At 45.7% G+C, this 90428-nt stretch carries 80 protein-coding genes, 1 pseudogene and 1 CRISPR repeat array; of the genes and pseudogenes, 47 read left to right on the top strand and 34 right to left on the bottom strand.

Going from position 1 to position 90428, the window contains the following annotated elements:
• Positions 1 to 171 precede the first annotated feature (171 nt).
• From JGK14_RS06935 to JGK14_RS06915, 5 genes are all read left to right on the top strand, one after another.
• Complete coding sequence (locus JGK14_RS06935) at positions 172 to 615, top strand: hypothetical protein (protein WP_293216344.1); 444 nt, start codon at positions 172 to 174, stop codon at positions 613 to 615.
• Positions 616 to 1079: 464 nt separating this feature from the next.
• Positions 1080 to 1310, top strand: a complete 231-nt coding sequence (locus JGK14_RS06930; RefSeq protein WP_293208557.1) for a hypothetical protein — start codon at positions 1080 to 1082, stop codon at positions 1308 to 1310.
• A gap of 3 nt (positions 1311 to 1313) precedes the next feature.
• Positions 1314 to 1808, top strand: a complete 495-nt coding sequence (locus tag JGK14_RS06925; RefSeq protein ID WP_293208560.1) for a hypothetical protein — start codon at positions 1314 to 1316, stop codon at positions 1806 to 1808.
• A 158-nt stretch (positions 1809 to 1966) separates the two neighbouring features.
• Complete coding sequence (locus tag JGK14_RS06920) at positions 1967 to 2392, top strand: hypothetical protein (RefSeq protein ID WP_293208563.1); 426 nt, start codon at positions 1967 to 1969, stop codon at positions 2390 to 2392.
• Between the two features lie 322 nt (positions 2393 to 2714).
• Positions 2715 to 3914, top strand: coding sequence for a glycosyltransferase (locus JGK14_RS06915; protein WP_293214049.1), 1200 nt, complete (start codon positions 2715 to 2717; stop codon positions 3912 to 3914).
• 158 nt (positions 3915 to 4072) lie between these two features.
• Here the strand turns inward: JGK14_RS06915 and JGK14_RS06910 are convergent, their stop codons facing one another.
• The 6 genes from JGK14_RS06910 to JGK14_RS06885 form a co-directional block, all read right to left on the bottom strand.
• The gene (locus JGK14_RS06910; RefSeq protein ID WP_325314885.1) at positions 4073 to 4981 is read right to left on the bottom strand and encodes an AAA family ATPase; all 909 of its coding nucleotides are present in this window, start codon (positions 4979 to 4981) and stop codon (positions 4073 to 4075) included.
• A 326-nt stretch (positions 4982 to 5307) separates the two neighbouring features.
• Positions 5308 to 6531, bottom strand: a complete 1224-nt coding sequence (locus JGK14_RS06905; protein ID WP_293232419.1) for a bifunctional riboflavin kinase/FAD synthetase — start codon at positions 6529 to 6531, stop codon at positions 5308 to 5310.
• Positions 6532 to 6904: 373 nt separating this feature from the next.
• Complete coding sequence (locus tag JGK14_RS06900) at positions 6905 to 7828, bottom strand: MBL fold metallo-hydrolase (protein WP_293174734.1); 924 nt, start codon at positions 7826 to 7828, stop codon at positions 6905 to 6907.
• Between the two features lie 263 nt (positions 7829 to 8091).
• Entirely contained in the window at positions 8092 to 9327 is a 1236-nt protein-coding gene (locus JGK14_RS06895; RefSeq protein ID WP_293174989.1) for an RNA-guided endonuclease InsQ/TnpB family protein, read from the bottom strand.
• A gap of 46 nt (positions 9328 to 9373) precedes the next feature.
• Positions 9374 to 9517, bottom strand: a complete 144-nt coding sequence (locus JGK14_RS06890; protein WP_293174987.1) for a hypothetical protein — start codon at positions 9515 to 9517, stop codon at positions 9374 to 9376.
• A gap of 333 nt (positions 9518 to 9850) precedes the next feature.
• Entirely contained in the window at positions 9851 to 10039 is a 189-nt protein-coding gene (locus tag JGK14_RS06885; protein WP_293174731.1) for a hypothetical protein, read from the bottom strand.
• On the opposite strand from JGK14_RS06885, the gene JGK14_RS06880 reads away from it, so the two are divergent.
• From JGK14_RS06880 to JGK14_RS06870, 3 genes are all read left to right on the top strand, one after another.
• The gene (locus JGK14_RS06880; RefSeq protein WP_293202787.1) at positions 10033 to 10161 is read left to right on the top strand and encodes a hypothetical protein; all 129 of its coding nucleotides are present in this window, start codon (positions 10033 to 10035) and stop codon (positions 10159 to 10161) included. The two genes, JGK14_RS06885 and JGK14_RS06880, sit on opposite strands and share 7 nt — an antisense overlap.
• A gap of 165 nt (positions 10162 to 10326) precedes the next feature.
• Positions 10327 to 10500, top strand: a complete 174-nt coding sequence (locus JGK14_RS06875) for a hypothetical protein (protein ID WP_293174728.1) — start codon at positions 10327 to 10329, stop codon at positions 10498 to 10500.
• A gap of 211 nt (positions 10501 to 10711) precedes the next feature.
• Positions 10712 to 11641, top strand: coding sequence for a hypothetical protein (locus tag JGK14_RS06870; RefSeq protein ID WP_293223470.1), 930 nt, complete (start codon positions 10712 to 10714; stop codon positions 11639 to 11641).
• Here the strand turns inward: JGK14_RS06870 and JGK14_RS06865 are convergent.
• Positions 11609 to 12223 carry a hypothetical protein gene (locus tag JGK14_RS06865; protein ID WP_293195718.1) on the bottom strand — a complete coding sequence of 205 codons (615 nt, stop codon included), beginning with the start codon at positions 12221 to 12223 and terminating at the stop codon, positions 11609 to 11611. The genes JGK14_RS06870 and JGK14_RS06865 overlap by 33 nt on opposite strands.
• A 130-nt stretch (positions 12224 to 12353) precedes the next feature.
• The gene (locus JGK14_RS06860) at positions 12354 to 12518 is read right to left on the bottom strand and encodes a hypothetical protein (RefSeq protein ID WP_293174719.1); all 165 of its coding nucleotides are present in this window, start codon (positions 12516 to 12518) and stop codon (positions 12354 to 12356) included.
• Positions 12519 to 12751: 233 nt separating this feature from the next.
• Between JGK14_RS06860 and JGK14_RS06855 the strand changes: the two genes are divergently transcribed.
• Positions 12752 to 13651: an alpha/beta fold hydrolase gene (locus JGK14_RS06855; RefSeq protein WP_293174716.1), complete on the top strand. Its 900-nt coding sequence runs from the start codon at positions 12752 to 12754 to the stop codon at positions 13649 to 13651.
• A gap of 391 nt (positions 13652 to 14042) precedes the next feature.
• On the opposite strand, the gene JGK14_RS06850 is transcribed toward JGK14_RS06855, so the two are convergent.
• Positions 14043 to 14570: a DUF4330 domain-containing protein gene (locus JGK14_RS06850; protein ID WP_293174713.1), complete on the bottom strand. Its 528-nt coding sequence runs from the start codon at positions 14568 to 14570 to the stop codon at positions 14043 to 14045.
• Between the two features lie 699 nt (positions 14571 to 15269).
• On the opposite strand from JGK14_RS06850, the gene JGK14_RS06845 reads away from it, so the two are divergent.
• On the top strand, positions 15270 to 16121 hold the full coding sequence (locus JGK14_RS06845) for a M48 family metallopeptidase (RefSeq protein WP_293208573.1): 852 nt from the start codon (positions 15270 to 15272) through the stop codon (positions 16119 to 16121).
• Positions 16122 to 16474: 353 nt separating this feature from the next.
• Positions 16475 to 18070: direct repeats of the CRISPR family, unit length 36 nt; unit sequence GTTTCAATCCCCTTGCGGGGAAGTCGTTTGGGAAAG.
• 392 nt (positions 18071 to 18462) lie between these two features.
• On the opposite strand, the gene JGK14_RS06840 is transcribed toward JGK14_RS06845, so the two are convergent.
• From JGK14_RS06840 to rfbF, 6 genes are all read right to left on the bottom strand, one after another.
• Positions 18463 to 19242 carry a metallophosphoesterase family protein gene (locus tag JGK14_RS06840; protein WP_293195714.1) on the bottom strand — a complete coding sequence of 260 codons (780 nt, stop codon included), beginning with the start codon at positions 19240 to 19242 and terminating at the stop codon, positions 18463 to 18465.
• A gap of 528 nt (positions 19243 to 19770) precedes the next feature.
• Positions 19771 to 20517: a DUF1995 family protein gene (locus JGK14_RS06835; RefSeq protein ID WP_325314884.1), complete on the bottom strand. Its 747-nt coding sequence runs from the start codon at positions 20515 to 20517 to the stop codon at positions 19771 to 19773.
• A gap of 147 nt (positions 20518 to 20664) precedes the next feature.
• A complete protein-coding gene (locus tag JGK14_RS06830; protein ID WP_293216353.1) occupies positions 20665 to 21408 on the bottom strand; it encodes a cyclase family protein in 744 nt (247 codons plus the stop codon).
• Entirely contained in the window at positions 21392 to 21556 is a 165-nt protein-coding gene (locus JGK14_RS06825) for a hypothetical protein (RefSeq protein WP_293174698.1), read from the bottom strand. Before JGK14_RS06825 ends, JGK14_RS06830 begins: the two co-directional genes overlap by 17 nt.
• Before the next feature lie 41 nt (positions 21557 to 21597).
• A complete protein-coding gene (locus tag JGK14_RS06820; protein WP_325314883.1) occupies positions 21598 to 22680 on the bottom strand; it encodes an acyl-CoA dehydrogenase family protein in 1083 nt (360 codons plus the stop codon).
• A 450-nt stretch (positions 22681 to 23130) separates the two neighbouring features.
• Positions 23131 to 23907: a glucose-1-phosphate cytidylyltransferase gene (gene rfbF / locus JGK14_RS06815; RefSeq protein WP_293174692.1), complete on the bottom strand. Its 777-nt coding sequence runs from the start codon at positions 23905 to 23907 to the stop codon at positions 23131 to 23133.
• Between the two features lie 501 nt (positions 23908 to 24408).
• Here rfbF and JGK14_RS06810 point away from each other — a divergent pair.
• A complete protein-coding gene (locus JGK14_RS06810) occupies positions 24409 to 24948 on the top strand; it encodes an RNase A-like domain-containing protein (protein ID WP_293174689.1) in 540 nt (179 codons plus the stop codon).
• Positions 24945 to 25244: a contact-dependent growth inhibition system immunity protein gene (locus JGK14_RS06805; RefSeq protein WP_293174686.1), complete on the top strand. Its 300-nt coding sequence runs from the start codon at positions 24945 to 24947 to the stop codon at positions 25242 to 25244. The genes JGK14_RS06810 and JGK14_RS06805 overlap by 4 nt, the downstream gene beginning before the upstream one ends.
• A 285-nt stretch (positions 25245 to 25529) precedes the next feature.
• On the opposite strand, the gene JGK14_RS06800 is transcribed toward JGK14_RS06805, so the two are convergent.
• Positions 25530 to 26858 carry a GH39 family glycosyl hydrolase gene (locus JGK14_RS06800; protein ID WP_293174683.1) on the bottom strand — a complete coding sequence of 443 codons (1329 nt, stop codon included), beginning with the start codon at positions 26856 to 26858 and terminating at the stop codon, positions 25530 to 25532.
• A 214-nt stretch (positions 26859 to 27072) separates the two neighbouring features.
• Positions 27073 to 30597: a glycosyltransferase gene (locus JGK14_RS06795; RefSeq protein WP_293174680.1), complete on the bottom strand. Its 3525-nt coding sequence runs from the start codon at positions 30595 to 30597 to the stop codon at positions 27073 to 27075.
• A 455-nt stretch (positions 30598 to 31052) separates the two neighbouring features.
• Between JGK14_RS06795 and JGK14_RS06790 the strand changes: the two genes are divergently transcribed.
• The 3 genes from JGK14_RS06790 (at position 31053) to JGK14_RS06780 (ending at position 41003) form a co-directional block, all read left to right on the top strand.
• A complete protein-coding gene (locus JGK14_RS06790; protein WP_293270524.1) occupies positions 31053 to 33371 on the top strand; it encodes a tetratricopeptide repeat protein in 2319 nt (772 codons plus the stop codon).
• A 568-nt stretch (positions 33372 to 33939) separates the two neighbouring features.
• Positions 33940 to 35232: an ATP-binding protein gene (locus tag JGK14_RS06785; protein ID WP_293211478.1), complete on the top strand. Its 1293-nt coding sequence runs from the start codon at positions 33940 to 33942 to the stop codon at positions 35230 to 35232.
• 578 nt (positions 35233 to 35810) lie between these two features.
• A complete protein-coding gene (locus JGK14_RS06780; protein WP_325314882.1) occupies positions 35811 to 41003 on the top strand; it encodes a PAS domain S-box protein in 5193 nt (1730 codons plus the stop codon).
• A gap of 150 nt (positions 41004 to 41153) precedes the next feature.
• On the opposite strand, the gene JGK14_RS06775 is transcribed toward JGK14_RS06780, so the two are convergent.
• Positions 41154 to 41717 carry a Uma2 family endonuclease gene (locus tag JGK14_RS06775; RefSeq protein ID WP_293174668.1) on the bottom strand — a complete coding sequence of 188 codons (564 nt, stop codon included), beginning with the start codon at positions 41715 to 41717 and terminating at the stop codon, positions 41154 to 41156.
• Between the two features lie 164 nt (positions 41718 to 41881).
• Here JGK14_RS06775 and JGK14_RS06770 point away from each other — a divergent pair, with 164 nt between their 5' ends.
• A complete protein-coding gene (locus JGK14_RS06770; RefSeq protein ID WP_293174665.1) occupies positions 41882 to 43276 on the top strand; it encodes a lipid-A-disaccharide synthase-related protein in 1395 nt (464 codons plus the stop codon).
• Between the two features lie 474 nt (positions 43277 to 43750).
• Here JGK14_RS06770 and JGK14_RS06765 read toward each other — a convergent pair whose 3' ends face one another.
• Positions 43751 to 44500: a 2-phosphosulfolactate phosphatase family protein gene (locus JGK14_RS06765; protein WP_293174662.1), complete on the bottom strand. Its 750-nt coding sequence runs from the start codon at positions 44498 to 44500 to the stop codon at positions 43751 to 43753.
• A 222-nt stretch (positions 44501 to 44722) separates the two neighbouring features.
• Between JGK14_RS06765 and JGK14_RS06760 the strand changes: the two genes are divergently transcribed.
• Positions 44723 to 45616 (top strand): EI24 domain-containing protein, encoded by an 894-nt coding sequence (locus JGK14_RS06760; RefSeq protein ID WP_293174659.1) that lies wholly within the window; start codon positions 44723 to 44725, stop codon positions 45614 to 45616.
• A gap of 131 nt (positions 45617 to 45747) precedes the next feature.
• On the opposite strand, the gene JGK14_RS06755 is transcribed toward JGK14_RS06760, so the two are convergent.
• On the bottom strand, positions 45748 to 46023 hold the full coding sequence (locus JGK14_RS06755; protein ID WP_293324773.1) for a hypothetical protein: 276 nt from the start codon (positions 46021 to 46023) through the stop codon (positions 45748 to 45750).
• 546 nt (positions 46024 to 46569) lie between these two features.
• Between JGK14_RS06755 and JGK14_RS06750 the strand changes: the two genes are divergently transcribed.
• Positions 46570 to 48081, top strand: a complete 1512-nt coding sequence (locus JGK14_RS06750; protein ID WP_293195697.1) for an MBOAT family O-acyltransferase — start codon at positions 46570 to 46572, stop codon at positions 48079 to 48081.
• 10 nt (positions 48082 to 48091) lie between these two features.
• Positions 48092 to 48994, top strand: a complete 903-nt coding sequence (locus tag JGK14_RS06745) for a hypothetical protein (protein WP_293189695.1) — start codon at positions 48092 to 48094, stop codon at positions 48992 to 48994.
• A 63-nt stretch (positions 48995 to 49057) separates the two neighbouring features.
• Here JGK14_RS06745 and JGK14_RS06740 read toward each other — a convergent pair whose 3' ends face one another.
• Positions 49058 to 49195, bottom strand: coding sequence for a hypothetical protein (locus tag JGK14_RS06740; RefSeq protein ID WP_325314881.1), 138 nt, complete (start codon positions 49193 to 49195; stop codon positions 49058 to 49060).
• Positions 49196 to 49210: 15 nt separating this feature from the next.
• On the opposite strand from JGK14_RS06740, the gene JGK14_RS06735 reads away from it, so the two are divergent.
• Positions 49211 to 49942, top strand: a complete 732-nt coding sequence (locus JGK14_RS06735) for a DUF7873 family protein (RefSeq protein WP_293189697.1) — start codon at positions 49211 to 49213, stop codon at positions 49940 to 49942.
• A 461-nt stretch (positions 49943 to 50403) separates the two neighbouring features.
• Positions 50404 to 51342, top strand: a complete 939-nt coding sequence (locus tag JGK14_RS06730) for a serine/threonine protein kinase (RefSeq protein ID WP_293216363.1) — start codon at positions 50404 to 50406, stop codon at positions 51340 to 51342.
• Here the strand turns inward: JGK14_RS06730 and JGK14_RS06725 are convergent.
• The 5 genes from JGK14_RS06725 to JGK14_RS06705 form a co-directional block, all read right to left on the bottom strand.
• Positions 51320 to 51538 carry a hypothetical protein gene (locus tag JGK14_RS06725; RefSeq protein ID WP_293216365.1) on the bottom strand — a complete coding sequence of 73 codons (219 nt, stop codon included), beginning with the start codon at positions 51536 to 51538 and terminating at the stop codon, positions 51320 to 51322. The genes JGK14_RS06730 and JGK14_RS06725 overlap by 23 nt on opposite strands.
• Positions 51539 to 51616: 78 nt before the next feature.
• Positions 51617 to 51892 (bottom strand): hypothetical protein, encoded by a 276-nt coding sequence (locus tag JGK14_RS06720; RefSeq protein ID WP_293236245.1) that lies wholly within the window; start codon positions 51890 to 51892, stop codon positions 51617 to 51619.
• Positions 51889 to 52515, bottom strand: coding sequence for a J domain-containing protein (locus tag JGK14_RS06715; protein WP_293174635.1), 627 nt, complete (start codon positions 52513 to 52515; stop codon positions 51889 to 51891). The genes JGK14_RS06720 and JGK14_RS06715 overlap by 4 nt, the downstream gene beginning before the upstream one ends.
• 259 nt (positions 52516 to 52774) lie before the next feature.
• On the bottom strand, positions 52775 to 53368 hold the full coding sequence (locus tag JGK14_RS06710) for an ATP-dependent Clp protease proteolytic subunit (RefSeq protein ID WP_293211490.1): 594 nt from the start codon (positions 53366 to 53368) through the stop codon (positions 52775 to 52777).
• 215 nt (positions 53369 to 53583) lie between these two features.
• Positions 53584 to 54243, bottom strand: coding sequence for an ATP-dependent Clp protease proteolytic subunit (locus tag JGK14_RS06705; RefSeq protein ID WP_293174629.1), 660 nt, complete (start codon positions 54241 to 54243; stop codon positions 53584 to 53586).
• A gap of 223 nt (positions 54244 to 54466) precedes the next feature.
• Here JGK14_RS06705 and JGK14_RS06700 point away from each other — a divergent pair, with 223 nt between their 5' ends.
• The 24 genes from JGK14_RS06700 to JGK14_RS06585 all read left to right on the top strand — a co-directional run bounded on the left by JGK14_RS06700 (position 54467) and on the right by JGK14_RS06585 (position 79018).
• Positions 54467 to 55702 (top strand): vWA domain-containing protein, encoded by a 1236-nt coding sequence (locus tag JGK14_RS06700; RefSeq protein ID WP_293189707.1) that lies wholly within the window; start codon positions 54467 to 54469, stop codon positions 55700 to 55702.
• A 142-nt stretch (positions 55703 to 55844) separates the two neighbouring features.
• Positions 55845 to 56411, top strand: a complete 567-nt coding sequence (locus tag JGK14_RS06695; protein ID WP_325314880.1) for a Uma2 family endonuclease — start codon at positions 55845 to 55847, stop codon at positions 56409 to 56411.
• A 4-nt stretch (positions 56412 to 56415) separates the two neighbouring features.
• Positions 56416 to 56892, top strand: coding sequence for a tetratricopeptide repeat protein (locus tag JGK14_RS06690; RefSeq protein ID WP_325314879.1), 477 nt, complete (start codon positions 56416 to 56418; stop codon positions 56890 to 56892).
• A gap of 51 nt (positions 56893 to 56943) precedes the next feature.
• Positions 56944 to 57513 carry a Uma2 family endonuclease gene (locus tag JGK14_RS06685; RefSeq protein WP_325314878.1) on the top strand — a complete coding sequence of 190 codons (570 nt, stop codon included), beginning with the start codon at positions 56944 to 56946 and terminating at the stop codon, positions 57511 to 57513.
• 78 nt (positions 57514 to 57591) lie between these two features.
• The gene (thrB, locus tag JGK14_RS06680; protein WP_325314877.1) at positions 57592 to 58623 is read left to right on the top strand and encodes a homoserine kinase; all 1032 of its coding nucleotides are present in this window, start codon (positions 57592 to 57594) and stop codon (positions 58621 to 58623) included.
• A 166-nt stretch (positions 58624 to 58789) separates the two neighbouring features.
• Entirely contained in the window at positions 58790 to 62239 is a 3450-nt protein-coding gene (locus JGK14_RS06675; RefSeq protein ID WP_325314876.1) for an AAA domain-containing protein, read from the top strand.
• Entirely contained in the window at positions 62236 to 63768 is a 1533-nt protein-coding gene (locus tag JGK14_RS06670) for a phospholipase D-like domain-containing protein (RefSeq protein ID WP_293276919.1), read from the top strand. The genes JGK14_RS06675 and JGK14_RS06670 overlap by 4 nt, the downstream gene beginning before the upstream one ends.
• 274 nt (positions 63769 to 64042) lie before the next feature.
• Positions 64043 to 65116, top strand: coding sequence for a class 1 fructose-bisphosphatase (fbp, locus tag JGK14_RS06665; RefSeq protein ID WP_293174592.1), 1074 nt, complete (start codon positions 64043 to 64045; stop codon positions 65114 to 65116).
• Positions 65117 to 65228: 112 nt separating this feature from the next.
• Positions 65229 to 66380 carry a transaldolase gene (gene tal, locus JGK14_RS06660; RefSeq protein WP_325314875.1) on the top strand — a complete coding sequence of 384 codons (1152 nt, stop codon included), beginning with the start codon at positions 65229 to 65231 and terminating at the stop codon, positions 66378 to 66380.
• A gap of 252 nt (positions 66381 to 66632) precedes the next feature.
• Positions 66633 to 67463: a hypothetical protein gene (locus tag JGK14_RS06655; protein ID WP_293195681.1), complete on the top strand. Its 831-nt coding sequence runs from the start codon at positions 66633 to 66635 to the stop codon at positions 67461 to 67463.
• The gene (gene zwf / locus JGK14_RS06650; RefSeq protein WP_293189723.1) at positions 67464 to 68993 is read left to right on the top strand and encodes a glucose-6-phosphate dehydrogenase; all 1530 of its coding nucleotides are present in this window, start codon (positions 67464 to 67466) and stop codon (positions 68991 to 68993) included.
• Positions 68994 to 69348: 355 nt separating this feature from the next.
• Positions 69349 to 70713 (top strand): glucose-6-phosphate dehydrogenase assembly protein OpcA, encoded by a 1365-nt coding sequence (gene opcA, locus JGK14_RS06645; RefSeq protein ID WP_325314874.1) that lies wholly within the window; start codon positions 69349 to 69351, stop codon positions 70711 to 70713.
• A gap of 280 nt (positions 70714 to 70993) precedes the next feature.
• Complete coding sequence (locus tag JGK14_RS06640) at positions 70994 to 72511, top strand: cobyrinate a,c-diamide synthase (RefSeq protein ID WP_325314873.1); 1518 nt, start codon at positions 70994 to 70996, stop codon at positions 72509 to 72511.
• Between the two features lie 100 nt (positions 72512 to 72611).
• Positions 72612 to 73103 (top strand): ureidoglycolate lyase, encoded by a 492-nt coding sequence (locus tag JGK14_RS06635; RefSeq protein ID WP_293174575.1) that lies wholly within the window; start codon positions 72612 to 72614, stop codon positions 73101 to 73103.
• A gap of 135 nt (positions 73104 to 73238) precedes the next feature.
• Positions 73239 to 73529, top strand: coding sequence for a hypothetical protein (locus JGK14_RS06630; protein WP_325314872.1), 291 nt, complete (start codon positions 73239 to 73241; stop codon positions 73527 to 73529).
• Complete coding sequence (gene codA / locus JGK14_RS06625) at positions 73484 to 74497, top strand: cytosine deaminase (RefSeq protein ID WP_293231029.1); 1014 nt, start codon at positions 73484 to 73486, stop codon at positions 74495 to 74497. The genes JGK14_RS06630 and codA overlap by 46 nt, the downstream gene beginning before the upstream one ends.
• Before the next feature lie 148 nt (positions 74498 to 74645).
• The gene (locus tag JGK14_RS06620) at positions 74646 to 75086 is read left to right on the top strand and encodes a KGK domain-containing protein (RefSeq protein WP_293174572.1); all 441 of its coding nucleotides are present in this window, start codon (positions 74646 to 74648) and stop codon (positions 75084 to 75086) included.
• A gap of 19 nt (positions 75087 to 75105) precedes the next feature.
• Positions 75106 to 75414 (top strand): hypothetical protein, encoded by a 309-nt coding sequence (locus JGK14_RS06615; RefSeq protein WP_325314871.1) that lies wholly within the window; start codon positions 75106 to 75108, stop codon positions 75412 to 75414.
• Positions 75415 to 75431: 17 nt separating this feature from the next.
• Positions 75432 to 75884, top strand: a complete 453-nt coding sequence (locus JGK14_RS06610) for a hypothetical protein (protein WP_293174565.1) — start codon at positions 75432 to 75434, stop codon at positions 75882 to 75884.
• 84 nt (positions 75885 to 75968) lie between these two features.
• Positions 75969 to 76277, top strand: a complete 309-nt coding sequence (locus JGK14_RS06605) for a hypothetical protein (RefSeq protein ID WP_293174562.1) — start codon at positions 75969 to 75971, stop codon at positions 76275 to 76277.
• An 11-nt stretch (positions 76278 to 76288) separates the two neighbouring features.
• Positions 76289 to 76741: a hypothetical protein gene (locus tag JGK14_RS06600; RefSeq protein WP_293174559.1), complete on the top strand. Its 453-nt coding sequence runs from the start codon at positions 76289 to 76291 to the stop codon at positions 76739 to 76741.
• A gap of 100 nt (positions 76742 to 76841) precedes the next feature.
• Positions 76842 to 77303 carry a KGK domain-containing protein gene (locus tag JGK14_RS06595; protein ID WP_293189727.1) on the top strand — a complete coding sequence of 154 codons (462 nt, stop codon included), beginning with the start codon at positions 76842 to 76844 and terminating at the stop codon, positions 77301 to 77303.
• A 60-nt stretch (positions 77304 to 77363) separates the two neighbouring features.
• Positions 77364 to 77540 (top strand): DUF4089 domain-containing protein, encoded by a 177-nt coding sequence (locus JGK14_RS06590; protein ID WP_293211517.1) that lies wholly within the window; start codon positions 77364 to 77366, stop codon positions 77538 to 77540.
• A 14-nt stretch (positions 77541 to 77554) separates the two neighbouring features.
• Positions 77555 to 79018 (top strand): AtzE family amidohydrolase, encoded by a 1464-nt coding sequence (locus JGK14_RS06585; protein WP_325314870.1) that lies wholly within the window; start codon positions 77555 to 77557, stop codon positions 79016 to 79018.
• Positions 79019 to 79026: 8 nt separating this feature from the next.
• Here JGK14_RS06585 and rpsU read toward each other — a convergent pair whose 3' ends face one another.
• The 5 genes and pseudogenes from rpsU to JGK14_RS06560 all read right to left on the bottom strand — a co-directional run bounded on the left by rpsU (position 79027) and on the right by JGK14_RS06560 (position 82743).
• Entirely contained in the window at positions 79027 to 79221 is a 195-nt protein-coding gene (rpsU, locus tag JGK14_RS06580; protein ID WP_006632476.1) for a 30S ribosomal protein S21, read from the bottom strand.
• Positions 79222 to 79550: 329 nt separating this feature from the next.
• Positions 79551 to 80661 (bottom strand): peptide chain release factor 2 gene (prfB, locus tag JGK14_RS06575; protein WP_293174547.1). Its coding sequence is split into 2 segments (ribosomal slippage): positions 79551 to 80588 and positions 80590 to 80661, totalling 1110 coding nucleotides; the frame shifts between segments, so codons are not numbered across the junction.
• Between the two features lie 66 nt (positions 80662 to 80727).
• Positions 80728 to 81147, bottom strand: a complete 420-nt coding sequence (locus JGK14_RS06570) for a peptide chain release factor-like protein (protein ID WP_293174984.1) — start codon at positions 81145 to 81147, stop codon at positions 80728 to 80730.
• Positions 81148 to 81171: 24 nt separating this feature from the next.
• Positions 81172 to 81717, bottom strand: a pseudogene (locus JGK14_RS06565) (PCRF domain-containing protein); the annotation flags it as partial.
• Between the two features lie 297 nt (positions 81718 to 82014).
• Positions 82015 to 82743, bottom strand: coding sequence for a Bax inhibitor-1/YccA family protein (locus JGK14_RS06560; RefSeq protein WP_293174544.1), 729 nt, complete (start codon positions 82741 to 82743; stop codon positions 82015 to 82017).
• 568 nt (positions 82744 to 83311) lie between these two features.
• Between JGK14_RS06560 and JGK14_RS06555 the strand changes: the two genes are divergently transcribed.
• The gene (locus JGK14_RS06555; protein WP_293174537.1) at positions 83312 to 83665 is read left to right on the top strand and encodes a PEP-CTERM sorting domain-containing protein; all 354 of its coding nucleotides are present in this window, start codon (positions 83312 to 83314) and stop codon (positions 83663 to 83665) included.
• 119 nt (positions 83666 to 83784) lie between these two features.
• Here JGK14_RS06555 and JGK14_RS06550 read toward each other — a convergent pair whose 3' ends face one another.
• The 3 genes from JGK14_RS06550 to JGK14_RS06540 form a co-directional block, all read right to left on the bottom strand.
• Positions 83785 to 84981 (bottom strand): RNA-guided endonuclease InsQ/TnpB family protein, encoded by a 1197-nt coding sequence (locus JGK14_RS06550; RefSeq protein ID WP_293195769.1) that lies wholly within the window; start codon positions 84979 to 84981, stop codon positions 83785 to 83787.
• Positions 84982 to 85191: 210 nt separating this feature from the next.
• Positions 85192 to 87291, bottom strand: a complete 2100-nt coding sequence (bchD, locus tag JGK14_RS06545; protein ID WP_293189733.1) for a magnesium chelatase ATPase subunit D — start codon at positions 87289 to 87291, stop codon at positions 85192 to 85194.
• Positions 87292 to 87333: 42 nt separating this feature from the next.
• The gene (locus tag JGK14_RS06540) at positions 87334 to 88686 is read right to left on the bottom strand and encodes a HAMP domain-containing sensor histidine kinase (RefSeq protein ID WP_325314869.1); all 1353 of its coding nucleotides are present in this window, start codon (positions 88684 to 88686) and stop codon (positions 87334 to 87336) included.
• Between the two features lie 137 nt (positions 88687 to 88823).
• Between JGK14_RS06540 and JGK14_RS06535 the strand changes: the two genes are divergently transcribed.
• Complete coding sequence (locus JGK14_RS06535; RefSeq protein WP_293174531.1) at positions 88824 to 90161, top strand: SLC13 family permease; 1338 nt, start codon at positions 88824 to 88826, stop codon at positions 90159 to 90161.
• Positions 90162 to 90428 lie beyond the last annotated feature (267 nt).

The following is a 90428-nucleotide window of genomic DNA, read 5'->3' as shown; positions in this document are numbered from 1 at the left end:
CGGTCAGTTTCATGATAGATTTTAGAGACATAAGATACGCTGCACACTGAAATTATCTTTGGGTCATTATAGGATCAATCATTCTGTGGTGCTCCCTAATATAAAGAGTAAGGCTGACAGTTTCAACTGTGAGCCTTGTAAACTTTGATACTTTTTTGGAGCGATCGACCTATGTGTAGGCTAGAAAAAACAGACTTACCTGACAACAATTATCAGGTAGGCTCTACCAACATAACTTATGCACCTGTTCAGGCAATCAGACCGACGTTTTTAGTAGAAGACACCCAAGACATGAAAAAATACCCACAGACATTGGAAGCTTACCTACCAGCAGATTCAGCCAAGTTAGGTGTATCGGAAAGCTTATCACCGGACGATCTCCATTCTCCTATACAAGGTGAAGAACCGGATAAAAATTTAAGCAAGGCTATCTCGAAGAACAAGTTAACAAAAGTTCGTCATTTACAGAAGCTGGCGGCAATAGTGGCAATTGTCGCAGGCATCGCCACTACTGCTAATAACTCTGTCCAGTTGTGGCAGCATTGGCATACTTTCAAAAATTCCAGCGCCTCACCAGCCTTACATGATATCAAGTCACGATATCAAGTAAAGTAGGCTTCTTGGAAAAGTTGGTTTAAATCTGTAGAGATGAAGCATTTGCGCTTAGATATAGGAAGAAATCCAGAGTCTTTATACGTAAATGCTTCAACCTTCTAAAGATTCATGCAAGAAAATACAGATGGGGTGAGGTGAAAATCACCCCACTGCATTGCTTTGTGCGAGCAATATTTTTTACGTTTAAAATTTATGTTTGGAGAGTTTTTATATAGTATTCAAAACCACGATTTTTTTCTCAAGCTGACATGCACTTGACTTTTGTAGAAACTACGTATATTATCTAAATTACTAGAGGCTAAAAGTGTTCCTAAAACTGTTACAGTTTTCTTAACTTACCCCGCAAGGGGATGGAAACACGCCTCTAGATTGACTGAACAGTTGCATAACTTATGTCAGTCCTCTTCCCCGCAAGGGGACTTTAAATTTAAATTGTCATAGTTGTTGTAGGGTAATACCCAAGGATGACACAAGTGAATGATGTAGAAAAAAATCAAGTTTATCTGGTGACTGGTGTAGTAGTAGCTATTGACGAGAGCGATGGGATATTAATAGCAGGGATGTTATCAGATAGTCCTTTTACTGCGGAAGAGCCAGAGTCAAAACAGACACAAAATTTGGTAGGCAATTTTGCATTTACCAGGCAAAAAGCCAAGTTTTTAAGAGACCGTCTTAATGAATTTTTGCAGGAATAGACAATGACAGTAATCACAAACTCAAGAGCGGAACTTCAAAGCTCAACATCGAATCCAAAAACTTTTAAATTCTTTGAATTCCCTCCTTCTCCTCTGAAACCAAAGCAGTCATTTAAGTCGCCTACTGCTCCTGTTGAAGTACAGGAATTAGTCCAGAAGTTAGCCAAGATAGATGGTGTCGCCAAAGTTAGAGCAATAGCTCCTAGAACGGAAGACATTCACTGGATTGAGTTTGAATTAGAACTATGCCCTGAAACAGAGTTGGATTATGAAACTTGGGACAAAATCCAAGACTTAGTAATTGATTGTGAATGGGATTTACGCGATAAAACTAATGAAAAATGGTACTTTGACGAAAAACTCGTGGAAAAGTTTGTCAGAATCCAAGACGGAGCGAAAGAAGTTGCTCGCTCGGAAACTATAACTTTGTCAAGTCCTACAAGTTATTACAATTCAGTTAAGTCTGGCAGTAATTGGTATGTTATAGCTAGAACTTAAAACAATTAGGCGTTGCTGAATAGAGACATAATTCATCGACGATCTCGATACACACGGCAAGGGAGAACAACCGTTCATTCCTACCCAAATTTATATCTGCGATCGGCAACGCCAAAGATTAAATTACTGAACAAACTAGAAAGTAGCTGTTGATTTTTATGCCGAGCGAACAGTCCCATCGCGAACAAGCTAAGAATAATGAAGAGGCGGCACTTAGTATCAGAGATACTTTTCCTGATTGGGCAGTGACAATGTGTTTTTACTCAGCTTTACACTGCATCGAAGCTTATGCAAAGGTTCAGAAAGTCGATCTTGAAGAAAAATATCAAGGTTCCTCATCGCCACACGATCGCCTGTTTGATTATGTTCGTGACATTGCTGACAGGCGAGATAGAAGCTTGGAGAAGGCTTATAAAAATCTGAAAAATGAAAGTCAAATAGCGCGATACTTAACAGGTATGAAAGCAGGTATAAAAACAAGTATAAAAACTAATTCTCGGTTTCATTATACTAGATATACAAAAATAGATGTCGATCGGTCTTTTGATAATCTACAAATAGTTAAAAAGCTATTAAATCCCTGACAAAAATATCTAAAACTCAGCTTCTAACTTTCACATACTTGAATTTTAAACAAAATAGGGATAGGCTGGTAAGCTTAAGAAGCAAGAGTTTCTTAAGTGAAAAATCAAACAACTGCCAACTTCCCCTAACGGGGACGGAAACAAACTCTTCCGTAATGCTGAATAACAGTCAGATTCATTCTGATAGTTGCTCAGACTTCCCCGCAAGGGGACTTTAATCATCCACCTAATTGACCCAAACTTTCCCGATCGCCCGATCGCCCTTCACCTCCCATAAGGCTAGACTGGTTTAGAGTTTTACCACAAAAATTTCTCCCCCTTCATGAACATCGCCTACCTAGTCAACCAATACCCCAAAGTCAGCCACAGCTTCGTCCGCAGAGAACTCCTAGCCGTCGAAACTTGCGGCCTCAAAGTCGGGCGTTACTCCATTCGATCCTGCGAATCCGAACTCGTAGACGGCGCAGACAAACAAGAACAAGAATTGACCAAAGTCATCCTAGGAGTTGGCGTACAGGGCTTAGCGTTGGGCTTACTCCGCACTGCCGCAACTAGACCAATTCGATTCCTCGAAGCTTTGCGCTTAATGTTCAAAGTTGGCTTACACTCAGAACGCGGGATTTTACTGCATCTAGCTTATTTCGCAGAAGCTTGCATTCTTTTAAACTGGTTCGCAGAATCCGGTACCACACACGTTCACGCTCACTTCGGCACAAATTCCACAACTGTTGCAATGTTATGTCGCGTCCTAGGCGGCCCGACCTACAGTTTCACCGTTCACGGCCCCGAAGAATTTGATAAAGCTACACTTCTTTCCTTAGATGAAAAAATTAAACGATCGACCTTTGTAGCAGCAGTCAGTTCCTTCGGCAAAAGTCAGCTATTTCGGTGGTGCGATCGCGCTTATTGGTCAAAAATCAACGTCATACACTGCGGCGTCGATGCAGCATTTTTAGCCGCACCCCACGTCCCCATACCCGCAGCACCCCGCTTAGCCTGCATCGGGAGACTCAGCGAACAAAAAGGTCATTTGTTACTACTAGAAGCCGCCAGCAAGCTAGCCGTTCAAGGCTTGGAGTTTAAATTGGTATTTGTTGGAGACGGGCCGCTGCGAGCTGAAATTGAACAGCAGATTGCACAACTCAATCTGCAAAACTATATAGAAATTACCGGCTGGGCCAGTGGCGATCGAGTTCAGAAAGAGATTTTAGCTTCCCGCGCCATGGTATTGCCGAGTTTTGCTGAAGGTTTACCCGTCGTAATTATGGAAGCCCTCGCTCTCAATCGACCTGTAATTAGCACCTATGTTGCTGGTATCCCGGAGCTCGTAGAACCCGGTGTTTGCGGTTGGTTAGTTCCTCCCGGTTCCGTAGAAGCATTAGCGGTTGCAATGCGTGCGGCATTGGAAGCACCTTTAGAAAAGCTAGAAGAAATGGGGAAAATAGGAGCCGAACGGGTTGCTCAACAACATAATGTTGATCTAGAGGCAAAGAAATTAGTGGCGCTATTTCAGAGTGCTTGAAAATAGTACAAGATGTATTTATTAACTGACATCTTGCACCGTTATTAATTAATTTCTCCAGGACGGGCAGGATGCCCACCATACAGAAAAATTAATTGTTTGTGGAACAGGCATCTTGCCTGTTCCTTCAATTAAAGCGATCGAGGATTTGTAACTTTTTAAGGAATTGGAACAGATTTCAACAACTTATCAACAATCGTCTTCGCCTTCCTTCCCCCCGCCGGAATCAACCGATGAGAAAGTACGTGCGGCGCTAAATCCTTCACATCATCCGGGGTAGCAAAATCCCGCCCCGAAATAAATGCCAACGCTTGAGATGCCCGGTGCAACGCCACCGCACCACGGGGACTCACGCCTAGAGTAATCTCTTCATCCTCGCGAGTCGATCGCACCAAATCCACAATATACTGCTTCAAAGAGCCTTCCACCTGCACCGCAGCGCACAAACGGCGCAATTCCTGCACCTGTTCCAAGGAAATACAAGGCTGCAAATCTTCCACAGCAAAAGTATCAGACAGCCGTTCCAACATTTGCAACTCTTCCGACGCAGCGGGATAGCCCAACGTCAAAGACAAGGTAAACCGATCCATCTGCGCTTCCGGTAGCGGAAAAGTGCCTTGATATTCGATCGGGTTTTGAGTCGCAATCACAAAAAACGGCGCCGGAACATTCCGAGAAACTCCATCTACCGTCACCTGCTTTTCTTCCATCACTTCCAGCAAAGCAGACTGAGTTCGCGGCGTCGCCCGATTGATTTCATCGGCTAGCAAAACATTCGCAAAAACTGGGCCCGGCAAAAACTCAAAGTTGCCGCTGCTGGGATTCCAAATATTAGTACCGGTGATATCCGTTGGCAACAAATCGGGAGTACACTGAATGCGTTGAAACTTGCCATCGATCGATCGCGCTAAAGACTTCGCTAACAGCGTTTTTCCCACACCAGGCACGTCTTCCAGCAGCGCGTGTCCGCCCGAAAGCACGGCTACAAGTACCAAGCGAATAGCATCCGCTTTACCGACAATTGTCTTGCCTAGATTTTGTTTGAGCCGCTCAATATGTTCTCTCATATCCCTGATTTTTATGTAGAAGGAAGAAGGAAGAAGGAAGAAGGAAGAAGGAAGAAGGAAGCTTTTTAGCCTTCCGCATTTTACCTTAATTACGTTGATTTACTTAATTGCTAATTGCTAGTTGTTAATTGCTTGTTCTTTTATTCTCACTCAGCCTGCGCGGACTTCGTTTTTATACACGCGATTTCAATCGCCCAAGCAAAACTATACACAATGGATTCATAATTAGGACGGGCTAGAAGCCCATCCCACAATTATTTTTCTTGTGGGATGGGCTTCTAGCCCGTCCGAAAATTTGATTAGCCAATACTTTTGCAATAGATCTATTAACCATTGGCAGCTAACACCTTTCTAGCAACATCACAATCTGTCTGAATTTGATTTTTGAGAGCATCCAGAGAAGCGAATTTTTGTTCGGGTCGCAAAAATTCTATCAAACTTGCGCTCAAGGTTTGACCGTACAAATCCCCAGACCAATCTAACAGATGAACTTCTACAGTTAGTTGTAGACCGTTTACCGTCGGGCGGCAACCAACATTCATCACCCCATTTATGAATGATAAATCTGATGCTTGGCGCGGAATTAGAGATTGGGGATTTTCCCACTTATAGGCAGAATTTTCATCTTTTTTGATGATTCCGCCTCCATCCTTCACCGAGACTCGCACCGCGTACACGCCAAAACGCGGCAAAAATTTTTCCGGTGGCAGTTCGATATTAGCAGTCGGAAATCCGATCGTCCTACCCAGCCGCTGTCCCCCAACCACAGTCCCGACTAAACTGTAAGGCCGCCCCAGCAACTTATTCGCTTTTGTGAGGTCGCCGGATGCTAAACCTTCGCGGATCGCGGAACTGCTGATCCGATCGCCCTCATCGCAATTGTGCAGGGGTATCAGCGCAACATCAATACCGTAACCCGAGGCGATCGACTGCAAATCTACAGCCGTCCCAGCACGTCCGCGTCCGAACCGAAAATCTACCCCCACACTAATACGACTCGCTTGCAGTTGCCGCACCAGAATTTCCTCGACAAACTCAGCAGCAGTCAATGCTGCCAATTCTCGATCGAACGGCAGCAGCACAAGTTGCTCGACACCCATTGCTGCGAGCAATTCTACCTTTTCTGCCAGAGGTGTCAGCAGTTTTTTGGGTTGACCTGTAAAAAATTCTTGCGGGTGGGGATTGAATGTCACCACAGTACCGTAAAGCCGATCGCCCGCAGCATCATCGCGACCAGAGAGGCTGTTGCCCTCGGCCCGGGGGTGCGCCACGATCGCACCATTGAAATTCAGGGCGCTGCGGGCTGTTTCCGGCAGTGCTGCTGAGTCGTTTTCCCAGCTTGCCGGATGTTCGCCTTCCAAATTTTGATCTCTGCCAGCGTTTGGGCGCAAGTTTTGCCCCGACGCAGAAACCGTCGCAGAAGTTAGCCCCGGCGATCGATTTAAAATTGGCTGCACGACTTGTTGATGCCCTAGGTGCAAACCATCAAAGTTTCCCAAGGCAACAGAAGTTGGAGTCAGAGCAGCGGTTGAAGAAGAAGTTATCCACACGCTTAAGATTTTGCCATACTTAGCCAGATTGCGATCGCCAGTCGATTTTAGATTTTAGATTTTAGATTTTAGATTTGACTCCACAGAATCGATACTGGGAGTTAGAACTTCGATCTAAACTTTTTGGTTCTCTACGACTTAAGCCGGGGCTTGTATCCGTCTTTGAGTCAGGTCAGCCCTCACTTAAATTTTAGATTTCAGACCTCAAGATTTACCATAAAGAATTGGTTGAAAGCCTCTCTCTTTGAGGGAGAAATAAAAATCAGACTATTCATTACTCCCATCCTCTTCCTTGTAGATGCCGCTCTCAAACTGTCAACTGTCAACTGTCAACTGTCAACTGTTTAAGAACCATCTGGCAATCTCAAATCCATCACGCAGGCACTTTAGGGGCTTCCACCGACCCTTCAGACGACCCTTCAGACAAATCCTTGTTTTGAGGAGGCAGCAACTGTAACGACAAACCTTCCCGCGCCATCAAACTGTTCGGGAACCTTTGAGCCACTTGCTCTCCCACCTTGTCTAAAAACTCGTCATTGTGCAGCGGATCGTGGTGAAAAATCACCAACTTTTTGACATTAGCAGCCTTTGCCACCTTCACCGCTTCCTGCCAAGTCGAATGTCCCCAGCCAACCCTGCTAGACTTTTCCGAATAATACTCATCATCCGTATAAGTAGCATCATAGATCAGCACCTCAGCATCGCGAGCCAAATACAGCACATTTTCGTCCAAACGATCGGGAAAATGTTCAGTATCAGTCACGTAAGCAGCCGCATACCCCCGCCAGTTGACGCGGTAGCCGATCGCTTCACCGGGGTGGTTCAACAAAGCTGTTTCCACCTTAATCTCTCCGATTTCCATGGGTTCACCCACTTCTATATCGTTAAATTTCAGATCTGCCCCCATAATTTGCAGGGGCACCGGAAAATTAGGGTGGAGCATCTGGTCGTTGAGTCGCTGCTGGATAGTAGCTTGATTAGGAGTAGGAGCAACGGCCCCATAGATGTGAAAACAATTGCCTTTAATAAAAGCTGGGACAAAAAATGGGAATCCTTGAATGTGATCCCAGTGAGTGTGAGTAAAAAACATATGAGCTTCTACGGGCATCTGCGACAGGAGAGTTTGTCCCAAAACCCGCAACCCAGTACCGCCATCGAAAATTAGGCGGCTGTCACCCACTCGCATTTCTATACAGGGCGTGTTGCCCCCGTAACGTACTGTTTCAGCTCCGGGAGACGCTATACTACCTCTAACGCCCCAAAAGTGAACCGTAAATTGGTTTTGCATACTAGACATGGGTTTTCCTGCAAGATTGTTCCGGCGAGCCATCGATAAGGTGTTTACATAATATTAGTAAGGCTTTTACCATCAAACCCAAGCTTTTTGACGGTCTAGTTTCCCACTTGTTGGAAGTGCCAAGAGTCTCGCTTCCCAGAAAATGCAAAACTGTTGGGCTTGATAACTGAGGAATAAATTACAAGGTGGACTGATGAAGTCTCGATCGTAACTATTCTTTTCTCTCTTCACTAGCGTAACCGATACTTTTTTGCTAACATTCGTCAACAAATACATAGGCTGAGATGTTCTCTCAACCAAGGTGTATCAACCGATGCCCGCAAGAAAATCCCGCGAGCACCATTTAGATCCCTGTTCATGCAGCGTCCATCTCGGTCTCTAATAACACGAGAACCGCCAATCTTCTTGACTTCTCCAGTCCAAGAAACTGTCTTTGATGTATAAGCTTCGTTGATGTCAGTCAGGGCTACCTTACCTGACTCCCAAGCTTTCCATTCAAGATGTTTCTTGAACTGATAATGAGATAAAGTCAGCATCTGACGCACGGTTTTAGAGCGAATTTTGCGACGTGACTTGCTAACCATCTTTGAAGATTCAAATGATGGCAATAAGATGACATCGAAATTATCAACTAAGAATTTAGCAGTCTTGTCGTGCAACTCTTTAACCATGTGTTGAACCTTGGACTTCAACCTGTCAGCAGCCTTTTTAAATCTTTTCTTCTGCGCGCTAGGAGATGCGCTCATTTTTGAGATTAACCTGTCTAGCTTGAAGCACAGTTTTTGGATTTGAAGATTGGAGTCATTGCCGAGATATCCGTAAGAACTCTCGGAAATAAAAGTCATGAACGTGCGAACACCGGGATCTAAGGCAACCACGCGACCTTGGTTGTCGGTCTGACGCGGCTGCACTTCTTCGGAGACAATTAGATAATACTCGCCATAGGCAAGCATTAGCCGTCCGTCACTGAAATCCTTGGGTAATGCCTCTTTCAGCTTTGACCGACCCAATATTGTGTGATAGATGCCACAATCTTTGATTGCAGATTTAGGGATGTAAATAGATTGCTTTGTATCCTTGCGACTGCGGAATTTACAGCGACGCACTTGTCCGTCTTTTTTGAAGTCTGCTTTGGCTTTTTTGACGGCTTGACAGGCGTCTTTAATTGCAATTGATTTAATTTGAAATGGAACCGATGACGCCCAGTCAGGTAATGAGTTGAGAATCCCTGTCTTGATCGTTAGCCAGTTGGCTTTGGTTCCCGGCTCCTGTAAGTATTTAATTGTTGCATTAAATACGAATCGGGAAACACCGAACCATCTTTTCAACAGAGCTTTTTGTTCAGGGCTGGGGAATATTCGGATCTTTCTTGATTTTCTGGCTGTAGCTCCTGAGGCCGTGCATTCGGCAACGGTAGCCGTGAAGGATGGCAAGAAAATCGGCTGTGAGTTCGGTTTCAGGGCAGTGAAAAGGGTTTGAGAGAACCAGGAGTTCTCCACCGTTTTGCTTGACCATAAACTCGAATAGCTCAAATCCGAATCTGCTTTAGATGTCTCTACAGGCAACAACAATCTTGAGCTGATCTGTGCGCATAACTCTGACCAGTAGGGCTTGCAGTCCTTTTCTCTTAAAGTTGAGTCCAGAGCCGATGCCTTGGAGGATTTCAGCTTCTGGATATCGTTCTCGCATAAATTCAACTTGCCTAGCAAGGTCGTCTCGCTGTTTGGTTGAACTGACGCGACATTCGCAAATAGTTCCCACGACAATTGCACCGCGCTGGTATGACTCAACATCGTAGAGTCTTTGTCCTGCTTCGTTTTTGATGCTTTTGATCTTGCCTTCATCGGAGAACTTCCTGATATGTGTTTGCGTGCAAGCCCAGAAATTTGACTCATGAGTCTGAGTGGTATATATGCCATTCACTCAATCTAGGCGGTTTGTTACCAAATGTTAACATTCGTTAGAAAACTATATACTGTTGATTTACCCCATCTCAAGTGAAGTTTCTTTCCAGAGGATTATTTAACGGGCGATGCCGCCGTCCTTGGAACTTTTGCCGTCCGATTCCGAGTGACTGGAACTTTTGCCCGATCGCTCCCTAAAATAAAAAGGAAATCCTCTGCGGTCGTACTCGATCGAGGTCGTACCGAGGAATGGGATTCGGTCGTGCCAATTTAATGCCCTACCTGAAAAAATTATAGCTGATGGCAACGCATCTGTTTGCTGGCAACGCTCGACTCCTACTCAGCTTTTGTTCTAGTTTGGGAGGGCGATCGACATTTTCTTCAAAAATCTTAGCCAATGAGGCTGGTTTGAAACGCTGCACAGCTTGACAGCGAGCTGGACGGACCGCCGTAGGTGTCGGCCACAGCATCCAAAAAGTATGATTTGATTCATGGCAGAAGCATTTCTCAACTGTAGGCCTCCGATCCCAACCACGATCGCAATCAGTGATTCTACCCAATTTTTCAATTATTTAATCTAAAATCGGAAATGGTATGACACCGGGCGTAGCGAGATCCCAGACTGTTGGCAAAAGGCTATATTTTCGTCGCGCAGTTCTCGGCGGGCGAATTCCAGCACTCAAAATACCCGAAATTTCTGAAATTGTCAATTTTTGTGTTTTTTGCCGGCACCCAACTCCGATCGCCTTTGAACTCAAAAGTCAGTGAGAAATATTCGTGCGTTACCTGTTGTGCTTTTCCCAACTATCTTCAATCAGTCTTTTGCGAGTAATAAGTTCTCGGAATTTGACTCATCTGTGGCACTCACCACAAGTTGATATTTCTGGTATTCTAAAGTCTCACACTCTTGTTTGGAAAAAATCAAAATCTGTACAAAAGACGCCTAAATAACTTAAAGTTATTTGTAAAAAAAGTAACTATGAATCAATTTAAAAAAACTACAACTAAGCTGAATCAAACCGTAACGAAAGAGTCCGATCGCACTTTGCAACTAGGTCAGCTTCCTTTGAGCGAGATCTCCTTAGAAATGACTGAGGCCGGAGCTTTGAGGACATTTAGCAGTCTAGACGATCGCCCGCAGGAAACCCCAGAGAGAACCGAAAAAAAACGCCGGAGGGTGGATGGGAAGAGCAATCGAGCTCGATCGCCTGTGGTTTCTAGCGCCTTTCTCAAGTGGCTGCTACCGCGTTTGAGTCGATCGAAAGGTGGGTTGGCGGCTTTCACCCTGGCAGCAGTTTGGGGGTGGTGGAACAGTCAGTTATTGGTTTCGACAGGGCTGGGGATCGCAGCGATGATGCTGGTTTACCGAGGGCAGTCCGGGGAATGGCAATTGCTGCGATCGAAAGCCGAGCAATTTTGGCAGAGCCCGAACCGCCGGTTGGTTTTAGCAGTAGGCGCCGGCGGGATTGCTACCTTGGGTGCTTACATGAGTTTGGCGATTTGGGCGGACTCTGAGAGCCACTGGATGGCTTTGAGCCTGATTTTGCAGAATTTTGGCACGATCGCGATTGCAGGGCTGTTGCTGCGCCAAGCGCTGAGTCTGGGATCCTCAAAAGATGAAGATGAAGCAGCGCTCGATCGGATCTTGGGAGATTTGACTGATGCTGACCCTGTGAAGCGTTTGATTGCAGTGCGGCAAATGACCGATTTGGTGAATCAGGGTGGGTTTAACCGCGTGACTTCTGTCAAAAGTTGGAGCGCCCGTTCCCGGGCTGCCGAGTGCTTTCGCCTGATGTTGAGTCGGGAACCCGAGGCTATAGTCCGCAATGCCATTCTTGAAGGTTTGCAGACTTGGGACGATACTTATGGCATTGTTTTAGAATCCAAAAATAAAGTCATCGACTATTAGCTGACCGTCAAAAGCATAAAATGTAATGCGATGAATGTTCGGGGCTTTGACGCGCAGGGGTGTGTTGGGCGCGATCGGAGAATTAGACCCTGCTAGATTCGGCGCCGGCATTTCATCTTGAACGATCGGGTTACCGTCGATGTCGCAAGCAGATAAAACCGTTCGCCGCGAACTGGTGACAAGTCCTGCTACGCTGCGAACTGGATACTTGAAACTTACTTCTATTAGTCCGCTTTTTGGGGCACCCATTAACACTGTTGAGCCAGAAACCGTTAGGAATGCTGGGTTTGAAGGTTGGATGGCGACGGCATTGCTAAAAGTCACTCCCCAATGGGCAAACTGGTTGTCTACTACTTCAAAGCATTTCAATTCTTCTAAAGCTAGGCGAACCATTCCCGGTGCGCTGACGCGCGATCGCACATCTAACCCTGAACCCGATCGTTCTGGAGTGGCGACAAATGTCTGTTTGCCGTTTAAATCCATGCTTCGACAGGCAGTATCAAACTCTGCAAACCCGTCAGCTAGAAGACTTTTTGCATCAACCATAAAACCCTCGCGATCCCGTTTCCTAAGCAGTTGCATTTTTTATACCTCCCTGATATTAGTTGTTTCTTGTGTTTTGGAATTGATAACGGCGAGACTCATGATTTTATTGCCTGCAATCAGAGGTATCGAAAACCCATCGCCCGCCTTTTAACAGAAACCTTCGACATTAAAAGCCACTGCTCCGTAAAATATGGTAATTAATTATTTGCGATCGGCGATCGGGTGTAAACCTGCCGCGATTAAAAGCTAGATCTGATACCGCTGCTTTCCGAGTGCCTGCTTTCGGAGTCGGCGAACCGACTTGATTGTGTTGAGGGGTCTTACCCATCATTTTGTTATTATCTCCGATCGCAAGTAGTTTGCAACGGTGAGGATAACTGCACAACCTGGGCGCGCAGATCGCAAAACTTAGTTGCTGTGTGTAGTTTCAGGTTTGACTTGTACTAAAATAGATTGAAATCAATACTGAATCTTTACAAAAACGACGCCAGCTTTGCAATCTTTTTAAATAAAGACGAGGCGGCGCGCGAAACTCTACAATCTCACAGCGATTGAGGCTTATTTATGCTTGTTCCTCTCGGCTTCGGTCAGCGATCGATAGTTACTTCTCTCGGCAGAATGGTATATTACACTGCTGAAAAAATGCCTTGGATCGGATTGCCGAACTCAAATTCGGAAAATAAACCGAACTTAGTATTTTTTCACGGCTTTGGGGGCGGGTCAAGTGCCTACGAATGGTCGAAAGTTTATCCGGCTTTTGCAGCGGAATATCGAGTCTTAGCACCGGATTTAATCGGTTGGGGGCGATCGGAACATCCCCAAAAAAATTATCAGGTCGAAGATTATATCACATCTCTGATCCAATTTATCGAAAAAACTTGCGGAAGTCCTACGGATGTGATAGCTTCTTCGCTGACAGGGGCGATCGCGATTCGAGCTGCGATCGCCCGCCCGGATCTGTTCAAATCGCTGATTTTGACGATTCCCAGCGGTTTGTCAGACTTCGGACAAGATTACGGCAGCAGTTTCTTTGCTAAACTCGTCAACACTCCAATTTTAGACCGCTTGCTCTACAGTACGGGCATTGCCACAGATGGCGGCATTCGCAGCTTTTTAGAAGAGCGCCAATTTGCCGATTCCCGTCGAGTCTACCAAGAAATTGTCGATGCTTATCTGCAATCTGCTTTGGAACCAAATGCAGAATATGCAGCCTTGTCTTTTGTGCGGGGAGATTTGTGTTTTGATTTGTCACTTTATATCACTCAGCTAACAACACCGACTGCGATTATTTGGGGTGAAAAATCTCAGTTTACTAGCCCCGAGATTGGCCAGCGGTTGGCTAATCTCAACCCGGATGCAATTAAGGTTTTTCAAACTCTGGAAAATGTGGGTTTGACTCCGCAGTTGGAAGTTCCGGCTGTGACTATTGGTTTAATTCGGCAGTATTTAAGGTTGTTTTCTTAAGAGTAAAGAAGTTCGGCAACCAATTCTGTAACGGATTTGACGGATGTCGCGGATAGAGGTTGCAAGTTCGAGGAAAGAAGAAGGTCTGCTCGTGTTTGGGACGCAACTGTCATAATTAATCAAGGTACGTAGTTGGGCTTGAGCCTCCTTTAAATATATGTGTAAAGAGGGCTGAAGCCCAACTACGTACCTATTTGACTGTCAACTGACTATTCTTTGACTCGCACGTTGATGACGCTGGCGTTGAAATCGAAGCAGGGTAGTTTTATTGTCGGGAGATGAAAGCATCGCTCAAAATTAATCAAGGTACGTAGTTGGGCTTTAGCCCTCTTTAAATATATGTGTAAAGAGGGCTGAAGCCCAACTACGTACCTATTTGACTGTCAACTGACTATTCTTTGACTCGCACGTCGATGACGCTGGCGTTGAAAATGTATTTTTTGCCTTCAAGTTCGAGAGTAGTTCCGATTTTGACTTTCATATTTCCTAAAACCGGGCCGTTTTCAGTAATTTGACCTTTCCCCTCTAGAGTAAATCTCATATTTCTGCTGAAAGATTCTTCTTCTCTAGGATCTGGGACAGCTTTTAAGGTGCCGTTGGGCTGAGGAACTGCGAGGGTTCTAGTTATGGTTTTTACCTCTTTGATTGTAATCTGACCAGAGGGCTGGTTGCGGATTACTACGTTGATTTTATCGCCGGCTTTGAATAACTCTTGAAAGTTTGTGCCTTTGAGTCCGATCGCAATTGCATCCATTTCTACGGTTTTGACGCTGGCGCCGCCGACTTGGGCGACGGAACCGCCGGAAGTACCGGGAAAGAAGAAGATGCCGACTGCAACTAGCAGCACAATCATTGCTGCACCTACGTCTAGAATGCTGAGTTTGCCGAACAACCGGCCTTGAGAATCCAAAATTTTCATAAATCGCTTACTTAATTCACTGACAGCGACAGGAGTATCTGTACAAGCCAAAAGATATTACCACAACGATCGCCCAAAATCCGCAGGACTTGGAGAGTGGGGGATGGGAAGAGGGGGAGATGGGGAGAGGGGAGAGTGGTTAAAATTTAGGAACAAGTTAAAATAGCAACTAAGTAGCGTTATATTTCGTCTGCCGATTTAGTGACTTTTTGAGTTTTTCCTAAAAAAAAAGACCGGGCGGTTGAAACCGCGTCTATACAAACAAAACCTGCCTCCGCAGGTTGAAGAAGCGACGGTTGAAATTACATTATTTTCTTGAGTCTCGCGTTTCGCGGACGGGTGCATCTGGCGCAAGGAAGAGGGCGAAGCATGACCGCATATAAGTTATTAGTTATAATCTCCTATTTTCTGCGGTCATGCTTCGCCCCTACGAATATATAGCGGTTCTCAGAAAGATGAGGTATGTTGTTGGGCTTCAGCCCTCTTGGTTTAAGCGGTTATATAAGCTGTCAGTCATACCTCATCTTTTTGATAAAGGCTATATTCGCCTTGCGCCAGATGCACCCTAGCGGACTTTGTTTTTGTAGATTCGGTTTCAACCGACATCTTATCTCCTTCTTCCTTCTTCCTTCTTCCTTCTTCCTTCTTCCTTCTTCCTTCTTCCTTCTTCCTTCTTCCTTCTTCTAGGGCGTATAAATCATGTTAAAAGGTTTTTGGTTGACTTGTCGGCGTAGTTGTGGCCGGGGGATTTATCTATTTCTGTCGGTGATTGTGGCTGCGGGTATCTGCGTGATTTCCCCACAACCGACTCAAGCATTTTCTTTGCCGGAACTGATTTTGCGGGGGATTCAAGTTATTCAATTGTCGAATATGTCCGATCGCCAGGAGGTGACTGTTGGCCGACAAATCAATCAGCAGTTGACGAGTAGGGAGTTTAAGATCGATCGCGATCGGGCTACTACAGCATACATCAACCGCATCGGTCAGCGGCTGGCCCAAGAAAGCGATCGCCCGGATATTCCTTATACTTTTCAGGTGATTGACGATAACAATATTAATGCTTTTGCGACGATGGGCGGTTTTGTTTATGTGAATAAGGGTTTGATGGCGGCGGCGGATAATGAGGCGGAATTAGCAAGTGTGATCGCGCACGAAATCGGGCATATTAGTGCTCGCCATTCGATTAAGCAAATGCGTCAAATGGCGATCGCCTCTGGTGTTGCTTCGGCGACTGGGCTGGATGGTTCTAAGGCGGTACAGATTGGGGTGGAGTTGGCTTTGCGTCGCCCTCACAGCCGTCAAGCTGAGTATGAGGCGGATCAGTTGGGTTTGCAAACTATGGGGCGATCGGGCTACGCTCAATCTGGGATGGTTGATTTTATGAAAAAGTTGCTAAATAAGCCTTCTCCACCGAGTATTTTGAGCACTCACCCGGCGACTAGCGATCGAATTGCTGCGATTTCCCAGGCGATCGATCCGGATCTGGCTAGCGGTGAGGGTTTGAATAATGCGGCTTATAAGCTGGAAATGCGTCGGTTGTTGCGATCGTAGTTTTTGGTAGGGTGGGTGAGTTGCGTTGAAGTGCGATCGAACCCAAGCTGACGCATTCTATACAACCCATTTGAGATCTATTTTGCGTAAATCTGAGAAACCGGGTTTCTTTCTATATTTCTCGTCACCCAACCGAAAAACTCGTAGAAACCCGGTTTCTTGCCCCTTGCCTAAATCTGAGAAACCGGGTTTCTTTCTATATGTCTCGTCACCCAACCGAAAAACTCGTAGAAACCCGGTTTCTTGCCCCTTGCCTAAATCTGAGAAACCGGGTTTCTCTCTATATTTCTCGTCACCCAACCGAAAAACTCGTAGAAACCCGGTTTCTTGCCCCTTGCAAGAGGACAAATACCGTTTCAATCCCCTTGCGGGGAAGTCGTTTGGGAAAGAAACCGAACCCCTCCGAAGGTAAAGGTTTTGGGTTTCAATCCCCTTGCGGGGAAGTCGTTTGGGAAAGTAGATGAAATAGACCATTACCGAGCAATCGGTTGGTGGTTTCAATCCCCTTGCGGGGAAGTCGTTTGGGAAAGCCAAGTCGAACCCTTGCCGTTTTTGCACCAAAGTTTCAATCCCCTTGCGGGGAAGTCGTTTGGGAAAGGAGATTTTTCCCTACCAGGAGGTAGCGACGGCAGTGAAAGTTTCAATCCCCTTGCGGGGAAGTCGTTTGGGAAAGACACCGGTACCTCTGGTCGCTGGATTGTTTGACTTCGGGTTTCAATCCCCTTGCGGGGAAGTCGTTTGGGAAAGAAAAACTGGCGAGACAGTCTGTCCGCCAAAAAGTGGTTTCAATCCCCTTGCGGGGAAGTTGTTTGGGAAAGATGGAGTTTCCATTATTGTCTTTGACCTTCTTAGAAAGGTTTCAATCCCCTTGCGGGGAAGTTGTTTGGGAAAGAATTTTAGGGTAAAAAACATGGCTAATTGCAGTAAAGGCCGTTTCAATCCCCTTGCGGGGAAGTTGTTTGGGAAAGGCTAAGCCTCACTTCTACGATGAACAATCAAGAAAGCGTTTCAATCCCCTTGCGGGGAAGTCGTTTGGGAAAGTTGCCCAACCTGCAACGGAAAGGGTACCGTTCCCCAGATAGTTTCAATCCCCTTGCGGGGAAGTCGTTTGGGAAAGAATGCCATTTCTACAAGTTTTAAGAGTTTTGGTCACCCTAAGTTTCAATCCCCTTGCGGGGAAGTCGTTTGGGAAAGTTTGACAGAATACCTAACGATAAACGGAGTATTTACGTTTCAATCCCCTTGCGGGGAAGTCGTTTGGGAAAGCAATATCTATGCCTGAGTGCAAGATAGTACCTTTCCCGTTTCAATCCCCTTGCGGGGAAGTCGTTTGGGAAAGGGTGGTGGATAGTGGGCTACAACTCGTCTTCTGGAACCGGCAAAAGTTTCAATCCCCTTGCGGGGAAGTCGTTTGGGAAAGTGGGAAGATTGAGCTTGGATTAGTGTGTGTTTTTTGAACACATGTCATGGTTTCAATCCCCTTGCGGGGAAGTCGTTTGGGAAAGTTATCATGAAGATGAAGAAACAGTTGTCCATTTTGTGTTTCAATCCCCTTGCGGGGAAGTCGTTTGGGAAAGCCTGGATCGTATGATCTAGACCCGAGAAAGGGCCCAAAAATGTTTCAATCCCCTTGCGGGGAAGTCGTTTGGGAAAGTGTGGTGGTTTTTCCACCAGTGGCACCGCCGCCAACAGCGTTTCAATCCCCTTGCGGGGAAGTCGTTTGGGAAAGAATTACTCTAGGAGAATTTATGAAGTCACTGAAGAAAGACGTTTCAATCCCCTTGCGGGGAAGTCGTTTGGGAAAGTCTATATTTTAAAGGTTTGAAATTTAATTTTGTAATGTTTCAATCCCCTTGCGGGGAAGTCGTTTGGGAAAGCCTAGTGATACGCCTGATGAAAACGTCGTAGTTGTTGTTTCAATCCCCTTGCGGGGAAGTCGTTTGGGAAAGAGTTCGGCTACAAACCCTTACCCAGAGAGCGTTCCAGACGCCAAATCGACGCACTGTTTTTTCACTCTCAATAGATGGGGGGTCATCTTCAACAAGCATAGGATTGAAAACGCTCAACCCCAGACTACAAAGACAATCGACGCACCTCAACGAAAGAATAAGGGTTTCACCGATCGCCCTAGGTGCGTCGAAATCACTTGCGGCAATGAAACCCACCGCAGCCGATCGCCCACCTAGATCAAAATCGCTTGCAGTTATGAAACCAACCGCAGGCGATCGCAAAATCTATTCAATTTTCAAAGTTCCGCGTGAAAAACCCTTGCTTTCCACTACTACAAACAATAGAGACTCAAGAACAAATTGTCAAGCTTTTCCCAGCACTTCGTTTGGAATTAAGCTTCCTGTTGAACAACAGAGTTCAACTGAGCTTTCAACTGAGCTTTTGGAGGTGGAATCTGCGGCTTCAATTGTCTGACAACTTCATCAAACGGCAAAATCCGCACTTGATTGTTAAACACATTTACCTGATAAACTCTGCGATAACTCAAGTCAAATCCAGTCAGCCAGCCACTTTTTGGATGATAAGCCCCCGTGTCAATATCCAGCCACCCTTGGCCCCTGACTAATTCCCCGGGCCTCACACCCTCAAAGGTAAACGTGATCGTGTGACCGGTAATAATTAATTTATCGGGAAAATACGGTTTCGGTATCGCGTGAAATTCCTTGCGAATCCAGCACAATTGTTCGATCGACTGTTTGTCAATTGGCATAGTTGGATGCACACCCGCGTGCACCAGCCAGATATCCCCTAAGTCTAGATGCGTTGGGAGCGATCGCAGCCAATCTAAGTGTTTGTACGGCATCATCCCTGTATCCTTGTAACTAGCGACAGTCGCATCCCCACCGCTGTACAGCCAAGACTGCCACGCCCGCATATCCACAGAGGGCCCCGACAAAGCATCTAACATCAGTTGTTCGTGGTTTCCCAGCAGCGTTTGGTAGGGGCTTTGCTGCACAAAATCTAATACCTGAGCGCTTTTCGGCCCGCGATCGATTAAATCTCCTAAAAAATATACGCGATCGTCCGAACTCGGGGCAAGTGCCTCTAGCAAAAGCATTAACCCGTCGTAATGCCCGTGTACGTCCCCAATAACAATGCGCCGCTGGTTCACTGTATTTATCCGCTTTCCTGAATCGAAACCTTAATTACTCGCTTATAGCATCTGATTTAGCTGCTATTTCCTCCGATCTTTCGCTGAGGAGGGGTGTCACCCATTATACTACTTTTATAAACTTTTGGTAAAGTTCACAATTTTATTTGCGTAGTTACAGATCGCAACACTGAGAAGTTTTCCCAGCTTTCGGTATAAGTGAAGTACAAAGATACCCTAGAAACACGGGAGTGCCCTCTCCTGCAAGTCTTTCAGAGAATTGATAACCGCTGTTAATTGTGCTTTGGCAATTGCTACTACCGAGTCAGTCGATTTTAGATTGACTCAACAATGATTTCACCGAATAGCATGGGTTTGAAGCCCCAGCATGAAGGCAGATTGTGATAATAGCGGAGTTTAAATCTCCGTTCTTATCACTTCGCTGTCAACTGTCAACTGTCAACTGTCAACTGTTTAAGGTGTAGGATGCGCCAGCGATGAGTCGATCGAGCAAATCGAAAATAACTCTAGCTAACGCACTCTACAATGCTACTGAGTCAAAGCCTTGAGGAAAGTCTGCATTTCTGCTAACAAACCTTTCTTTTTTAGCGGTTTTGCCGATGCAGTCGAATCCGGATCGGCGACTCCCATAGCTTTCGCTAAAATCCGTTCTAAATCGTCTCCCACAGGTTTTTGGGCAGTTTCCGAAATTAATTTGTATTCGTCGTTTATTTCCAGCCAGACTTGCCACGGTTGCGGATAGCAGCGGAATAAAGCTGCCGTATCTAGCGGCCTGATGTAATAGCAAGATTCGATTTTGCTCAGGAATCGATCGCGCAACTGACGGCCTGCATAACCTATACCTATAGTAGCAACATCTTCTAGGCGCGGGTTGAGCAAGATCACAGGGCGGCCCGCCGCAGCTATATAAAGTTTTTCGACTTGCGACACCTCTACCGCCGCCGGATTCACCAGCAAAAACAGTTCATCTTCCGGTGCTATATTATCTTCAACAGGAGTGCGGCTGCTGCCCAAATCACTTATTTTAAAAGGTACTTCTCCCCAATCGCGGCGGGCGAGGGCGGCTGCACCAGCATCGGGAAAAAAGACTTTCATCCCGGAGTGGCTTTCCTCAAATTCTGGTAAGAATTGTTGCGTGATAGACTGTGCTTGCAGGGCGATTTCGGGAAAGACTAATTCGACTTGCAGGAGATTCATGCCATCCGAGAGGGCGGCGGCGGTGGCTATGCGCGATTGGGCGATCGCATCATTGAGATCGTTAGGCAGTTCTGTCATTAATCTTATTATTCGTACTCGACTTCTCTCAATCCAATTTTACCGCATTAAGCTAATCAAAATTTAAATTAGACTTAATAAATAATCAAAATCTTGTGGGGTGGGCTTCCAGCCCGCCCGAAATATGCAATTCAAATATGCCACAGCTTAAGCTACAAAAGCTAACACGGACACGGGCGAGCCGGAACCTCCCAAAAGGCGCAATATTCCGATCGCCAAAGTGAAGTCTGCCGCAGGTAAAAAGTGGAGATTTGCCAGATTTTCCAGCACAATTCGCTGCTGTTGCAATACCATTTTATTCACAGCAAAACTTTCATCTTGTCCCGGATCGACTCCGTGAGTGTCAATACCAATTCCCGCAATCGATCGCTCTTCTAGCAAAAATTGAGTCGCAGCTCGACCAAATCCCGGAAAGTGGCAAACTCCGCCTTCGTCAGGATTGAAAAATGCTCGCTCATCATGCCATTTGGCTTGCCATCCAGTATATAATAGAACTAGATTTTCCGGTTCAATAAATTTGTGCTGGCGTTCCCAATTCAATATATCATCTATCGTTAAAGTGTAATCGGGATTGGCAAGACATTGCTCCCGAATGTCGATCGCAATTCCGGGCAAAACTAGAGACTGGGGCGCATAACTATCAACACTCGCGCCTGCTGGATAGAAGGTATTCGGTGCGTTGATGTGAGTGCCGCTGTGTTCTCCCATGGAGAATTTTCGCAGGAAATAGCCGTTTTTGTCTATTTCAGATACTATTTCAAATTCCGGCGCTGGATCACCCGGCCAGATGGGAATCTGTGGATGAATTGCATGGGTTAAGTCTATAATGTCGCGGTAGGCGATCGTTTTTAAATTATTTGAGTTACTGTTTGAGTTAAAGTTGTTTGTCATCGACACAAAAACTCAGGTTAGCTGATATACCTACAATATTAGGACGGGCAAGATGCCCATCCCACATTTTTTTTTCTTCTTGTGGAATGGGCATCTTGCCCCTTCCAGATGCCCATCCCACATTTTTTTCTTCTTGTGGAATGGGCATCTTGCCCGTTCCAGATTCAAATCAAAATCAACCTAGCTGAATCACTCTAGAATGCGATCGAGCGTCGCTGCCATCACATCCTTTGTTTGCCCGGAAACAGTATACACCAAAGCCTCTCGATAAACTCTTCCAGCCGGGTGCAGCGTACCGTTAGCCGCACCGCTGGAAACCACCACCGCAGCGTGCCCGCACCGCACAGCCAAATCAATAGCTTCCGCTCGGAGCGCTAATTGTTCGGCTTTTGAGCTATGTTGAGATTGTAGGAAATGCTGTTTTAGCCGATCGAGCTTCTGTTCCAATTTTGTGCAAGCCGCCACAATCGCAGGCGAATCTTTAACTATCGCCGCCGCTACAATTACATCCAATCCCGCGCGAATACAGCCAAAAGTAACCGGCACAAAATTCAGGATATTTTTGCTGTCATTTTCCGCAATCCAACCGACAGCTTTAACCGAAATTATTTCCGATTCATGCAACAACCAATTATTAAGACTTGCTGTCACAGTATTAGTCGAATTCATCGCGATTAACGGCATGATTTCGCTGACAGCTATTTTACCAGATTCCCGTTCAATATTAGCAAAAGGCAGCAAACCAAAAACCGCGCGATTGTCTGGAAGTACCGCAGCCACAATAAACTTTTCAAACAAGCCAAAACCAGTAATCCAAGGAACATTCCCCGACAGTAGATAGCCATCTTTTACGGGAGTTGCGGTGACTGCCGGATTGCCCGTTAGCGAAGCCCTCGAAGAGGATCGCCTCAAATGCGAAAACCCAACACCCAAGCGTAACTCTTTTTGGGCGATCGCGCGCAAGTATTTGCCTTTTAGCATTTCATTGTCACTGCCAGCAATCATCGCAGTTGCGCTGTGGTGCTGAGTTTGCAGAAAAGACAAAGCCCCAGAATATCGCGCCGTCAATTCCTGATATTGGTAAAAAAGCTCCGGTGGAATACCCGCGCCGCCGTATTTTTGGGGAAAGCGCAACGCTAAGAGCGATCGATTTTCCAATCCTAAAAGTGCTGTTTTCAGCGCTTCCGAGTCACTGTCGATAATTTCCGCGCGGGGTGCAACGCACTCTTTTAGGTAACTTTCCGCGCTGTTTAGAATATATTGAAAATCCATTTTTTATGATGATTTTATAGAAGACTGGGCGGTTGAAACCGCGTCTATAGAAACAAAACCCACCTCCGTGGGTTGAATCTTCAGACTCGGCGGTTGAAACCGCGTCTACACAAACAAAACCCACCTCCGTGGGTTGAATCTTCAGAAACGGCGGTTGAAACCGCGTCTATAGAAACAAAACCCACCTCCGTGGGTTGAATCTTCAGACTCGGCGGTTGAAACCGCGTCTATAGAAACAAAACCCACCTCCGTGGGTTGAAGACAATGCGGTTAAAATTATATGAGCTTCTTCAGTCTGCGGAGGCAGACTTCCTTTGTGTAGACGCGGTTTAAACCGCCGTTTCTTCAGTCTGCGGAGGCAGACTTCCTTTGTGTAGACGCGGTTTAAACCGCCGTTTTCCTGGTTTAAACCGCCGTTTTCCTGGTTTAAACCGCCATCTTAATTAATCATTATTCCCAAACTTTCCAAGGAGCCTTCCCTTCATCCCAAAGCTCGTTTAAATACTTATATTCCCGATAAGTATCCATCGCATAAAAGAAGCCTTCATGGCGGTAAGCCATCAACTGTCCATCTGCTGCCAAACGCTGCATTGGCTCCTGTTCTAAAACACAATCATCCTCACCCAAATACTCAAATATCCGGCGGTTAAATATAATATATCCAACACTAATCCAGCCGTCTATTTGAGGTTTTTCAGCAAATTCTCGTACTTGACCTTCACTGTCAACATCCAAAATCCCAAAACGTGAAATCGGGCGAAATGTAGTTACAGTTGCCAGCTTACCGTGAGACTTGTGAAACTCCATCAATTTATCGATATTGACATCAGCAACTCCATCACCATAAGTCACCATAAAATTCTCGCCATCGATATATTTTTCGATCCGTTTTACCCGCCCTCCCGTCATGCTTTCTGCACCAGTATCAGCCAGCGTTACATGAAAATTTTGTTCGCGATGTTCCTGCTGATAAGTGATGGTATTTTTCCGTCCCAGACATATCGTAAAGTCATTGTTCATGGCTTCATAATTCAGGAAATATTCTTTAATCATGTTGCCGCGATAGCCCAAGCAGACAATGAAGTTTTGGAAACCGTAGTGGGCGTAGATTTTCATGATGTGCCAAATAATCGGGCGCCCGCCGACATCAACTAAAGGCTTGGGGCGAAATTCTGTTTCTTCTCTCAGACGAGTACCAAGACCGCCCGCTAGGATGACTACTTGCATTTTTTCACCTTTTGAAAACTTATCAATTAATCTATCATCAATTATCTGGGATTTTTTCAAAGAATTATTAATAATTTCTCAGATTGAGTGAAGCTTTGTAAACCCTAAAAAAATCCTATTCTAAATACAATGTAGGGTGCGGACTGTGCATCGCCCACTTATTAAATGCTGCGTGCAATTCCTAACTCACTCAGTCCCGGACGCATCAACCTCAAAAAAACCTGGTTTTTAACCTAATTTGTGGGTGAGAGCGGGGTGCATCTCAATTTTGAAGAGGGCGAAGCATGACCGCATATAAGTTATTAGTTATAATCCTATATTGACTACGGTCATGCTTCGCCCCTACAAACATATTTTCCTTGCGTGAGATGCACCCTGAGAGCGCATAATTTTCGTAAAAAATTTGGTTTCTAGGCACCTGTGCGTCCAGGACTATCACTAATGCTAAACTAGGAAACAGACAAAAACATTAGACAACTATACTGAACATCAAAAACAACAATGAAAAGTCAACTCGATCGCCTAAAAAGATTTTTAGGTATAATCTGCGCGATCGCCTCAATCACAATCTTATTGCACTCGGCAATATCCGCTGTTGGTGGCGCTGTTTTTGCAGGGGAAATCTCAAATATACCACAAACCACCATAGCCTTTGTCCCTAAGATACCGGGCGGCGGATTGGATGTTCACGAAGCCGCAGGAGGACACACTTTAGAGAGACACGTTGGTAAAACAGAAGGAGAATTAGCACAGCGACTCGGACGAGAAATGGAAATTGCTGCTGCATCTTCCTTTGCTAACCGTTCCGTCGCTGAAGCGGCGATTGCGGAAGCAATGTCCAAAAATCAAAGTGCGATCGCCTCCTGGGTAAAAAAAGGAGGCAATCGTTATACGATCGACTACAACGCCAACAGAACAATTGGCATTACTCTGCGCCGCCGCTCATCCAAAGCAACTCCAGTCTCTCGCCTGAAAATCGTCCTCCAGCGCAGCAATAAATTACCTCCCGGATACTTTATTCTCACAGCTTATCCCCAATGATCGATCAATTTCCTAATTTAACCCAATTTTTCAGTTCCTACTTTCACCAAGAGTGGGCGCTAGAAGCTGACACTCCCAGTGATGTAGTCAATAACTACCTGAACAGCGAACCCCCCGCAAGTATTGAAGCTGCATCGCAAGAACTTAGTCAACTGCTAGAAATGTCGATTTCCGAACCAGATTTAGAAACCTTCGTCCTGGATGAATTAGGCTGTTACTATGACCCACAATCGAAAAATCAAACTGTCAGAGAATGGCTGGAATCCGTGCAGCAATCGTTGATAAATCTCCGATGATTCGGCGGTTGGAAACCGCTACTACACAAGCCAAGTCTGCCTCCGCAGACTAAGAGATAGAGGAGTATTTAAGCCTGATTTTTTTGTAGATACTGCCTACTATTTAGTCTCGCGTTGCGCGGACTTCGTTTGTGTAGTCGCGGTTTCCAACCCCCGGGTTTCTAACCACCTCGGATTTAAAATTAGATCGCACATTTCTCTCAAATCCCATCCATATTTCTTCGTCCGCGGAGGCGGACATCGTTTGTGTAGTCGCGGTTTCCAACCGCCGACTCTTGAGTGATTTTACTTGGTAATAGTCAACAAATAACCTTCATGAACTTTGACATTAGGAACAACATAAGTCAAATTATTTCCACCAACCGAAATACTTTCTTCTTTAACCGTAACCAGCTTTTGCACAGCGCCTTCGAGATTGTTAGGAATCTTCTCTAATTTGAGACTAACTTTTTGACCGTTTTTAATCCCAAGCTGCTGCAAATTTACAAGATTCAAGGTAACGGTTGTGGCTGACGAATAATTGCGATCGAAATAACCCAAAAGTACCTGTGCTTTACCTTCGGGATTTGACTTGCTAGCTAAGGCCACAAGACGATCGCTATCCGATCGACTCAGCACCCGCGAATTCACTCCATCAGCATAAGCTTTGTAAGTCCACCAAGCAGCCCTCGGCTCAAAAGTATTCGGCGTAACCATCCCTGTCAGCGTATTATTGAAGCAATTACTAACTTTTTTACCTACTGTTGTATCCCAACAAGCTCTGCAAGCACCATCAGCTCTTGCATACTCCAAGTTAGACAAATAACCTAAAATTTCCCCCGGCTGATACTGCGCTAATTCTCCGACAATTTCGTTGACATAAATCTTTTGCAATTTTAGTTCCTTGTAAAAGGGACTTTGTTGGAAATTGCGTTTAGCATCAAATACGTGATCGTCAACAAATAAAATTATGGTATCATTGAGTTCGTGCCAAGCTAGGAAATTTACTTCCAGTTTGTTCGCTTTGCAGTAATCCAAAAAAGCCGCGAGATATTCTTTGTTGTAAGTGCTGATGCTCGGCCCGCCAATCATCGCTGACGGCCCCAATTCTTGCCGCAAGATTTTGTAAGCCCTTTTGTAAGTTTCAAAGAATTGTTCTCTGCTTCCCTTCCAAAACGGATTTACTAAATCTGGTTCGTTCCAGATATCCCAAATAATTTTTTTGCCCTTATTCTGTTGGGCTAACTGTCGGATGAAGGCTTCCCACGCGGGGTAATTTTGATAGGGCCAGCCTTTGGGGTTGCTGCCGTAGCCCCAGAGGTCGCTAACTAATAGTTGAAATTCGGCTCCGCTGGCGATTACTCGATCGTAAATATCGAGTCTTCCGGCGCGCCACAGCTTGGGCTGCAAGGGCTTAATGGAGCTATCGGGGGGCTTGCTGGGGTCGATTCCGTGCAAGAAGCCGCTCATGGAGGTGATACCGGTGGCTGGCTGTCCAAAATCGACTGTGACGTTCGATCGCATTTGGGCAATTGTTGGCTGCTGCCCAAAATACGCGATTAACAGGATTGTTACCAAAGCTAAGCAAATTGGCAGCAGCTTATTAATAGGTTTGAACTTGAAGGTGAATTGCATATTGCATATTGTATGTGGTTGCAAACAGAAAAAGACTTCAATTCAATCAAGGTATGTAGTTGCGCTTCAGCGCTCTTTGTTTATATATTGAAAGAGCGCTTTCATCGCAACAACGTACCTTAAAATGAGTTCTTTCCAAGGTATGTAGTTGCGCTTCAGCGCTCTTTGTTTATATATGAAAGAGCGCTTTCATCGCAACAACGTACCTTAAAATTTAACGAGACAAGGCGAGTTCAAAACCCTGTACTAATTCCATCAATTCTTGCCAAGCTTCGGAATTAATCAGCGCACAAGTATCGAATTGCTCCCCTTTCTCTGAAGATAAGGCAACAAAATTTACAATCCAACTCAAGATAGTTTCGCTTGTCAACAATGGCGTGCATTTCCAAGCTGACTGCAACTTCTCCACCATCCCGGACATATCCCCGCGCTCCCAAGCTTGCCAAGCCTGCCATACTAGATAATAGTAATGGAGCATACTGTCAACTTTTTCGATCTGCTTTTGGACTTTGGGCGCGATCCTCTTCGAGGGCTTCGCTAACGCAAATTCGTCTCGATTGCCGCTAGCAGATAAGACTTGGGCGACAACTTCTGAGTATTCCAACAGCATCCGTTCTTCCTTAAAAAGCTCTTGGGCTCGCAGTTTGCAAGCTTGTCCTGCCAGCCTCCGCAATTCGGGATTTTGGGCCCATAGTTCTACCGTTGCGGCTAACTCTTGTGCTGTCTGTTGCGCGTCAATTGTCGGATCGGCAATTAACTTTCCGGTATCTCCCAACTCTTCGGGAATTCCGCTGACTGCTGTAGCAATTACGGGCAATCCCTTCGCCATTGCTTCCATCACTGCTAGCGGCATTCCCTCTGCTTTGGATGATAAAATAAAGATGTCGCTGGCATCCAACCAATCGGCAATATCCCACCGCTGGCCGATAAATTTAACTTGTTCGGTGACTCCTAATTCGTTGACAGTTGCTCTCAATTCCGGTTCCATGTTGTCGTGAGTCGTGGAACCGGGGCCGGCCCAAACGAAGTAAATTTGCGGCCAAACAGGCAGATTTTTCAGTTTGGCGATCGCCTGCAATTGATACTGATATCCTTTAATTGGAGTCAGTCTCGCCGCCGTGAAACAAACCACAGCCTCTTCGGGAATGCCTTGTTCTTGGCGCAGGCGTTGGCGGGTTGAGAGATTGGGCGGTTCAAAGTAATTGTTCGGCCTGCCGTAATAAATTACTTTACCCCATTCCCGAGGCATTTTGAACAAACTCTTGAACAAGTTTAAATTCTCGTGGGAAACAGCTATCACCGCTTTAGCTAAATTGTACTGATAGGCCACTGCATCGAAATAGGGAACCTGATCTCCACGGTTAAAAGTCTTATAAGTGCGATCGATATAACCCAGAGTAATTACATAAGGTATGTTCTGTTTGAGTGCAACTTGTTTCGCAGCAAAATTTGCCATCGGCCAGCCATCGCTAAATATAATTAAATCCGGTTTAGCTTCCGCGTAAATTCTTTCAGCATCGCTACAATTGTAGGCAATTCGCAAAAACTCCCTCATCGTATCGAACTCCAGCCAAATATGCTCGATACCTAGTTGTTGCTGTTCGGTAATTAAAGGATTAGAAGCTTTAGTTTGCACGCTAGTAACTCGGTAGCCGTCGGCTGCTAATTTGGAAAGTAGCGAGTGGTTGAACTGCGCCAAACCGCCGATTCCGTGGTCTTCTGCATAGACGAGTACGTGCGGTGCAAGCTGGCGGCCAATTGAACTAGGCTCTGATTTAAATTGATAGGTATTGTTGACTGCCTCCGCCACCATGTCTTGCCATTCTTTTAAATTGGTTAAGGCATAAGCATCAAAGTTGTTCGTGTATTTTTCCGAAGAAACTCTAAAAGTTTCCAACCATTTAAAAACTGTTTCTGTGCCATTATAAGGAGTATAGTACAGGGATTTTCTCAAACACTCGACCATCTCTGGCAAATATCCGTCGCGGTACATCCGCCACGCTATCCACACTAAAGACTTGTAACGTTCTGCCTTTTGTAATTGGCGTATGCGATCGGGCAAATTGGGTTGGGCGAAGAATTGCTCCATTACAATTTCCATGCTTTTCATCACTTTTTCCCCACCGGACATGAGATTGCTATCGTGCTGGCGGTAGCAGGTTAATATCTCTTTTAACCACGCACATTTGCAGCCTTTTAAACCCAAACGCAAAGCAAAATCTAAATCTTCTGTTGGCGGAAAGCGATGGTCAAAACCGCCCAGACGTTCCCACCACTCGCGCCGCACCATCATTGCACTGGGACGCACGCTTTTGTGCAGGACAAAGCTTTCTAAATCTAAGTTGGGCGTGTCTTCCCAAGGCATGACTGGGTAGATGTCTTTTCCGGTTTCATCAACCATCAACCAGCCGTTTTGTACCATCCCTAAAGTGGGGTCAGCTTCAAAACAAGCAATTTGTTTGGCGAGTTTTTCTGGCAGGAAAAAGTCGTCGGCATCCAGAAATGCTAAAAATTCGCCTTTGGCCATTTCGCAAGCGCGGTTTCGAGCTTTTGCTGCTCCTTGATTTTCTTGATATACGTACTGAATCACATCGCGGTACGGCTCTAAAGTTTGCCTCGTATTGTCTGTAGAACCATCATCTACGACGATAATTTCCCAGTTTTGGTAAGTTTGATTTACAGCGCTCTCCACAGCTCTAGTAATGTAGTGTTCGCAGTTGTATGCCGGGATAATTACGCTGACTCGCGGTGTTTTTGAGGTAGGTATGCTAGCCATTATTTTTTTCCATTCTGGTAAGTTTCTTAACGATTGAAAATCGATTGTAACTCCGTAAGTTTGAGCGATCGCACTCAGACGCTTCTGCCAATCGGTGACTGTTGGCCTTAGAGGATAAGGACTGTACTGGATAGATTTTTGGAAAAATTCAACCGCCTCTACTGGATGGTTACTATAGTACAATTGCCAAGCCATCCAAGTCAATGCTTCGTAAAAAGCCGGATTTTCTAACTCGCGGATGTGCTGCGGTAAATCTGGTTTGGCGAAAAATTGCTGTTTTAAGGTAATAAAAAGATTGGCTTGTTTGAGAGCTTTTTTTATTGATACATTTTGATCGTGCTGGCGGTAGGATACTGTCACTTGAGGCAGCCATGCTGCTTCGCAACCCAAGAGGGCTAAACGCAGAACTAAATCTGAATCGTCTACTGAATCAAATTCTGAATTAAATCCGCCTGCAAGTTCCAGCCACTGACGTGAAAACATCATGGCGCTGGGAAGTACGGGCATTTGTACTATCCAAGTTTCTAAGTTCAATTTTGGGAAATATTCCCAAGCTTTGATATCGGAAATTTTGTCGCCTTGCTGGTTGACAATGCGCCAGCCGCTGTTAACAATTCCTAAGGAGAGTTGCTGGCGAAATAGGGATATTTGTGCTGCTAATTTATCTGGCAAAAAGAAGTCATCTTGATCTAAAAAAGCGATGAATTCGCCTTTGGATTCCTGAATTCCTCGGTTGCGGGCTGCTGCTACTCCGGCATTTTCTTGATATACGTAGCGAATTCTGTCGAAATAAGGCTGCAATACCTGATGTGTCTCATCTGTCGAACCGTCGTCTACAACGATTATTTCTAAATCTGTAAAAGTTTGGCACAACACGCTTTCTACCGCTTGTACGATGTAGCGAGATCCGTTGTATGCTGCTATAATTACGCTGACTTGCGGTGTGCGTGTGGCTGCTGACATTGTTTACCTGGTTGTTCAGTAGAAGGAAGAGGGAAGAGGGAAGAGGGAAGAGGGAAAAAGATATACACAACAAGCTTAAGCGCGAGCCGTATTTTGAGTTTTATTAGGTGGGTTTACTTAACTGGTTGCTATCTTAGTTTAATCGAAATATGTGTTTGCTCGACTTGCGTACAAATTAACTTAAACAGTCCTCGACGCACTCCGACAAAGAAACCGGGTTTTTTCCCAAATTTGCGAATCACAGCGCGTCTTCTCAGCAAAAACCCGGTTTCTGGCAACCTGTGCGTAAGTCCTATTAAAGTTCGTTAGCGTAGCCCTCGATGACGATCGCATAAATGCCATCCAGGTACTCGGTATTTACAGTCAGGCTGATGTCGGTGCACGATCTGGAGGATATTAGAGAGGTTTTGCTCTACAATTACACAGGGAATTATTACTAAACAGGAACGTTAAAAGTGAATTCAGAAACAGCCGCGGTTGATTTGCAACAACAGGCAGAAATATATTTAGCTTTAGGGAAGTTGGATCGGACGATCGCACTTTGCCACCAAATTCTCGAATCCCACCCCGATTCCGCCGAGACTTGCAAAACCTTAGGAAAGGCGCTGCAAGCTCAGGGTAAGCTAGAAGACGCTCGGTATTGGTATAAAGTTGCGATCGCCCACAAACCGGATTTTGCCGAAGCTTTTGCTAACCTCGGCACCCTCTGCGCTAGTTTGCAACAATGGCAAGAAGCGATCGACTGTTACCAAAAAGCGATCGCCCTACAACCAGACTTTGCAGGATTTTACCGCAATTTGAGCCGGATATTTACCGAAGTCGGTCAAGCTGAGCCAGCAGCCGACTGTTGGTATCAATCACTCAGCGTGGAACCGATCGACATACCGGAAGAATATCTAGATTTGGGCAATACTTTGTTGGCGCAAAACAAGCCACAAAAAGCTCTAGTTTGTTACCACCGCGCTATTTATTTAAACCCTAGTTGTTGTGAAGCTTACACCAAATTAGCCGAAGCTGCTAGCGCCCTAAAACAGTGGGACGAAGCTATTGTTAACTACCGCAAAGCTATCAAGCTTCAACCGGATATTTCGGAATTTCATTACAAATTAGGCAATGTTTTGCAAGCCAATAAACTCTGGCGCCAAGCCGAAGCTGCCTACCGCGAAAGTATTGAGCTGAATCTGAATTCTTTTTGGTCTTACTACAATTTAGGCAGCGTTCTGCTCGAATTAGAACAATGGCAAGAAGCTATTATTGTCTACCGCACGGCTGTGGCAATTGACCCAAATTTTTCTTGGTCTTACTACAGCCTCGGTGAAGCTTACGGCAAATTAGAAAAATGGTCGGAGTCCGCAGCAGCATACCAGCAAGCTGTTGACTTAGATCCGAATTTTTCTGGTTCTTGTCACAAGTTGGGAGATGCGCTTTTTCAATTAGAAAAATGGTCGGAAGCTGCGACAGCTTACCAGCGGGCGATCGCTCTTAATTCAGATTTTTTTTGGTCTCATTATAATTTAGCATTAACTTTAGTTAAACTCCAGGATTGGTTGGCAGCAATCTTGGCATACCAGCGGGCGATCGAACTCAATCGAGACTTTTCTTGGGCTTACCACAATTTAGGAGAACCGCTGTTAAAAACCGAGCAGTGGAAAGCAGCAGCTACTGCTTATCAGCGCGCTATTGAACTCAACCCCAATTTTTCTTGGTCTTATTATAATTTAGGCGATGCTTTGACTGAGATCCACAACTGGAACGAAGCTGTTTCTGCTTACCTTTGTGCGCTGCAAATCGAACCGGATCTCCCCAACATTTACGCCAAGTTAGGCGATGCTCTCATCAAAAGAGTGCCGTCAGGTTTAGATCCGGCAACGAGTTACTATCACCACGAATTGCAGCCGCTGCACGCTCCTGAATTTTACTGCGAAACAGCCCAAAAGTTTGCCGAGAGCGATCGCCCCGACGCAGCTACAGTCTTGTACTTGATGGCGTTAGAAATTCGGCCGCAAGATGCCGCAATATCCGGGAAATTGGCGGAAATTTTGCAAAAAAATGACTCTACGGGCGATCGCAGTATATTATCAGAGTTGGAGAATGACGATATTCGCGATCGCTACATTGCCCGAGTCGTCAAAAATCAGACTTTTGCAGAAGTCGGGGGATTGTGGGGCACAGTCAACGAAAAAGTATCCGTAGCAAGCAAATACGGTGCAGTTTCTCTGACAATGATTGATGTCACGCCGGCATCCGCACACATTTGGGATGATTTTCGCGATCGCATGGCAAGTTTAAATATTGCTAATTATAATTGTATCAGTCAAGATATAACTCAGATTCAGCTTGCAGAAATTGGTGAGCCTTACGATGTCGTCCACTGTGCAGGAGTTTTGTACCATCACCCCCACCCTTTGCAAATTTTAATGAGCTTGCGTCAAATAACAGGGCAGTATTTAATCTTAACTTCAGCAATTACCCAAGAACTTATAGAAAACGAGCGGGGACGCTACGAAATTCCAGCTTCTGGGGTAATCTTCATTCCCGCTTTGGGCGAAGCAGAACGAGCTATCTTAACAGCTTACTGGCAGCAGTACACCTACGGCACACCAATTCTCGGAGTAATTGATAAAGCCGTTTTTGACATCAACGACTTTGGCCCTTGGTGGTGGCTGCCTACAGCTTATGCTTTAGAATCTATGTGTAAAGTAGCTGGCTTTAAGGTTTTAGATAAAGGATTGACTTGGTACAATAACGCTCTGACTCTATTGCTGGAGATTTAAAGATTGTTCATTCAGTTGACAGTTGACAGTTGACAGTTGACAGTTGACAGTTGACAGCTTGAGGGCGACCTCTACCTAGAAGGAAGAGGATTGGAGTAATGAATCGTCTAATTTTAATTTCTTCCAAAAGGGAGAGGATTTAAACCAATTCTTTCTGGTAAACGAACAATTCCAAAAAATCCGCACAAACAAATGATAGAAAATTCTATGTCTGAGATGATTCCTAGTTCTATTTCCCCAATATTCCTACTAGAACCCAGTCTGTTTTTAATTACGAAATAAAATATACGAACCGCACCCGAGGGTTAGGATTTTATTAATTACCGAAATCCTTGCTTTATTGCTTCTGACTTCTCTTCTACATATAGCGGTTCTCAAAAAAGTGAGGTATGCGCTATGCGCTATGCCCTATGCCCTATGCCCTATGCCCTATGCCCTATGCCCTATGCCCAGTCGTACCTCATCTTTCTCAGAAAAGCTATAACTAAGCCTTATTCCATCCGTTACATCTTGTGTTACATAATCCATTGCCGAACTTCCTTCTTCCTTTATATTGGGAAAACACTCAATGAACAATCAGCAACCAGAGACGCCATTAGGAAACATTTTAGTAGTAGACGATACGCCAGAAAATCTGCGCCTGTTGTCTACAATGTTGACTCATCGGGGGTACGCGCCCCGCTGCGTGATTAATGGGCAAATGGCTCTGAGAGCCTGCAATTCTAATCCGCCCGATTTGATTTTACTCGACATAATGATGCCGGAAATGAACGGCTACGAAGTGTGTCAGCATCTGAAATCTGAACCTAAAACTCGCGAAATTCCGGTAATTTTTATCAGCGCTAAAGATGAAGTTTTCGACAAAGTAAACGCATTTGCAGTAGGAGCAGTTGACTACATCAGCAAGCCATTTCAGTTTGAAGAAGTGCTCGCCCGCATCGAAAGTCACCTTACCCTGCGGAACTTACAAAAACAGCTAAAAGAACAAAATGTGCTGCTTCTAGAAGAAATCACCAGCCGTTTAGCCGTTGAAAAAACTCTTTACGAAAAAAACCAGATTTTGCAAGAAGAAATCAGGAACCGCCTCGCCGTTGAAAAAGCCTTGCAAGAGCAAAATTTGCTCCTCCAACAAGAGATATCGAACCGCAAGCGCGCTGAATCTGCCCTCTTAAAATCTAACCAAGAATTGGCGCGGTCGAATGCCGAACTAGAACAATTTGCTTATGTAGCTTCTCACGACTTGCAAGCGCCTTTAGCAACTATTGCCAGCTACGCTCAACTTTTAGAAAAACGCTACAAAGACCAACTCGACAGCCAAGCTATTAAGTTTATCACCAATATCGTTCAGGGCTGCACGAGAATGCAAACTTTAATTGACGATTTGCTCGAATATTCGCGAGTTGGTCGCAGTCAGAAACCCTTTGAATTGGCAGATTGCAATCATGTAGTCCAGCAAGCAATTGCCAACCTACAAGGGGCTATCCGCAACGCTCAAGCAGTTGTTACCTACAGTGAATTGCCAGAGGTAATGGGGGATATTTCTCAACTGGTACAGCTTTTTCAGAATTTACTCGGCAATGCAATTAAATATCGCCACGATGCACCGCCTACGGTTTATATTACCGCTTCCCAACATGAGGAAAACTGGTTGTTTTCTGTGTCGGATAATGGGATTGGGATTGCTCCACAGCATCAAGAACGCATCTTTCAAATTTTCCAGCGCTTGCACACTCAAAGAGAATATTCTGGGACAGGTATTGGTTTAGCAATTTGTCAAAAGATTGTGGAACGTCACGGTGGATCTATGTGGGTGGAGTCGGAACCTGGTCAAGGTTCAACTTTTCACTTTACTCTCCCTTAATCGAGACATCAGGCACGCACTTATAGCGGTTATCGGAAAGATGAGGTATTGACCAATTCATTAACAATTCCCCAATTCCGCAATCCCCGAATCCTCGAATCCTCGAATCTCCTAATCTCAAATCTCAAATCTCAAATCAAATTTGTACCTCATCTTTCGCTCGAAAGGCTATATAGCGGTTCTCAAAAAAGTGAAGTATTCCCGATGCCCTCTTTGCCCCATGCCCGATGCCCTATGCCCTATTCCCGATGCCCTATGCCCTATGCCCATGAGTACCTCATATTTTTGAGAAAGGCTATATCCAGAAGCTAGATGGCAGGAGAAGCTGAATTAAATCCTATATTTTCAGGGCGAAGCTTGAAGGTAGCAGTTAAATTGCAAGTTAGAATAAAACATATTTCGCGTTGACAGCCGAGTGAATTTGTGATATAATTATAACTCTTAAACACAAGTTTTGTAGCGTTCAGTCACACCGCAATCCGATCGCCGATGTATGTGTAGGTGCAATTCGATAACTCCCCCGGAAATAAAAGATAAAATCCAAGTTAGCTTGAGACAACTTTTAATTAATAAATATTATGAAAGCAGTTTTTAACTTAGCTGTACCTCCTACGTGCTTCAAGGTTCTGTTAGTAGAAGACCACCCTCAGGAAGCTGAGCTTATTGAAGATTTGCTGTCAGGAATTAGCGGTCGGCAGTATATATTGCTGACGAAAGTAGAGTGCCTCAGCGAAGCGCAGCAGCGATTGAATCAAGAAAGTTTTGACATAATTTTATTAGACCTTTCACTACCAGACAGTCAGGGCATCGAGACGGTGGCTCGGATACAAGAGTATGGGGTAAATGTGCCGATCGTAGTTTTGACTGCCCAAAACGACGAAGAGCTGGCGCTGCGGTTGATTTCGGTGGGCGTACAGGATTATTTAGTCAAAAGAAAAATCGACGGCGAACTGTTAGTGCGATCGCTCCGTTACGCCATAGAACGCCAGAACAGTCAAGATGCTTTGCGAAAAAGCGAAGAAAAATATCGCTCGGTGGTGGAAAATTCCCTGATCGGAATTGCCATCGTCGCTCCAATTATTGACCCCGCAATTGCTGAAAATTGCAATTGGATTGAAGTTAACGACGCTCTGTGCGATTTGCTCTTATACGATCGCGACGAACTCGTGCACAAGCATTGCCTGGAGCTTACTCATCCAGAGGATTTTGAGGCCAATTTTGAAAAATTTTCTCAGATGTTAGCAGGTAAAACCGACGGTTACATCTCAGATAAAAGGTGGTTTAGAAAAGATGGCGAAATAGTTTACACGCGAGTTTCGCTGCGCTGCATCCGCGGCCTAGATGGATCTATTGACCGGATAATTGAAGTGGTGTTGGACGTGAGCGATCGCTACCGCTACGAAGCACAACTGAAAGCATCTGAAGAATTTTTAAACCACACTCTAAATGCGACCCCAGATCCAATTTTTGTCAAAGATGACCAGAACCGGTGGATGATATTAAATGATGCTTTTTGTCAGTTGATAGGGAAATCTCGACAAGAACTGATCGGCAAATCAGAATATGACTTTCTTCCAAAATCAGAAGCGGATGTTTTTTGCAGAAAAGATGAAGAATTATTGGCAAAAGATATCTGTTTGGAAACAGAAGATAAATTCACCGACACTGCGGGAAAAGAATGGATAATTTCTACCAAGAAAAGCGTTTTTAAAAGAGCTGATAACAGTAAAGTAATAGTTGGCACAATCAGAAATTTTACCGAATACAGACGGCAGCAAATAGCTCTGGAACAAAGCGAAGCTCGATTTCAAAAACTCGTAGCCAACCTGCCCGGAGTAATTTATCAATTCCGACTCTCAGCTAGCGGAGAAAAATATTTTCCTTACGTTTCTTCAGGCAGTCGGGAACTTTACGAATTAGAGCCAGAAGCAATAGAGCAAAATGCAGAATTGATTTTCAGCCGAATTCATGCAGACGATCGCTTAGATTTAGAAGCATCGATCGCAATTTCAGCCGCTATGCTGGAACCTTGGCGGCAGCAGTGGCGGCAGATTATGCCATCCGGAAAAGTTAAGTGGCTGCAAGGAGCATCCAGACCGGAAAGGCTCACCAATCAGAGCAAATCTGGGAGCAAAGGCGATATTCTCTGGGACGGTTTAGTGATGGATATCACTGAGTTAAAGCAGGCACAGACAGAGCGCGATCGCTTTTTTACTATATCCTTAGACTTGCTTTGTATTGCTGGTTTCGACGGCTATTTTAAACGATTAAACCCTGCTTGGTCAAATGCTCTGGGCTACAGCAGCGCCGAACTGCTCGCCAAACCATTAATCGAATTTATTCATCCAGACGATCGAGTAGCCACTCTAATCGAAGCGGAAAAGCTAATAAGTGGCACGCCCAGTATTTACTTTGAAAACCGCTATATTTGCCAAGACGGTTCTTACAAATGGTTGCTGTGGACGGCATCGCCTTTTAGCGAAGAAGGTTTGATTTATGCAGTGGCTCGCGATATTACTTCTCGCAAAAAAGCTGAGTCGGAACTTCAGCGACAAGCAGTCGCTATGGGCGCTGCTCATGACGGCATTGCTATTTTTAACGAGCGTAAAGAATGTATTTATTCAAACGACGCTTATCTTAAAATGTACGGCTTGGCTAGCGCTAGCGAACTGTATGGGAAGAAATGGAAAATGCTCTACAGCCGTGCTGAAATTCAATATCTTGAACGTGAAATAATCCCGGTGCTCCAGGAAAAAGGGTACTGCAATATAGAAGCGATCGGTCAGCGGCGCGACGGTACTAAGTTCCCTCAAGAATTGTCGCTGACAATGCTTGCAGGGGGCGAGATAATTTCGATCTTCCGCGATATCACCAAAAGAAAACAAGCAGAATCAGAACTGCAATCTAGCCAGCGCCGCTATCAAACTTTGGCAGAAGCATCGCCGGTTTGCATATTTCACAGTGATGCGTTTGGTAATTGTCTTTATGTGAATCAGCGGTGGAGCGAAATCACGGGATTAAATGCAGAATTAGCAGCCGAAACTGGCTGGATGAATGCCCTACATCCCGATGATGCGGATCGGGTGAAGAATGAATGGTATGGAGCAATTATTCACAAAATTCCTTTTAAATCAGAATACCGCTTTCTGCGTCCAGACGGTCGGGTAATTTGGGCGATCGGTCAGGCGATCGCCGAAATCGGAGACAAGCACGAAGTTAAAGGCTATATCGGCAGCATTACTGATATTAGCGATCGCAAACAAGCCGAATTAGACCTACTGCGGGTGACTCAAGCCGTAGAAAGCACCAGTGATGCGATCGGCATTGCTGACTTGACAGGGCGATCGATCTACCACAATCAAGCCTTTATTCAGCGGTACGGCTACACAGCAGAAGAACTGAACGCAGCGGGTGGAGCAACGGCAATTTATCCGCAAAATTCAGTGCTGCAAGAAATGTTTAAAACGATTCGTAAAGGCAAATCTTGGCAAGGCGAACTCAAAATCAAAACTAAAAGCAAGGAACTGGTAACAACCTTATTTCGCGCTGACTGTATTAAAGATGAAACTGATAATTTAATCGGGTTTGTGGGAGTAATTACCGACATCACAGACCGGAAACAAGCTGAGATGGCGCTGCTAAAGCAATTAAGGCGAGAACGCCTGGTAGTTGCCATGCTCGATCGCATTCGCTCTTCCCTCAATTTAGAAGAAGTTCTCACCGCTGCTGTCGATCAAGTGCGGCAATTATTGCAAACAGACCGCACAGTTATTTACCGCTTTAATCCCGACTGGAGCGGCACTGTAGTTGTCGAATCCGTGGCAAATAATCGAATTTCTCTCCGAGGTTTTAACAATCTTGACCCCTGTTTTAAAGATAAATTTGTTGCTATTTACCAGCAAGGCTGTATTCGAGCTATCGAAGATATTTATGGTGAAAATCTGAGCGAATGCTACATTAAAATTCTTGAAAATTTTGAAGTTAGAGCTAACTTAATAGTGCCAATTTTACAAGCACGAGAAAGCATTTACCCTGCCCAACCCACCGCAGAAAATCAACTTTGGGGACTGCTGATCGCCCACGATTGCAGCGGCCCCCGTGTCTGGGATTCCTCAGAAATAGAATCCCTGCGGCAATTGTGCGTGCAATTGGCGATCGCGATCCAGCAATCGACACTATTTGAACAAGCACAAACCGAAATAGCCGATCGCAAACAAGCAGAAGCAGCCCTAAAATTAGCTAAAGAAGCCGCCGAAACCGCCAACCGCGCCAAAAGCGAATTTCTCGCCAACATGAGCCACGAACTCCGCACGCCTTTAAACGGGGTTTTAGGTTACGCTCAAATCCTCAAAACCGACAGAGACTTAAGCTGCGATCAACAAGAAAGTCTCAGCAATATTCAACAGTGCGGTCAACACCTGCTGATGTTAATCAACGATGTTTTAGACCTTTCTAAAATCGAAGCTAGAAAAATGGAACTCTACCCGGAAGAGTTAAATTTTCTAAATTTTACGAAAAACATTGCGGATCTGTTTCAGATGCGGGCAGATCAAAAAGGAATTTGTTTCAATTACGAACAAGTATCGCCCCTGCCCACCTGCGTCCAAGTCGATCAAAAAAGATTGCGCCAAGTTCTGATAAATTTACTCAGCAATGCCGTTAAATTTACTAACAGCGGCGGAGTAACTTTCAAAGTCGGCTATGTCGGCACAGAGGCCTGGAGTCGCAGCCAAGGAGAAACATACGAATTCTCGCTTTTGAGTTCTGAACTCAAAGAAAATTATCTGCGCTTTTCCCACAATGCGATCGCAGCTAAACACGCTTTAAAAATCCGATTTCAAGTCGAGGATACCGGGACAGGAATAGACAAAAGCAAGTTAGAAGAAATATTTTTGCCGTTCCACCAAGTAGGAGGCAATACCTTTGTTGAAGGTACGGGTCTCGGACTCTCGATCAGCCAGAAATTAGCTAAACTGATGGGCAGCAAAATTCGCGTCAACAGCACTTTCGGAAAAGGCAGCACTTTCTGGCTAGATTTAGAATTGCCCGCAGCCAAACGCTACTTAGAGGTGTCTCCTTTGCGGGAAAAACGCTGGCTGGTCGGTTTTGTGGGCAATAAGCGGAAAGTGCTAATCGTGGACGACAATCAACTAAATCGCGATTTGTTGTGCAGGATGCTGGGGCGTTTGGGATTTGAAGTTGCAGAGGCACAAAATGGTCAAGAATGCCTCTACAAAGCAGTCAAATTTCAACCTGATGTGATTTTAATGGACTTGCAAATGCCTGTAATGGATGGCTTAGAAACTACAAGGAGACTGCGGCAGTTGCCGGAATTAAAAGATGTCGTGTTAATCGCTTTGTCAGCTAGCGTTTTCGAGTCGGCGCAGCAAGAGAGCATCCTTGCAGGGTGCGATGATTTTCTTCCCAAGCCGATCGAAGCAAATCACTTTTTGGAACAGTTGCGCGTGCATTTGGGACTAGAATGGATTTACGAGGAATCTCCGGAAAACCAAAATTGTAAAACTCCCAGTTTGTCACCAGCATCTGATTTTCCTGCTTATGCTGCTCTGTTACCTGCGGCTTCTGAGTCGGTAGCAAAAATTGTGAAACTTGCGGCTATGGGCGACATTGAAGAAATTTTTGAGGAGAGTGCTAAGCTGGAAAGTTTGGAACCAAAATTAGTGCCGTTTGCCACGAAGCTCCGCCAACTTGCTAAGGGATTTCAGCTCAAACAAATTCGGAATATTTTACAGCAGTATATCGATGGTTAGTAGTTATTAGTTATTGGTTATTAGTTATTGGTTATTAGTTATTGGTTGTCAGATCCAATCCCTCCGCTACGCTGGGCCCAATCCCTCCGCTTCGCTTCGCCCAATGCGTAACTCATGTTAGTGAGAAAGGCTATATAATATTCTGTTGTTTCACTGTAACAGCCAACCAAATAAATCTCCTACTGTCAGTTGCAATTCCCTGGCAAAAGATGGCACGGGCAATAACTGTTCCGGTTCGTCAAACACCTCGGTTGATTGAGCCGGCCGATATACAAAAACCGATCGCTCTTCTGGATCGATTAACCAACCCATTTGAGTTCCGTGTTTGAGAGAATGTAAAATATTTTTAGTAACTTTAGTTTGGCTTTGGTCAGGGGAGAGGATTTCAATTGTCCAATCCGGGGCGATCGCAAACACATTTGCCACACCGCCATTTTCGTTACGGGGAATGCGCTCCCAAGTGAATACAGTCACGTCGGGAACGATCGCGCGACCGCCAAAAACACACCGCAGTTCGGGAAATGCTCGCGCCACCTTTTGAGGTTTGAGAGCAGCATTAGCAGCACTTGTCAACTCGCCTTGAATTACACTATGTTCTCCTTGAGGCATGGGTTTTTGAATGATTTTACCGTCAATGTACTCGCTGGCTGGTTTGGTTTCTGACAACTTCAGAAACTCTTCGAGTGTCAAAGATTTTGGCAGGGTTTGTAGCATCCGATTTTACCTCTAAAATAGGAGTTTCATCCGCTATTTTACCAAAAAGTGCCCGACTCGCGCGGGTCTACTTACTTCATTTTTTCTGCTATATAGTAGTTCTCAAAAAAGTGACGTATGCCCAATGCCCTGTTTGGCCGATGCCCTGTTTGCCCGATGATAATATGAGAGACAGTTTTTTGAGAGATTTGGGATTGAAAATACTTTGCCTCAGTAACGGCCACGGAGAAGATGCGATCGCCCTTCGCATCTTGCGAGAACTGCAACAGCACCCGCATCCCCCAGAAATAGCCGTGTTTCCGCTAGTGGGCGAAGGGCAAGCTTTCGCTCAACTAGAAAACGCCTGCATCATCGGCCCGGTGCAGCGGATGCCTTCGGGTGGCTTTATCTACATGGACGGAAGGGAATTTTTGCGCGATGTCAAAGGCGGGTTGCTTCAGTTGACCCTAGCTCAGTTTAAAGCTATCCGCGCTTGGGTGCGATCGCCACAACAGTCTGGAAATCACAAGCCAGCAATCTTAGCTTGCGGAGATATTGTACCGCTGCTGTTTGCTTGGCTGGGCGCCGCGCCCTATGCCTTTGTCGGCACGGCCAAGTCGGAGTATCACGTGCGGGACGAGCAGGGGCCTCTGGCTGGCAAATCCCGCCCGTGGGCTTGGAAGATTTGGTCGCGATCGGTTTATTTCCCTTGGGAGCGCTGGTTGATGACTAGAAAGCTCTGTAAAGCCGTTTTTGTCCGGGACGCCCTCACCGCCGAGACTTTAGAAAAGCTGGGAATTCCCGCCTACAATCTCGGCAATCCCATGATGGACGGACTCGAACCGGAAAACCCCGCCCGTTTTTACGGCCCTGATGCAGAGTTTCGGGAAATGGAGCGATCGCTCGTCATCACCTTACTGCCCGGTTCCCGAGCGCCGGAAGCCTATGCTAATTGGCTGCTAATAGTAGAGGCTGTAGCCGGAATTTTGTCTCTGTTTGGCGATCGCAAATTGTTATTTTTCGGAGCTATTTCTCCCGAGTTAAACTTAGAAGCTTTGCGACCTAGTTTAGAATTTTTCGGCTGGCGTCAAGACGGCGAAACTAAAACCCAGCGGCGAGAAGGCAGTATTTTGCGACCTCCTGTTTCTAGCGCTCAAGAAATTAGGAAAGAATCTCCTAATTTGCTATTGCCCTTGACTTTTGTGCAAAGAAAAGCCACGATGATTTTAACTCAGCAAAGTTTTAACGATTGTTTGTACCAAGCCGATTTAGCGATCGCAATGGCCGGAACCGCTACAGAACAATTTGTCGGTTTAGGAAAACCGGCGATCGCCATTCCCGGAAGCGGCCCGCAATTTACTCCCGCTTTTGCCGAAGCTCAAAGTCGCCTCTTAGGCCCCTCATTAATTTTAGTCAAACATCCCGCCGAAGTTGCCGGCACCATCCAGTCTTTGCTTCGCGATCCCGACAGGTTGCAGCTAATCGCTGAAAATGGCTGGCGCCGCATGGGAGAAGGCGGTGCATCAGCCAGAATTGCCGAGTGTTTAATTCAACGGTTCGGCGAATCCAACAATTCTTAATTGTCTGGAATACACTAGGAATACAACAATATTGTCTCCCTACTCAATATCTTTAATTGCACTTTATTGAAAAAATATTGTTCGCTAATTACTAACTTCCGTCGTTCGTAGTGAGGACTTCAGTCCTCCGATTGGATGCGGACTCGCAGGGAGCATCTCATTTTGGTAAAAAGCATTTTTTCTTTGAGTGCGAGCTTAAGAGCTCGCGAGTATAATACCCGCGAGCTCTTAAGCTCGCACTACAAATGCAAAACTGAGATGCTCCGGGAGCATCGGGAGCATCTCAGTTTTGTAAAAAGCATTTTTTTTATTGTAGTGCGAGCTTAAGAGCTCGCGTATTGTACAATACGCGAGCTCTTAAGCTCGCACTGTTGTAAATGCAAAACTGAGATGCTCCCAGCGTACCTACCAATACTGCACTCGCAGACAATTTCAATTCGCCGTTTCTTCCGAAGATAAAACCCAGAAATCAGCCTAAGAAATTTTAAAATCCGACTTCACCAACACACCCGGTTCTCGCTGCATAGGAAGCACATCTAAAGTATCTAATTGCGCGCAATATTTTAAATCTTCAATCACACCCAAACCCAGGAGGCGCTGGCCGTGACTGGCTTTTTCCAACAATTCATGCAGCCGATCTTGCCAGTGCAGATAAAGAGCGATCGCCCCAAACACTTCATCGTTACCAGCAAAATCGATCGCAGGAATACCGCTTTCTGCTAAAAGACTTTGGGCGATCGCACCAGCACACACCGTATCCTCCAACGAATAACTCCCTTCCCAACCAGAACCCACAATCCAAATACTTTCCGGCTTTTTGCTTAACAGAAACTGCACCACAGATTTGCGGTTGTTCAAAGCCGCCGTCAACACCGTAGCAGCATCTTGCACTCGTTGCAGAGCCCGAGTACCGTTAGTTGTGCTGATAAAAATTCGCTTTCCAGTCACCTTTTCTGGCGGGCAGTCCAGCGGCGAATTCCCCATGTCAAAACCGTCAACTTTCGCGCCACCGCGCTCTCCGGCGCGAATCCGCTTGTCTCCAGGCCATTTTTCGCTCTCGGCCATCAGCTTATCTAAGTCGCTGAAAACTTGCACAGCTTCCGCCCCATTATTCAAGGCCGTCGCCATCGTCGTAGTCGCCCGCAGTACATCAACTGCGATCGCGCAAGCCGGCATCTTGTCTGCTGGCGTAAGTTCCGGGGTATGGTAAATAAAAAGCTTCACTTTTGGGGCTACCTGCAATAAATCCTCATACGTAATAATAATAGAATTTGTACCCTGAGCGTAGTCGAAGGGCTTTCTTCCTTCTTCCTTCTTCCTTCACCGAATAGCCGGGTTTGAAGCCCTTACTCATGAAGGCAGATTGTGATAAAAACGGAGTTTAAATCTCCGTTCTTATCAATTCGCTGTCAACTGTCAACTGTCAACTGTCAACTGTTTAACCATATGTCAAAACAGCTCAATTCAAATCCCGCCCCCGCAGCCATTACCGCTCCCCTTGGACTTTTGGTAGGTTTCACCTATCCTTTTCGAGCTTTCACGCTGATTTTGCAAACTCCCAAGCTGTGGACTTATGTATTAATTCCCGTCGTCCTAAATTTTTTAATTGGTATCGGTCTTTATTTAAGCTTGCTATTTCCTAGTTTGGCAGGCATAGACGTTTTAGTTGCCGATTTGTCAGTCAAATTTAATGATTTAATTGCGAGTTTGCCAGCTTGGCTGAGCTTTCTTGGCGTCTTAACAATCGGTTTCGGCTGGCTGCTGCGCGTACTTTTGGTTTCAGGACTTTTGTTAATAATCGGGTTTTTATTAGTCCAGTTTGGCGTGATTTTAGGTTCGCCCTGGTACGGCAAATTATCCGAACAATTGGAACTTCTGCGGAACGGTCAATTGCCCGCAGAAGCACCAATGAACTTGGCGAGTATTTTTCGGGATCTACAAATGGCGATCGGCTTTGAAATCCGAAAACTACAACTTTTGTTCAGCATCGGGATACCGCTCCTGCTGCTGAATTTTCTCCCCGGCCCCGGCTCTATTCTTAGCAGTTTAGGAGGCGTAGCTTTGGGCGCGACTATTGTCTGTTTGGACTTTTTAAATGCACCTTTGGAGCGGCGGAAGCTACCTTTTCAGGATAAATTTGAGATAATTCGGGCGAGTTTGCCGGCTAGCGGGAGTTTTGGTTTGGTTTGTTTGGGTTTGGTGAGCATTCCCCTGTTGAATCTGTTGGCGATTCCACTGTGTATGACGGCGGGGACTTTGTTTTTTTGCGATCGCATTTGGCCCGCCCGCTTCGCCACAGAAGAAACCAACAGCCCGACCGAATCTAACATAACAACTTAGGATCGCAAATTAAATAATTTACACTCTTGAAAGTGGGATGGGCGTCCCGCCCGTCCTTTCTGGACGGGCGGGACGCCCATCCCACAAGAACAATAAAGATTGTAAGTTATTTAATTCTCATTCCTTAAAAACTAGCGAGATGCTTCTACTTTGCGCCGAATGCCTTCTACCTTCCGCTGACTCTGGGAGTTAGAACTCAAAAACGGGCTTAAAAAAATCCAACTAACGAAAAAGAAGGAAGCTGTAAATAGCTGGACAATATCGATCGCGGACAGATATCCGTCAGACAATAGTGCAATACTTCTATCTGTCAGCCCGAATATCCAAGACAGAATCCCAAACAGCCAAATGCCTTTTTGGAGCATTGGCAAAAATGCTGAAACTTCGGAGTTTTGCTGCTTGTTCATTGATTTAGCCCTTGTTTGCGAAGAATCTGGTTAACCGAGCACCCCAAGGGCTTAAGGATTTTTGGTCTCCTCGGATTCCCTTTGTTATCTATATGTTAAGAAATGTTTCCCAATATTGCAATTTGCCCCTGGAGGTATTTGCACATCTATCTCAGGAGGTAGTCGCAGCGTGAAAAATAGGTAAACTTTGCTACACTTTTGCAGGAAGCGCGATCGACCTCTCACCACGAGTCCGCTCTTGGCATTAGTGCCACTCCTTGATATAGTGAGTGATAACTTTTTCGATTTTCGATTTTCGCTTTTTGCATAGAAAATCAAAAAGTTGGAAATGACTTACTATGTATGGGTTTAAAGCTTGCCAACAGTTGCATTATTTTAGGAAAATGGTGTCACAACTTAGGTAAAAAACTCTGAGACGCAGAAACTGGGTTTTTTCACAAAAATCCCACCAGACAACGCGAGGGATATCGGTTGAAAAACCGATGAAAAACCAAAGTAATCAACCCGCTGTCCGTTAGACTTATCAAAGACCGAAATCAAAAGAATATGTTATTTAACAGTATTGAATTTCTAGTATTTTTTGCAATTGTTTTCACCATATATTATTTCCCTCCCTTACAAAAACTGCAAGTTCCCATCCTCATAATTGCCAGCTTCATATTTTACAGTTGGAACGCTCCCGCACTGCTGTCAATCCTGCTCCTCTCAATTGCGATCAACGCTACAGCCAGCTTTCAAATTGCCAGAATTTCAGACAAGAAACAGCGTTTTTTTTGGGCCTTATTAGGAGTAGTTCTGAATGTATTAATTTTGAGCTTGTTTAAATACGCCGGTTTGCTCACTAACTTTGTTGCAGATGTTTTTAATATTGCTCGAACCGAAGGCAGTATTGCTTATTTATTCTTAAAATTACCTCTGCCAATCGGTATTTCTTTCTACACCTTTGAAGGCATAAGTTTAGTGGTAGATGTACTGAGTCAAAAAGATAAAAGCGAAAGCGAAACAGAATCCCACGCTTACGTATCACCCAAATTTAGCCAACACCTGCTCAATACTTCATTTTTTATTAGCTTTTTTCCCAATTTACTCTCAGGCCCTATTTTAAAATCCAAGACATTCTATCCCCAGATTGAGCCTAAATATTTAAAAGACATTTCTTTCAATTTCATTTTTAGATCGCTCACAGTCGGCTACTTCCTAAAAATGGTCGTCGCCGACAACTTAAAAGACTATACCTTCTGGATCAGCTTTCCCTACTACCAAGGATTTGGAACTATTACCAACCTGACGCTGCTGTTCGGCTACTCAATCCAAATCTTTGCCGATTTTGCCGGTTACTCCTTAATTGCGATCGGTTTAGCAGCGGCTTTGGGCTACGCAATTCCCGACAACTTCAACTTTCCCTACATCTCCCGTTCCCTCTCCGAATTCTGGAGAAGGTGGCACATTTCCCTATCAACTTGGCTCAGAGATTATCTATACTTTCCCCTAGGAGGAAACCGTAAAGGAAAAATCAGAACTTATCTTAACTTAATGACAGTAATGACTTTAGGCGGATTGTGGCACGGTGCTGCTTGGAGTTATGCAGTTTGGGGAATTTATCACGGATTTGGTTTAGCAGTAGAACGCTTTTTTGGGTTCGACAAATCCAAAAATAAATCCCCAGAACCCAATTCAGCAGAAACCAAACCAATCTGGCAGCAATTATTATTTGACAGCGTTAGCGTTGTAGGAATTTTCTCTTTTGTTTCCTTCGGATGGCTGCTTTTCAAACTCCCACGATTTGAAGAAGCAGTTGACTTCGTAGTTACTTTAGTTCGCAACTATAAAGTCAAGCCTGGTTGGACTCACATTATTCCGACGCTAACTTTTTCCCTACCAGTAGTAATTTATCACATTCCTCATTTTCCCACTTGGCAAAATCTGATGAAACATGATTCACTTAAAAAAAATCAAAAATTCTGGAGTATTTATCAAGATGTAGCTTTAGGAATTATGCTAGCAATGATATTCCTCAACAGTGGCAGCTCGAAACAATTTATTTATTTCCAATTCTAGAAGGTGTTCAATGTTTATAAAATACAAGTTGCGATCTATTCTGCGCCCGGTACTAATTTTCCTGTTTGTAATAAGTTTTTATCAAGTTCTCGTCAGTGGCGGAGTGTTGCCAGCTTCTGACGGAGTTAGCCTGATTCAAAATAATATTGTCAAAGCTCAAAGGTATGTATATGATGATTCCGATCTGAAAATTGTCATGGTGGGTAGTTCTCTATCTGCCAACCTTCATGTTACAGACATTGGAAAGGGCGTAAAGAGCATAGCTTTGGGGGGAGGATCGAGCCAGACGGGTTTAGAAATAGTTAAAAAAAGTAATAGCAACCCTCCGATTATTTTGGTAGAAATTAACGATACTATTAGTCGCACAATAGATAGGGATTTAGTTGAATCTTTGTACAATCCTGTTTTTTATTGGATGCGCCAGTATTTGCCAATACTGAGAGAAGAATATCGTCCAGTTAGTATTTTTATACATTCGTTAAAACAACGCTCTAAACAAAATCAAAAAGCAACAAAAGAGGCACTAGATAGCGGAGAGGCTCGCAATCTTACTCCGGAATTATCGCAAAAAGCTATCCAAACAACAGTTGACATTCAAAGCCAACCTTTGTCTAAAAAAGATGCAGAAGATATCAAAAAAGAAGCTGCTGTAATTAGAGCTCAAATCGCTGAAATCAATAAAAATAGCGGGGCAAAAATAATTTTATTTGACATTCCTCAAGAGTCGCGAGTTGACGCTGCAATCAGGAGAAAACAAGTCCGAGAATTGACTAAAAAGCTGTTTCCGTCCGATCGCTTTGAGTGGTTGCCCCCCCCGCCCCCGCGAGAATGGCGCACCAATGACGGCATTCACTTGATCCGCAGCGATGCTAGGGATTTTGCCAAGTTTTTGAGTCATAAATTGTTGGGCTAGTCAGGGCGGGGACTCTTGGCATGGCCCCTCCAAAGGAAAGGTTGTCATTCTATTTGAAGTATGTCATACTACAAATGTCTGTGATGTCAGCTTAAAAATCGTAAGGTTTGCAGTCAGGACTTCAGTCCTCAAAGCCCTAAAAGCCACACGAGAAAGAGTTTGACGATCGCCCTGCAACCATACTCGACGTGACTTCAGCATCAATAATTTAGAACTATGGCACGATTAAATCAGATTATCGCGATCGAGAAAGGCATCAAAAGCCGATCGATCCAAGAACTAGCAGAAGCCCAAAAAGCCCTCCAGAAGCCCGCCGTGCTTTCGGGAATCTCCCGCACGTACCGCCCCAAAGACGAAGAAGGCGAACAACTGCCGCCCGAGTCCAAAAAAGTCGAAGTCAAAGCCGAAGAGATTATCCGCAAAACAACAGAAGTTTTGACCAAACTCTTCGACGTAACCGCAACCAAAGACTGGACAAATTGCAGAGCCCGTGCCGACGTAACTGTAGACGGAAACGTGCTTTTGAGCCAAGTGCCAGTCAGCTATTTACTATTCATTGAAAAGCAACTGTCAGAGTTGCAAGCATTTATCAAAAAACTTCCTGTTTTAGATGCTTCCGAGACTTGGAACTTTGATGCTTCAGCCGACTGTTGGGCAACAGAACCGGTGCAAACTCTCAAGACTTTTAAAACTCCCCGCAATCACGTTAAAGCTGAAGCTACGGAACACCATCCGGCTCAAGTGGATGTCTATTACGAAGATATTACGATCGGCTACTGGCGCACTGTCAAGTTTTCTGGAGCTTTACCAGCGCAGCGGATCAATGAGTTGCTGCAAAGGGTGGAAATATTGCAGAAAGCTGTGATGTTTTCCCGCGAAGAAGCTAACAATTCTGAAGTTGAAGAACAGAGAGTAGGAGAGCGAATTTTTCAATTTATTTTCCGCTAATAGCTTGCTTTTTTGATAGTTATGGTTTAAGATATAAACAGAGTACAAGTTCAATCTCAAACTTCAACTTAAACCGTACAACTGTGACAGTACAGGTTCGACTCCTGTCCCTTCAACCTAATAATGAGGGGTAGCCCAAATTGGCAGAGGCAGCGTTGCGTACAAATTCAATAGCAAGTTATTACTCTAAACTCAGCATTCACCGCCGATCGCCAAAACGAATGTCAGGAACAATCAGGTCATCGAGGTTGCTGGTTCAATTCCAGCCTCCCCAACCAAACACTGGGGAGTAGCTCAATCGGTAGAGCGCGATGATATTAATCTTAAATCCTTGACTTAAATGTGGTAGCGTGTAAAATGGCCGGTAATAGAAACCCAGTAGTAAGGTCAGAACTACTGGGTTTCGCGCTAATAATTGAATCAATCCGTTAAATCCGTCAGTCCAGGACGCATCAAGACAGATGAGTTACTGTATCAATCCTCAATGCGAACAACGGGAAAATACTGCTGCTACTCAAAATTGTCAGGCTTGTGGCACGGCTTTACTAATTGCCGATCGCTATCGTATCATCAAGCCAGTGCGATCGCCCAATCCCGCACGCCCCACAGACATCTTTGAAGTCCAAGATTGGGGAACCGGGGACAATGAATGGGGAACACTCAAGGTGTTAAAAGTCTTGAAACATACACACAATCCCGATTTACTTCGTTTGTTTCAACAAGAAGCGCGGGCATTAATTTGGCTAGCGGGAAAGGGAAGAGTTCCCCAAGTCGAACCAGACGGTTATTTCCAGCTTAAATTCCCCCATAACTCGCAGCAATTGTCTTGTTTGGTGATGGAAAAAATTATTGGCGAAAACTTGGCAGAATTTCTAACTAAACATCAGTACATTTCTCAAACATTAGCTGTTGATTGGCTGCAACAAATGCTCTATATTTTGGAGGCAATTCACAAATATCATTTAGTGCATCGGGATATTAAGCCATCCAACTTGATGCTTGCAGCGGATGGGAAATTGCGATTAATTGACTTTGGCGCAGCAGCCGAAGCAGACACGGATACCGCACCCATAGGTTCTGCTGGATACTCCGCGCCCGAACAAATTGCAGGTAAAGCTGAAGTGCGATCCTCTTCGAGGGCTTCGCTAACGGACTTTTTCGCTTTGGGCCGTACTTTTGTACATTTATTAACGGGTTTGCAGCCGATCGACTTTCCCGTCAATCCAACAACAGGTAAAATAAATTGGAGAAATCAAGCTGTAGGCGTTGACGAGTTGTTCGTAAGCTTGATCGACCAATTGATGGAACCGCTACCCGAAAACCGACCTGAAAATACCCAAGTTATTTTAGAAAAACTCAAAAATATTAACCTTTTGATTACCGACGCAGAACCGAAGTAACAATCACCGTGATCGTGGCACTAGCAATCAGAGTAAAAGCAAGCTGCACAACCCATTGAGTCGCTTGCTGGTAGTTGGAAAATCGATCGTTGAACTTCTCGACATCAGTCGCTAGGTGGTCAACACGGGTTGATAGGCTGTCTAATTTTTCGATTACATCTGTCAGTGTTGGTTCGGTGGATGGTGTGTCAATCATCTCTGGTTTCTCAACTCAATAATTCTATGATACCAGATCGGAATTGCCGAGCGTAAAAAATAGTAAGGTGCGCCCCATCTACAATCTGCAAATTTCATCGAACATTTCATAGTGACGCACCCTACAAGTTGATACAACACAGTATAGTCTTTCGATTACCTGCACAGAACCAATGCCCAATTCCCAATGCCCAATTCCCAATGCCCAATTCCCAATTCCCAATTCCCAATTCCCCAATTCCCAATTCCCAATTCCCAATTCCCAATTCCCAATTCCCAATTCCCAATTCCCAATTCCCAATTCCCAATTCCCAATTCCCAATTCCCAATTCTCAATGCCCAATTCCCCAATCAATAAATCTCTTCCAACCGGCGAAAATCACGCTCAACTTCCGCCCACAAAGCCCGATTGTGAGGGTCAGTTTTCACCGCCTTTTTCAAATAAATTCTCGCTTTGTCAACCTGCTTTTCTCCGATCAAATGCCGTCCCCAGCGCTGATAGGCGATCGCCTGCCACTGTCGCACCTCCCGATCTTCGGGCATCCGCTGGGCCAAACCCTCAATTAGGGCGATCGCCCGCGGGAACCTCTGATATTTCAGCAACTGTTGCAGTTCAAAATAAGCATCTTTTTTTAACTTGTCTTCCGCCGCCGACAGATCCTGCTTATCTTCAGTGGGTTGCTGTTTCCGAGTCACCTTAACTGCTTGCGGTTGAGCTTTCACCGCCTCCGCTGGCGCTGTCGGAGTCGGCGGTACAGTTGAATTGGCAACTTTCGATTCCGCAACATCGGCGGGTGCAATATTCACCAGGAACTTATAAGCCTCAGTAATAGTAATAAACTTATTCTTAGCCTGTTCGTTTCCCGGATTCACATCGGGGTGATACTGTCTGGCTAACTTTCGATAAGAGGCCTTAACTTGCGATAAACTCGCACCAGATCTTAGCCCTAACTGTCGGTAATAATCTGCAATATCCATTTAGCATGAATCAAGTTTTCTAATACCATTAAATATGGCAGAATCCTTAAATGTAAAGATTCTGCCAAAATTTACCGCGAACTATGGTAGTGCGAGGGTTGTCCGCACTACTACACTATCAAAACCACTTACCAGAAAGAATTGGTTTAAAGCCTCTCCCTTAAGCGGGAGAAATTAAAACAAGACTATTCATTACTCAAATCCTCGGACTTGCAGGTCAACTGTCAACTGTCAACTGTCAACTGTCAACTGTCAACTGTCAAGGACGATCTTCTACCACTTTGTCGATCAAGCCGTATTCCTTGGCTTCCTCGGCGGACATGAAATAGTCGCGATCCATGTCTTTCTCGATTTTCTCGATCGGCTTTCCGGTATTTTTAGCATAGATACCGTTGAGTTGGTGGCGCAAGCGCAGAATCTCCTTCGCCTCAATCTGAATATCCGTTGCTTGTCCCCGCGCGCCCCCAGAAGGCTGGTGAATCATGATCCGCGAGTGAGGCAAAGCCAACCGTTTCCCCTTCGTACCAGCAGCCAGCAGGAAAGAACCCATCGAAGCAGCCAAGCCCACACAAATCGTCACCACGTCGGATTTAATGTGCTGCATGGTATCAAAAATAGCCATGCCTGCCGACACCATCCCCCCGGGGGAATTGATGTACAAAATAATATCTTTGCCCGAATCTTCCGAATCGAGATACAGCATCACCGCGATGATTTGATTGGCAATTTCATCGTCAATGTCCTTGCCCAAGAAAATAATCCGTTCCCGGTAAAGGCGATCGTAGATATTAATCCACTGAGTATCATAACCACCCGGCATTTTGTAGGGAACTTTTGGCACACCTATAGGCATAATTCGGAACTCCGTTTAGTTGGTAATTGGTAATTGGGAATTGGGAATTGGGAATTGGGAATCGGTAATTGGGAATCGGTAATTGGGAATTGTTAGTCATAAAAAAACTATTGAATAACTAATTCAGGGTAGAAACTACTAGCCATTAACCCTTAATTTTTACTCATGCCACATTCCCCATTCCCCATTCCCCATTCCCCATTCCCCATTCCCAGTTATACGACGGCCGCAGAAAGGGCTTTCGGCAATTCTTCCGAACTTTCAAGAACGCGATCGATCAAACCGTATTCTTTCGCTTCATAGGGCGTCAGGTACAGCAACCGATCCATATCTTTAGTAATTTTGTCGATCGGTTGGCCAGTACAGCTTGCAAAAATATCGAGCATCGTCGCCTTATTTGCCAGCACTTCCTTCGCCCGAATTTGAATGTCGCTGGCTTGACCTCGCGTGTAAGCCTTGGGTTGGTGCAATACAATCGAAGCGTGGGGCAAACTCGCCCGAAAGCCCTTTGTACCAGCCGCTAACAGCATCGCAGCCATGCCCATTGCCGAACCGAGACAAATAGTCTGCACGGGCGGCTTAATGTACCTGATCGTGTCGCAGATAGCGAAGGCTTCGGTTTCAAAGCCGACGGGTTCGCCACTGTAACCAGAAGTGCCGGTCGAGTTGATATAGATTTTGATCGGCTTATCCGGGTCTTCGTACTGCAAGAACAGCAGTTCAGCGATAATCAGTTCTGTTACCGCAGGCACCAGAGGCATACCCAGATAAACGATCCGCTCCTTCAGCAACAGGGAAGGTAAATCGGGAGGGGGAGTTCGAGAGTTGCCCTCTCCGTAGTATTGCGATTGCACGGCTTTAATGGGTGTGTTCATGTTTGTTTTTGCCTGGGGACACCCACCATACTTCGGCTACGGCTCGCTTGAGCTAAGTCGAAGGGCTCAGCACAAGTATCTGTACTCAGCTTGGTGGGACGAAGAAAGGAGGGCAGAGTGTGTGCCTTTCCTCAAAAGAATGGGGTTGTTGACAACCGAAATGTTGCCTGAACTCATGGAGTTATTCTTAAAGAAATAGTAACGCAATCTTTAGGTATCCCGCATGAAAGTTAGTTTGCTCCCGGTCTTGAACGACCCCAACCTTGATGCTGCTGCGCCATCAACCCAGCGCCAGCTAGCCGTTTCAGTGTCGGCGACGGCAAGCGCGATCGACTCCAGCGTACCTTTAAACCTGTGCCTGATTCTCGATCACAGCGGCTCGATGGGCGGACGCCCCTTGGAAACCGTCAAACAAGCCGCCGGACGGTTGCTGGACAGGTTAAAACCTGGGGATCGCTTTTGTGCGGTGGCTTTCGATCACAAAGCCAAAGTTCTCGTCCCCAATCAAGTTGTGGGAGATCCCGCCAGCATTAAACGGCAAATCGAGCAATTGCGCCCCGCTGGCGGCACAGCAATTGATGAAGGGATTAAGTTAGGTATTGAAGAGTTGGGGAAAGGCAAAAAAGAAGCAATATCTCAGGCGTTTCTGCTGACTGACGGCGAAAACGAACACGGCGACAATAACCGCTGTTTGAAGTTGGCGAAACTGGCCGCTGAGTACAACATGACTTTAAATTCTCTGGGATTTGGGGATAACTGGAACCAGGATATTTTGGAAAAGATTGCTGATGCCGGCGGCGGTGCTTTGGCTCACATTCAGCGTCCAGAAGATGCGGTTGATGAGTTTGGCAAACTGTTTACTCGCATCCAAGGTGTAGGTTTGACTAATGCTTATTTGCTATTTTCGTTGATGCCAAAAGTGCGGTTAGCCGAACTAAAACCGATCGCGCAAGTTGCCCCGGATACGATCGAATTACCGGTGCAGCAGGATGGCGATCGCTTTATGGTGCGTTTGGGAGATTTAATGAAGGATGTAGAGCGAGTAGTTTTGGCTAATATTTATATTGGACAGTTGCCGGAAGGTACGCAGGCGATCGGGCAATTACAAATTCGCTATGACGATCCGACAGTCGGTGAAGGTTTGCTTTCCGATCCTGTTGCAGTTTCGGCTAATGTCCTAAAAGTTTATCAGCCTGCACTTAACCCGATGGTGCAGCAGCACATTTTAGCTTTGGCTAAGTACCGCCAAACTCAACTCGCAGAAACTAGGTTACAACAGGGCGATCGCGCTGGTGCGGCCACGATGCTACAAACGGCTGCTAAAACTGCTCTGCAAATGGGCGATAAAAGTGCCGCAACTGTGCTGCAAACCTCTGCTACTCGTTTGCAGTCTGGTGCAGAATTGACGGAAGCCGATCGCAAGAAAACTCGCATTGCTTCTAAAACTGTATTGAAGTAATATTATTTTCGCTTAATTGCGATCGGCAGCATTGTTCGTAGTAAGGAATGCAAGTCCTAATTTACTAAAAGCCTTAGAGAGGACTAAAGTCCTTACTACGAACCGGTTTATAATGTTTGTACCACCTATCGAGAGTGCTTGTATGAGCCAGACAATATCTGATAAAGTACGCTGGACTACCGCCGATTTAGAACTCTTACCCGATAACGGCGATCGTTATGAACTTATTGATGGAGAGTTATTTGTGACTAGAGCACCGCATTGGGGTCATCAACAGACTTGTGGCAGATTTTTCTCTGTGCTTGATACTTGGTCGATGTCTGCTGGTTTAGGACGAGCAGCAATCAATCCAGGGCTGATTTTCACAGAGGCTGATAACGTCATTCCTGATGTAGTTTGGGCGAGCAATGAACGCTTGACCCTCTTGCTAGATGAAGCCGGTCATTTAACCGCCGCTCCTGAGTTAGTGGTTGAAGTATTATCTGCTGGTACAGATAATGAAAGAAGGGATAGAGATTTGAAACTCCGACTTTATTCAGTGCGGGGAGTACAAGAATACTGGATTGCTAATTGGCGGTTGCAGCAAATAGAGGTTTATCGCAGGGAACAAGCAAGTTTAAGATTAGTTGCTACGCTGTTGAGAAACGATCAACTTACTTCACCTTTGTTACCTGGTTTTAGTTGCTCTGTAGCTCAGGTTTTTGCTTAGACTTATGAAATATTTGTACAGAGCGATCGCACTTTGCGGATTTGTTACCGTTTTGGGTGGCATATCCCCTGCCATTTCTACTCAAAATTCACCAATATTCATCGTTCAAAATTCGGCTGAAGACTTATTTAACAGCGGTTTAGCCAAGTCAGAGGCTGGAGATATCCCAGGGGCGATCGCAGATTACACCGCAGCCATCCGCCTCAACCCCAACTACGCCAAAGCTTATAACAAACGCGGCATCATTCACGGCCGCTATCTCAAGGACTATCCAGCAGCCAAAGCCGACTTCGATCGCGCCATTGAAATTAACCCGAAGTATGCCGATGCTTACTACAACCGTGCCAAAGTCCGCTATTTATTAAAAGACAAACCGGGCGCGATCGCTGACTACCAAAAAGCAGCCGAATTTTATCAAAAAGACGGCAAGACAGAAGATTATCAAGATGCAATGAAACACCTGCACAGGCTGCTACTATAAATGTTTTGGGAAATAGGGTATAATATCACCACAGCTTTAAAAGTTCAGATTATGACATTAAGTAAAAGCTACAACTACGTCTCCCCAGAAGACTATTTAGAAGGCGAAAAAATTAGCCCGATCAAACACGAATACCGACAAGGAGAAATCTACGCAATGGCGGGAGCAAGCGATGCACATGAAACAATTTGCATCAACCTCGTCAACTTGCTCACAACTCACGTTAGAGGTAGAGGTTGTCGCATCTACGCAGGAAACATGAAAGCCAGAATTGAAGAGGCAGATGTATTTTACTATCCCGACATCATGGTTACTTGCGATGAAAGAGATAGAAGCCTTCAATACTTCAAACGCTACCCGCGCTTAATCGTAGAAGTTTTATCTCCCACAACAGCAGCATTCGATCGCGGAAATAAATTTGCCGACTACCGCACCATAGAAACTTTACAAGAATACGTAATTATCAATCAAGAAAACATCGGCGTAGAATGTTATCGGCGCAACCCAGAGGGCCGTTGGGAACTTTATCCTTACGGTGTTGGCGCAGAAGTTCGCTTGGATAGCGCAGATTTTGAATGCCCGATCGCCTCAATTTACGAAGATGTTTTAGAAATGGGTTAAAATAGTCGATCGCACAAACACCAAACATTCATCTGCGTTCATCAGCGGTTGAACAGTCGAAATTCACCCCGTCAAAAAATGCCTGCAACTTCCACCGTCACCGTCACCGTACCCGCCACAACTGCCAACCTCGGCCCAGGTTTTGACTGCATCGGCGCCGCTTTAAGCCTCTACAACTCCTTCCAATTCTCTCTCCTCGAAACGTCAGCAACCGAGAAATTGCAAATTACCGTTACGGGCGCGGAAGCTGCCAAAGTCAAGACAGACGACAGCAATCTCGCTTACCAAGCCTTTGTCAAGTTATACGAATACCTCCGTCAATCCCCCCCACCAGTCGCGATACATATAGATATGCAAGTACCGCTGGCGAGGGGTTTGGGGAGCTCCGCTACCGCTATTGTCGGCGGGTTGGTAGGGGCGAATTGTTTAGCCGGCAAGCCTTTGAGTCAGGTTGATGTGATGCAGTTGGCGATCGAACTTGAAGGACATCCCGACAACGTTGTCCCCGCTTTACTCGGAGGCTGTCGCCTCGCTGCTAGCAATACACCCCCCCAACCCCCCCTTAGTAAGGGGGGGCTAAGAGAACAACTCCCCCTTAGCGAAGCGGGGCTAAGAGAATCACCCCCCCTTAGCAAGGGGGGGCAGGGGGGGGTTTCCTGGCAAATTTGCGACATTCCGTGGCATCCTAATATTGTGCCCGTGGTAGCGATTCCCGATTTTGAACTTTCTACAGCCGAGGCGCGCCGAGTTTTGCCAACAGATTACAGCAGGGCTGACGCGATTTTCAATGCCGCACACCTGGGTTTATTGGTGCGGGCTTTGGCTACGGGCGATCGAGATTGGCTGCGCTGCGCCCTCCAAGACAAGATTCACCAGCCTTACCGGCGATCGCTGATTCAGGGATATGAAGCGGTGCAACAAGCTGCACTGAATGCAGGGGCTTGTGGGATGGTAATTAGCGGTGCGGGGCCGACGCTTTTGGCTTTAACGGATGTTACTAATGTTGATACGGTTGTGAGGGAAATGGCGGCTGCTTGGGGGGAGTTTGGGGTGAAGGCTGATGTCAGGGCGATTTCTATTGATACTCAAGGTGCACAAGTCTCCAGTTAATTAGTCGTAAGGTGTGTACCCTTTCGGGTAAACGCATCTTAAAAATTCGCCATCATCTAAAAATATTAAGACTACCTATGATTGACAGTCCATAAACCGCTGAAAAGCCGGCCTAATGGAATCTGTGTTACAAAAATAACAGAAATCTTCTATGGGTAGCTAAGTTATGCCAGTTCGCTTCATCAACGATCGCTATGCTATATCCTCCAATCCGCGATCAGGCGGGATGGCTGATGTCTATCGCGCAAGAGACTACGATCAGGAAGAACGGCTGGTTGCAGTAAAAGAATTCAAACACGGGCAGATTGAAGCAGATATTCTAGCCGAGTCCTTCAAACGTGAAACCCAAGCCCTGCAAGAGTTGAAGCACCCCGGAATTGTGGAACTTCTCGATTTTGGCAAGGATGAAACTACGGGTAACTATTTTCTCGTCTTGGAGTGGATGGACAAGGATTTGGCAACTCTTCTGAAAGAATCTCCTCCCGACGGTTGGGATTCATTTTGGAAAGCGGTAGCGTTACCCGTGTTGGAGGCTCTGGCTTTTTCCCATAATCGCAGAATAATACACCGCGATATCAAGCCCAGCAACATTTTAGTGGGGAGTGACGGTCAACTCAAACTTGCTGACTTTGGCATATCCAAGCTTAAGGGCTATTTGCAACCAAGCATTACTCTCAAAGACTTTGTATCGCGTACATTCACTCCGCCAGAAACCGACGATGGTTCCTATACCTACACTCGCGATATCTACAGTTTTGGTGTATTGGTTCTAAAGTGCCTGACCAATATTGAACTCACAGATCATAATAGTATCCCCAGCGCACTGAAAGCGTTTAATGCACCACCTGAAATCCTTGAAATAATCGAGCGTACTGTTTCTCTCTATCCAGAAGAGCGTCAGCCTAATGCAGAGGTACTGCTAGCTCAACTTAATGCTATTCAAGGGAAGACAAAAACAGGAGTAATTAAGAAGCCTCCTTGCTTCCTTAAGCTTATACCAAAGTGCTTGAACAGACTTAAAAGTGAAATTGAGATTTATTCTGAAGTTGAGATCGAGAATCTTATCCTTGACGATCTCAATAATGAATCGGGTTGTGGGATTCGTCCCTATAAATTTAAGGACGACGCAGACGATTCATCTCGTGAAGATCATTACGAAATTTATGGTGTTTCCTATCGGTATCACATGAAGGTGGATCAAAACCGAGGAAATCACCTAGTTATTTTCAATGCTTGGTCTACTTCCTACTCGCAACTGGAACAGCGTCGAGAGCGTGCTTGGAATCTATCCTACGAGTTCAAATTTGGAATGCCACTGAATTCATATGAAGCAAAAGAGGTTATTCAGAAGCTACAGGATTCAGTTATAGAGCATGAAGCCAACTTAAAAGAACAAGAAGATGAAAAAGAAAAGCAACGGATATTCCAAGTTTGGTGGGATATTCTCAGAGCCAAGACAGATTGGGAAAAAAACCGAGAGAAACCGATTAAATACACAAGCGTTACTCGTGAGGGAAACCGCGTTATCTTTGAACTATCAGAACTTCCAGAAAATGACATAGCTGGACAACCCCGCCATGTGACAAACCCAAAAGGATTTAGCATCTTGGGGGGAGATATTGAGCAGGTCATCAGTGACAGATTGACTCTTTATGTTAAATATGGAGAACCAGACAGACTCCCACAATCTGGCGAGTTACGCTTTGATACTCGTGCTGCTGAGGTTGCCCTAAATCGACAAAAAAATGCCCTTGATGCGATTCGATTTGACCGGGGAGTACGCTCAGACATTCGCCAATTACTCGTCAATCCTCAAGAAGTTCGTAATCCTAAAGTAGAGGTGGATGTCCAGTTTGTTCAACCTCTCAATGAATCACAGCAGGAAGTTGTTAAAGCTGCACTCGCAACAGAAGATTTTCTGATTGTTCAAGGTCCACCAGGTACAGGAAAGACAACATTTATTACAGAAGTTGTTCTGCAAACTCTTAAAACTAATCCTGATGCTCGAATTTTGCTCAGTTCACAAACTCATGTTGCACTAGATAACGCCCTAGAACGGATTCAAGCTAAAAATCCTAACTTGAAGTTGGTGCGACTTGGTAACCATGAACGGGTATCAGAGAATGTTCATTCGCTCTTACTCGAAGAACAGATGGAACAGTGGCGAGAGGGTGCAATTGCTAAAGGACAGGAATTTATTGATAATTGGTCAGCGCAACGAGGTATTTCTCAGCATAACAGTGAAATAGCCACACTATTTCAAGAAATGAAAACTCTGGTTACAAAAATTGAAAATCTCAGAGGAGATGTTAATATCTGGAAACACGATTTAGATGAAATACTAGCAATAAATTACAACCCAGAAAACCCAGATTCATTGTTGGAAACTAAAATCCCCAAGGATAAGCTAGAGGAATGTCAGAGTATTGAAGCTGAAATTAGTATCCTTCGTAAACAATTAAAAGAAGCACGAGAGCAACAGAAGGAAAAATCAAAGCGTCTTAAAGAATTAACCGGAAGCAGTATCAATAAACTTTTGAGACTTTCGGTTCAGGAGATAGAAGAGCGGATAAATCAACTAATAAATCCAAATGCACCTGATGCGAAGATGCTCCAACGGCTGATAGCTATTCAGGCGGAGTGGTTCGATCAGTTTGGTCGAAATGAGAAATTCAATGCACCTTTGATTAAGCGATCGCAAGTGGTAGCCGGAACCTGCATCGGAATTCCTAGAGATATTCAAGACATAGAATTTGACCTGTGTATTGTTGATGAGGCTTCAAAAGCTACGGCGACAGAAGTGTTGGTTCCAATTGCGCGATCGCATCGCTGGATACTTGTTGGCGATCCCAAACAACTCCCACCATTTCGAGATGAAGCTAGCAGAGATTCTGACTTTCTGGACAAATACGACCTAACTCAAGAGGATATCCGAGAAACCCTGTTCGATCGACTGCTGAGAACACTCCCAGATGGCTGCCACAAGATGTTAACAATTCAACATCGAATGGTTGCACCAATCGGCGATCTGGTCAGTGAGTGCTTCTATGATGGTCAGCTAAAAAGTGCCAGGACTGACTTAGATCAGCATCTTCGCAGTGTTTTACCACAACCTGTGACTTGGTTAACAACAACCAAACTTCAGAATAGTCGCGAACAGTCTGCCAATTCTAGCTTTAACAATATTTGTGAGGTCAATGTCATAGTTCAGTTTCTCAAACAGCTAAACCAGACGGCAGTAAAGGCGCAGAAAAAATACAGTGTCGCTGTATTGACGGGGTATGCAGCACAGCTAAAGTTGCTCGATCGTAACCTTGCCTCAGAATTAAACAATTGGCAAGCATTAACAGTTGAGTGTAATACCGTGGATGCCTTCCAAGGACGCGAAGCTGATATTGCAGTGTACTCTGTGACTCGTTCTAACAAAGAAGGTAAAGTGGGTTTTCTGCGCGATGCAGAACGATTAAATGTGGCTTTATCCAGAGGTAAAGTTGGCTTAGTAATCGTGGGAGATCATTACTTCTGTAGAACCTCACATGACAACCCATTACACCGAGTTTTGGATTACGTTGAAAGTCACCATGAAAATTGCGCCCTAAAGGAGCTTAACTTATGAGTTCAGAAGAATCAGTTTTTCTTACTCCAGAAGAACTACGCCGCTATGACAATCGTACAGGCTTCGATTTAGTTAGCTGTAAAGAAGTCGGATTGCCAGTTTATAAAATCACTGTTCTAGCTCTAACCCAACTCCATAAACCGATTCCCCCTATAGAAGAATATGTCTTGAAAGCTATTAATGCTAGTTTATCCTCAGAAGTGGATATTGCTGGATTTCTTGGTCTCGAACCGTCTATCGTCAGGGATGCAATGATAAATTTAAGGATGAGTGAGGATATTGACCTTATAGCTCCTGATGACTCTCTGATGCAAGTTTGGAAGTTGACCAAAAAAGGTGAAGGAACGCTCCGCGATGCCAAAATTATTGTTCCAGAGGAGCGAACATTTGATATCAACTTTGATGGACTCCTACGGCATCCTCGCTGGTACGGGCGATTGGAATCACGTTTACTCAAGCAAAAAGACTTGCGTAATCAAGAAATTATAGAAATTGAACCATCTCCGAAAAAGCCACCCGAACTTTCCGATCTTAAACTCAAAGATGTGGACGCAATTATTCGCCAGATTGAGGGGGCAAGCAAAGCCAAAGTCAAGCAAGATAGAGACCTGCTAGCCTTGAAAGCTATTGAGCGTAGACAGAGATTTTTTCAACCTGCATTGGCACTAATCTATAAAGCAAAAGATAGTGATGATGTTCAGGTTGCCTTCGGTATTGATGGTGTCCTGTCCACTGAACATGAAGCCGCTTTCGCCCGTTCTAATGGAGTCAAGAAACTTAAAATATTAGAGACGATAAAAGAAAGCGCACCACGGAAACTAGCTGAAGAAGTTTTAGGACGTGAATTCATCGATCAAAACCCTATTCCAAATATTGAAATCGTCAAAGAAAAAGTATTTACGGCTCAGGCTGAACTACAAGCCCAAATTGAGACCACACAAAATCGGATTGAGCAGACTAATAACGATGAAGAAAAACGTCTTCTAACTCAGCAGCTTCAAGAGGCTTTACAGCGAATAGAATATCTTGAAAATCAACTTAAATCAGAACTAGCTTTGCTGCCTATTCGTTTTCTAGAAGTATATGAACACCGTCCACTGCTCGAACAGGCTCTTAAAGAGAGCCAAGAACGTCTGATGATTATCTCGCCTTGGATTCGAGCAAGTTCTGTGGATAAAAAATTTCTCCAAGAGTTTGAAAATCTCCTCAAGCGGGGAGTACAAGTTTTCATTGGGTACGGTTTGGGAGAAAATGATGATAAAAAGTACCAATCTGATATCCGGGCTGAGAATAATATTCAAAAATTAGCGAGTCAGTATAAGGATAATTTCCGGCTCAAGCGCCTTGGAGATACTCATGCAAAAATCCTCATTTCTGATGTGAAATTTGCTGTAACGACAAGTTTCAATTGGCTTTCCTTCAAGGGAGACCGCGATCGCACGTTCCGGGATGAGCGGGGGACGCTGGTATCTGACCCCCATAAAATCGATGAACTGTTCGATAGCTATAGGTCGCGATTTAAAGATTGAATGGTCTCGCTTCCACAAAGTTAAAACCTTCTTCCCTCTTCCTTCCTCTGCGGTGGGTTAAAAATTTTAGTGATTTTGAATACAATTCCCGACTCAACAGTCGATCGCACTCCTCAATTTTGTCTGGGGATCTAAAGTTCACCTAAAGTTCCATGCCCGATCGCAAAACCCTCCCTAAAATAGAAGTTGCAGGACTATCGGTCTCATCGCCGATTCAGGAACACCTGAAAAATCCCAAACTAGCGAGCCACAAGACAGGGAGAACATCAAAATCATGGTAAACGCGCCGACAGGGGAAGCCCGCCTAGGCCAAACCGAGCAGGTACAAGCCTTAGACCGCGATTGTACGACTCTATCCCGTCATGTACTCCAGCAACTGCACAGCTTTTCAGCAGATGCTCAGGATTTGAGTGCCCTAATGAGTCGCATCGGATTGGCTGCAAAGTTGATCGCAAGGCGACTCAGCAGAGCCGGGTTAATGGAAGATGCTTTAGGGTTTACAGGGGCTGTAAACGTGCAGGGAGAATCTGTCAAAAAGATGGATATCTATGCTAATGAAGTGTTTATCTCGGTATTCCAGCAAAGTGGACTTGTTTGCCGTTTGGCTTCCGAGGAAATGGAAAAACCCTACTATATTCCTGAAAATTGTCCGATCGGGCGTTACAGTCTGCTCTACGATCCCATAGACGGTTCTTCCAATCTTGACATCAATCTCAATGTCGGCTCCATATTCAGCATCCGCAAGCAAGAGGGGGATGATGAAGACGGTTCTGCTGCCGATTTGCTCCAACACGGGCACAAACAAATCGCTGCCGGCTACGTGCTGTATGGGCCCAGTACCATGCTGGTTTATTCGATCGGGCAAGGCGTTCATTCATTTACCCTCGACCCCAGTTTAGGCGAGTTTATTCTATCAACCGAAAACATCAAGATTCCAGATAACGGCCCGATCTACAGTGTCAATGAAGGTAGCTTTTGGCAGTGGGAAGAATCTTATCGGGATTACATTCGCTACGTACATCGAAATCAAGGCTACACTGCTCGGTACGGCGGGGCTTTGGTGGGAGATTTTCACCGGATTTTATTTCAGGGAGGCGTGTTTTTGTATCCCGGAACCGTGAAAAACCCCGATGGCAAATTGCGTTTACTCTACGAGTCGGCTCCTTTGGCGTTTTTGATGGAGCAAGCCGGAGGGCGCGCTAGTACGGGTATTCAAGACATCTTGGACGTGGTGCCGACTAAAATTCACGAGCGCACGCCTTTGATTATTGGCAGTAAAGAAAATGTAGCGTTGGTTGAGTCTTTTATTAAAGAGCGATCGCGCAATCCCATAACACTTGAAGAGTGAAGGAAGAAGGAAGAAGGAAGAAGGAAGAAGGAAGAAAGTTTTAACTGCCAATTCCCCATGCCCGATGCCCAATTCCCGATGACCAATTATCAAATTTTAGGAGTTAAAGATCATGACAGAAGCGACAAAGAATCACCTGTTAGAAATCAAAGAAATTGGCCAGAGCATCTGGATGGACAATTTGACCCGCAATCTGATCGAGTCCGGCGAACTCAAAAAGATGATTGAAAGTCGCGGGCTGCGCGGGATTACATCGAATCCGGCCATTTTTGAGAAGGCGATCGCGGGTAATGTGATTTACGACGCGGATATTGAAGCGGGCATCCGGGCTGGCAAATCTGTGCTAGAGATTTACGAATCTCTGGTATTTGCAGATATCCGCAACGCTTGCGACATCTTCGCCCCGGTTTACGCAGAGTCGAAGGGTTTGGACGGTTACATCAGTATCGAAGTGCCACCGACGATCGCGAATGACACAGAAAGTACAATTAGCGAAGCCTTGCGCTATTATCAGGCGATCGGCAAACCAAATGTGATGATCAAGATTCCCGGAACTGCTCAAGGTTTGCCCGCCGTAGAGCGAGTCATCAGTGAAGGGATTAACGTTAACGTGACTTTGCTGTTCTCGGTTGACAGCTACGTCGAAACTTTCTGGGCGTACATTCGCGGTTTGGAAGCGCGGGCAGCTAAGGGTTTGGATGTGAGCAACATCGCTTCTGTTGCCAGTTTCTTCTTGAGCCGGATCGACATCAATATCGATGGCAAGATTGACGAGAAACTCAAAAACGTCACAGATATTTCCACCAAAGCCAAACTGGAAGCAGTGAAGGGGAAAATTGCGATCGCCAATGCCAAGGTAGCTTACCAGAAGTATAAAGAGATCGTCGCGAGCGATCGTTGGCAAGCATTAGCAGCAAAGGGAGCCGAAGTGCAGCGACTGCTGTGGGCGAGTACCAGCACTAAAAACCCCAACTACAGCGATGTGATGTATGTGGATGAGCTAATCGGCCCCGATACGGTGAACACTTTGCCACCGAACACCGTTGAAGCTTGTTTCGATCACTGCGATGTCGCGCCCCGGATTGAGAATAACGTTGCAGAAGCTTACAGTCTGATCGAAAGTCTCAAAGATCCCGACATCGACATCAACTTGGACAAAGTGATGGAAGACTTGCTCCTGGACGGGATCGAGAAATTCGTCAGCCCCTTCCAATCCCTGATGGATTCCTTGGAAGAGAAAGTTAAGAGGCTCGCACCCGTATAGTTCGCCGATTTGGTATCGGTAAGGGCAGAAACTCTCAGGAGTCTGAACACATAATCGTTTTGGCTCCTGAATCCTGATTAAATGCTCGTCCCCAATTATTGACGCGACTGAGATTATGGAAAATTTGTGTACGAACGTACACAATTCCCTTGTCACAGAATATTTTGTGTACGAACGTACACAATTCCCTTGTCAAAGAATATCAAGTCCGCAAATTCCTGATTTTTCATACCTGACTGCTAAAGAAGTGTTATGTTAACTCCCCATACCATTCAACAAAGCGAGGAAGTCAACGCCCAACTGGATATCGCTGAACGGGCGAGGCTTCAACAACTCGAATCGATCGTAGAACAAGGACTTCATACTTTTTACGAAGTTGGCAAAGCCCTTGAGGAAATTCGGGAACAAAAACTGTACCGGGAAACCCACAAGAATTTTGAGGCTTATTGCCACGAAAAGTGGGGAATCACGAAACGAAGAGCTTATCAGTTCATTGACGCGGCTGAGATTATGGAAAATTTGTGTACGAACGTACACAATTCCCTTGTTAAAGAATATCAAATCCGCCCATTAAAGGGATTGCCCCCCGAGGTACAGCTAGAAATTTGGCAAGAAGCAGTAGAGTCATCGCCCAACGGGATTCCTACTGGTGCAGCAGTTCAGCGTTTGGTTGAACAGCGATTTCCATCGCTAGGAAGCGGGCGAACTCCCAAGGATACTGCTTCAGAATTGGAAAAATTGCGATCGGACAATCAACGCCTCAGACAGCAAATCCGAGAGCAAAACAGAGAGAGGGATCGGCGTGCTGCTGCTGTGGCGTTGGAAATGGAGCAACTTCGAGCCGAAAACAGGCAGCTAAAAGCTGAACTGCGACAACGAGATAAAGATTGGGAAGTTCGACTAGCTGCTGAAAGGGTTAAAATCCGGGCGGAAGTTATAGCGGAACTCAGAGAGGAAATCCGGGCGGAAGTCAAAGCCGAATATGAAGGGCAGATCAACTCTCTGACCCAGCAATTAGCAGAAATGACGGCAAATTATCATGCTGTACTGGCAAGATTAACAGCACTAGAACAAGGAAAATAAATGGTAACGATACTTGAAAATCCACTGCGGGTTGGTTTGCGAAAAGAACGGATGCCGGAACCGCAAATTCTGGTGATATTTGGAGCTTCCGGCGATCTCACCCAGCGCAAACTGGTACCAGCAATTTATCAGATGAAGCTCGATCGGCGTTTACCACCAGAAACTACCGTCGTGGGTGTGGCCCGCCGTCCCTGGAGTCACGATTACTTCCGAGAACAAATGCGGGAAGGCATCGAAGAATTTGGCGGCGGTATTAGCAATGAGGAATTGTGGCAAGATTTCGCCAAAGGTTTGTACTACTGTCCCGGCGACATTGATAACCCCGAAAGCTATCAAAAACTCAAAGCTTTCTTAGCCGAACTCGATGAAGAAAGGAGAACCCGCGGCAATCACATCTTTTATCTGTCCGTTTCTCCGAACTTTTTCCCAGAAGCAATTCGGCAACTGGGCGCAGCTCAAATGCTTGCCGATCCAATAAAACATCGCTTGGTAATTGAAAAACCCTTCGGCCGCGACTTGAGTTCGGCAAAAGCTCTCAACCGTGTGGTGCAGCAGGTTTGCCAAGAACAGCAAGTTTACCGGATCGACCACTATTTGGGTAAAGAAACGGTTCAAAATTTGATGGTGTTCCGGTTTGCGAACGCGATTTTTGAACCGCTGTGGAACAGGCAATTTGTGGATCACGTACAAATTACGGTTGCAGAAACTGTGGGCGTAGAAGACCGGGCCGGTTACTACGAATCCTCTGGGGCGTTGCGGGATATGCTGCAAAACCACTTGATGCAGATTTTCTGTCTGACGGCGATGGAACCGCCAAACTCCCTCGATGCTGACAGCATCCGCACCGAAAAGATGAAAGTTCTGCAAGCAACTCGCTTGGCGGATTTGAATAACTTAGAGTTTTCCGCGATTCGCGGTCAATATTCCGCAGGGTGGATGAAAGGCAAACCCGTGCCGGGTTATCACGAAGAACCGGGGGTTGCTCCCAACTCGACAACGCCGACTTTTGTGGCGATGAAGTTTATGATTGACAACTGGCGATGGCAGGGAGTGCCTTTCTACCTGCGGACTGGTAAGCGGTTGCCGAAAAAAGTTAGCGAAATTGCAATTCAGTTTCGGGAAGTGCCGCTGTTAATTTTTCAGTCGGCGGCCCAACAAACTACTCCTAACGTTTTGACGATGCGGGTGCATCCCAATGAGGGGATTTCGCTGAGGTTTGAGGCGAAAATGCCGGGGCCAGATTTGCGGACGCGGACGGTGGATATGGATTTTAGTTATGGTGCTTCGTTTGGGGTGACATCTTCGGATGCTTACGATCGCCTGTTGATTGATTGTATGCTGGGCGACCAAACTTTGTTTACCCGTTCTGATGAAGTGGAAGAAGCTTGGCGGGTGGTAACTCCGGCGCTGATGGCTTGGGAATCTTCCAACGACCAAAGTTTGGTTCCTAAATATGAAGCTGGTACTTGGGAACCGGCAGAAGCAGAATTAATGATTAACAGAGACGGCCGCAAGTGGCGACGACTTTAAAAGTCAATTGTCAGTTGTCAGTTGTCAGTTGTCAGTTGTCAGTTGTTAGTTGTCAGTTGTCAGTTGTCAGTTGTCAGTTGTCAGTTGTCAGTTGTCAGTTGTTAGTTGTTAGTTGTTAGTTGTTAGTTGTCATTAGGTAAGAGTTGCTAACTTAAGAATCATCAAGGACTAATTTAGTAATCCTAATGTTCGGGAACTCTTGCGTGATAGCAGTTGTGACCAATGACCAATGACCAATGACCAATGACCAATGACCAATGACCAATGTCCGATGCCCGATGCCCGATGCCCGATGCCCAATGACCAATAACCAATAACCAATAACCAATAACCAATAAGAAAGGAGAAAAAACCGATGACGATGACACCGATGAAAGCTCCGCCTCTGGTTTCGCTGCAAAACCCTAAAGATGTGTCGATCGACCAAATAGAGGCAGAACTGAGTAAAATCTGGGAAAGTTACAGAGAATCAGGCTCGAAGGGCGATTTTCCGATCGCGACTAGGGCAGCAACTTTTACTTTTGTCGTGTACGAACCGGAAGAAACCCAGCAATTATTGGCGGATCTGGGATTTTATGACGGGCCTGTCGATGGTATTAGCGGGCCGATGACGGCATCTAGCATCAGGGCTGCTCAAAAAGCTTACGGAATGCCCAGAAGTGGCAAACCTAGCGCTGAATTGTTGGCGATGTTGCGCGAAGAAGTGGCTCGCAAAAATGCCAAGGGAGAGCTTTTGGGTTCGAGTGGCTTGGGTTCCGGGGGTTCGGGGGTGGCTGATGCGATCGTAGCTGCGAATCCCTGCCGGATTATTGCTCTGTGCCCGACGGCGGGAGAAGATACGGGCGTGCAGGCTCAAGTGGCTGCTTACTGTCCGGTGCACAAGCGCGGCAGCGGCAATCTGATCTGCTGCGAGTATATTACGCTGCGGGGTACGGAAGCTGCTCTGGAACGGGTGAGCGCGATCGTGACAGCGCTGACGATCGCGGATTTGCCGACTTTGTTATGGTGGAAAGCGAATCCCGATGCCGATCGAGGTTTGTTCCAGCGGCTGGCGGCAACTAGCAGTTCTGTGATTATCGACTCTAGCAGTTTTGCCGAGTCTGAAGCGGAATTGCTGTTGATGCAAAGTCTGATCGAGGAAGGAATTCCGATCGCGGATTTGAATTGGCGCAGGCTGGCGGCGTGGCAGGAGTTGGCTGCCGAGGCCTTCGATCCGCCGGAACGTAGGGCGGCAATTCGGGAGATCGATCGAGTGACGATCGATTACGAACAAGGCAATTCTACTCAAGCGCTGATGTATTTGGGCTGGCTGGCGAGCCGGCTTCAGTGGCGTCCGGTTGCTTTCAAGCAAGAAGAGGGCGATTACCAAATTAAGCGCATTAAATTCGCAGGTGCGGACGAACGGGTTGTAGAAGCCGAGTTAGCTGCGATTCCGATTGCCGATACGGGCGATGTCCCCGGCGATTTAATTGCTCTGCGTTTAAATTCTACGAACGAGAAAGCGGCCTGCGGTACGGTTCTGTGTTCGGAAACGGGGGGCTGTATGCGGATGGAAATGAAGGGAGGCGCTCAAACCGATCGATTTAACCAAGTGACTCCTCTGTTCGATCAGGTGACGGAACAGTTGCTGGGCCAGCACTTGCAGAGTTGGGGCCGGGATATGCTTTACGAAGAAAGTTTGGCAGTGACAGCTCACTTGCTAAAATTAGCTAAGCGGTAAAAACAAGTTCGGCAACGGGCAATTTATTAGTTAAGATTCAGTGGGGCAGGCAACGTCTGCCCTACTTTTCTTCTCTTTTCTTCCTTCGCGCTCTTCGCGTCTTCGCGGTTCATTAAATAGATATTATTCGATGGGCAATACTCAGATGGATTATGATTGCATAGAAATAATTAAACCGCAGAGAACACAGAGAACGCAGAGAGAGAAAAGAGATATGAATTAGATATCAGAATTTGAGCGATTATCAATTGTCAGTATTTTTTATGATTAATCTAGGGTTATGACTTTAGTAATTGCGGGCGAACGCAGCGGGGCGGGAAAGACTACTGTAACGATCGCCCTTTTAGCTTATTTAATCCGCCAGGGCTTGAACGTGCAATCTTTTAAGGTCGGCCCTGACTACATTGACCCGATGTTTCATGCTTTTGTTACTGGCCGCCCCTGTCGGAATTTAGACCCAGTTTTAACGTCTGAATATTATGTGAAAAAGTGTTTTTCCCGTCACATTCAAGATGTTGATTGTGCCTTGGTAGAAGGGGTAATGGGTTTATTTGATGGGGTTTCTCCAAAGAAGGAAGAAGGAAGAAGGAAGAGGGAAGAGGGAAGAGAGAAGAGGGAAGAAGAACAAAATTATCCTATTTCCTTTGCTTCTACGGCTCATGTTGCTTATTTGTTGAATTTGCCGATATTGTTTGTGATAGATTGCAGCCGGCTTTCTGGTTCTGTGGCTGCGATCGCCCACGGTTTTCGTTCTTTTAACCCAAATCTTAATTTCGCTGGTTTGGTGCTGAATCGGGTGGCGAGCGATCGACATTTGGAGTTGCTGACAGATGCTCTCAAACCGCTCAATTTACCGATTTTAGGGGTTTTGCGTAGGGATGAGGCTGTTACTATTCCCGATCGACATTTGGGTTTGATTCCGGCCCAGGAGTTGCCGAATCTTCATCGTGCGATCGATAAATTGGCTGATTTAGCTGCTGCTAGTTTTGACTGGGAGAAACTTTTGCCTTTGTTGGCTGCAAATCTACATGGGGGGGGTGAGGGGTCTGAGCAACTTTTGGGTAGATACAGTCTCCCTTATGAAATTGTAACAGAAACAGATGATGTTGTCAATTGTTTGGAGGGGAAATTTGGAGTGAGGATTGCAGTTGCGCGCGATCGGGCTTTTAATTTTTACTATCAGGACAATCTTGATTTGTTGGAAGAGTTGGGCGCCGAGTTGGTATTTTGGAGTCCGTTGGATGACTCGGTTTTTCCTGAGAATGTGCAGGGGTTGTATTTTGGCGGTGGTTTTCCCGAAGTGTTTGCTGGGGAATTAAGCGGTAATGTTTTAATTCGGGATGCTGTCAGAAGTGCGATTTTTTCGGGAATGCCGACTTATGCGGAGTGCGGCGGTTTGATGTACTTGTGCGATTCGATTGTAGACTTCGACGGGAATTCTTGGCAAGGAGTGGGAGTTTTGCCGGCTGTGGCTGCGATGGGAAAGCGTTTGACTCTGGGATATCGAGAAGCTGTGGCGGTGGGAGATAGTTTGGTGTTAACTGCGGGGGATGTGGTTTGGGGACATGAGTTTCATCGATCGCATTTAACAGTGGAACCAACTAATCCAATTTATCACAGTTGGAGGTACGGCAAACGGGGAGAAGTTGAGGCGGTTGCTGAAGGTTGGGGGGTTTATGGGGTGCACGCTGCTTATTTGCATTTGCACTGGGGTGCGAACCCTGATATTGCGGTTCGTTTTTTGCAGCAGTGTTCTAATTTTGATTGTAAGGGTGTTTTGGGCGATCGAGTGAATTAGATTTTTTTAACCGCAGAGGGCGCAGAGGGCGCAGAGAAGAGAGATAGAGGAGTATTTGTATTATGTTTTTGATGAAATGAGTGAGGAGGTGTTGGGATTTATGAGTACATCAGTTTCAATGAAGCAATTGCCGGCACAATGGATAACATCGGAGAATTTTCGGAGTTACGGTCAAGTTATTTCTGCGAGTTTTGATGGCAAGTCTTTTGATGATGAGGATGCTAAGTTAAATTTGCAAAATGGCATTCCTAGATTTTACATTATGCGGTTGCACGAGAAGGGTCGCAAGTTTGGTAAAATTACGCGGCACGTTGAATGTACTCAGTGTTTGGGTTCTCTGGAAGGGAAGGATTGGTTGATGGCTGTTGCGCCTCCTGGGGATAGCGATCGACCTAGTTTGGAGGATATTGTTGCTTTTCGGATTCCGGGTGATTGTTTTATTAAGTTAGATGTGGGGACTTGGCACGCGGGGCCTTATTTTGATGCTGATTTTGTGGATTTTTATAATCTGGAGTTGAGCGATACTAATGTGGTTGACCATTTTAGCTTTGATTTGGTGAAGCATCACAATCTGGAGTTTGAGATTGTCTAATGTTGGTGATTTGTCGTTGCGCTTTCTTCCTGGTGATTATTTTTCGTTATGGGTTGTTTTTTTGAGTAAGATTTTTTGACCGCAGAGGGCGCAGAGGGCACAGAGGAAGAGATGGAAGAGAAAGAAATAAATAGGATGTGTGAACAAAAGTATAGCATGGTTCTGCGCCGATGTCGTTTGTTGGGTGCGGGCGATCGCGAAACGGTGGATATTGCGATCGATGATGATACAATAGTTGCGGTATCGCCGCGCATATCAGGAATGGGCGAACAGGAAATCGACATTCAAGGCAATTTAGTTAGTCCTCCGTTTGTGGAGTCGCACATTCATCTCGATTCTGCTTTGACTGCGGGGAACCGCGATGGAATCAAAGCGGCACTTTGTTTGAGGGAATTCAAATTTGGGGTGAACGCAAGCAAGGTTTAACTCTGGATGATGTCAAAAAACGGGCGATTGAAACTTTAAGGTTGCAAGCATCTCAAGGGATTTTGTTTGTCAGGAGTCACGCTGATGTTAGCGAACCGACGCTGACTGCTTTGCAAGGACTTTTGGAAGTACGAGAAGAAGTCAAAGATTGGATGACTTTGCAAGTTGTGGCTTTTCCCCAAGACGGGATTTATGGGAGTCCTGGAAACGACAAACTTTTAGATAAATCTCTGGATATGGGTGCGGATGCTGTGGGCGGGATTCCGCATTACGAGTTGACACGGGAAGATGGAGTAAAATCGGTTCACCGCATATTTGAACTTGCAGAAAAATACAATAAATTAATTGATATCCACTGCGATGAAATCGATGACGAACAGTCGAGATTTTTGGAAGTTGTAGCAGCTTGTGCGATTAGAAGCGGTGCGGGTTCGCGGGTGACAGCCAGTCACACGACAGCTTTCGGTTCCTACAACAATGCCTATGCTTTTAAGCTGATGGGAATTTTGCAAAAATCCCACATCAATTTCATCGCTAATCCTTTGATTAATATCACTCTGCAAGGGCGTGCGGATAGTTATCCCAAACGTCGCGGAGTGACGCGGGTTAAGGAGTTGTGGCAGCATGGATTGAATGTGAGTTTGGGGCACGACTGCGTGCAAGATCCGTGGTACAGTTTGGGTACGGGAAATATGTTAGATGTGGCTCACATGGCGGTTCATGTTTGTCAGATGACGGGAATGGCTGAGATTGCAGCTTGTTTTAATATGGTCACTGTCAACGGTGCTAAAACTCTCTATCTGGGAGATGATAATTATGGGATAGATGCGGGGAAACCTGCAAATTTGATTGTGTTGGATGCTGAGGATTGTTATGATGCAATTAGGAGGCGCGCTGCGGTTCGGTATGTGATTTCGCGGGGTAAGTTGCTAGCGGAAACTGTCCCAGCAAAAACTTGTTTTTTCTGACTGTCAACTTGCGGTTTTTTTTAGTAGTGCGCTGTACAAACAACAACTTTATCGATATAAAATATCAAGGGTTTTAGCTGGAAAAGCAACCTTGACTAATATCGTAAAAAATGATAGCTTTTAGATAAAATTAATCCTTCAAACACATATGAACGCTAAGTTTCAAGACCTAGAGTGCGATACAGATATTTTGCTTATAGAGAAAGATACTTTTACAGTTGAAAGATTTAAAGACCTAATGCGACAGAAGCTTGCTAAAAACCTTAATGAAATAATACCCAACTCGCGAGAGGTAAGAATGTTTTTTAAATTGTTTTATGATTGCTCTATTGGTGAACTAGATCTAAAAGTAGATAAAGGTCAATGGATTTTTCCTCCTGCAGGAATGACCTGTCAGCTTCTCAAAATCGGTTCCCAAGCTTGGCAAAAAGGTAAGCTAAGAGTAAAAGCCTATTTAAAATTTAATTTCTCTAGCGTGGAAGTGCAAATAAGTTGTGATTTTTGTCCTGATGAACCTGCCGAACCAGAATCTATTCTAGATGACATCCGCCAATCTGAAGAGTACAAAAAACTCGCTAATAACAACTGACCTCTGAAACTGCTAAACTATGAGTCAAGATGCTATTCCCGATGAGAGTCCGAGAAACTTGCCAGAGCAACTGCTTCTGCAAGATGCAGTTGCTGGAAATAGCAAAGGTATTCAAGGCGGAGTGAATAATATGCTGGGAGATGCTCCCAGACTTGTGGCAATCTATGGTGGATATCCTGAACATTGGTATAAAATGACCAGCATTCAGTCTTTTATGATTGATGGAGCGTCTGTACAAGTTCATTGGTTTCGGAATAGTCAGACTCAGGAAAATGTAGAGTACAAGTTCAAACGTCAGTACCCGAAAATAGCTCCCAAGAATCTGTAATTAGGAAAGAAAAAAATATGATAATTCGCTGTATCGCTAATACAGGTGCATTGCTTCCTGATGATTACATAGAACCTACTATAGGTTACACAAGACAACTACAGTTCTCATTAACGGTAGGTCGTGAATATGTTGTTTATGCTTTTAGAGAATGGCGGGGAACTATTTGGTATTATATCTGCGATGATAATTACAGCTATTATCCCATGCAGAATCCGGCGCCACTGTTTGAAGTGGTTGATGACAGAGTTTCTAAGTATTGGCGGTTTAAACTTTCGCCCAATGGATTCTTGATGATAGCATTTGAACAGTGGTTTACCGATCCTTATTTTTATGATAAGCTGACGGATCAGGAAGAGGCGGAGGTTGAGATTTTTGATAAGGTTAAGGAATTGATGGATGCTGAGGATTTTGATTTGCCTCCCTTAGATGTCGCCGTTGAAAAATTGCGGGAAGCTGTCAGTGTTTGAGTTGAGAAAGAGAGAAGTTCAATTTAGTCTTTTTCGTGTGATTCACATACTTTTTCAACAAATGACATCGGAAACTGTTAAACTATGAAGCAAGGTGCTATTCCCGATGAGAGTCCGAGAAATTTACTAGAGCAACTGCTACTGCAAGATGCTAAAGCTGGTAATTGTAGAGCCATTCAGGGCGGATCTGACGATATACTAGGGGATGTTTCCAGACTGGTTGCCCTCTATGGAGGTAATCCCGAAGACTGGTACAAAATAACCAGCATTCAGGCTTTTGTAATTAATGGAGCTTCCGTACAAGTGCACTGGTTTGAAAACAGGGAAATTTTGCAACAAGTTGAATTAAAGTTTAAACGACAATATCCTAAAATAGCCCCTAAGAATTTATAGGTATACAAGTTATGATTGTTCGCTGTATTGCTAATACTGGAGAACTTCTACCGGAAAATTATATTGATCCTGCCCGAGGTTATACTAAAAAGGTTGAATTGCCGTTGACAGTTGGCAAGGAATATGTTGTTTATGCAATCCGATCGTGGCAGGGAAGAGTTTGGTACTATATTTGTGATGATAATTACACCTATTATCCCATACAGACTCCGGCACCGCTGTTTGAAGTAGTTGATAACCGAGTTTCTAAGTATTGGCAGTTTATGCTTGAGCCGAATGGGGTGTTAAGGTTTGCTTTTGAGCAGTGGTTTACTGACGCTTATTTTTATGATAAGCTGACAGACCAAGAAGAGGCGGAGGTGGAAATTTTTGATAAGGTTAAGGAATTGATGGATGCTGAGGTTTTTGATTTGCCTCCCTTAGATGTCGCCGTTGAGAAGTTGCGGGAAACTGTCAGTGTTTGAGTTGGGGAAAGTACGAGAGTAAATTGATTTTGTTAACCAGATTGACTAAGATAGCTTGAAATGGTATAAAATATCAAAGAGCAGAAATTGGTAAAATAAAATGGAAGAAAAAGTTAAAATCAATACAAGCTATGAGACACTAGACGGCGAAGATGATGTTTTGTTATTGGGGAAAGCTACTTTTACTGTTCGTCACTTGAAAGAGCTAACAGCTAGCAAGTTTTACAAGATAATGGTTCAGACTTATGTAGCAGAAACTAACAAGCGTGAGCAGTCGATAATTCAGTGGATACAATATCTGTCGATTAACGAAGAAACAAAAATTATGGGAGGGGATATAAACTGGAAATCGCCTCAAGAAGGAATTGATTGTCAAATTCTAAAAATTGGTTCTAAGGGTTGGCAAAAAGGAAAGCTTAAGATAGAAGTCAATGCAACTTTGCAGTCTTGGAAAACGCAGACATCCATAAAGTTTTGTCCTGATGAACCACCAGAGCCAAAATCACCTTTAGATGATATCCGACAATCCGAGGAATACAAAAAACTGAGCGATAATAAATGACAGCCCGATCGCCCTTACAATACAATAATCGATCGCACTCCAACGCTAGCCAGAAAAAAAATGACTAATATAGAAGAATACGTCGATCGCACCGCCGAACTGATAAACTTACCCTTAGACCCAGAACATCGTCCCGGCGTTGTGGTAAACTTCGAGAGGATAGCAGCGATCGCCCGACTCGTTACAGAATTCCCCTTACCCCCAGAAATCGAAGCTGCGCCAGTGTTTGAACCTTAGATTTTTAACCGCCGATGAACGCAGATGAACGCAAATTTTTAGCAGCAGCGGATGCAGTCGCCACAGCATCGGCAGTTAAAAGTAGTAAGATTACAGCGACAGCGGTTGTGAATGCTGCATTAGAACGAATTGCCGATCGAGATAAAACACTCAATTGCTTTACTGCCATCACCGCAAAAAGTGCGATCGCAGCAGCCGAAAAGATAGATAATGCGATCGCAAATAACGAAAACCCAGGCCCGCTAGCAGGCGTTCCCTTCGCAGTCAAAAATTTGTTCGATGTCGGCGGAATTACTACCCTAGCAGGGTCAAAAATTAACGCTGACAACCCTCCGGCGAGCCAAGACGCGGCAGGGGTCGCCCGACTCAAACAAGCCGGTGCTATCCTTGTAGGTACGCTCAACATGGACGAGTACGCCTACGGTTTTGTCACCGAAAACAGCCATTACGGCCCAACTCGCAATCCTCACGATACTGCGCGCATCGCCGGCGGTTCCAGCGGCGGTTCCGCAGCAGCAGTGGCCGCCGGTTTAGTACCCTTCACCCTCGGTTCCGATACTAACGGTTCCATCCGCGTACCGGCTGCGCTGTGCGGTGTGTTTGGTTTTAAGCCTACTTACGGCCGTTTGTCAAGGGCCGGTGCTTTTTTGTTTTCGAGTAGTTTGGATTGCGTGGGGCCGTTCGGGCGATCGCTCCGAGATATGTCCCTGCTGTATGATATCCTGCAAGGCACGGACGATCGCGATCCAGTTTGCACTCAACGCCCGCCAGAACTTACTTCGCCACAGTTAAATACAGGAATTGAAGGATTGCGAATTGCTGTTGCTGACGGCTATTTCGCTACTGGGGCCGAACCGGAAGCTATGGATGCTGTAGAAATAGTTGCCCTAGCCTTGACAAATGTCTTGAATTGTGGTATTGAGACGGAAACAACAACAACAAACCCCCGAAAAATCGGGGGGCTTGCAACTGTCGGCATACCGGAATCCGATCGCGCGAGGGCGGCAGCGTTTATAATTACTGCTTGCGAGGGTGGAAACTTGCATTTGGAGAATTTGCGGACGCGCCCTCAAGACTTCGATCCGGCAACGCGCGATCGTTTTTTGGCTGGAACCCTGATTCCTGCGACATGGTACGTGCAAGCACAGAGATTCAGACAGTGGTATCGGTCTCAAATTCGTGCAATATTCCAACATACAGATATCATTCTCGCACCCGCCACGCCGATCGCAGCTCCTGAAATTGGTGTTGAGAAAATGGTCGTCGCCGGACAAGAAACAAGAGTGCGTCCTAATCTGGGACTGTTCACCCAACCCCTATCATTTATAGGCTTGCCGGTGCTTTGCGTGCCCGTACAGCGGCCCGGCGCTTTGCCCTTGGGGGTACAAATTATTGGTGCTCCCTACAGCGAAGCGGTGATTCTCCGAGTCGCTGCGGTACTAGAATCGCAAGGCATTATATGTGCCGAATCAATTTAGTCCTAGTTCTAGGGTTTGTTGTTGCGGTGGAAGCGTCTCTTAGTCCTTCTAGCAATAGCTTTGCGCTTCTGCTTTTCGAGGGGGGTTTCAAAGTGGCGGTGCTTTCTCATGTCGGGAAAAATTCCCGCTTTGGAAACTTGTCGCTTAAACCGTCGTAGGGCTGACTCAATCCCTTCATTTTCGCCGATTACAACTTGGGTCATTCTTTCTCCTTTGGTTCGTTAGATCAAGTTTTATCATATCAAGGTTTCTGGCGGCGCGACCTGTTGGATGTCGGGCGATCGACCAAAACCCCAAAATTATACCAGAAAATAGGTTCTTCATTCAGTTGATAGTTGACAATTGACAGTTGACAGTTAATTGACAGTTGACTACTGACCAACTGACCAACTGACCAACGTATCCGCTCAATAAATCGGGGTAAATCGCTCAATGATGAGCGTTAAATATCGCAAAATCGTTCCAAACGCAGTACTCTACCCCGAGCTATTGAGCGGATACTGACCAACTGTCAACTGTCAACTGTCAACTGTCAACTGACCAACTGATTTTCCTGGCGCAGGTAAGCTTGAATAAACGGCTCTAATTCGCCGTTCATCACATCTAAGACGGCAGTTGTTTCCACTCCAGTCCGCAAATCCTTGACCATTTGATAGGGGTGAAACACGTAGTTGCGAATTTGGTTGCCCCAAGCCGCCTCTACCATATCGCCGCGAATCTCGGCAATTTCGGCGGCGCGCTGTTCCCTAGCAACCACCAACAGCCTAGCTTTGAGTAAGGCGAGAGCTTTTTCTTTATTTTGCAACTGACTGCGTTCTTCGGTACAGCGGACGGCTAAACCAGTCGGAAGGTGAACGATGCGGACAGCCGTTTCTACCTTGTTAACATTTTGTCCGCCCTTGCCGCCTGCGCGAGAAGTCGTGACTTCCAAATCTTTTTCTGGAATATCCAGTTTAACGGATCGATCGAGCACCGGCATCACTTCCACGCCCGCAAAACTTGTTTGACGCTTGTCATTAGCGTTAAACGGCGAAATTCTCACCAAACGGTGAGTACCTTTTTCCGACCTCATGTAGCCGTAAGCGTAGCGGCCGACAATTTCCAAAGAGGCAGATTTAACACCTGCTTCCTCTCCCTCAGAAATCTCGGTTAAATGTACCTTGTAACCCTGACTTTCACCCCAGCGGGTGTACATCCGCAGCAGCATTTCGGCCCAATCTTGAGCATCTGTACCGCCGGCCCCGGCGTTAATTGTCAAAACCGCGCCGCCTTCGTCGTAGGGCCCAGAGAGTAATTGTTGCAGTTCCCACTGGTCAAGTTCGCGGGTTAATTGGGAAAGACTCGATGAGGCTTCTTGGAACAGGGACTCGTCTGCGTCTAACTCCAGCAGTTCTAAAATAGCTCTAGCGTCTTCTAGGCTAGTCTGCCAGCCGTGGTATTGGTCTAAATGAGATTTGAAGTCATTCAGTTCTTGGAGGGTTCCTTGAGCTTGTTCTTGGTCGTCCCAGAATGCCGGTTGGGCGCAGATTTGCTCTAAATCTTGGATTTTGGCTGTGAGTGCGGGGATGTCAAAGATAGTCCTGGGTGGTACCCAGTCGATCGGACAATGTTTCAATATCGTGTTTGATGTCTAGAACTTCCACTGTGAGTTCTCCTAGTTTTGTGGTGTCTTGTCGATTTTAGCTGAAATTGGGTTCAATCTGTGCAAATCAATTTTTCAGCAGCAGACCAGCTTTGATGAATGGGTCAATCTTGCCGTCGAGTACCTCGGCGACGGCTGTTGTTTCGATTCCTGTACGGAAATCCAGAACTTTGTCCTGGTTTGCGCTGTCGCTGGCAAATTGATATTCTCGAATTGGTTGGTTGAGGAATGTTTTTAGCCGATCGCACTGAATGTCTGCAAGCTGCTGAACTCCTTGCCTTTGCATAATAGCAAACAGTTTGCTCTTGAGAACCGCCAAAGCCTTGTCTTTATTTTGCATTTGAGTGCGACATCCGTCACAAATGGCAGAAATACCAGTAGGAATATGCACAATTTTCACCCATGCTTTGGTTCCGTTAGTATTCTGATTGAGATTGGGTAATATGGCTCTTAAATCCTGCTGTGCAATCTCCAATTGCACGTACATTGGCAAAATTTCCACCGTCGCTGTAGAAGAGAGTCGCATTATGGTAATATTAAAAGGCGATTTCCGTTTAAGTCGGTGTATTCCGGTTTCTGACTTGAGATAGCCGCAAGCGTAACGTCCGTCTATTTCCAAGGTTGTAGAAATAATTCCTATTTCAGGCGCTGGGGAAGATTCAACGTCCGCAACTTGGTAGCCTCGGCTTAGTCCCCACATAATATACATTCTGAGCAACATTTCTGCCCAGTATTGAGCATCGATACCGTTTGTTCCGGCCTTAATTATGAGGTAGGCTCCATTTTTGTCGCAAGGCCCGCTCAAGGATTGCTCTATTTCATACTCTTGGAGAGAGTGGTTTAGTTGAGCTAAATTAGTTTGAAGTTCTTGCTCTAGTTCGTCGTCTGCTTGAAATTCGAGTAACTCCAGTGCTGCTGTAGCATCTGCCAAAATTGTTTGGCACTGGTTGAGTTTTGCCTGATAGGATTGGAGTGCGTCTAGTTCTTGGAGTGGTCGTTCAACTCTGTTGATGCTGTTGCCAGATTCCGGCTGTGCTGCTAGCTGTTGTAACTTTTGGCTTTCGGCGGTTAAGGCTGAGTCAAAGACAGTCTTGTAGGTTGGTTAGTCGATCGCACAAAATTTCGATATTGTGTTTGGTCTCTAGAATTTCCACTGTGATTTCTCCAGCGTTGTGGGTGATTATATTAATCTTAGCTTGTGGCTCACTTGTTGTGCCACAAATACTAAAAAATATTTTTTGACCGCAGGTGAACGCGGATGAACGCGGATGCAAGCGGGAATTGTCAAGGTAATAAAAAACCGCAGCCGGATGTCGATCGCGCTGCGGTTGTTTTTAAGCTAAACTTTCAATGATTAATCGCGACCGTTGAGAGCAATCATCAGGCGCAGAATGAAGATGAACAAGTTGATGTAAGTCAAGTACATCGACAGGGCGGCGGGCAAATACTGGTCGTCGTGGTAGGTGCGGGGTAAGATGTAAAAATCGACGATCGCAGCACCAGCAAATATAAACACGCCGATGCCAGAAATGCCAATTTCCAACCAAGTTGGGGTGTAAACGCCAAACAGCGACAGCAGAAATTGACCGCCAACGACTACTAACAAAGCAATGACACCTAAACTGATAGTCTTGGTGAGGGCCATGCCGTCTGCTTCCGACAAGTTGGAGCCTATTTGGCGGGCGGCGATGAAAGTAATGCCGCAGCCGAGGGCTGCAAAACCGATGCCGCCGATACCGACGCCTTGGGTTCTGAGGGCTGTAAATACCAATCCGCTGAGGGTGTAGCCGGAAAGCAGGCTGTAGGTAGCCAGCAGGGGCAAGGCGGTGTTTTTGTTGTTTTGTTCGGCGGCGGCGCTGGCGACGAAGAACAGAATTAATTCTAGGACGATCGCAGCAATAAACGTCGGAAAGAAGATACCGGGATAGTTGCGGATGACTCCGAGGCCGCCGTAGGTGCCGACAGCAGTTAAGACAAGTCCGCCGCCCACGAAGGGGAGAGCGTTAGCGATGACGTTGGGGCCAACCAGCGCGTGGTTTTTGGCCTCGCGCACGGCTTCGCGGAAGTTGCTGGTGTTACTCACGAGGATGTTACCTAATTTTGGCTGAGATTTGCTATCTATATTTTGACAGCTTTACAGTTTGTTGACAAAACATGAAGTAGTTTAAAGATTTGATAAAGAACGGGGGTGAGATCACTTCCTACCTGGAAGTGATTGTTTATAATCAACGCCGTACCAGTAAATCTCCACCCTGCGGTCGTTGTCGGGGAACGATGTCTGAGACCGTTGTCAGTCGTCGTAGAGCTATAATTGAGGTTAAAGTACCGGTGCTATTGCCGGCGATGGGCAACCTAAAAGTCGATCGCATTGCAAATATATAGCTGAAGTTAATCAATTTGGAATTTGGGATTTACGATTTGGGATTGAGCAGTTTATGATTGAGTCAGGGACTCCCATTGATTTTAGGTTTTTGATTGGTGACTTAGTTGAAACTACAGCCCGGAAATCTGAATCATCTCAACTATAAAATAAATCTTAAATTTTTAAGCGGTTGGGTGGGTTGCGAAAGTGGTCGAGACAGGGTATGTAAAGCAAATTAATCGTGAAAGTATTTAGTTCGATCGACAAAATGCCAAACAGGTAATATCTAATGCCCACCTTTTTTGCTCGCACATTATTGCCACCTGCCGCCGGAATTCTATTGGCGGCAACTACCCTTATTTCCGGCGGTCAAGCTGCCCTTGCAGCTAATGTCAGTGCCGTTTCTACTGCCACTTCATCGCAGGGTTCAGAACATTTGCTGCTGGCTCTGACTGGTCAATCCGCGCAAGGTACAATTTTACCGAGCCCGAACTCGGGAACGGTAAACCGGGCGGCTGGGCCGGTGAAAATTCCTGAGCCTTCAATGCTGGCGGGGTTGGTTTTAGTCGCCGGTTCGCTGGTGATGACTCGCCGGAGAGGGAGAGTTAAACAGGAGAGTTTTGGCAAAAATCAAAGTTTTTAGATTGTTAAGAGTAGATGCAACACAGGGAAGATGCCTGTGCCACAATTCAGGACACAGGGAAGATGCCTGTGCCACGATCCAGGCTAGTGAATCTCGATGTGAACTACCCGACTCTCACCCTATCGGGTAGAGAGCGGGCTTCCAGCTTCAAGGGGAACCGCGTTCGACAAGACCGAAATCTTGCCACCACGACTTACATTCCCTCCACTGGCAGCAGCACTCGTTCCTAATGCCAAAAACCGCAAGGCTTCATCTCTGATATTTTTTGCCGCATTCACGTCGCGATCGTTTCGAGATTTACATTTAGGACAATCCCAATGACGAACATCCAAAGGCATCTCGGATACTTTGTGCAGACAATTATTGCAAGTTTTGGAGCTAGGGAAAAATCGCTCAACCTCAATATAGGTTTTCCCATCTTTCTCAGCTTTGTACTTGAGCATTGTTCCGAACATCCCCCAGCCAGCATCGCTAATTGCTTTGGCTAGACAGTGGTTGCGTACCATGCCTTTGACATTTAGATCTTCTACTGCAATGACTTGGTTTTCGTCTACTATCTTGCGGGACAGTTTGTGCAGAAAATCCTCGCGAACACGTTTGATTTTAGAGTGGACTTTAGCCACTAATCTTCTAGCTTTGTTTCTAGTGCTACTTCCTTTCTGTTTACGACTGAGTTTTTGCTGTTTGCGCTTGAGGTTTTTGCTATGTTTCTTGAGGTGACGAGGGTTTTTATACTTACTGCCATCGCTAGTTACACAGAAGTCAATCAAACCTACATCTAAACCAATTGCCTTGCCTTTCGCAGTAGTTTCTACGCTCTTGATGCCATCATCAACCAAGATAGAAGCAAAATACTTTCCATCTGGGTTTTTAGATACGGTAACAGTCTTAACTGTGCCATCAAAAGTGCGATGAACTTTGCAATTCACTTCACCAATGATAGGTAGCTTGATCGACTTTTCGCCAACCTTGACATTCTGAGGATAGCTGACAGATTGCCGACCGTGCTTTGATTTGAAGCTAGGGAATCCAGCTTTTTTCTCAAAGAAGTTTTGGTAGGCAACAGACAGATTTAGCGCAACAACCTGTAGAGATTGCGAGTAAGCCCCTTTCTTCAGCCAAGGATATTCTATTTTTAGCTGAGGTAATAAACCTTGGATCGCACCTCGACTTAGCCCCTTACCCGTAGCCTTGTATGTTTCCTGACTCATATTTAGGCTGTAATTCCACAACCAACGCGAACAGCCGAAAGCACCAGCAAAATACTGCTGCTGTTCGGCTGTCGGATATAGTCGGAACTTGTAAGCCTGATACATTATCATTAACCAAGGTTGCTGATAATATTATAGCTGATATACAAAGAAAATGCAAGGAGTTTGCTCATCTCGTCGCCGAGGAGCCCATCTCTCTATGGCTTACGCCTAGTAGCTTGTGGGCAAATGGGACTCCTCACCTCGCTCGGCTTTCATCCCGACGCTCACGCCCTGCGTTAGAGCGCGGGACTTCCCGCGTGTCCGTTAAGGATTTTAGCCGATCGCGTCGCGCAGAGCATTTTTAGTCATAGCTGCGATCGACTGTTCCGAAGCTTTCGGCAAATGATAGTATTTCCCGCCAGAAGTCTTGGCCAACTCCTTCGCAAAGCCGGTCGAAATAAACTTGCTCTCGGTATCAATCACCAGCAACTGCATTCCCAAACCGCGAATTTTGGCAGCAATTTCTAGCAACTCCTTCTTAATATCCGGCTTTTCGCCATCTAAAATCGGTTCGCCCAAAGAACGAGCCAAAGGAATATTACCGCGTCCGTCAGTAATAGCAACAATCGCCACTTGACCGATATCTCCAGACTGCCGCGCATTAACTCCCACGCGCACCGCCTGAGTCAAACCGTGGGCCAGGGGGGAACCGCCGCCGCAGGGCAATCGTTCCAAACGCTTGCGGGCCAAGGCTATCGATCGAGTCGGCGGTAACAATACTTCTGCTTGTTCTCCGCGAAAGGGAATCAGCGCAACTTGGTCGCGACTTTGATAAGCTTCGGTGAGTAGCTGCATGACAGCACCTTTTGCCGACTGCATCCGGTTGAGCGCCATGGAACCCGAAGCATCCACGACAAATACGACTAAAGCCCCAGCTTTTCTGGCCAAGCGCTTCGCCCGAATGTCTCCCTGTTCCACAAATACCCGCTTATCTCGATTTGGGCTGGAACTCGCCGCGGGTTCTTGGTCTGAATTCCTTTGGCGGCGGGCTTTTTGGTAAGGTGCGGCGGCCCTAAGAGTCGCGTCAACGGCGATGCGACGGACTGGGCCTTTGGGCAATATTGGCTTGACGTAACGGCCTCTATCTTCGGAGAAAATGGTGGTTCTGCTGCCGGATTTGCCTTGTTTGTTGGCGGATTGTTGGGCGAATAAAAGCACGCTGGGGTCGAGAATTACGCCTTCGGGGTCAAACAGAAATTCTTCGGGAATGGTATCTTGCTCTGGTTCTTCTTGAGGTTCGGGGTTGTCTTCATCCTCTTGATTTTCTTCGTCTTCTTGCTCGTTTTCTGGTTCGTCTTGTTCTTGTTCTGACTGCTTTTGGGGTGGTGGCGGCGGGGGAGGAGGAGAGTTTTCGTCTGGGGGAGATTGGATGACGGTGGCGCGGGGTACGATGACTAATTCTACGGCGCGGCGCAAGTCTTCGGCGTTAACTTCTGTACGTCCTTCGATGGCGGCGCAGGCGCGGGCGACGCGCACTGCGAATATTTCGGCGCGGTGTCCTTGAACTGCGCCGCGGATGGCTTCTTCTACTAAGTAGGCGATTTGTTCGCGTTTAATGGTGACATCTTTGAGCCATTCTCTGGCGAGGATGATTTGGGTTTTGAGGTTGTCGGTGTCTTCGGCGTATTGAGTGAGAAATTGTTGGGGGGAGCTGGAGTAGGATAAAGCTTGTTCTACTGCGTAGACTCTTTCTTGTAGTTCGAGGGCTGCGTCGGCGGAAAGGACGATCGCGATGCGATCGAGCAAATGTTCTCTGAGGGGGCCTTCTTCGGGGTTGTAGGTGGCAATGAACAGAGGTTTGCAGGGATGTTGGAAGCTAATTCCTTCGCGCTCTATTTGGTTGCGGCCTTCGGTTAATACTGTGAGCAATTGGTTGGAAATATTGTCATCGAGGAGGTTAATTTCGTCTACATAAAGTACGCCTCGATTTGCTTGGGCTAAGAGTCCGGGTTGAAATACAGTTTGACCGAATTTTACTGATTGTTCGACATCGACTGAACCTAAGAGTCTGTCTTCGGTGACACCCAAGGGAATTTGAATGAATGGTGTGGGAATTATTTCGGTGGCTGGATTTGTATTTGTGGAACGGGCATCTTGCCCGTTTTCTTCTGACAGGTCAGAGGCATTTTCTGCAATAATTTCATCAGGTTCAGCGTTGCAAAAAGAGTCTTTGACAATTTCAATTGGTGGCAGTAGGGAATGCAAGGCGCGGGCCATTACTGATTTTGCTGTACCGCGGCGTCCGGCGATCGCAACTCCTCCCAATCCGGGATCTACTGCTGCCAACAGCAGGGCTAATTTGATTGCTTCTTGCCCAACTACGGCGGTGAGGGGAAAGGATGCTGTGGAAGGGCTAAGGCTGGCTGCGGGCATAGGATTTTCTGATTTTCGGATCTAAAAATTTGAACTTAATGTTTAGGTTACTGCTTGAAGTATTTTAACTTCTAAGGGGAGAATCACGGTAAAAGTTGAGCCGACTCCGATTTCTGATGCGAGCTCGATTTTGCCTTGCATCAGGGTAACGAGCCGCGATACTATAGCTAATCCCAAACCGGTGCTGTCGGGGGGAAAGTGCTGTTGGCCGGCTTCTGAGGCTTGAAAGAATGGCTCAAAGATGCGGTTGGTATGTGCGGGAGCGATGCCGATGCCGGTATCTGTAATGGCGATCGCCCAATTTGCATTTCCAGCACGGCAGCAACTTAATTCAATGCTACCAGCTTCTGTGTAGCGAATGGCATTGCTCAGCAGGTTAGTGAGAATTTGTTGCAGCCGCTGTGCGTCGGCGATTACTTGTGTGGGGGCGCAGTCGCTGGTAACAGCGAGCTTTAATCCTTTAGCATCAGCTATTGGCTGCATCATTTCTACTACGGTACTAATTATAGATCGTACATTAGTTTGCCGCAGGTTAAGTTTAATTTTGCCTGCATCGGCGCGAGAAAGTTCTAGGGTATCGTTAATCAGGCGCAGCAACTGTCTGCCGTTGCGCAATACTCGCTCGATGTGTTCGATGCCGGGGAGGGTATCTTTGATTTCGGATTGCCATTTTTCTTGACGCAAAAACAGTTCGGAATAACCGATAATTGAGTTGAGGGGAGTTTTGAGTTCGTGAGCTAAATGGTAGAGGTTTTCTTGATTGACGCTGACAAGACGATTCAGTTCTTGATTGTTGAGTTTTAACTGAGTTTGGATTTGTTGAAGTTCCTGGAGCCTCTGAGCGACGTAGCTATCGAAACACTGGGCAATTGCTTCGTCTACTACGGCATCTATGAGCCGAAAAGCTCTGAATACGTCGGCGGTGGTTCCTGCTAGCAATGGTGCTTCTAAGTGGGAGAATATTACTTGACGCAATAAATGGTATTCCCGAGCTACTTCTGCGGCATCGTAGCCTTGTTCTGCTCGCAGAAACCCGTGGTCTAAACTGGCTTCAATTATTGCTTTTATGTCGCTGTTTTGAGATTGTGAAAGCACTGTGACCATCGCCCCCAACAGGTGAGGTATGTGATTTTCGATCGCAGAGTGTGGCAAGGTGTCAGCGCTTTCTATTTTCCGATCCAAGCGTACTGCTTCAATCCAGTTTTTGAGGATGGTATCGGTTTTGTCGGCGAGCAGTTGGCTGTAGTCCATAATGTCTGCGTGGGGGCGAAGTTTGGCAGATATTCCCCATGTTTCATTGTAGTTGAGCGATCGCCCGATCGCCATACCAAACTTCACCCCCACGCGAGCCTGCCAAAAGAAGTAGTTTCGCTCTAATTTTTCCCTGTGCTGCAACTCTCACTATGAATACATTCCAGCTTGGTGCTGCCAAAAGGAGCACTTAAACTTATTGACCTAATAGCCATAAAGTAGTATAATCCCTCAATCCGAGAGGTTTGAATTTTTAATTTTTAATTTTGTCAGGGGACTAAATGGAAAACGTGCAAGCTGCGATCGCTGCGGCCACATTTATCGGTGTAGTTTTCTTAATAATTACAGAATGGATACACCTCACAATTGCCGCATTTCTGGGAGCGCTGATTCTGGTTTTCACCCACGTAATGACGTTAAAGGATGCGATCGAATATATTAGTCGCAGTCACGGAACGCTGGGCTTGTTTTTTGGAGTCATGGTCATGGTGAGAGCCTTTGAGCCTACCAAGATATTCGACTACTTGGCAACTCAAATGGTGCTGTTGGCGAAAGGCAAAGGCAAAAATCTCTTGCTTGGTATTGTCGGAATTACTACCCCAATTTGTGCAGTTTTGCCAAATGCCACGACTGTCATGCTGCTAGCACCGTTAATACCGCCAATGGCAGAAGAAGTCGGTGTAGATTTTGTGCCGCTGCTGATTTTAATGGTATTTGTGGCTAACAGTTCGGGACTGCTGACAATCGTGGGAGATCCGGCGACATTCATAGTCGGCGATGCGATTAACATGAGCTTTACAGATTACCTGTTAAAGTTAAGTTTAGGTGGGGCGATCGCCGTAGCAGTCATCTTAGTTATTCTGCCGTGGATGTTCCCCGAAATCTGGCACAAAGAATTGGATGATTTGGAACATTTGCCACACCCAAAAATCAATCATCCGCGAGTGTTAGCGGTGGGCGGTTTAATTATAGCTTTCGTGCTGACATTTTTTGTAGTGGGAGAGTCGCTGCCCGTGCCAATTTCACCAGCAGCCGTGGCTTTGTTGGGGGCGGCTTTGGCAATGCTCTTGGCTCACCATTCCAAAATAGATTCTTTGAACAATATTTTACGGGATTTAGATTGGAGTACGCTGCTATTTTTCATGTCGATATTTGTGCTAATTGGCGGTTTGGAAAAAACCGGAGTCATCGCTGGGATGTCGGGAATTTTAGCAGCTATTTTAGGTAAAAATATTTTTCTTGGTTCTTTAACGCTGTTATTTTTCGTGGGTTTGATGTCGAGCGTGGTGCCAAATATTCCGCTTGTTGTGGCGATGGTGCCACTGTTAAAACAGTATGTTGTGAATGTCGGACTCGCACCGACGGAGGTGCTGGCACCCGATTTTGCAGGGCAGTTTCCACCTGCTGTGCTGCCACTGTTTTATGCGATGATGTACGGGGCAACTTTAGGAGGAAATGGCACTTTGGTAGGAGCTTCTTCTAATATTGTGGCTGCGGGAATTTCTGAGCTGCACGGGCGCCGGATTTCTTTTCAAACTTTTCTGCGTTACGGGCTTCCTGTGATGGCTTTGCAATTGGTGGCTGCGGCTGTTTATGTAACTATCCGGTTTCTGATTTGAAGAAGTCATTAGTCATTAGTCATTAGTCATTGGTCATTGGTCATTAGTCATTGGTCATTAGTCAGCATTTATTATACCCCTTCAAAAAAAGCAACTGTAGGCCAGCGATCCAAACCCTTAAGTCATCAGTCATTGCCTAATCTCAAATCGAAAAATGGAAAATCTCAAATTGTATTAGTTCTGTTTCTCAACTTTTGGGCTTCGCCGATCATCGCCCCTACCTACTCCTAAAGACGTATTGACAGGATGAGAAGGTCGTGCTAGGTT

The sequence above is a fragment of the Microcoleus sp. PH2017_28_MFU_U_A genome, assembly GCF_020738035.1.
GTDB lineage: Bacteria > Cyanobacteriota > Cyanobacteriia > Cyanobacteriales > Microcoleaceae > Microcoleus.
Note: the sequence above shows the minus strand (reverse complement) of the source record. Positions and strands in the feature narration are given on the sequence as shown.

Coding starts and splice junctions, on each gene's coding strand:
- JGK14_RS06935 (WP_293216344.1), top strand. CDS start 172: ATGTGTAGGCTAGAAAAAACAGACTTACCTGACAACAATTATCAGGTA.
- JGK14_RS06930 (WP_293208557.1), top strand. CDS start 1,080: ATGACACAAGTGAATGATGTAGAAAAAAATCAAGTTTATCTGGTGACT.
- JGK14_RS06925 (WP_293208560.1), top strand. CDS start 1,314: ATGACAGTAATCACAAACTCAAGAGCGGAACTTCAAAGCTCAACATCG.
- JGK14_RS06920 (WP_293208563.1), top strand. CDS start 1,967: ATGCCGAGCGAACAGTCCCATCGCGAACAAGCTAAGAATAATGAAGAG.
- JGK14_RS06915 (WP_293214049.1), top strand. CDS start 2,715: ATGAACATCGCCTACCTAGTCAACCAATACCCCAAAGTCAGCCACAGC.
- JGK14_RS06910 (WP_325314885.1), bottom strand. CDS start 4,981: ATGAGAGAACATATTGAGCGGCTCAAACAAAATCTAGGCAAGACAATT.
- JGK14_RS06900 (WP_293174734.1), bottom strand. CDS start 7,828: ATGTCTAGTATGCAAAACCAATTTACGGTTCACTTTTGGGGCGTTAGA.
- JGK14_RS06890 (WP_293174987.1), bottom strand. CDS start 9,517: ATGCGAGAACGATATCCAGAAGCTGAAATCCTCCAAGGCATCGGCTCT.
- JGK14_RS06880 (WP_293202787.1), top strand. CDS start 10,033: ATGGCAACGCATCTGTTTGCTGGCAACGCTCGACTCCTACTCAGCTTT.
- JGK14_RS06875 (WP_293174728.1), top strand. CDS start 10,327: ATGACACCGGGCGTAGCGAGATCCCAGACTGTTGGCAAAAGGCTATAT.
- JGK14_RS06870 (WP_293223470.1), top strand. CDS start 10,712: ATGAATCAATTTAAAAAAACTACAACTAAGCTGAATCAAACCGTAACG.
- JGK14_RS06865 (WP_293195718.1), bottom strand. CDS start 12,223: ATGCAACTGCTTAGGAAACGGGATCGCGAGGGTTTTATGGTTGATGCA.
- JGK14_RS06860 (WP_293174719.1), bottom strand. CDS start 12,518: ATGATGGGTAAGACCCCTCAACACAATCAAGTCGGTTCGCCGACTCCG.
- JGK14_RS06855 (WP_293174716.1), top strand. CDS start 12,752: ATGCTTGTTCCTCTCGGCTTCGGTCAGCGATCGATAGTTACTTCTCTC.
- JGK14_RS06850 (WP_293174713.1), bottom strand. CDS start 14,570: ATGAAAATTTTGGATTCTCAAGGCCGGTTGTTCGGCAAACTCAGCATT.
- JGK14_RS06845 (WP_293208573.1), top strand. CDS start 15,270: ATGTTAAAAGGTTTTTGGTTGACTTGTCGGCGTAGTTGTGGCCGGGGG.
- JGK14_RS06835 (WP_325314884.1), bottom strand. CDS start 20,517: ATGACAGAACTGCCTAACGATCTCAATGATGCGATCGCCCAATCGCGC.
- JGK14_RS06830 (WP_293216353.1), bottom strand. CDS start 21,408: ATGACAAACAACTTTAACTCAAACAGTAACTCAAATAATTTAAAAACG.
- JGK14_RS06825 (WP_293174698.1), bottom strand. CDS start 21,556: ATGCCCATTCCACAAGAAGAAAAAAATGTGGGATGGGCATCTGGAAGG.
- JGK14_RS06820 (WP_325314883.1), bottom strand. CDS start 22,680: ATGGATTTTCAATATATTCTAAACAGCGCGGAAAGTTACCTAAAAGAG.
- rfbF (WP_293174692.1), bottom strand. CDS start 23,907: ATGCAAGTAGTCATCCTAGCGGGCGGTCTTGGTACTCGTCTGAGAGAA.
- JGK14_RS06810 (WP_293174689.1), top strand. CDS start 24,409: ATGAAAAGTCAACTCGATCGCCTAAAAAGATTTTTAGGTATAATCTGC.
- JGK14_RS06805 (WP_293174686.1), top strand. CDS start 24,945: ATGATCGATCAATTTCCTAATTTAACCCAATTTTTCAGTTCCTACTTT.
- JGK14_RS06800 (WP_293174683.1), bottom strand. CDS start 26,858: ATGCAATTCACCTTCAAGTTCAAACCTATTAATAAGCTGCTGCCAATT.
- JGK14_RS06795 (WP_293174680.1), bottom strand. CDS start 30,597: ATGTCAGCAGCCACACGCACACCGCAAGTCAGCGTAATTATAGCAGCA.
- JGK14_RS06785 (WP_293211478.1), top strand. CDS start 33,940: ATGAACAATCAGCAACCAGAGACGCCATTAGGAAACATTTTAGTAGTA.
- JGK14_RS06780 (WP_325314882.1), top strand. CDS start 35,811: ATGAAAGCAGTTTTTAACTTAGCTGTACCTCCTACGTGCTTCAAGGTT.
- JGK14_RS06775 (WP_293174668.1), bottom strand. CDS start 41,717: ATGCTACAAACCCTGCCAAAATCTTTGACACTCGAAGAGTTTCTGAAG.
- JGK14_RS06770 (WP_293174665.1), top strand. CDS start 41,882: ATGAGAGACAGTTTTTTGAGAGATTTGGGATTGAAAATACTTTGCCTC.
- JGK14_RS06760 (WP_293174659.1), top strand. CDS start 44,723: ATGTCAAAACAGCTCAATTCAAATCCCGCCCCCGCAGCCATTACCGCT.
- JGK14_RS06755 (WP_293324773.1), bottom strand. CDS start 46,023: ATGAACAAGCAGCAAAACTCCGAAGTTTCAGCATTTTTGCCAATGCTC.
- JGK14_RS06750 (WP_293195697.1), top strand. CDS start 46,570: ATGTTATTTAACAGTATTGAATTTCTAGTATTTTTTGCAATTGTTTTC.
- JGK14_RS06745 (WP_293189695.1), top strand. CDS start 48,092: ATGTTTATAAAATACAAGTTGCGATCTATTCTGCGCCCGGTACTAATT.
- JGK14_RS06740 (WP_325314881.1), bottom strand. CDS start 49,195: ATGCTGAAGTCACGTCGAGTATGGTTGCAGGGCGATCGTCAAACTCTT.
- JGK14_RS06735 (WP_293189697.1), top strand. CDS start 49,211: ATGGCACGATTAAATCAGATTATCGCGATCGAGAAAGGCATCAAAAGC.
- JGK14_RS06730 (WP_293216363.1), top strand. CDS start 50,404: ATGAGTTACTGTATCAATCCTCAATGCGAACAACGGGAAAATACTGCT.
- JGK14_RS06725 (WP_293216365.1), bottom strand. CDS start 51,538: ATGATTGACACACCATCCACCGAACCAACACTGACAGATGTAATCGAA.
- JGK14_RS06715 (WP_293174635.1), bottom strand. CDS start 52,515: ATGGATATTGCAGATTATTACCGACAGTTAGGGCTAAGATCTGGTGCG.
- JGK14_RS06710 (WP_293211490.1), bottom strand. CDS start 53,368: ATGCCTATAGGTGTGCCAAAAGTTCCCTACAAAATGCCGGGTGGTTAT.
- JGK14_RS06705 (WP_293174629.1), bottom strand. CDS start 54,243: ATGAACACACCCATTAAAGCCGTGCAATCGCAATACTACGGAGAGGGC.
- JGK14_RS06700 (WP_293189707.1), top strand. CDS start 54,467: ATGAAAGTTAGTTTGCTCCCGGTCTTGAACGACCCCAACCTTGATGCT.
- JGK14_RS06695 (WP_325314880.1), top strand. CDS start 55,845: ATGAGCCAGACAATATCTGATAAAGTACGCTGGACTACCGCCGATTTA.
- JGK14_RS06690 (WP_325314879.1), top strand. CDS start 56,416: ATGAAATATTTGTACAGAGCGATCGCACTTTGCGGATTTGTTACCGTT.
- JGK14_RS06685 (WP_325314878.1), top strand. CDS start 56,944: ATGACATTAAGTAAAAGCTACAACTACGTCTCCCCAGAAGACTATTTA.
- thrB (WP_325314877.1), top strand. CDS start 57,592: ATGCCTGCAACTTCCACCGTCACCGTCACCGTACCCGCCACAACTGCC.
- JGK14_RS06675 (WP_325314876.1), top strand. CDS start 58,790: ATGCCAGTTCGCTTCATCAACGATCGCTATGCTATATCCTCCAATCCG.
- JGK14_RS06670 (WP_293276919.1), top strand. CDS start 62,236: ATGAGTTCAGAAGAATCAGTTTTTCTTACTCCAGAAGAACTACGCCGC.
- fbp (WP_293174592.1), top strand. CDS start 64,043: ATGGTAAACGCGCCGACAGGGGAAGCCCGCCTAGGCCAAACCGAGCAG.
- tal (WP_325314875.1), top strand. CDS start 65,229: ATGACAGAAGCGACAAAGAATCACCTGTTAGAAATCAAAGAAATTGGC.
- JGK14_RS06655 (WP_293195681.1), top strand. CDS start 66,633: ATGTTAACTCCCCATACCATTCAACAAAGCGAGGAAGTCAACGCCCAA.
- zwf (WP_293189723.1), top strand. CDS start 67,464: ATGGTAACGATACTTGAAAATCCACTGCGGGTTGGTTTGCGAAAAGAA.
- opcA (WP_325314874.1), top strand. CDS start 69,349: ATGACGATGACACCGATGAAAGCTCCGCCTCTGGTTTCGCTGCAAAAC.
- JGK14_RS06640 (WP_325314873.1), top strand. CDS start 70,994: ATGACTTTAGTAATTGCGGGCGAACGCAGCGGGGCGGGAAAGACTACT.
- JGK14_RS06635 (WP_293174575.1), top strand. CDS start 72,612: ATGAGTACATCAGTTTCAATGAAGCAATTGCCGGCACAATGGATAACA.
- JGK14_RS06630 (WP_325314872.1), top strand. CDS start 73,239: ATGTGTGAACAAAAGTATAGCATGGTTCTGCGCCGATGTCGTTTGTTG.
- JGK14_RS06620 (WP_293174572.1), top strand. CDS start 74,646: ATGAACGCTAAGTTTCAAGACCTAGAGTGCGATACAGATATTTTGCTT.
- JGK14_RS06615 (WP_325314871.1), top strand. CDS start 75,106: ATGAGTCAAGATGCTATTCCCGATGAGAGTCCGAGAAACTTGCCAGAG.
- JGK14_RS06610 (WP_293174565.1), top strand. CDS start 75,432: ATGATAATTCGCTGTATCGCTAATACAGGTGCATTGCTTCCTGATGAT.
- JGK14_RS06605 (WP_293174562.1), top strand. CDS start 75,969: ATGAAGCAAGGTGCTATTCCCGATGAGAGTCCGAGAAATTTACTAGAG.
- JGK14_RS06600 (WP_293174559.1), top strand. CDS start 76,289: ATGATTGTTCGCTGTATTGCTAATACTGGAGAACTTCTACCGGAAAAT.
- JGK14_RS06595 (WP_293189727.1), top strand. CDS start 76,842: ATGGAAGAAAAAGTTAAAATCAATACAAGCTATGAGACACTAGACGGC.
- JGK14_RS06590 (WP_293211517.1), top strand. CDS start 77,364: ATGACTAATATAGAAGAATACGTCGATCGCACCGCCGAACTGATAAAC.
- JGK14_RS06585 (WP_325314870.1), top strand. CDS start 77,555: ATGAACGCAGATGAACGCAAATTTTTAGCAGCAGCGGATGCAGTCGCC.
- rpsU (WP_006632476.1), bottom strand. CDS start 79,221: ATGACCCAAGTTGTAATCGGCGAAAATGAAGGGATTGAGTCAGCCCTA.
- JGK14_RS06570 (WP_293174984.1), bottom strand. CDS start 81,147: ATGTACGTGCAATTGGAGATTGCACAGCAGGATTTAAGAGCCATATTA.
- JGK14_RS06555 (WP_293174537.1), top strand. CDS start 83,312: ATGCCCACCTTTTTTGCTCGCACATTATTGCCACCTGCCGCCGGAATT.
- JGK14_RS06550 (WP_293195769.1), bottom strand. CDS start 84,981: ATGTATCAGGCTTACAAGTTCCGACTATATCCGACAGCCGAACAGCAG.
- bchD (WP_293189733.1), bottom strand. CDS start 87,291: ATGCCCGCAGCCAGCCTTAGCCCTTCCACAGCATCCTTTCCCCTCACC.
- JGK14_RS06535 (WP_293174531.1), top strand. CDS start 88,824: ATGGAAAACGTGCAAGCTGCGATCGCTGCGGCCACATTTATCGGTGTA.